The sequence below is a fragment of the Flavobacterium sp. ACN6 genome, from assembly GCF_002304005.1.
GTDB lineage: Bacteria > Bacteroidota > Bacteroidia > Flavobacteriales > Flavobacteriaceae > Flavobacterium.
This window is the reverse complement of sequence record NZ_MRCQ01000004.1, coordinates 1-115,343: the sequence shown is the minus strand read 5'-3', so window position 1 is coordinate 115,343 and position 115,343 is coordinate 1. Positions and strand designations below refer to the sequence as shown.

General features: G+C 33.4%; 104 protein-coding genes and 3 tRNA genes (1 of these 107 running past the window's edge). 59 read left to right on the top strand and 48 right to left on the bottom strand.

Annotation, left to right across the window (positions count from 1 at the left end):
• Positions 1-161, bottom strand: partial view of an exosortase family protein XrtF gene (xrtF, locus tag BSF42_RS07885; protein ID WP_095952544.1) — the 5' portion only. It extends 376 nt beyond the left edge of the window; 161 of the gene's 537 nt are visible here — the first part of the coding sequence; its start codon is at positions 159-161; its stop codon lies beyond the left edge, outside the window.
• A 70-nt stretch (positions 162-231) separates the two neighbouring features.
• Between xrtF and BSF42_RS07880 the strand changes: the two genes are divergently transcribed.
• The 11 genes from BSF42_RS07880 to rpe all read left to right on the top strand — a co-directional run bounded on the left by BSF42_RS07880 (position 232) and on the right by rpe (position 13,947).
• Complete coding sequence (locus BSF42_RS07880) at positions 232-687, top strand: GAF domain-containing protein (RefSeq protein ID WP_095952543.1); 456 nt, start codon at positions 232-234, stop codon at positions 685-687.
• 100 nt (positions 688-787) lie between these two features.
• Complete coding sequence (locus BSF42_RS07875) at positions 788-1,417, top strand: hypothetical protein (RefSeq protein WP_253251014.1); 630 nt, start codon at positions 788-790, stop codon at positions 1,415-1,417.
• A gap of 130 nt (positions 1,418-1,547) precedes the next feature.
• Positions 1,548-2,495, top strand: a complete 948-nt coding sequence (locus BSF42_RS07870) for an energy transducer TonB (RefSeq protein ID WP_095952541.1) — start codon at positions 1,548-1,550, stop codon at positions 2,493-2,495.
• Positions 2,496-2,593: 98 nt separating this feature from the next.
• Complete coding sequence (gene rpsO, locus BSF42_RS07865; protein ID WP_041516556.1) at positions 2,594-2,860, top strand: 30S ribosomal protein S15; 267 nt, start codon at positions 2,594-2,596, stop codon at positions 2,858-2,860.
• A gap of 163 nt (positions 2,861-3,023) precedes the next feature.
• Positions 3,024-5,159 carry a polyribonucleotide nucleotidyltransferase gene (locus tag BSF42_RS07860; protein ID WP_095952540.1) on the top strand — a complete coding sequence of 712 codons (2,136 nt, stop codon included), beginning with the start codon at positions 3,024-3,026 and terminating at the stop codon, positions 5,157-5,159.
• 257 nt (positions 5,160-5,416) lie between these two features.
• Positions 5,417-6,160 (top strand): hypothetical protein, encoded by a 744-nt coding sequence (locus BSF42_RS07855; protein ID WP_095952539.1) that lies wholly within the window; start codon positions 5,417-5,419, stop codon positions 6,158-6,160.
• A gap of 7 nt (positions 6,161-6,167) precedes the next feature.
• Positions 6,168-8,951 carry a TonB-dependent receptor gene (locus BSF42_RS07850; protein WP_095952538.1) on the top strand — a complete coding sequence of 928 codons (2,784 nt, stop codon included), beginning with the start codon at positions 6,168-6,170 and terminating at the stop codon, positions 8,949-8,951.
• A gap of 23 nt (positions 8,952-8,974) precedes the next feature.
• Positions 8,975-10,168: a DUF4249 domain-containing protein gene (locus BSF42_RS07845; RefSeq protein ID WP_253251013.1), complete on the top strand. Its 1,194-nt coding sequence runs from the start codon at positions 8,975-8,977 to the stop codon at positions 10,166-10,168.
• Between the two features lie 14 nt (positions 10,169-10,182).
• On the top strand, positions 10,183-11,910 hold the full coding sequence (locus tag BSF42_RS07840) for a hypothetical protein (RefSeq protein WP_253251012.1): 1,728 nt from the start codon (positions 10,183-10,185) through the stop codon (positions 11,908-11,910).
• Positions 11,911-12,054: 144 nt separating this feature from the next.
• A complete protein-coding gene (locus BSF42_RS07835) occupies positions 12,055-12,918 on the top strand; it encodes an RNA polymerase sigma factor RpoD/SigA (protein ID WP_007804760.1) in 864 nt (287 codons plus the stop codon).
• A gap of 366 nt (positions 12,919-13,284) precedes the next feature.
• A complete protein-coding gene (gene rpe / locus BSF42_RS07830) occupies positions 13,285-13,947 on the top strand; it encodes a ribulose-phosphate 3-epimerase (protein ID WP_095952535.1) in 663 nt (220 codons plus the stop codon).
• On the opposite strand, the gene BSF42_RS07825 is transcribed toward rpe, so the two are convergent.
• Positions 13,924-14,730, bottom strand: a complete 807-nt coding sequence (locus tag BSF42_RS07825) for a DNA/RNA non-specific endonuclease (RefSeq protein ID WP_095952534.1) — start codon at positions 14,728-14,730, stop codon at positions 13,924-13,926. The genes rpe and BSF42_RS07825 overlap by 24 nt on opposite strands.
• A gap of 94 nt (positions 14,731-14,824) precedes the next feature.
• Positions 14,825-17,011 (bottom strand): carboxy terminal-processing peptidase, encoded by a 2,187-nt coding sequence (locus BSF42_RS07820; RefSeq protein ID WP_095952533.1) that lies wholly within the window; start codon positions 17,009-17,011, stop codon positions 14,825-14,827.
• Between the two features lie 213 nt (positions 17,012-17,224).
• On the opposite strand from BSF42_RS07820, the gene surE reads away from it, so the two are divergent.
• The 5 genes from surE (at position 17,225) to BSF42_RS07795 (ending at position 22,030) form a co-directional block, all read left to right on the top strand.
• On the top strand, positions 17,225-18,004 hold the full coding sequence (gene surE / locus BSF42_RS07815; protein WP_095952532.1) for a 5'/3'-nucleotidase SurE: 780 nt from the start codon (positions 17,225-17,227) through the stop codon (positions 18,002-18,004).
• Complete coding sequence (locus BSF42_RS07810) at positions 17,997-18,266, top strand: hypothetical protein (RefSeq protein ID WP_095952531.1); 270 nt, start codon at positions 17,997-17,999, stop codon at positions 18,264-18,266. The genes surE and BSF42_RS07810 overlap by 8 nt, the downstream gene beginning before the upstream one ends.
• A 66-nt stretch (positions 18,267-18,332) precedes the next feature.
• On the top strand, positions 18,333-19,448 hold the full coding sequence (lpxB, locus tag BSF42_RS07805; RefSeq protein ID WP_095952530.1) for a lipid-A-disaccharide synthase: 1,116 nt from the start codon (positions 18,333-18,335) through the stop codon (positions 19,446-19,448).
• Positions 19,449-19,459: 11 nt separating this feature from the next.
• Positions 19,460-19,945 (top strand): C40 family peptidase, encoded by a 486-nt coding sequence (locus BSF42_RS07800; protein WP_095952529.1) that lies wholly within the window; start codon positions 19,460-19,462, stop codon positions 19,943-19,945.
• A 51-nt stretch (positions 19,946-19,996) separates the two neighbouring features.
• Complete coding sequence (locus BSF42_RS07795; RefSeq protein WP_095952528.1) at positions 19,997-22,030, top strand: ComEC/Rec2 family competence protein; 2,034 nt, start codon at positions 19,997-19,999, stop codon at positions 22,028-22,030.
• A gap of 7 nt (positions 22,031-22,037) precedes the next feature.
• Here BSF42_RS07795 and BSF42_RS07790 read toward each other — a convergent pair whose 3' ends face one another.
• From BSF42_RS07790 to BSF42_RS07765, 6 genes are all read right to left on the bottom strand, one after another.
• Complete coding sequence (locus BSF42_RS07790; protein ID WP_172426656.1) at positions 22,038-22,487, bottom strand: thioredoxin family protein; 450 nt, start codon at positions 22,485-22,487, stop codon at positions 22,038-22,040.
• Between the two features lie 259 nt (positions 22,488-22,746).
• On the bottom strand, positions 22,747-23,199 hold the full coding sequence (locus BSF42_RS07785) for a hypothetical protein (RefSeq protein WP_095952526.1): 453 nt from the start codon (positions 23,197-23,199) through the stop codon (positions 22,747-22,749).
• A gap of 215 nt (positions 23,200-23,414) precedes the next feature.
• On the bottom strand, positions 23,415-23,882 hold the full coding sequence (locus BSF42_RS07780; RefSeq protein WP_095952525.1) for a thioredoxin family protein: 468 nt from the start codon (positions 23,880-23,882) through the stop codon (positions 23,415-23,417).
• 48 nt (positions 23,883-23,930) lie between these two features.
• Positions 23,931-25,415: a peptide MFS transporter gene (locus tag BSF42_RS07775; RefSeq protein ID WP_095952730.1), complete on the bottom strand. Its 1,485-nt coding sequence runs from the start codon at positions 25,413-25,415 to the stop codon at positions 23,931-23,933.
• A gap of 1 nt (position 25,416) precedes the next feature.
• Positions 25,417-27,093, bottom strand: a complete 1,677-nt coding sequence (locus BSF42_RS07770; protein ID WP_095952524.1) for a peptide MFS transporter — start codon at positions 27,091-27,093, stop codon at positions 25,417-25,419.
• A gap of 39 nt (positions 27,094-27,132) precedes the next feature.
• On the bottom strand, positions 27,133-29,304 hold the full coding sequence (locus BSF42_RS07765; RefSeq protein ID WP_095952729.1) for a S9 family peptidase: 2,172 nt from the start codon (positions 29,302-29,304) through the stop codon (positions 27,133-27,135).
• Positions 29,305-29,486: 182 nt separating this feature from the next.
• Between BSF42_RS07765 and BSF42_RS07760 the strand changes: the two genes are divergently transcribed.
• Together BSF42_RS07760 and BSF42_RS07755 are read left to right on the top strand one after the other, a co-directional pair.
• Complete coding sequence (locus BSF42_RS07760) at positions 29,487-30,800, top strand: hydroxymethylglutaryl-CoA reductase, degradative (protein ID WP_095952523.1); 1,314 nt, start codon at positions 29,487-29,489, stop codon at positions 30,798-30,800.
• Positions 30,801-30,895: 95 nt separating this feature from the next.
• Positions 30,896-31,810: a GYDIA family GHMP kinase gene (locus BSF42_RS07755; protein ID WP_095952522.1), complete on the top strand. Its 915-nt coding sequence runs from the start codon at positions 30,896-30,898 to the stop codon at positions 31,808-31,810.
• Here BSF42_RS07755 and BSF42_RS07750 read toward each other — a convergent pair.
• The 7 genes from BSF42_RS07750 to BSF42_RS07720 form a co-directional block, all read right to left on the bottom strand.
• On the bottom strand, positions 31,807-32,250 hold the full coding sequence (locus tag BSF42_RS07750) for a hypothetical protein (RefSeq protein WP_095952728.1): 444 nt from the start codon (positions 32,248-32,250) through the stop codon (positions 31,807-31,809). The two genes, BSF42_RS07755 and BSF42_RS07750, sit on opposite strands and share 4 nt — an antisense overlap.
• Positions 32,251-32,527: 277 nt before the next feature.
• Complete coding sequence (locus BSF42_RS07745; protein WP_095952521.1) at positions 32,528-34,627, bottom strand: peptidylprolyl isomerase; 2,100 nt, start codon at positions 34,625-34,627, stop codon at positions 32,528-32,530.
• Positions 34,628-34,734: 107 nt separating this feature from the next.
• Positions 34,735-35,991 (bottom strand): hemolysin family protein, encoded by a 1,257-nt coding sequence (locus BSF42_RS07740; protein WP_095952520.1) that lies wholly within the window; start codon positions 35,989-35,991, stop codon positions 34,735-34,737.
• 2 nt (positions 35,992-35,993) lie between these two features.
• Entirely contained in the window at positions 35,994-36,188 is a 195-nt protein-coding gene (locus BSF42_RS07735) for a hypothetical protein (protein ID WP_095952519.1), read from the bottom strand.
• 9 nt (positions 36,189-36,197) lie between these two features.
• The gene (lptC, locus tag BSF42_RS07730; protein WP_095952518.1) at positions 36,198-36,752 is read right to left on the bottom strand and encodes an LPS export ABC transporter periplasmic protein LptC; all 555 of its coding nucleotides are present in this window, start codon (positions 36,750-36,752) and stop codon (positions 36,198-36,200) included.
• Between the two features lie 51 nt (positions 36,753-36,803).
• Positions 36,804-38,033, bottom strand: a complete 1,230-nt coding sequence (locus tag BSF42_RS07725) for a hypothetical protein (RefSeq protein ID WP_095952517.1) — start codon at positions 38,031-38,033, stop codon at positions 36,804-36,806.
• Positions 38,026-38,760: a type III pantothenate kinase gene (locus BSF42_RS07720; RefSeq protein WP_095952516.1), complete on the bottom strand. Its 735-nt coding sequence runs from the start codon at positions 38,758-38,760 to the stop codon at positions 38,026-38,028. The genes BSF42_RS07725 and BSF42_RS07720 overlap by 8 nt, the downstream gene beginning before the upstream one ends.
• Positions 38,761-38,863: 103 nt before the next feature.
• Here BSF42_RS07720 and BSF42_RS07715 point away from each other — a divergent pair.
• The 5 genes from BSF42_RS07715 to BSF42_RS07695 all read left to right on the top strand — a co-directional run bounded on the left by BSF42_RS07715 (position 38,864) and on the right by BSF42_RS07695 (position 41,881).
• Positions 38,864-38,939 (top strand) — tRNA-Phe (locus BSF42_RS07715).
• Positions 38,940-38,989: 50 nt separating this feature from the next.
• On the top strand, positions 38,990-39,130 hold the full coding sequence (locus BSF42_RS22840; RefSeq protein WP_095952515.1) for a GIY-YIG nuclease family protein: 141 nt from the start codon (positions 38,990-38,992) through the stop codon (positions 39,128-39,130).
• A 95-nt stretch (positions 39,131-39,225) separates the two neighbouring features.
• Complete coding sequence (locus BSF42_RS07705; RefSeq protein ID WP_095952727.1) at positions 39,226-39,513, top strand: GIY-YIG nuclease family protein; 288 nt, start codon at positions 39,226-39,228, stop codon at positions 39,511-39,513.
• A 638-nt stretch (positions 39,514-40,151) separates the two neighbouring features.
• Positions 40,152-41,645 (top strand): MFS transporter, encoded by a 1,494-nt coding sequence (locus tag BSF42_RS07700; protein WP_095952514.1) that lies wholly within the window; start codon positions 40,152-40,154, stop codon positions 41,643-41,645.
• A gap of 11 nt (positions 41,646-41,656) precedes the next feature.
• The gene (locus BSF42_RS07695; RefSeq protein ID WP_057115955.1) at positions 41,657-41,881 is read left to right on the top strand and encodes a DUF6814 family protein; all 225 of its coding nucleotides are present in this window, start codon (positions 41,657-41,659) and stop codon (positions 41,879-41,881) included.
• Positions 41,882-41,952: 71 nt separating this feature from the next.
• Here the strand turns inward: BSF42_RS07695 and BSF42_RS07690 are convergent, their stop codons facing one another.
• The 4 genes from BSF42_RS07690 to BSF42_RS07675 form a co-directional block, all read right to left on the bottom strand.
• On the bottom strand, positions 41,953-44,826 hold the full coding sequence (locus tag BSF42_RS07690) for an alpha-amylase family glycosyl hydrolase (RefSeq protein ID WP_095952513.1): 2,874 nt from the start codon (positions 44,824-44,826) through the stop codon (positions 41,953-41,955).
• 85 nt (positions 44,827-44,911) lie between these two features.
• Positions 44,912-45,727 carry a SusE domain-containing protein gene (locus tag BSF42_RS07685; RefSeq protein ID WP_095952512.1) on the bottom strand — a complete coding sequence of 272 codons (816 nt, stop codon included), beginning with the start codon at positions 45,725-45,727 and terminating at the stop codon, positions 44,912-44,914.
• Between the two features lie 18 nt (positions 45,728-45,745).
• Entirely contained in the window at positions 45,746-47,374 is a 1,629-nt protein-coding gene (locus BSF42_RS07680) for a RagB/SusD family nutrient uptake outer membrane protein (protein WP_095952726.1), read from the bottom strand.
• Between the two features lie 37 nt (positions 47,375-47,411).
• On the bottom strand, positions 47,412-50,387 hold the full coding sequence (locus tag BSF42_RS07675) for a TonB-dependent receptor (RefSeq protein ID WP_095952511.1): 2,976 nt from the start codon (positions 50,385-50,387) through the stop codon (positions 47,412-47,414).
• A gap of 236 nt (positions 50,388-50,623) precedes the next feature.
• Here BSF42_RS07675 and BSF42_RS07670 point away from each other — a divergent pair, with 236 nt between their 5' ends.
• The 13 genes from BSF42_RS07670 (at position 50,624) to BSF42_RS07610 (ending at position 67,255) form a co-directional block, all read left to right on the top strand.
• Positions 50,624-51,655, top strand: coding sequence for a LacI family DNA-binding transcriptional regulator (locus tag BSF42_RS07670; protein ID WP_095952510.1), 1,032 nt, complete (start codon positions 50,624-50,626; stop codon positions 51,653-51,655).
• Positions 51,656-51,831: 176 nt separating this feature from the next.
• Positions 51,832-53,187, top strand: coding sequence for an MFS transporter (locus BSF42_RS07665; RefSeq protein ID WP_095952509.1), 1,356 nt, complete (start codon positions 51,832-51,834; stop codon positions 53,185-53,187).
• A 15-nt stretch (positions 53,188-53,202) separates the two neighbouring features.
• Positions 53,203-53,853: a beta-phosphoglucomutase gene (pgmB, locus tag BSF42_RS07660; protein ID WP_095952508.1), complete on the top strand. Its 651-nt coding sequence runs from the start codon at positions 53,203-53,205 to the stop codon at positions 53,851-53,853.
• An 86-nt stretch (positions 53,854-53,939) separates the two neighbouring features.
• Positions 53,940-56,243: a glycoside hydrolase family 65 protein gene (locus tag BSF42_RS07655; RefSeq protein WP_095952507.1), complete on the top strand. Its 2,304-nt coding sequence runs from the start codon at positions 53,940-53,942 to the stop codon at positions 56,241-56,243.
• Positions 56,244-56,261: 18 nt separating this feature from the next.
• Entirely contained in the window at positions 56,262-58,376 is a 2,115-nt protein-coding gene (locus BSF42_RS07650) for a glycoside hydrolase family 97 protein (protein WP_095952506.1), read from the top strand.
• Between the two features lie 114 nt (positions 58,377-58,490).
• Entirely contained in the window at positions 58,491-60,350 is a 1,860-nt protein-coding gene (locus BSF42_RS07645) for a glycoside hydrolase family 13 protein (protein ID WP_095952505.1), read from the top strand.
• Between the two features lie 245 nt (positions 60,351-60,595).
• Complete coding sequence (locus tag BSF42_RS07640) at positions 60,596-62,185, top strand: alpha-amylase family glycosyl hydrolase (protein WP_095952504.1); 1,590 nt, start codon at positions 60,596-60,598, stop codon at positions 62,183-62,185.
• 142 nt (positions 62,186-62,327) lie between these two features.
• Positions 62,328-63,005, top strand: a complete 678-nt coding sequence (locus BSF42_RS07635; RefSeq protein ID WP_095952503.1) for a glycerophosphodiester phosphodiesterase family protein — start codon at positions 62,328-62,330, stop codon at positions 63,003-63,005.
• A 109-nt stretch (positions 63,006-63,114) separates the two neighbouring features.
• Positions 63,115-64,323 carry an NAD(P)/FAD-dependent oxidoreductase gene (locus BSF42_RS07630; protein WP_095952725.1) on the top strand — a complete coding sequence of 403 codons (1,209 nt, stop codon included), beginning with the start codon at positions 63,115-63,117 and terminating at the stop codon, positions 64,321-64,323.
• A 4-nt stretch (positions 64,324-64,327) separates the two neighbouring features.
• Positions 64,328-64,975: an HAD family hydrolase gene (locus BSF42_RS07625; RefSeq protein ID WP_095952502.1), complete on the top strand. Its 648-nt coding sequence runs from the start codon at positions 64,328-64,330 to the stop codon at positions 64,973-64,975.
• Between the two features lie 96 nt (positions 64,976-65,071).
• The gene (locus BSF42_RS07620) at positions 65,072-65,791 is read left to right on the top strand and encodes a hypothetical protein (RefSeq protein ID WP_095952501.1); all 720 of its coding nucleotides are present in this window, start codon (positions 65,072-65,074) and stop codon (positions 65,789-65,791) included.
• A 9-nt stretch (positions 65,792-65,800) separates the two neighbouring features.
• The gene (locus BSF42_RS07615; protein ID WP_095952500.1) at positions 65,801-66,490 is read left to right on the top strand and encodes a hypothetical protein; all 690 of its coding nucleotides are present in this window, start codon (positions 65,801-65,803) and stop codon (positions 66,488-66,490) included.
• Positions 66,491-66,532: 42 nt separating this feature from the next.
• On the top strand, positions 66,533-67,255 hold the full coding sequence (locus BSF42_RS07610) for a hypothetical protein (protein ID WP_095952499.1): 723 nt from the start codon (positions 66,533-66,535) through the stop codon (positions 67,253-67,255).
• A 70-nt stretch (positions 67,256-67,325) separates the two neighbouring features.
• Here BSF42_RS07610 and BSF42_RS07605 read toward each other — a convergent pair whose 3' ends face one another.
• Positions 67,326-67,802 carry a TspO/MBR family protein gene (locus BSF42_RS07605; RefSeq protein ID WP_095952498.1) on the bottom strand — a complete coding sequence of 159 codons (477 nt, stop codon included), beginning with the start codon at positions 67,800-67,802 and terminating at the stop codon, positions 67,326-67,328.
• Positions 67,803-67,954: 152 nt separating this feature from the next.
• Between BSF42_RS07605 and BSF42_RS07600 the strand changes: the two genes are divergently transcribed.
• The 7 genes from BSF42_RS07600 (at position 67,955) to BSF42_RS07570 (ending at position 73,483) form a co-directional block, all read left to right on the top strand.
• The gene (locus tag BSF42_RS07600; protein ID WP_095952497.1) at positions 67,955-69,037 is read left to right on the top strand and encodes a diphosphomevalonate/mevalonate 3,5-bisphosphate decarboxylase family protein; all 1,083 of its coding nucleotides are present in this window, start codon (positions 67,955-67,957) and stop codon (positions 69,035-69,037) included.
• A 30-nt stretch (positions 69,038-69,067) separates the two neighbouring features.
• Positions 69,068-69,286, top strand: a complete 219-nt coding sequence (locus tag BSF42_RS07595; protein WP_095952496.1) for a hypothetical protein — start codon at positions 69,068-69,070, stop codon at positions 69,284-69,286.
• Positions 69,286-69,591 (top strand): type II toxin-antitoxin system RelE/ParE family toxin, encoded by a 306-nt coding sequence (locus BSF42_RS07590; protein WP_095952495.1) that lies wholly within the window; start codon positions 69,286-69,288, stop codon positions 69,589-69,591. Before BSF42_RS07595 ends, BSF42_RS07590 begins: the two co-directional genes overlap by 1 nt.
• A 3-nt stretch (positions 69,592-69,594) precedes the next feature.
• Positions 69,595-70,533, top strand: coding sequence for a mevalonate kinase (locus tag BSF42_RS07585; RefSeq protein WP_095952494.1), 939 nt, complete (start codon positions 69,595-69,597; stop codon positions 70,531-70,533).
• A 75-nt stretch (positions 70,534-70,608) separates the two neighbouring features.
• Entirely contained in the window at positions 70,609-71,199 is a 591-nt protein-coding gene (locus BSF42_RS07580; RefSeq protein WP_095952493.1) for a DUF502 domain-containing protein, read from the top strand.
• A gap of 60 nt (positions 71,200-71,259) precedes the next feature.
• A complete protein-coding gene (locus tag BSF42_RS07575) occupies positions 71,260-72,216 on the top strand; it encodes a geranylgeranylglycerol-phosphate geranylgeranyltransferase (RefSeq protein WP_095952492.1) in 957 nt (318 codons plus the stop codon).
• A gap of 355 nt (positions 72,217-72,571) precedes the next feature.
• Entirely contained in the window at positions 72,572-73,483 is a 912-nt protein-coding gene (locus BSF42_RS07570) for a pseudouridine synthase (RefSeq protein WP_095952491.1), read from the top strand.
• 61 nt (positions 73,484-73,544) lie between these two features.
• On the opposite strand, the gene BSF42_RS07565 is transcribed toward BSF42_RS07570, so the two are convergent.
• Both BSF42_RS07565 and BSF42_RS07560 read right to left on the bottom strand, forming a co-directional pair.
• A complete protein-coding gene (locus BSF42_RS07565) occupies positions 73,545-74,147 on the bottom strand; it encodes a DUF937 domain-containing protein (protein ID WP_095952490.1) in 603 nt (200 codons plus the stop codon).
• Positions 74,148-74,423: 276 nt separating this feature from the next.
• Positions 74,424-74,924 carry a DUF456 domain-containing protein gene (locus BSF42_RS07560; protein ID WP_095952489.1) on the bottom strand — a complete coding sequence of 167 codons (501 nt, stop codon included), beginning with the start codon at positions 74,922-74,924 and terminating at the stop codon, positions 74,424-74,426.
• A gap of 154 nt (positions 74,925-75,078) precedes the next feature.
• Between BSF42_RS07560 and BSF42_RS07555 the strand changes: the two genes are divergently transcribed.
• A complete protein-coding gene (locus BSF42_RS07555) occupies positions 75,079-75,564 on the top strand; it encodes a hypothetical protein (RefSeq protein ID WP_095952488.1) in 486 nt (161 codons plus the stop codon).
• Positions 75,565-75,602: 38 nt separating this feature from the next.
• On the opposite strand, the gene BSF42_RS07550 is transcribed toward BSF42_RS07555, so the two are convergent.
• On the bottom strand, positions 75,603-76,706 hold the full coding sequence (locus BSF42_RS07550) for a glycosyltransferase (RefSeq protein ID WP_095952487.1): 1,104 nt from the start codon (positions 76,704-76,706) through the stop codon (positions 75,603-75,605).
• Complete coding sequence (locus BSF42_RS07545) at positions 76,703-77,647, bottom strand: lysylphosphatidylglycerol synthase domain-containing protein (RefSeq protein ID WP_095952486.1); 945 nt, start codon at positions 77,645-77,647, stop codon at positions 76,703-76,705. Before BSF42_RS07545 ends, BSF42_RS07550 begins: the two co-directional genes overlap by 4 nt.
• Before the next feature lie 109 nt (positions 77,648-77,756).
• Here BSF42_RS07545 and ruvC point away from each other — a divergent pair, with 109 nt between their 5' ends.
• The 8 genes from ruvC to BSF42_RS07505 all read left to right on the top strand — a co-directional run bounded on the left by ruvC (position 77,757) and on the right by BSF42_RS07505 (position 82,935).
• Positions 77,757-78,311, top strand: coding sequence for a crossover junction endodeoxyribonuclease RuvC (gene ruvC / locus BSF42_RS07540; RefSeq protein WP_089052719.1), 555 nt, complete (start codon positions 77,757-77,759; stop codon positions 78,309-78,311).
• Between the two features lie 92 nt (positions 78,312-78,403).
• Positions 78,404-78,775: a four helix bundle protein gene (locus tag BSF42_RS07535; protein WP_095952485.1), complete on the top strand. Its 372-nt coding sequence runs from the start codon at positions 78,404-78,406 to the stop codon at positions 78,773-78,775.
• Positions 78,776-78,878: 103 nt separating this feature from the next.
• Entirely contained in the window at positions 78,879-80,036 is a 1,158-nt protein-coding gene (hemW, locus tag BSF42_RS07530) for a radical SAM family heme chaperone HemW (protein ID WP_095952484.1), read from the top strand.
• Between the two features lie 79 nt (positions 80,037-80,115).
• Positions 80,116-80,928: a cyclase family protein gene (locus tag BSF42_RS07525; RefSeq protein ID WP_095952483.1), complete on the top strand. Its 813-nt coding sequence runs from the start codon at positions 80,116-80,118 to the stop codon at positions 80,926-80,928.
• 68 nt (positions 80,929-80,996) lie between these two features.
• Positions 80,997-81,395: a GNAT family N-acetyltransferase gene (locus BSF42_RS07520; RefSeq protein WP_095952482.1), complete on the top strand. Its 399-nt coding sequence runs from the start codon at positions 80,997-80,999 to the stop codon at positions 81,393-81,395.
• Positions 81,395-81,745: a DUF4260 domain-containing protein gene (locus tag BSF42_RS07515; protein WP_095952481.1), complete on the top strand. Its 351-nt coding sequence runs from the start codon at positions 81,395-81,397 to the stop codon at positions 81,743-81,745. Before BSF42_RS07520 ends, BSF42_RS07515 begins: the two co-directional genes overlap by 1 nt.
• A gap of 6 nt (positions 81,746-81,751) precedes the next feature.
• Positions 81,752-82,120, top strand: coding sequence for an MmcQ/YjbR family DNA-binding protein (locus tag BSF42_RS07510; protein ID WP_095952480.1), 369 nt, complete (start codon positions 81,752-81,754; stop codon positions 82,118-82,120).
• 107 nt (positions 82,121-82,227) lie between these two features.
• Positions 82,228-82,935, top strand: a complete 708-nt coding sequence (locus tag BSF42_RS07505; protein ID WP_095952479.1) for a PH domain-containing protein — start codon at positions 82,228-82,230, stop codon at positions 82,933-82,935.
• Between the two features lie 149 nt (positions 82,936-83,084).
• On the opposite strand, the gene BSF42_RS07500 is transcribed toward BSF42_RS07505, so the two are convergent.
• The gene (locus BSF42_RS07500; RefSeq protein WP_095952478.1) at positions 83,085-84,185 is read right to left on the bottom strand and encodes a DUF4407 domain-containing protein; all 1,101 of its coding nucleotides are present in this window, start codon (positions 84,183-84,185) and stop codon (positions 83,085-83,087) included.
• A gap of 234 nt (positions 84,186-84,419) precedes the next feature.
• Here BSF42_RS07500 and BSF42_RS07495 point away from each other — a divergent pair, with 234 nt between their 5' ends.
• Together BSF42_RS07495 and BSF42_RS07490 are read left to right on the top strand one after the other, a co-directional pair.
• Positions 84,420-87,230 (top strand): TonB-dependent receptor, encoded by a 2,811-nt coding sequence (locus BSF42_RS07495; protein ID WP_095952477.1) that lies wholly within the window; start codon positions 84,420-84,422, stop codon positions 87,228-87,230.
• A gap of 73 nt (positions 87,231-87,303) precedes the next feature.
• Positions 87,304-88,362 carry a phytase gene (locus tag BSF42_RS07490; RefSeq protein ID WP_095952476.1) on the top strand — a complete coding sequence of 353 codons (1,059 nt, stop codon included), beginning with the start codon at positions 87,304-87,306 and terminating at the stop codon, positions 88,360-88,362.
• Positions 88,363-88,519: 157 nt separating this feature from the next.
• Here the strand turns inward: BSF42_RS07490 and BSF42_RS07485 are convergent, their stop codons facing one another.
• The 4 genes from BSF42_RS07485 to tssD are packed head-to-tail and all read right to left on the bottom strand — an operon-like array spanning position 88,520 to position 93,347.
• Entirely contained in the window at positions 88,520-88,858 is a 339-nt protein-coding gene (locus tag BSF42_RS07485; RefSeq protein WP_095952475.1) for a DUF4280 domain-containing protein, read from the bottom strand.
• Between the two features lie 20 nt (positions 88,859-88,878).
• Positions 88,879-89,718, bottom strand: coding sequence for a hypothetical protein (locus BSF42_RS07480; RefSeq protein ID WP_095952474.1), 840 nt, complete (start codon positions 89,716-89,718; stop codon positions 88,879-88,881).
• A complete protein-coding gene (locus BSF42_RS07475) occupies positions 89,718-92,906 on the bottom strand; it encodes a type VI secretion system Vgr family protein (RefSeq protein WP_095952473.1) in 3,189 nt (1,062 codons plus the stop codon). Before BSF42_RS07475 ends, BSF42_RS07480 begins: the two co-directional genes overlap by 1 nt.
• 12 nt (positions 92,907-92,918) lie before the next feature.
• Positions 92,919-93,347, bottom strand: coding sequence for a type VI secretion system tube protein TssD (gene tssD, locus BSF42_RS07470; RefSeq protein WP_253251009.1), 429 nt, complete (start codon positions 93,345-93,347; stop codon positions 92,919-92,921).
• Positions 93,348-93,711: 364 nt separating this feature from the next.
• Here tssD and BSF42_RS07465 point away from each other — a divergent pair, with 364 nt between their 5' ends.
• A complete protein-coding gene (locus BSF42_RS07465; RefSeq protein ID WP_095952472.1) occupies positions 93,712-94,122 on the top strand; it encodes a helix-turn-helix domain-containing protein in 411 nt (136 codons plus the stop codon).
• A 151-nt stretch (positions 94,123-94,273) separates the two neighbouring features.
• Here the strand turns inward: BSF42_RS07465 and pckA are convergent, their stop codons facing one another.
• Both pckA and BSF42_RS07455 read right to left on the bottom strand, forming a co-directional pair.
• Positions 94,274-95,878: a phosphoenolpyruvate carboxykinase (ATP) gene (gene pckA, locus BSF42_RS07460; RefSeq protein WP_095952471.1), complete on the bottom strand. Its 1,605-nt coding sequence runs from the start codon at positions 95,876-95,878 to the stop codon at positions 94,274-94,276.
• Between the two features lie 301 nt (positions 95,879-96,179).
• Positions 96,180-96,566 (bottom strand): DUF423 domain-containing protein, encoded by a 387-nt coding sequence (locus tag BSF42_RS07455; RefSeq protein ID WP_095952470.1) that lies wholly within the window; start codon positions 96,564-96,566, stop codon positions 96,180-96,182.
• 188 nt (positions 96,567-96,754) lie between these two features.
• Between BSF42_RS07455 and BSF42_RS07450 the strand changes: the two genes are divergently transcribed.
• The gene (locus BSF42_RS07450; protein ID WP_095952469.1) at positions 96,755-98,119 is read left to right on the top strand and encodes a saccharopine dehydrogenase family protein; all 1,365 of its coding nucleotides are present in this window, start codon (positions 96,755-96,757) and stop codon (positions 98,117-98,119) included.
• A 172-nt stretch (positions 98,120-98,291) separates the two neighbouring features.
• Here the strand turns inward: BSF42_RS07450 and BSF42_RS07445 are convergent, their stop codons facing one another.
• The 6 genes from BSF42_RS07445 to BSF42_RS07420 form a co-directional block, all read right to left on the bottom strand.
• A complete protein-coding gene (locus BSF42_RS07445; protein ID WP_095952468.1) occupies positions 98,292-99,503 on the bottom strand; it encodes a M56 family metallopeptidase in 1,212 nt (403 codons plus the stop codon).
• Positions 99,500-99,871 carry a BlaI/MecI/CopY family transcriptional regulator gene (locus tag BSF42_RS07440; protein WP_095952467.1) on the bottom strand — a complete coding sequence of 124 codons (372 nt, stop codon included), beginning with the start codon at positions 99,869-99,871 and terminating at the stop codon, positions 99,500-99,502. Before BSF42_RS07440 ends, BSF42_RS07445 begins: the two co-directional genes overlap by 4 nt.
• 37 nt (positions 99,872-99,908) lie before the next feature.
• The gene (locus tag BSF42_RS07435; protein ID WP_095952466.1) at positions 99,909-100,883 is read right to left on the bottom strand and encodes a DUF6624 domain-containing protein; all 975 of its coding nucleotides are present in this window, start codon (positions 100,881-100,883) and stop codon (positions 99,909-99,911) included.
• A 23-nt stretch (positions 100,884-100,906) separates the two neighbouring features.
• Positions 100,907-101,329 carry a hypothetical protein gene (locus tag BSF42_RS07430; protein WP_095952465.1) on the bottom strand — a complete coding sequence of 141 codons (423 nt, stop codon included), beginning with the start codon at positions 101,327-101,329 and terminating at the stop codon, positions 100,907-100,909.
• Between the two features lie 260 nt (positions 101,330-101,589).
• The gene (locus BSF42_RS07425; protein ID WP_095952464.1) at positions 101,590-102,696 is read right to left on the bottom strand and encodes a glycosyltransferase 61 family protein; all 1,107 of its coding nucleotides are present in this window, start codon (positions 102,694-102,696) and stop codon (positions 101,590-101,592) included.
• 374 nt (positions 102,697-103,070) lie between these two features.
• Entirely contained in the window at positions 103,071-104,459 is a 1,389-nt protein-coding gene (locus BSF42_RS07420; RefSeq protein WP_095952463.1) for a dipeptidase, read from the bottom strand.
• 109 nt (positions 104,460-104,568) lie between these two features.
• On the opposite strand from BSF42_RS07420, the gene BSF42_RS07415 reads away from it, so the two are divergent.
• Positions 104,569-104,650 (top strand) — tRNA-Leu (locus BSF42_RS07415).
• A gap of 393 nt (positions 104,651-105,043) precedes the next feature.
• On the opposite strand, the gene BSF42_RS07410 is transcribed toward BSF42_RS07415, so the two are convergent.
• A complete protein-coding gene (locus tag BSF42_RS07410; RefSeq protein ID WP_095952462.1) occupies positions 105,044-105,277 on the bottom strand; it encodes a hypothetical protein in 234 nt (77 codons plus the stop codon).
• 86 nt (positions 105,278-105,363) lie between these two features.
• On the opposite strand from BSF42_RS07410, the gene BSF42_RS07405 reads away from it, so the two are divergent.
• Entirely contained in the window at positions 105,364-105,594 is a 231-nt protein-coding gene (locus tag BSF42_RS07405; protein WP_095952461.1) for a helix-turn-helix domain-containing protein, read from the top strand.
• A 276-nt stretch (positions 105,595-105,870) separates the two neighbouring features.
• A complete protein-coding gene (locus BSF42_RS07400; RefSeq protein ID WP_095952460.1) occupies positions 105,871-106,662 on the top strand; it encodes a hypothetical protein in 792 nt (263 codons plus the stop codon).
• Between the two features lie 209 nt (positions 106,663-106,871).
• Here the strand turns inward: BSF42_RS07400 and BSF42_RS07395 are convergent, their stop codons facing one another.
• From BSF42_RS07395 to BSF42_RS07345, 9 genes are all read right to left on the bottom strand, one after another.
• Complete coding sequence (locus BSF42_RS07395) at positions 106,872-107,537, bottom strand: HAD family phosphatase (protein WP_095952459.1); 666 nt, start codon at positions 107,535-107,537, stop codon at positions 106,872-106,874.
• Positions 107,538-107,794: 257 nt separating this feature from the next.
• Entirely contained in the window at positions 107,795-109,378 is a 1,584-nt protein-coding gene (locus tag BSF42_RS07390; RefSeq protein ID WP_095952458.1) for an MFS transporter, read from the bottom strand.
• A 1-nt stretch (position 109,379) separates the two neighbouring features.
• Positions 109,380-110,429: an HlyD family secretion protein gene (locus BSF42_RS07385; RefSeq protein WP_095952457.1), complete on the bottom strand. Its 1,050-nt coding sequence runs from the start codon at positions 110,427-110,429 to the stop codon at positions 109,380-109,382.
• Positions 110,430-110,529: 100 nt separating this feature from the next.
• Positions 110,530-111,885: a TolC family protein gene (locus BSF42_RS07380; protein WP_095952456.1), complete on the bottom strand. Its 1,356-nt coding sequence runs from the start codon at positions 111,883-111,885 to the stop codon at positions 110,530-110,532.
• A 977-nt stretch (positions 111,886-112,862) separates the two neighbouring features.
• Positions 112,863-113,675: an AraC family transcriptional regulator gene (locus BSF42_RS07365; protein ID WP_095952453.1), complete on the bottom strand. Its 813-nt coding sequence runs from the start codon at positions 113,673-113,675 to the stop codon at positions 112,863-112,865.
• A 385-nt stretch (positions 113,676-114,060) separates the two neighbouring features.
• On the bottom strand, positions 114,061-114,306 hold the full coding sequence (locus BSF42_RS07360) for a GIY-YIG nuclease family protein (protein ID WP_095952452.1): 246 nt from the start codon (positions 114,304-114,306) through the stop codon (positions 114,061-114,063).
• A 138-nt stretch (positions 114,307-114,444) separates the two neighbouring features.
• Positions 114,445-114,690, bottom strand: coding sequence for a GIY-YIG nuclease family protein (locus BSF42_RS07355; RefSeq protein ID WP_095952452.1), 246 nt, complete (start codon positions 114,688-114,690; stop codon positions 114,445-114,447).
• A gap of 61 nt (positions 114,691-114,751) precedes the next feature.
• Positions 114,752-114,825 (bottom strand) — tRNA-Asp (locus BSF42_RS07350).
• A 293-nt stretch (positions 114,826-115,118) separates the two neighbouring features.
• A partial coding sequence (locus BSF42_RS07345) for a transposase (protein ID WP_253251006.1) occupies positions 115,119-115,343 on the bottom strand: 225 nt, incomplete at its 5' end.

The following is a 115,343-nucleotide window of genomic DNA, read 5'->3' as shown; positions in this document are numbered from 1 at the left end:
TGCTCTGTATTGGCGCCTGTAATCATGCTTATACCGTCAAGATCATTAGCTTGATAACTGTTTAAATACAATTTATAAAGCAAAGTCAGAACAATATATGTCAAGAAAAAGATGCTAACAAAAAGTAAAAATGGCCTAAACTGAACTAAATATTTTTTCAAGAGAATTTTTTTTCAAATTTATGTATTTTTTGAGTTCAGCTTTAAATACTTTTGTATAAAATTTTACATCATGACATTTCAAGAATTACAACCACAAATAACAGCCATTATTACTGGCAATGAATCAAATAGAGACGAAAAATTATTAGCTGTATGTCAGCTTTTAAATGAAAATATAGAATACTATAACTGGGTTGGTTTTTATTTTGCCAATCATGAAGCTAAGACTTTACATTTAGGACCTTACGTTGGGGCAGAAACAGATCATACTGTTATACCATTCGGAAAAGGAATTTGTGGTCAGGTAGCAGAAAGCAACGCCAATTTTGTAGTGCCAGATGTTAAAGCTCAAGATAATTATATTGCCTGCAGTTTTACCGTTAAGTCAGAAATAGTAGTTCCGTTATTTGTTAATGGAGTTAATATAGGACAAATTGATATTGACAGCCATGTTATTGATCCTTTTACAGAAGCTGACGAGAGATTTTTGGAATTTGTGAATCAAGAAGTTGCTAAACTATTCTAGAAGGACTATTTTTAATAGAAAAAAAATAGACTGAATGACTAGAAACACGTTCCTTTTTCTGCTTCTGATAATTTCAGCCAATCTATTTGCTCAAATTAACATGGTCTCGAAAAAAATTTTTCTTGACTCCTTAAATCGCGAAACTACACCAGAAAACTACACTTATACAAGAGTAATTACCAATTATTCTCAAAAAAGTGTAAGATATGTTGTGACTGATTTTTACAAAAACGGCAGAAAGAAAATGACTGGCGCCACTTTGGACAGAGATAATCTGAAAAAAGATGGAGAGTTTATTTACTATTATAAAAATGGCTCAAAAGAATCTGTCGTAAATTATTCCGAAGATCATAAATCGGGCAAAGAAATTAATTGGTACGAAAATCAAAGTAAAAAATGGGAGAAACAGAATATTTGGGATCCAAAAACAAAGAAATCCCAAACTTTGATTCTTAATTACTGGGAAGAGGATAAAAGCCAAACTGTAGCTGATGGAAACGGAGAATACAAAGAAACCGATGGATCTATAACTCAAAAAGGAACTATTAAAGACGGCTTAAAACAAGGTGTCTGGCTGGGAAATGACAGCGTAAGAAAAACTTCATTTACTGACAATTACAATAAAGGAATTCTAATCTCTGGCTTTAGTACCGACGAAAACAATGTGAAATTTTCTTATTCGTCGTTAAATGAAAAAAATGCTGGTAAAAAAATTCAGAAATTAAAGTAAGGCCTTATTTACATTCACTTCATTAATCTATTTATTTCAGATACTGAAAATTGTTATTTTGTTAAAGAGGATTCTTTGTTAGTTTGTATTAAAAATATTACTTTGGCGTACTATTTATTTTTACTACTATATGAAACTAATTTTACGTTTAGCATTCCTCCTGCTCATTTCATCCAAAGCTTTTTCGCAAAAGCAAGCTGCAGCAAACAAACTGATTTACCTTGACTCGATGTGGGTACCGAGTGATCCTGAAAATTATAAATACACCAGACTTATTGAAGAATATTACTCGGATAAAAAGTCTTATGTTTATCGAGATTATTATAAATCAGGAAAGATAAAATACATTGCCAATACTTTAGACAGAGACATTATTATAAATGACGGACAGTCTGTTTCGTATTACGAAAATGGCAATAAAAAATTTACTGTAAGCTATGTAAAAACAAAAAAATCAGGAATAGAGTTTAACTGGTATGAAAATGGAGATATAAAATCTGAAATTGAATACTTTGAAAATAAAAAAGGTATTACCCAGTTTAAAATAAACAACTACTGGAATTCTCAAAAAGAACGAACAATTATAGATGGAAACGGAGATTATGAGAACAGCAACGAAAACCATGAGGAAAGCGGCAAAATAAAAAACGGTCAGCCCGATGGAAAATGGCAAGGAAAAGATTTTAAAAGAAAATCTAGTTTCACCGAGAAATATGAAAATGGAAAATTAATTTTTGGAGTAACTACCGACTCTTTAAATCAAGGACATTCTTATAGCGTAAAACACCAGCAGCCTGTTCCAAAAAACGGAATAAATTCTTTTTACAGCTATATCGGTAAGTCAATGCGTATTCCTTCGGAAGCCAGAAACAAAGTGTCTGGTAAAATATATATGTCTTTTATAGTCGATGAAGAAGGAAATTTGGTCGAACCAAAAGTTCTAAAAGGCGTTGGTTACGGATTAGATGAAAATGCTATTCAGTTAATTAAAGACGCAAAAAAATGGAATCCTGGCAAAAATAGAGGTATACCAGTAAGAGTTCTTTATAAACTGCCAATAACAATAATTACAAAATAAAGGAGCAATAATATTTATTTTTCAAAAAAAAAGTATTAATTTTGCACCGTCTTACAAAAGATGTACGACATACATAAAAATCATTAAATAATATTGGAATGTATTTAACTAAAGAAAAGAAAGAAGAGATTTTCGCGCAACACGGTGAAGCAACAAACACTGGAAAAGCAGAAGCTCAAATCGCATTGTTTACTTACAGAATCAGCCACTTAACTGAGCACTTGAAAAAAAATCGTCACGATTATAATACTGAGCGTTCATTAGTACTATTAGTAGGTAAAAGAAGATCGTTGTTAGATTACTTGAAAAAGAAAGAGATCAACAGATATCGTGAGATTATCAAAGTATTGAATATCAGAAAATAATCAATATAGAAAAGAGGTGCGAAAGTGCCTCTTTTTGTTTTTACATTACAAGCATTTTATAAAAAAAAGTTTGGTTTTTCATTGGGTTTTAGAAACAACAACTACACACAACAACAACTACAACACAACTAAAACCCATTGTATAACCAATAAGGAAAAATTTATGATTCCACAATTATTTGTAGAAAAAATCGATTTAGGTGATGGAAGAAGCATCACAATCGAGACAGGACGTTTAGCAAAACAAGCTGATGGTTCTGTAGTAGTAAGAATGGGCGATACGATGATACTTGCAACAGCAGTATCTGCACGTACCGCTAACCCAAATGTTGATTTTTTACCATTAACGGTAGATTATCGCGAAAAATTTGCTGCAGCTGGTCGTTTTCCAGGAGGTTTCTTTAAGAGAGAAGCACGTCCAAGCGACAGCGAAGTATTAACAATGAGATTAGTTGACCGTGTTTTACGTCCGCTTTTCCCAGACGATTACCATGCTGAAACACAAGTCATGATTCAATTAATGTCTCATGACGAAACTGTTATGCCTGATGCTTTAGCTGGTTTAGCTGCATCTGCTGCATTAGCTGTTTCAGATATTCCTTTTTATAACTTAATTTCTGAAGTACGTGTTGCACGTATTGACGGAAAATTTGTTATTAACCCAAGCAGAGAAGATTTAGAAAAATCTGACATCGATATGATGATTGGAGCTTCTCTTGATTCTGTTGCAATGGTTGAAGGAGAGATGAAAGAAATTTCAGAAGCAGAAATGGTAGAAGCTATCAAATTTGCTCACGAAGCTATAAAAGTTCAAATTCACGCACAATTGCGCTTACAAGCTGCTTTTGGTAAAAAAGAAATTCGTACTTACGAAGGTGAGAAAGAAAACGAAGAAATTTACAAAAAAGTAAAAGCTGCTGCATATGATAAAATATATGATATTGCAAAAGTTGGATCGGCTAAACACGAAAGAAGCGCTGCATTTGCTGAAGTAAAAGAAGAAGTTAAAGCTTTATTTACTGAAGAAGAATTAGCTGCTGACGGCGATTTAGTTTCTAAATATTTCTACAAAACAAACAAAGAAGCTGTTCGTAATGTAGTATTAGAATTAGGCGTTCGTTTAGATGGTAGAAAAACTACAGATATCAGACCAATTTGGTGTGAAACTGATTATTTACCAAGAGTTCACGGTTCGTCTTTATTTACTCGTGGAGAAACTCAAGCTTTGGCAACTGTAACTTTAGGAACATCTAGAGAAGCAAACCAAATCGACTCGCCTAGCGAGCAAGGTGAAGAGAAATTCTACTTACACTATAACTTCCCTCCTTTCTCTACTGGTGAAGCAAAACCATTAAGAGGAACTTCAAGAAGAGAAGTTGGTCACGGTAACTTAGCTCAAAGAGCATTAAAAAATATGATTCCTGCAGATTGCCCTTATACAATTCGTATTGTTTCTGAAGTTTTAGAATCTAATGGTTCTTCTTCTATGGCAACGGTTTGTGCTGGAACAATGGCTTTGATGGATGCTGGAGTTCAAATGGTAAAACCAGTTTCTGGAATTGCTATGGGATTAATTACTGACGGTGAGAAATTTGCTGTATTGTCAGACATTTTAGGTGATGAAGATCACTTAGGAGATATGGACTTTAAAGTAACTGGAACTGCAGACGGTATTACAGCTTGTCAAATGGACATCAAAATTGATGGTTTACGTTATGACATTATGGAACAAGCTCTTAACCAAGCTCGTGACGGACGTATGCATATTTTAGGAAAATTGACTGAAACTATCGCAGCTCCAAGAGCTGACGTTAAAGCTCATGCACCAAAAATCATCACTAGAACTATTCCTGGAAACTTTATTGGAGCATTAATTGGACCTGGTGGAAAAGTAATTCAAGAATTACAAAAAGCTACTGGAACAACTATCGTTATTAATGAAGTTGATGAGCAAGGTGTTATCGAAATCTTAGGTACAGATCCTGCTGGAATTGAAGCGGTATTGGCTAAAATTAAGTCAATCACTTTCAAACCTCAAATGGGAGAAGCTTATGAAGTAAAAGTAATTAAAATGTTAGATTTTGGAGCTGTTGTAGAATATACTGCTGCGCCAGGAAATGAAGTTTTATTACACGTTTCTGAATTAGCTTGGGAACGCACTGAAAATGTTACTGATGTTGTTAACATGGGTGATGTATTTGAAGTGAAGTATTTAGGTGTTGATCCTAAAACTAAAAAAGAAAAAGTGTCAAGAAAAGCACTTTTACAAAGACCTCCGCGTGAGGAGAAAAAAGAGTAATCAGATCTTAGTTTACTAAAGGTTTATTCATAGAAAACCCCAATTCATTAATTGAATTGGGGTTTTTCGTTTTAAAGCCATCACCTTTTCTACTGTTTAATTTTTGATCAATTACCTTAAACTACTACAATAATATAAGGCAAACTCATCAAAACATAAAAAAATAATCACAATTTAACAATTTCACGTTTTATTTGTAACCTTTTTTTTATACTTTTGAACACCTACCAAAACAAATCATTAAACCACAGAATCCTTTGAAAAATTATCAAAAAAAGATAATATTCCCAACTTTATTTGGACTATTATTAAGCATTAATTCCATTCATAGCCAAAGTATTAAAGAAATTGAAATTTACAATTGGTTTGACAACAGTGTTGGGAAAAACAATCTTGACATAAATAATGGAATTCTCCACACCAATCCGTACACTACTTTAGACGGAAGTACCATTTATTTTAAAGACGACAAGTTCGAAAAGGGCACCTTGGCTCTTGAAGGACAAGTGTATTACGAAACGCAATTAAAATATGATATCTACAGAGATATCTTGATTTTAAATCCTTCTGGCGCATCAGAATTAATTGGTATCAGTCTTGTAAAAGAAAAAGTAGACTCTTTCTCTTTGTATGATCGAAATTTTGTCAAATTAAATAAGGAACAATACAACTTAGCAGGCTTCACTACAGGTTATTACGAAGTTACTGAAAGTACTCCAGATTTTACTTTTTATATTAAATACAGTAAAACAATAAACAAAATTGTTAGAGAAGATGGTATTTTCTACCAGTTTAAACCTAAAAACAATTATCTCTTAGCCTATAAAAAATCGCTGTATACAGTGGATAGTAAAAGTGATATTACTAAAATATTCCCAGAGAAAAAGAAAAACATTAATGAGTTTTATGATATGAATAGAGAACTTAGAAGATCTGACCTTAATTTATTCATGAAAAATTTAATGAAATATATCAATAACTCACTTTTGACTGAAAAATAAAAACTGCATGAAAAAAATTATACTCGCCTTTGTTATTATATTATCATGTAATTTTTCATTTTCCCAAAATACAAATGAAAAAATATCTATAACTTTTAATAACCAAACCTTATCAGAAGCTCTAAAAGCCATTGAGGCTTCGACTTCTTACAAATTTTACTTTGATCCTGTTTGGGTGGATTCAAACAAAACTTTAATTTCCGAAACTTACAGCAATGTAACGGTTGATGAATTACTGGACAAATTATTAAGTAAGACGGATTTGAATTTTATTGTTTTAAAAAACAAAATCATCTTAACTCTTAATCAGACAATTCATGAAAGCCTGCCAACAGGATTTTTCCCTGACGAACCATCAGAAGCTGCTAACAACAACAAAAGCGGTTCTGCCAATCCTGTTTTTTATCAGCAGTATGATTCTTTAAACAATTATAGCGTTAATAAAAAGTCGGCAATTGTTTTTATCGGTAAAGAAAATAGTGATTTAACTAAAAAGAATTTCACAATTACTGGAACGATCAGAAATGAAGAAACTGGTAAAGCGGAACCAAATATTTATATTAAGGTAAGAAACAGAAACATCAACGCTACAACCGACTTAGATGGTAATTACACCTTACAGCTTCCTCGAGGAACAAATGTTATTGAAATTAAATCGCTAAGCCATAAAGATGTTACAAAAACCGTAGTGGTCTATGATGACGGCAATTTAGACATTAATATTAATGAAAAATCGAACCAGCTGGATGAAGTTGTAATTAAAAAGAAAGGACAAAAAACTACGGAATCTGTTATTTCTGGCTTAGTTTCTATTGATATTGAGGGAATGAAAAATGTTCCTTTAATTTTAGGAGAACGAGATATTTTAAAAGTTGCTACAACTTTTCCGGGTATTAAAACAACCGGAGAAGGATCTGCTGGATTTAATGTTCGAGGCGGAAAGGAAGATCAAAACTTAATTCTTCTGGACAATGCTGTACTTTATAATCCACAGCACTTTCTAGGTTTCTTCTCTGCAATCAATCCTTACACTGCAAAAAAGGCAGACATTTATAAAGGAAGCATTCCTGCTGATTTTGGAGGAAGATTATCATCTGTATTTGACATTACAACGAAAAACGGAAATCCTGAGAAATTTTCTGGTGAGGGTGCTATTGGTCCCGTTACATCAAATTTAAGTTTTGGAACTCCAATCAAAAAAAATAAATCGAGTATACTTTTCGGAGGAAGAGCTACTTATTCTGATTGGATTTTGAAAACATTAGATGATGAAAATTTAAAAAACAGCCAGGCTAGTTTTTATGATGCAATTGTAAAATACAATAATGCGTTAAGTGCCAATAATAATTTAGAAGCTACAGTATATTACAGTAATGATAAATTTGCAATAAGCTCAGATTCTGTTTTCAAATACACTAATAGGTTAGCTTCTCTAAAATGGGATCATACGTATAGTAAAAAACACAAATCGGCACTTATTTTCACAAATAGTGAATATAAATTTAATATCGATTACAATACTGACGACGTTAATTCATTTGATTTTGGTTATAAAATTAATGAGTCTCAATTACAGCTGAAATTTAATTACGGGCTAAATGAGAAACATAATCTTTCTTACGGAATTGCAAGCAAATTGTACAATATATCTCCAGGATATCAGCACCCAACAAACCCTAACGCTACCTTAGTAGCAACCGATATTGCAAAAGAAAGAGCTCTGGAATCTGGAATTTACCTATCGGATAATTTTAAATTCAGTGACAAATTATTAATAGATTTAGGTTTACGATATTCATTCTATGCCTCTTTAGGAGCTGCCGACGTTAATATTTACCAAGAAGGCTTACCTTTAAATGATGCAACTGTAATAAGGACTGAGCATTATAACAATAATGAGGTTGTAAAAACCTATGGCGGACTCGAACCTCGTATCGCTGCGAGATATTTCTTTGCTGAAGATTTCTCGATAAAGGCAAGTTATGATGTAACAAGACAGTACATTCACCTTTTATCTAGTAATGTTACCCAGTCTCCAACTGATACTTGGAAATTATCAGATACAAATGTAAAACCGCAAAGTGCACAACAGGTATCTTTAGGACTTTATAAAAACCTAAAAGACGAAGAATATGAACTTAGTCTTGAAGGGTATTATAAAACATCTAAAAACATCTTGGATTATAAAGTTGGAGCGCAATTGCTTTTAAACGAAAATGTAGAAACAGAACTTTTACAAGGTGAAGGAAAAGCGTACGGAGTTGAATTCCTTATTAAAAAACAAGTCGGACAGTTAAATGGATGGATTGGATATACTTATTCTAGATCGCTTATAAAACTTGACGGTCAGTTTAATGAAGAAAAAGTAAATAATGGAAAATATTTTGCTTCAAATTTTGACAAACCTCACGATTTGAGTGCTGTATTAAATTATAAATTTACAAAGCGATATAGCTTGTCAACAAACTTTTTATATCAAACCGGAAGACCAATTACTTTCCCAATTGGAACTTATAACTACGGAGGTGCAGAATACACTCTTTACAGCGACAGAAATAAATACCGAATTCCAGATTATATTCGTTTAGATATCGGAATTAATATTGAAGGAAATCATAAGATAAAAAAGCTTGCACATAGTTTCTGGAACATATCTGTTTACAATGTATTAGGACGTAACAATCCTTATTCAATATATTTTGTAACAGATCAAACTGGAAAAGTAAAAGGATACAAAACATCCATTTTTTCTATTCCTGTTCCTAGTATTACTTATAATTTTAAATTTTAATATCCAAAATGGATTCAAATATCATGAAAACATTATTTAAAAATAAACCCATCCTTCTGCTGCTATTTAGTATTTTACTTTCCAGCTGTGCCGAAAACTACGCCTTACAATCTGATACTTATGAAGAAGCATTGGTTGTTGAAGCAACGATAACAAATGAACTAAAAACTCATGAAATAAAAATTTCTAAAACAGCTCGTTTAGAAGATACTGGCGTATTAAATGAAACTGGAGCAACGGTTGTAGTAAAAGATAATCAAGGGGCAATTTATCCGTTTAGAGAACAAGACGGAGTATATGTTTCTGAAACTCCTTTTCAAGCATCTGCAAATACAATTTACACTTTAGAAATTAAAACTAAAGATGGAAAAGTATACGAATCTTCTAATGAAACATTGACTACAGAAAATCCGATATTAGATGTAGTTCCTGCGGTTGTTACAGACAGTAAAGAAGGACGCGGCGTTCAAATACGAGTAACCAATTACGATCCTAGCAATACGTCAAAATATTACAGATATGAATATGATGAAACGTATAAAATTATTGCACCAGTTTACAGACAAGAAAAACTTGTTGTAAAACCAGAGCCTCGTACAGTAGGTTTAGAACCAAACGATCCTAACACAAGAATTTGTTACAGTACAAAATCATCAAACGAAATTATTTTAACAAGCACTACAGATTTGCAAGAAGACCGTGTTAATTTTCCTGTTCGTTTTATAAGCGACCAAAACTATATTATCAGTCATCGTTACAGTATTTTAGTTAAACAATATGTACAAAGTTTAGAGTCGTATGTATTTCGTAGAACTATGAAAGAAATATCAAGTTCAGGAAGTGTGCTATCTCCAAAACAACCTGGTTTTATCAATGGAAATATTAAGTGTATTTCTCATACAGATCAAAAAGCGATTGGATTTTTTGAAGTTTCTTCTTTTTCGTCTAAAAGAATGTTCTTTAATTATGCAGACCTTTTTCCTGGCGAAGTGCTTCCACCTTATTTTACAGATTGTACTGAAGAAGAGTATAAATTTTGTTTTGGTTTAAGCCAGCCTATTCCCTGCCGTGGAAACGTTTTAATTGACCGTCTTAATTCTAACACAATTAGTTACAAATATAACGTAGAAGGCTCATTCTACTACATGGTTCCTGTAGAATGCGGAGACTGTACATCATTTTCATCAAACGTAATACCTTCATTTTGGATAGAATAAAACACCTCATAGTATTGTTTGTATTGATAAATACACAATTAAGCAGCGCACAGCAAACCGTTACATTAGACGAAACGGTATTTACCCATGCAAATGCTTCGACATTTGTTTCTGGAGAAACGATCTTGTTTAAAATTTACTGTCTAAAATCATCAGACAAAACACCTAGTACTATTAGCAAAATTGCCTATGTTGAATTGGTAGATGAAAGTAAAAAATCGGTTTTTAAAACCAAAATTGCTTTAAAAAATAGTACGGGTCAAGGTGACTTTTTTATACCAACAACTCTAAAAACTGGGAATTACAAACTAATCAGTTACACGACTTGGATGCTGAACAAAAAAGTTTCTGATTACTTTCAGATAGATATTAAGATAATTAATCCGTTTAAAGCAAAAGATGGTGCTGAACAAAAATTGAATACAGGAAATTTGATTCCGCCAACAACTCAAACAGTTTCGGCTGTAAATACAGAAAACACCGCAAGTACAAATCCAAACGTAAAATTTAGACTTTCTAAAAAGGCGTTTGCAAATCGCGAATTAGTAGATTTAAAAATAGAATCTACAAATGCTGCGTATGAAGATGGAAACTATTCTTTATCTGTTCGTAAAATTGACAATTTATCCAATAAAAATCAATCAACAGCAGCCGATTTTTCTTCTTCTTCAAAAGAAACAAATATAATTAATCTTCAAAATCAAACTAATAAATTAGTCTTACCCGAAGTTCGTGGAGAAGTAATTTCTGGAAAAATAACTTCAAAAAGCGGCACCGATATTATAAATGGAAAATTTGTCGGCTTATCATTACCTGGAAAATCTTTCACCTTTGAAATTTCGCAGACTGATGCCTACGGAAACTTTATTTTTTACCTAAAAGATGTCTATTATTCTTCCAATATAACCGTACAGCTTCTAGATGAAAAAGCTGAAAATTACACTTTGACATTAAATGATGATCCTGCAATAAATTATACCGGCCTGTCTTTTCCTGAAACATCTGATTTGTCTTATGTTTTAAAAGAAAACATTGTAGAAAGATCAATTGCGGCGCAGATTGAAAATGCTTATTTCCATAAAAAAGTCGATAATATTTCGAAAATTCCAACTTTAGAACCTTTTTATTCGCCGCTGGCAAAACAATATGTTTTAGATGATTACACCAGATTTAAAACGCTAAAAGAAACTTCTGTTGAAGTTGCAACTGATATTTTCATCAGACAAAAAGACGGAAAAAATTACCTGCATGTAAACGATCCGAGTGTTTTTCCTCAATTACCAGAACCTGCTTTGGTACTTGTTGACGGTTTGTATTTGGAAAACCAGAATGAGTTGATGAATTACCCAATGAAAAACGTTTACAAAATAGAGGTAATTATCGGGCGCTATTATGTGGGGTCAAAACCATTTAACGGATTAATTAGTTTTACTACTTTCGATAAAAATTTCGTTAGCACTCAAACAGGAAGTTCAATCGTAAAAACGGCAATATTAAGTCCGAAGCCAAAAAAGATTTACAATAAAATTGAATATGCGAACCAAACAGATGAAGCACGAATTCCCGATTATAGAAATCAATTATTCTGGGCTCCCGAAGTAAAATTAAATCAAACTAATAATTCTTTTTATACTTCAGATGTATCAGGAAATTTCGAAGTAAGATTAGAAGGTTTTACAAAGAGCGGAATGCCTGTCTCAATTAAGGAATTTATTGAAGTAAAAGACGCTTCTGTCAATTAAAAAAAGCTTGATAAAAAATCAAAATCTCCATTGCTAAATAGTAGTGGAGATTTTTTTTTGAATTTTTTTTTATCTTTTTGTAACTTTTTTGATACTGCTTACGTATAACCATTTGTACACTTTAAAAAATAGGGAGACAACAACATGAGACAACTTAAAATCACCAAGCAGGTAACGAATCGTGAAACTGCATCGTTAGATAAATATCTACAAGAAATTGGAAAAGTTGACCTAATTACCGCTGATGAAGAGGTAGAATTAGCACAAAGAATAAAGGCGGGTGATCAAAGAGCTTTAGAAAAACTTACAAAAGCCAACCTGCGTTTCGTAGTATCGGTGGCTAAACAATATCAAAATCAAGGATTAACTCTTCCAGATTTAATTAATGAAGGAAACTTAGGTTTGATTAAAGCAGCACAACGTTTTGATGAAACTCGTGGTTTTAAATTCATTTCTTACGCTGTATGGTGGATTCGTCAATCGATTCTTCAAGCTTTGGCTGAGCAGTCTCGTATTGTACGTTTACCGCTAAACAAAATTGGTTCTATCAATAAAATCAACAAAATGTACGCTTTATTAGAGCAGTCTAACGAGCGTCCGCCTTCTGCTGAGGAAATTGCAAAAGAACTTGACATGACTGTAAATGACGTAAAAGAGTCTATGAAAAACTCTGGTCGTCACTTATCAATGGATGCACCTCTTGTTGAAGGAGAAGATTCTAACCTTTATGACGTATTACGTTCTGGTGAATCTCCAAATCCTGACAGAGAATTAATTCACGAATCATTACGTACTGAAATTGAGCGTTCATTAGAAACATTAACTCCAAGAGAAGCTGATGTTGTTCGTTTGTATTTTGGTCTTGGCGATCAGCACCCAATGACTCTAGAAGAAATTGGAGAAACTTTCGACTTAACTCGTGAGCGTGTTCGTCAAATTAAAGAAAAAGCAATTCGTAGATTGAAACATACTTCAAGAAGTAAAATCCTTAAAACTTACTTAGGATAAATAATATAAATTACAATATTTTTAAATTTCAAATTCCAACTAACAATTGGAATTTGGGTTTTTCAAATTGGAATTTTACGATAAACAACAGTTTGATTGACTGTTCGTTTTTTGATTGATGATTGAAACTCCGGCTGATTACCGGAGTTTTTTATTTCTTTTTTTTAACGCAAAGTGCGCAAAGTTTTTATACATATTTGCGATAGATTGCAAAGTCCGCTAAGCTTTGCAAACTTTGAACTGTTAGTAACTTACTTTATAATTCTTTGCGAACTTTGCGTAAATTCTTCGCGCACTTTGCGGTTAAACTTCAATCTAAATCATAAAAAAATTATCTTTGTAAAAAAAACAACACACTACAACAAAATGAAAAATACATTTATTGCTCCTTCAGTTCTTGCGGCAGATTTTGCTAATTTACAGCGCGATATCGAAATGATTAATAACAGTCAGGCTGATTGGTTTCATATCGATATTATGGATGGAGTTTTTGTACCGAATATTTCTTTTGGAATGCCGGTTTTAGAGGCAATCTCAAAACATGCTAAAAAATATATTGATGTGCATTTAATGATTATTGATCCAGATCGATATATTAAAACTTTTGCAGATTTAGGAGCAAATGGATTAACTGTACATTACGAAGCCTGCACACACTTACACAGAACGCTTCAAGCTATCAAAGCAGAAGGAATGAAAGCTGGAGTAGCGATGAATCCTCATACCAATATTGATCTCTTAGAAGACGTTATTAACGATATTGATGTGGTTTGTATTATGAGTGTAAATCCTGGTTTTGGCGGACAATCATTTATTGAGAACACTTTTGATAAAGTAAAAAAGCTAAAAGCATTAATTATCCGCAAAAATGCATCAACACTTATTGAGATTGACGGTGGTGTTACCAGTAAAAACGCCAAACAACTAGTAGAAGCCGGCGCCGATATATTAGTTGCAGGAAGCTTTGTTTTTAAAGCCGAAAATCCAACAGCAACAATTGAAGAATTAAAAGTCCTTACTACTTTTTAAGTTTTTAAGATTCGGAAAAAAATCAATTCCAGTCATTTTTTCTAAAGTTTCGATGGGAACAACGAAATCATAAATTGATTGGTCACTTTTTTCGTTTGGAACTAAAAAAGCAATTGCTTTATGCTCCTTTCCAGATTTAGCTAAAATTATTTTATAGAAATATTTAGGAACAGCAACTTTTTCTGTTCCTATTTTTTTGTCCGAATCTTTCAGAATTCCGCCTGTGACTACATAAATATCATTGTATTTTCCCGCCCAATAACGTGTCTTCTGCTCCAGCCTATTCCAAATTCCGGCATTAAATTCTTTCTTTTGAGGAGAAATATTCGAAGTATAAAAAGTATCATTATAAGCATCTTTACTAAACTCCATATCTCCTGCCGGACAAAGATGACCTTTATCGTAACCTGATTTTTTATAATTTCTCCAATCTGCAGAACCTGTGGTTACTTTTGGATCTTCTATAAAATAAGGCCTCTTATAATCGTGGTTTTTCAAATATTCTTTCTTTAATTCATAAGCAACCCATTCGGCCTGCTCGAACTTTTCATTATAAGAAAGGGTATAATATTGATGCTTTACAATTTGATTTGTTGTTGATGTTGGAAGATAAGCGACAGTATATAACGAAGAATCTGTGCTAGTAGAATTTTCAGCAAAAGGAACAACTGCCTTTTCGACTACACTTTCTTTGATCTCTGTCTTATCTTTAATTTCTACATTTTCTTTTTTACAAGATAATAACGCAAAACTCATCAAAACTAAAGCTATACAACTTTTCATAGAATATTAATTAAGGGCTAAACTTACAAAAAAACGCTCCATAAATTCAAAAATTTACAGAGCGCTTTTTTAACAAATTAAATTCTTTTAGAACTTAAGACTTTACAAGTTTATCCTTTTTCATTTTAGGAGAAACGTTGTTATTTTTTACCAAACCTTTTGTTTGTAAATCATCTAAAACATTTAATGCTTCTTCCACATAAACATCTTTTGATAAAGCTTGGTGCCATACATCTCTTTTTTCTTTTAAAGTAGCATCTGCTTTCATTTCAGCTTCTTCATAAGGCAGTGATTTAAAGATCAAATCATTTTTATAATCTGAAATTGGTTTGTATTTCTTGCCTTCATTTTCTACTTGCTCCTGAGTTGCTTTAAAACTATTAATGTTTAAGCTATATGTATTTTCTTTGTTTTTAACATCAATCCATTTAGCATTGTCATCAATCAATTTAAATTGAGCATTTTGAGCGATTCTATTTTTACTATTATTAATAGCTTTATTAAAATTCTCACTAGAAGTCCAAGTGCTGTAATCCGCTGGATCAATTTTGTCCCATGGCATTGCATTATCAATATCTCTTTCACCCATTTTTAGGTAAGCATAACGATCCGGCATAACAACATCACTATGAACACCTTCTAATTGAGTAGAACCACCATTGATTCTGTAGAATTTTTGTCCTGTAATTTTCAAAGCTCCAAGATCTCCGTAATTTGCATTACGAACAAACTGATTCAAATCTAATACATTCTGTACTGTTCCTTTACCATAAGTTTGTTTACTTCCGATAATTACGCCACGTTTGTAATCCTGAATCGCAGCCGCCAAAATCTCAGAAGCCGAAGCAGAAAAACTATTTACCATAATTACTAACGGACCATCCCATTCGATTTTTTTGTCTTTATCGTATAGAACTTCTTTCTTTTTACCAGCAGATTTAACCTGAACAATTGGTCCTTCTTCAATAAACAAACCAGCAATATCAACTACTGTAGAAAGAGATCCACCACCATCATCACGTACGTCTAAAACAATTCCGTTGATGTTTTCTTTTTTCAATCTTTCTACTTCAAGAGCAATATCTTTTCCTGCATCACGTCCGTCTTTGTTTTCAAAATCGATGTAAAACTTAGGAAGATAAATTACTCCATATTTCAAACCATTTTTTTCAACAATACTAGATTTAGCATACGTTTCTTCAATTTCAACCACATCTCTGATAATTGAAATTACCTTGATACTTCCGTCAACTTTTTTAACTGTCAATTTAACTTCAGTTCCTTTGTGACCTTTAATTTTCTTCACAACATCGTCTAAACGCATTCCAACAACATCTACAGGTTCCTCATTTCCTTGAGCAACTTTTAAGATTAAGTCACCAGCTTCTAGTTGTTTTCCTTTCCAAGCGGGTCCACCAGAAATCAACTCGTCAATTTGCGTAAAATCATTTTTCTTAGTCAAACGCGCTCCAATACCTTCCAATTTACCACTGATATTTACATCAAAACGGTCTTTTTCTTCAGGTGCAAAATAACTTGTATGCGGATCAAAACGAGTCATTATCGAATTCAAATAAACTGAAAACCAATATTCTCTATTTAAATCTTTAATTACGCTGAAATTATCATCAAGGGATTTTAAAGAACTTTCACGAGTTTCTTTTTCTAAAGTTTCAAAAGATTTTTCTTTATAAGCAGCATCTTTTTTCTTCTTTTCCTCTTCGATTTTTTGTTTTGTTACAAGAGAAGAAAGTGTAGATAACTTAATTTGTTTTCTCCATCTTTCATTAATCTCGTTTAAGTTTTTTGCATAAGGGATTTTTTCGTAATCGGCATCAAAAGTTTCATCAACAGTATAGTTAAATGGCTGTGCCAAAATCGATTTATAGCGCTTTTTACTTTCTTCCATACGTTTCATCAACCTTGTATAAGTTAGATTGAAAAAAGTAATATCTTTATTCAAAAATTGATCATCAAGCATCAATTCATACTGCTTAAATTCATCAATATCCGACTGAAGGAAAAATCTTTTTGAAGGGTCTAATGCTTCAATATAATCTTTAAAAATACCTTTTGAGAATTCATCATTTATTTCTGCTGGGCTGTAATGTCCTTTCTCAATAACAAATGCTAGTAACTCTAAAAGTGTCTTGTCTCTATTCGGATCCGGGTCGATTGTTCTATCGGCATTCATTTTAAATGCAAACAATGTAAGCGATAAGCACAATACGGCAATGAGTATCTTATAATTTCTTTTCATAAACTTTATAATAGCATTCATCAATTTTTTTATCTAAGTTACGTTAAAAACTATGCCACGAGAGCTAACGTCACGATAATTTTTTGTTAAAGATATAAAAATGTTTAATTCGCAAAAAAGTTCTTTAACTTAGTTGACAAAATTTACAATATTTGTGACTTATCGCGAGAAATCTGTCACTACATTTGTTTTTAAAATCTTACAATTGTTAAAATTACACATAATATTCATAAAATGAAAGCCGAAAAACCCTTAATACTCGTAACCAATGACGATGGTATATTAGCCCCTGGAATACGAGCACTTATCAGCGTTATGGAAACGATCGGCGAAGTCATCGTTGTTGCGCCAGACAAACCGCAAAGCGCAATGGGCCACGCTATTACAATTAACAACACTTTATTTCTAGATAAAATCTCTAAAGAAGATGACACAATTGCAGAATACAGCTGCTCTGGAACTCCCGTTGATTGTGTAAAACTGGCAGTAAACGAAATATTAAAACGCAAACCTGATTTATGCGTTTCTGGTATTAACCACGGATCAAATTCTTCTATTAATGTCATTTATTCCGGAACTATGAGTGCGGCCGTTGAAGCTGGAATAGAAGGCATTCAGGCAATTGGTTTTTCTCTTTTAGATTTCGACTGGAATGCCGATTTTGAACCAATAAAATCATTCGTTAAAAAAATAGCTTTAGAAACTTTAGCTAATAAATTACCGCCAGGAGTTGTTCTAAATGTCAATTTCCCGAAACTAAAAGAAACAGAAATTAAAGGCATCAAAGTTTGTCGTCAAGCGAAAGCTTATTACGCGCAAAAATTTGACAAAAGACAAACTCCTTTTGGAAAAGATTACTACTGGCTTGCCGGTAAATTTGTAAACGAAGATCAAGGTGAGGACACGGACGAATGGGCTTTGGAAAACGGCTATATTTCTGTAGTTCCTGTACAATTTGACCTTACTGCTCACCACTCTATTCAACAACTTAATACTTGGAAATTAAATGATTAAAGAAATACTTATCGGTTTTATAATCGGAATTTTTACAGCTCTTTTAGGAAGTTACCTGTTTGTCACGTTTTTTACAACTTTTGACATTTCTTCTGGTCTTCATATCATAAAACAGCAGGGATATCTTGGAAAAATCATTACACTGGGAACGCTTTTAGATCTTGCTGTATTTGCAATTCTTTTAAAAAGAAACAAAGAATTAATGGCTCGAGGCGTAATTTTAGCGGTGATTGTTTTGGCAATTTCTACATTAGTTATTTAAATCTTATCTTTGCTTTGTTACAATAATTGCTGTTTACAGCTTTAGCACATTTTCAAAAAAACCAACATGAAGTATTACATAATTGCAGGTGAAGCCTCTGGAGATTTACACGGATCAAATTTAATGAAAGCTTTGTATACTGAAGATCCAGAAGCAGATATTAGATTTTGGGGAGGAGATTTAATGCAAAAAGCAGGCGGAACTCTTGTAAAACATTACCGAGATTTAGCTTTTATGGGCTTTATTGAAGTGGTTTTTAATTTGAAAACCATTTTAAACAATATTAAAATCTGTAAAAAAGACATTTTGGAGTTTCAACCAGATGTTTTAATATTTATTGATTACCCTGGTTTTAATATGCGAATTGCAAAATGGGCAAAAGAACTAGGATACAAAACTCATTATTATATTTCACCTCAAATTTGGGCTTGGAAAGAAAACCGCATCAAAGCAATCAAACAGGATGTCGACAAGATGTTTGTTATTTTGCCTTTTGAAAAAAGTTTTTACGAAGACAAACATCAATTTCCAGTTGATTTTGTCGGACATCCTTTAATCGATGCTATTCAAAATCAGCCTGCGTTTGACGAAACTTCTTTTAGAGTCGCAAATAATTTGGGAGAAAAACCTATAATTGCTGTTTTACCTGGAAGCCGTAAACAGGAAATTACCAAAATGCTAAGCGTAATGCTGAGTGTTGTTGATGATTTTCAAGAGTATGAATTTGTGATCGCCGGCGCGCCGAGTCAGGAATACGAATTCTATCAGCAATTCCTGAAAAATAAAAACATTGCATTTGTTTCCAATAAAACATACGATTTATTGCGTTCCTCAACTGCTGCTTTAGTTACTTCTGGAACAGCAACGCTTGAAACAGCACTTTTTAAAGTTCCCGAAGTGGTTTGTTATAAAGGAAGCGAGGTTTCCTATCAAATCGCGAAGCGTATTATTACTTTAAAATACATTTCTCTTGTCAATCTAATTATGGATCAAGAAGTGGTAACCGAATTGATTCAAGCTGATTGTAATACCAAAAGAATTAAAGAAGAGCTTCAAAAACTATTAGAGCCAGAATATCGTAAAAGAGTACTGCAAAACTATGATATTTTGGAACAAAAACTTGGAGGAGTTGGAGCAAGCAAAAAGACAGCAGAACTGATCGTTGCAGATTTAAAAAAATAAAATTTAAGGTTTTGAAAAGAGTACTGATTTTTCTGATTTTGGCAATTACTTTTACTTCTTGTAAGTCAACATCAACTGCCGTATCAAAAAGTGAATCTAAAAAAGCAAATAGATCATTGGTTAATAATCTAATTGAAAAAGCAACAGACAATATTGGTGTTCGCTATAAGGCAGCAGGAACAACAAAAAGCGGTTTTGACTGTTCTGGTTTAGTTTATACGACTTTCGAAAGTGAAAACATTAAGCTTCCAAGAAGTTCTTACGATCAGGCAAAAGTTGGAAAAGTAATTCCGCTGAATGATGCCAAAAAAGGTGATCTTATTTTCTTTAAAACCAATAAAAGCAAACAAATTAATCATGTTGGATTAATTACAGAAGTCAATTCTGATGAAGTTAAATTTGTACATTCTTCCACTTCAAAAGGGGTCATTATTTCTTCAACAAAAGAAGCTTATTACAAAAATTCTTTTGAGCAGGTCAATAGAGTTATTTTCTAAAAATATTTAAAATAGATTATTTTTCTTACAAATATTTAATACTTTTAAACCATGAAAGTATTAGATTTTCCGTTGGTTAAAATTATCATCGCCTTTATTTTTGGAGTTATAGCTTCTTACTATTTGCATTTTTCTATTTCAATGATAGTGATTCCTCTTTCATTATCCTTATTATTCTTTTGCTTCACTTACTTTAGAAATTTAAAGTACAAGAAAAAATATATTTCATTTGGTCTATCTGTTTATTTTCTCTCTTTTTTTATTGGTGCTTTAACCCTTTTGAGCCATACCGATAATCTTCAAAAAGATAATTATACACATTGCCAAACTGCATTTGAAAAACCACAATCCGTAACTTTAATTCTTAGAGAAAAATTAAAAAGCAATGATTATAGTGATCGCTACATTGGTCATATAAAATCAATCTCTAATAAGAATTATACAGGAAAAGTTATAGTTAACATTCAAAAAGACAGCACTCAAAATCTTTTGATAATTGGCAATACCATTAAAATTCAAACGACTTTACAAGCCAATAAATCAAATAAAAACCCCAATCAATTTGATTATAGCAAATACTTGGCAGACAAACAAATTTATGCTCAGATTTATTGTCAAAAAAAAGAAATAGCAGTCAGTAAAACCATTACGAAAGACATTTGGTATTATTGCGCCAAACTGCATGCTAGAATTATCTCCAATCTGGAGAAATCAAAATTCCACAAGTCCGAAATGAATGTTGCCTTGGCACTGATTTTAGGACAGCAGCAAGAAATTTCACAAGACATTATTCAAGATTATCAATACTCTGGAGCGACACACATTTTGTCTGTTTCTGGTTTACATGTCGGTTTTATAATGCTCTTTATCACTTTTATATTAAAGCCAATTCCAAATACAAAAAAGGGTTCTTTCATGAAACTTGCTTCAATTTTGATTTCATTAGCTGGATTTGCCATAATATCAGGTTTATCGCCATCAGTATTGAGATCTGTTGTTATGTTTTCTTTTATTGCAATTGGAAATCATTTACGCCGAAACGGAAACATCTACCACACTTTATTAGTATCTATTTTATTGATATTACTTTTTGAACCCTATTTCTTGTTTGATGTTGGTTTTCAACTAAGTTATCTCGCCTTATTCTTTATTCTTTGGCTGCAGCCACTTTTTAAAAACATGTACAAACCAAAGAACAAATTGATCGCTTACATTTGGGAAGCACTGACCGTTTCTTTCGCCGCACAGATTGGTACTTTGCCATTATGTTTGTATTATTTTCATCAATTCCCAGGTTTGTTTTTTGTCACCAACATTATTATACTGCCAGTTTTGTCCTTTATAATGATTGCCGGAATTATTTTAATGATTATTGCCATTTTTACAAGTCCGCCACTATTTATGACCATGATTTTTGAAAAAAGCATTTATCTTTTAAACCTCATGATTCATGGCGTTGCTTCTGTAGAATCTTTTGTCATTAGAGATATTAGTTTTAATTCTTATTATTTATTTTCCTTTTATCTCTTCATTATTTATTCCATTGTCTGGTTTAAGAAGCCAAACTACAACAAACTTATAGTCGTATTTTGCACTATAATTTTAATACAGCTTTCATTTATCTTAACTAAATTTCAAACGGAAACTGGAAAAGAACTAATTATCTACAACGAAAAAAATAACACACTTATATCGGAACGCACAGGCAAAAATATTGTTCTTTTTACAAGAGATACCACTTTCAATAAAAACAAGAGCAATAGGAATCTAAATATGTATCTCGTTGGAAATTCTATTGCCTTAACCAAGGTCAAAGAGATTAAAAATTTGATGTTCTTTAAAAACAACAAAATTCTTATAATTGACAGCACGGGAATTTATCCTTCTAATACATCGCCAGAAATTTTGATTCTTACGCAGTCTCCAAAAGTAAATCTAGACAGAGTACTAAAAGAAATCCGTCCGAAAATTATAATTGCCGACGGCTCAAATTCAAATTCCATTCAGAAATCTTGGAAAAACAGCTGTTCCAAAAAAAATATCCCTTTTCATTCTACGAAGGAAAAGGGATACTATAAATTGTAATTCTTTTTTATTCTGGATTTAAAATCAAATTAGATTCAGAAATCCAAGCTCTAACTCCCGAAGACATATAGGAAATAAGACCGAGTTTATTAAAATTGGTTTTTCCTTTTCTAACAGCGACTTCGGTAAAACATACCTGCGGAATCTCTTCGATACCAAAAGCGTTTTTTAATCTAAGGTTTTGTTCTTTTGCTGCATCCGCAACTGTAGGATCTGAAAGGTCTAATTTTACAAGAATAACGTTTTTACGAGACCATTCTTCAAAATCACGAGTAGCAAAAATTTCATTTTGAAGTTGTGGATTTACACCTTGACCTGTAAAAAAAATCAACAATGGTTTCCTTTTTTCTGCACTTGTGGCTACAGCTTCATTGATGTCTGTTTTCCATATTATGCTTTGAGACTGCATCAAAAATGGACTTAAAAATAGTAGTAGGATAAGTAGTTTTTTAGGCATATAATTTTGGATTTGGTTATGTTAATAAAATCGAAAATAGTATAAAAAAGACATCAAATCAATTATTTAATGAATTAATAACCAAGTTCTAAACATTAAAATCAAATTAATAATAAACTGACTCTTTTTTAATAAATGTTAAATAAACACTACTAAAAAAAGCAAATTCTTTACAGAAACTGCACTAATAAAAAAATCCCTTCTTTGCAGCGCAAAAAAGGGATTAAAAAAAATTAAATGAAAGTTAAATGAAATCGTATCATTCTGCTGGATGTAAAATCGAATTCGATTCTGCAATCCAAGCTTTTGCTCCTCCAGGTTTATAAGCAATTTTTCCTAGAGAACTGAATGTTGTTTTGTTTTTTCTTACTGATGCCAATGCAAAACATACTTCTGGAAGATCTTGAACACCAAATGCATTTTTCAGTTTTACATTTTGTTCGCGATCGCTGTCAGAAGCGTTGACATCTGAAAGATCCAGCTTTACTAAAATCACGTTATCACGCGACCAAACGGCAAAGTCAGGAGTTTTAAAAATTTCGTTTTGAAGATTGTCTGGTACACCTGAGGCAGTGAATAGAATCATCATTGGTTTTCTTTGGTCATTACTTATCGCAATAGCATCGGTCATGTTAGTCCTCCATGCTAAATTTTGCGCTTTCATCATAAATGAACCTAAAAAAAACAGTAGGATAAGTAGTTTTTTAGTCATATTAATTGGTTTTGGTTAGATTAGCGTGACGAAATTAACATTATATTTTAATTTTCCAATTTTTATTAGCACAAAAAATACATTATATGTTTTTTTATTTACAATAATATATCAAATAATCAAAACAAGAAAATATGTTGAGAAGTTTTTCTTACTAAACAAAAAAAGCCCCTTACAAACGTAAGAGGCTTCTATTATTTTTTTAAGTTTAAAACTTATGATTTCTTTGGATGAACAATTCCTTCGGCAACAGTTAACCAAGCAGATGGTCCGCCGGCCACATAACCTGTTTTACCAAGACCTTTAAAATTCACTTTTCCGTCTTTAGATTCTGCACTAGTGAAGAAAATAGTTGGAAAACCTTGAATACCGAAAGCTTGCTGTAACTCATTATTTTGACTTCTAAGCTCTGGTGTTTGAGGAACTCCTCTTGGATAATCCAGCTCTACTAAAACCACATTTCCAGCCGCCCATTTTTTGAATTCGTCTGTTTTTAAAACTTCATTCTGCAGACGAATACACCAGCCGCACCAGTCACTTCCTGTAAAGAACAACAACATTGGTTTTTGCTCTTTGTTGCTTACAGTAATAGCTTCTCTTACATCTGTGTACCATTTTAATTCTTGTGCCTGAACATTCACCGCACCAATTAAAAACATAGCAATAAGTACTATTTTTTTCATATTGAGAAATTTTTCACAAATTTACATAAAAACAGAATACGCTAGTATCTATTTTACTTCTTGCATTAATTTTTTAAGAACAGGTGAAATTGCAATTAAAACAACTCCCGCTACAAGTGAATAAATTGCTAATTGATAATATCCTTCTGTATACGATTGTAATTTTGACATTAATGTATCGCCTGTATTTGATCTTGATATTTCAGCACCAAGTTTTCCCGCTGCCAACTGTCCAAATGCACTTGCCAAAAACCACAATCCCATCATCATTCCGAACAATCTCTTTGGAGAAAGTTTCGTAATAATTGACATTCCGATTGGCCCTAAACAAAGCTCACCAATGGTAGTTACCAAATAGGCAAAAGTAAAGACATTTAAAGAAGCAATTCCTTTTGCATTAGCAAAAAACTTTGTCAAGTAGAAAATATAAAATGAAGCCGCTAAGAACAAAAATCCAATTCCAAATTTAATCAATGTATTAGGCTCAATTTTTCTTTTTCCCATCCAGATCCATAACAAACCAATCAGCGGACTTAAAACCACCACAAAGAATGTATTTGAACTGTTATTTATAATGTTCGGATCAATTGTAAAAAACAATAATTTATTATCTAAATTATCTTTTGCAAAAAGCGATAAAGAACCGCCGCTCTGCTCATAAATGGCATTAAATAAAAGATAAAAAACCACAAACAGGAAAGCTGCAAAAAGCTTCTTCTGCATTTTTATATCTCCCAATTTCAACAATTCATAAGCAAAATACACAACAGCAATAATACCAATTGTATACATGAAATAATCCGTATAATCGGTGTTTTTTACCATTATAAAAATGAAAGGAATACTTAAAAGAGAGATTACATAAACTGCAATTTCTCGAATTCTTCTTTTAGATGGTTTTAAATCTAATAAGGGAGAATCTCCAATTGGACCTAAATATTTTTTAGTAAATAAAAATGTAATTAATCCCAAAAGCATTACCAAAGCTGCCGATAAAAAGCACAACTGCCAAGAATAATATTTCCCTAAATAAACACATAAAGCACCTCCAAAAAGACCTCCAACATTTATTCCGGCATAAAACATTCCGTAACCTGCATCTCTTCTTCCGTCATCTTCTTTATATAATTCCCCAACCATCGAAGAAACATTGGGTTTAAAGAAGCCCGTTCCAATAATAGAGAAAGCGATTCCGTAGTAAAACATTTCCTGAGGAGAAAAAGCAATCAAAAGATTTCCAAGAATCATTACGATCGCTCCAAAAAATAATGATTTTTTAAATCCTAAAATTTTATCCGCAAAAATACCGCCGACAAAAGTAAAGGCATATACAAAAGCCTGAATAGCTCCGTATTGTAAATTGGCATGTTCATCTTTCAAAAAAAGCTGATCAACCATAAATATTGTGAGTACGCCGCGCATTCCGTAAAAACAGAAACGCTCCCACATTTCAACAAAAAACAAGTACCACAATTGCTTTGGGTACTTGCCTTCAAAATTTTGAATTTCTTCTAGTGTAATTTTCTTTTCCATTTTATCTAACACCGTGCATCATCTTTTTCAAGAATGGAGTCAAAGCAAATAATATAATTGCCGCGATACCTGTAAGCACCACAAATACCATAAAGAACTCATATAAATTGTGGATTTCAAATCCAGCAAAAAAGTGATTATGAGCACTAATTTGGTGCTGCTCTAAAAGAGCTAATTGCTCTGCAGTAGGCACTACTTTATTATCTAAAACTGCTTGAAGATCGATTCCTAATTCTTTTGCTTTTGCAAATTTATCTCCAGTTGCAGGCAGGATAGAACCTAAAGTTCCTCCTAACGCATAACCTGAAGCATTAGACAAGAAAAATACTCCGTAAAGCAAAGATGCGAAACGTTTTGGAGATAATTTACCAACCAATGATAATCCGATTGGAGACAAACATAACTCAGCACAAGTATTTAAGAAATATAAAAGAATAAGCCATTTTACCAATAACAGTCCAGAAGTTCCGATATAAGAAACCTGAGTTGCGATCATAAAGAAACTTATAGAGATAACAACTAAACCTACAGCCAGTTTTACAGGAGAAATAGGCTCTTTTCCTTTTGCTCTTAAAGTATCCCAAAGAATACTAAATGGAACTGCTAACAGAACAACAAATAATCCGTTAAAGATTTGAACCATAGAAGGAGGCATCTGCCAGCCAAAGAAATTTCTATCTGTTTGGTTGTCTGCAATAAAAGTTAATGACGAACCTGCCTGCTCAAAAGCTGCCCAAAAGAAAATAATGAAAAACGAAACGATGTAAATTACAATGATTCTATCTCTTTCGATTTTCGTTAATGAAGTATCAGAAATAATCAATCCTGCTAATGCTATACCACTAGAATATATCAATGTATAAATTAAATTCTGCCCCACAACATAGTGAAAGAAGAAACCTAAAGCGATAAAAGCAATTCCTGCAATAGCTAAAGCTTTATTAGAAAAATTAGCTGTCTGCGCCTCTCCTTCTTCAAAATCTTCTGCTACATTTTTAGAAGGCAAACCTCCTAATGGTCTTCCTTCTGGAGAAACCACATATTTATTTTTTAAGAAATAGAAAAGGATTGTTCCTAATAACATTGCAACAGAAGCTGCCATGAATCCCCATCTAAAAGCGTGGATGTCTCTAATTCCTCCAGCATCTTTCACGTCTCCCAACAAAGGACAAATAGACTGACCTAAAAAAGCCCCTATGTTAATTCCCATATAGAAAATAGTAAAAGCACTATCTAATTTTGTTTTTTCTTGTTTTGGATACAAACTTCCAACCATACTTGAAATGTTTGGTTTGAAAAATCCGTTACCAAAAACAATTACACCCAGTGCAGAGTACATAATGATTTTTGCTAAACTTAAATTAGATTCAAAAATACTACCACTGGTAAATAAAAGCATTTGTCCAATTGCCATCAACAACCCGCCTAATAAGATACAGTTTCTGTTTCCTAAAAAACGATCGGCAATAAAACCACCTAACATTGGCGTTAAGTAACAAAGCCCTAGAAAACCTCCATAAATTAAAGAGGCTTCTTCTTCTTTCATTAATAATGAATTTACAAGAAATAAAGTCAATAAAGCCCGCATTCCATAAAAATTGAACCGCTCCCACATCTCCGTTCCAAACAATACCCAAAGTCCTTTTGGATGTGCAGTTTTTACTTGAGTTTCTCCCATATTATTCTTTTATTTAATTAAAAAGTTTAAAGATTTAGATTATAAGTTCTCTTTAATAAAATTTGTCATTTTATTATAAAGCTGAATTCTTGTTTTTCCTCCGTAAATACCGTGATTTTTATCTGGATAAATTTGAGATTCAAACTGTTTGTTAGCCTGAATTAAAGCTTCCATCATCTGCATAGAGTTCTGAACATGAACATTATCGTCACCAGAACCGTGAATCAATAAAAATTTACCTTTTAATTTATCTACGTGATTAATTGGTGAATTTTGATCGTATCCTCTTGCATTTTCTTGTGGCGTCTGCATATATCTTTCTGTATAAACGCTGTCATAAAATCTCCAGTTCGTTACCGGAGCAACCGCGATTGCCATTTTGAAAACATCATTTCCTTGGAAGATACAATTAGAAGCCATAAAACCACCATAGCTCCATCCAAAAATACCAATTCTAGAAGGATCAACATAAGAATAAGATCCAAGTACTTTAGCAGCATCAATTTGATCTTCTACTTCATATTTTCCTAATTCTTTTTGAGTAACTTTTTTAAATTCTGCTCCTTTAAAACCAGTTCCTCTTCCGTCAACACAAGCTACAATATAACCTTGCTGCGTAAGCGATAAGAACCAATAATCATCAGAATTATTCCAATCATTATTTACCTGCTGTGATCCTGGACCAGAATATTGGTACATGAAAACTGGGTATTTTTTTGAAGGATCAAAATCTTTTGGTTTTAAAATCCAAGCGTTTAATTCGTTTCCTTTTGCAGTTTTTAAAACGATAAATTCTTTAGCAGGCAAGTTATACTCTTTCAATTTATCAGCAAGCGCTTGATTGTTTTCTATAACCTGAATTTCTTTTCCTGTTTTAGACTCATTTAAAGTGTAAGTCGTAGGTACTAAATTACTTGAGAAAGTAGTGATAAAATATTGGAAGTTCGGACTGAAAGTTGCAGCACTTGTTCCTGTTTTTTTAGATAAACGTAATTTATTTTTTCCGTCTAATCCAATTCTGTAAAGATCTCTATTGATCGAACCATTTTCTGTAGATTGATAGAAAATAGTTTTAGTTTTTTCGTCAAAACCGTAGTATGACGTTACTTCCCAATTTCCTTTTGTAACTTGAGTTTTAAGTTTTCCAGTTTTGTCATATAAATAAATATGATTAAAACCATCTTTTTCGCTTGTCCAGATGAAACTATTATCTTTTAAGAACGTTAAATTATCTGTTACATCAACATACGCTTTGTCTTTTTCATTCAAAACCACTTTTGCAACAGCAGTATTTCCATCAACAAATAATAAATCCAGATTATCTTGGTGACGGTTTAAAACTTGTGCAGAAAGCACATTTGCATCGTTTGTCCATTGCAGTCTTGCAATATAAAAATCATTGTATTTTCCTAAATCTACTTTTTTTGTTGCAGCAGCAGCTACATCATATATATGTAATGAAACTACTGAGTTTTTTTCTCCAGCTTTAGGATATTTAAAAGTTTCAACTGTAGGATATAAATCTTTATGGAACATTGACATTGAAAACTCAGGAACCTGGCTTTCGTCAAAACGAATATAAGCTACTTTTTTACTGTCTTTGCTCCAGTCAAAAGCGCGGACAAAAGCAAATTCCTCCTCATAAACCCAGTCCGTAATACCATTAATTACAGCATTCTTTTTACCATCTGTAGTAATTGCAGTAGATTTTTTAGAAGCTACATCGTATACATATAAGTTGTTTTCTCTAGCGTAAGCAATTTTTGAACCATCAGGAGAAAAAGTCGGCTCTTGAATTTGAAAATCAAAAAGTTTAGACAAAGATTTTGAAGTAATATCGTATAAGAAATAATCCGCAGTAAAAGAGTGACGGAAAATCTGATTAGTGTTACAAGCAATTAAAATCTTTTTTTCTGATGCATCAAAAATATAACTATCAATTCCTTGCGCTAGTTCTTTATGATTTTTAGTATCAATTAAATTAGATACTTTTTTTAAAGTTGCAAAATCATATAAATCAATCTGCATGCTTCTGTTTGTTCTATCAACATTCAATACAGTATATTGGTCCGTATTTTTTAGCGATTGAAGCTCATCCATTCCTTTTGCTCGGAATGTTCCGCCATAAATATTTTCGATAGTGATTTTTTGTTGGCCAAAAACGGTCGCAACTAGAAATAAAAGTATTACAGTAATTTTACTTGTACTCATTACAATTAATTTAAATATAAAAAAGAGCCCAATTTTAGTAAAAAAAATAAACATAATACACATATTAAGTGTTAAATGTTAAAAAAAATAACGATTGCGTGCTTTCCAACTTTAAAATACATTTTAATCAAATCTCTTAAAATGGTATATTTGCCGCAACATTATTATTTAATATACTGAGAATGAACAACGCTGTTGCTGGATTTTCTAAATTATCCAAAAAAGAAAAAATAAACTGGATTGCAAATGAATATTTTTCGAACCCTGAAGAGGCGCAAAATATTATAAGAAATTACTGGAATACAGATGAAAAGCTTCAGCAGCTGCATGATGAATTTATCGAAAACACCATTACAAACCTTTATATCCCACTTGGAGTCGCTCCGAACTTTTTAATCAACGGAAAATACAAAACCATACCAATGGCTATTGAAGAGAGTTCTGTGGTTGCAGCAGCTTCTAAAGCGGCAAAATATTGGTCTACCCGAGGCGGATTTAAAACCACGATTATTAATACCGAAAAAATTGGCCAGGTTCATTTTACTTATAATGGTGATGCAGAAAAACTAAAAAACTTTTTCGAACTAATAAAACCTAAATTTTTCTCAGAAACTCAAAGCATTACCAAAAACATGCAGCAGCGTGGCGGCGGTATTTTAGATATTAAACTAAAAGACAAAAGAAGCTTACTCGAAAATTATTATCAGCTTCACGCTACTTTTGAAACGAAAGACAGCATGGGAGCAAATTTTATAAATTCTTGTTTAGAACAGTTTGCATCTACTTTAAAAGAGGAAGCTAAAAATAATGACTTATGCGAGAATGATGAATCACTAGAAGTCATAATGAGTATTTTGTCTAATTATGTTCCAAATTGTCTCGTTCGAGCAGAAGTTTCCTGCCCAATTGAAGAGTTAACCGAAAAGCATATTAACGATCCAAAAGAATTTGCAGAACGTTTTGTGCAGGCAGTACAAATCGCCGAAGTTGAACCTTTTAGAGCCGTAACACATAATAAAGGTATAATGAACGGTGTCGATGCCGTAGTGCTTGCAACAGGAAATGACTTTAGAGCTGTAGAAGCTGGCGTGCATGCGTACGCTTCTAAAAACGGGCAATATGCAAGTTTGTCCCACGCAAAAATCGAAAACAATATTTTTACTTTCTGGCTTGAAATACCTCTTGCCCTAGGAACCGTTGGCGGCTTAACTTCTTTACATCCTTTAGTAAAATTGTGTTTAGACATTCTGGAAAAACCTTCCGCACAGGAATTAATGGAAATTGTTGCCGTTGCCGGTTTAGCACAAAATTTTGCTGCGCTGCGCTCCCTTACCACTACCGGAATCCAGGAAGGCCACATGAAAATGCACTTAAATAATATCATCAATCAATTTGAAGCTACCGAAGAAGAACGTCATTTAATCAAAATACACTTTAAAAAAACAGCAGTTACTCACAGTGCTGTGGTAGAATTTATTGAAAACTTAAGAAAATAATTTGGAGCTATTCCCGCTATTCGTTACAATCTTTTCCTTTTTTAAAGAAAAAAAGCAAAAGGATTTCCACTGCTATCGGGGCTAAAAAATAACGCATGAAAAAAACATTTTACAGTAACGGAAAACTTTTTATCGCCGGAGAATATCTGGTTTTAGACGGAGCAGATGCTTTTGCGTTACCTACACGATTTGGACAAAGTTTAGTAATTGAAGATGGCGAAGACAAAGAAATAGAATGGAAAAGTTACGACTACAACAAACACGTGTGGTTTGAAGAAACGATTTCATTTGAAGAAATTATTACCAATCCCGAAGTAAAGGTCGAAAACATTAAATCGACTTTAATTGATATTTTACACGAAGCTTATGTTTTAAATCCAAAATTTATCGATGAGTCAAACGGTTTCAAAATAAAAACAGAATTGTCGTTTCCAAGAAATTGGGGATTAGGAACTTCTTCAACACTTATAAATAATATTGCTCAGTGGGCTGATGTTAATGCATTTACTTTACTAAACAATAGTTTTGGAGGAAGCGGCTACGACATTGCCTGCGCACAAAATGACACACCAGTTTTGTATCGTGTTAAAGATAATTTTGTTGAACCCGTTGAGTTTAATCCTGATTTTACAGACCATATCTATTTTGTTTATTTGAATAAAAAACAAAATAGTAAATCAGCAATATACGCTTACAACAATAACAAAAACCACCATTTAGCAGCAAGCGTAGCCAAAAACAATAAAATTACCCACGATATTCTTCATGCCAAAACTCTAAAAGAATTTGCTTTAGCAGTGCAGCGTCACGAAATTCACTTAAGCAATATATTAGAAATGCAGACGGTAAAAGAAGCCATTTTTCCCGATTTTGATGGCGTAATTAAAAGTCTAGGCGCTTGGGGAGGTGATTTTGTAATGGTTGTTTCTAAAGAAAATCCAAAAGAGTATTTCTTAAATAAAGGATATGAAACGATCTTTACCTACGAAAAAATGATTCTAAGTAATTAGTAATTTACTTTCTTGTTTTTGACATGTTTAGTTTCTAAACGTCGAACAGATTGGTTTTCTTGTTCATTCGATTCTATTAGTCTATTATGCAGACGCTCAGCCATTTTTTCAATGCTGTTCGTTATAGAATCATAAACAAGTTCCATTCTGCGATGTTTTTCTTCTTTTACTGCTTTTAAAACATCTTCAACAAAAATCTTATCGTATTTTTCAGCTACAGAATCATGTGTATTAGTTAATCGTATCACATAATCGTTACTTAAGATGGTAACTTTAAAATGCTGTTCATCGTTACTTAAATAATATTTTCCACCCAATTCATCTACATTGATGTCGGTGCTGCTAACTTTTAAAAGCTCAGTAATAATTCCAAAAATGTGACTTTCAATTTTGGTATATACTCTTGGCTTCTTTCTAAAAAAATTAAAAGTAAAAAACATTAAATGTTTGATTATTAAAGTATTTGTTTCTGGGATTTTAATTGTCTTTATTTCAACATACTGAAAACAAAAAAATATGTTAAAATTAAAAATCGGACAAATTAACTGCAATAATTTGAATACCGCAAATATTTTAAATTAAATTTCGATTATTCCCATATAATATAAGAAAATTAGTTAAAAATTATTACAAATTAAATTGTAGGATTTTAAATAATAAAGAAAACCCGAAACATCAAATGACGTTTCGGGTTTTTATAATTTTAATTACTGCTATTTAGTAATTGAATTGTAATCTGTTATCTTCAATTTTAGCATTATTTTTCAATGCTGGTAATAATCTGCTTGCATCATTTGCGCTTTGAGATTTTACTTTCTCAACATATTCAGCATGATTAGCAATTGCAGGAGCTTTTACTGTTTTAATGTTTTTTACAACATAAACTCCAGTGTTTCCTTCAATAGGTGTAGAGATTTTGTTTGCAGCTAAAGCAAATGCATTACCTACAACTCTTGGCTCTTGCCCAACTCCACCAGGTAAAACTGGATTATCTAAAGTTACATCTGCCGCTTGTTGAACAGCAACTCCAGCAGCTTTAGCAATAGCTTCAAGACTAGAACCTTCCATCTTTTTCTTTAAGATTTCAGCTTTTTTCTTGTTCTTCAAGATTGGCTCAACGTATGGTCTTGCCATTGTAACAGAAACTAAACCTGATTTGTTTTCACCTTTATATTGTGCGATCACGTGTCCGATGTTTGCAATTTCAAAACGCTTAACATCTCCTTTGCTTGTTTCTTTATCAAAAGCCCATCTTACAATGTTACGTTGGTTTCCTAATGGTCCAAATGCTTCATCCATAGCTTTAGCATCAACTGGCTGAGCCACTTTTAAACCTAATTCTTTTGCTGCAGCATTGAAATCTTTATCAGCTGCATCCATTTCGAATTTAGTTGCTAAAGTAAATACTTTATCAGAAGTAGTTTCAGAAGGCTCAATTTTCTGAGCGATTGTAGCTAAACGAATACCGTCTTGTTTATCTGTAATTTTGATAATGTGAAATCCAAAAGGAGTTTCTACTAAACCAACTTTACCAATTCCGTTATTGAATACAAAATCATTAAATGGTTTTACCATTTGGTTTGGACCAAAATATCCTAAATCACCACCTTGTTGTGCAGATGAATCATCAGAACTTGTAAAAGCCAACATCATGAAACTATCTGGATTAGCTTGAACTTGTGCTAAAATTTCTTCAGCTTTAGCTTTAGCTTCTTCTTTTGTTCTTTTTTCTTTTGCCGATGGAGTTTGAGAACCATCGTATGCAATTAAGATATGACTAGCTTTTGCGTTAACTCCAGCTTTAAATCCTAAAGATTTAGAAATTGCATAATATCTTCCATAAACATATGGTCCGTAAATTGCTCCAGCAGGTAAGCTGAATAATTTATCAGCATCAACAGCTGGTAAAGCATTTTTAGGAACATAAGTAGAATCGTAAGGAACATCAGAATTTGAATTTACAAATTCAGCAATGTTAGCTGCGTTTCTAAATCCTGGCAATGTATCGTTTTTGTTTGTTTTAGCGTTGTAAACAACACTTCCAGACAATAATGCATTTAACTTAGTTTTTATTTCAGCTTCATCTTCTTTAGAAGCTTTATCTTCAACTAAAACATATTGAATTTCACGAGTAGCATCTGCTTTGAATTTCTTCTCGTTTTTCTTCATATAGTCAACAATTTCTGAATCAGAAATTTTTACTTCACTGTCTTTAATAGAAGAATAAGGTGCTGCCGCGTAAGCAAAACTTACTTTATTAGCTTCCATTTCATACTTTAATTTTCCTTCACTAGCAGTTGTGTAAAGTCCTGACTTAATTAAAGTACTATAGATTTGAAATTTTGCATTCAATTCAGCATCTTTCTCTTTTTGAGCGATGTATTGTGCTGCTTCAGGATTTGATTTGAAGTAATCTTTAAACTTAACTACGTCAAAAATTCCTGCTGCATTTAAAAACATTGGATTTTTACCAATATTTGGATCTGATTTTAAAACCTCTAATAAGTGTTTTTCACCTACTCTTAATCCTAATTTATCAAATTGAGATGACAATAAAGCGATTGAAACTTCTTGATCCCAAACTCTGTTTGCAGCTTCAGTGGAAGTAATACCCTGCCCACTTTTTTCAACATTACTAACTTTAACTCTAAAGTCTTCAAATGAAATATCTTTTCCATCGATGCTTCCTACATCTTTTGAACTTTGACCAAATGTTCCTCTTGTAAATAGATCTTGTATTATAAATGCAAATAATGCAAGTGCAATAACTCCTATCAATAAAGCGGAACGCTGTCTAATTTTTGCTAAAACTGCCATTTTATTATCGTTAATTTTATATTCAGTTTGCGAAAATACAATTATCTAGTTAATAACAATACAACTAGCGTTTTATTTTACACATTTTTTTTTAATAATTTAAAAAATCAATCTTTAATTGTCAATTTGACTAGTTCGATCTTCTTATTTGAAGCCTCTTTTATAAAAAAATGATACTTATCTATTACAATTTTGTCTCCTTTTTGTGGGATTTCTTTTGTATGATTGACAATAAATCCTCCTAATGTTCCATAAGAGTCTTCTTCTGGAATCATTAATTTGTACGTTTCATTTAAATACTCAACATCCAAACGCGTTGAAAACAAATATTTACCTTCTCCAATTTGTTCTTCGATTAATTCTTCATCTAAATCATGTTCATCTTCAATTTCGCCAAAAAGTTCTTCAACTATATCTTCAATAGTAATAATTCCCGCCGTGCCTCCATATTCATCTAAAACGACTGCAATATTTTTACGCTTTTTAATCAGCACAGTCAGCACATCTTTTATCAAAATGGTTTCAGGAACAAATTCAACTGTCATTAAAACCGATTTTATGGTCGACGGCTTCTTAAACAAATCAAACGAGTGCACATAACCCACAATGTCGTCTAAGGAATTCTGACTTATAATGATTTTAGAATATCCCGTTTCGATAAACATCGCTTTCAGATCATCAACGGTATCAAACAAATCCACATCTACAATTTCGGTTCGAGGCGTCATTATATCACGAGCTTTTACACCTGAAAATTCTAATGCATTTTGAAAAATCTGAATTTCAGAATCTACTTCTTCATCTTCTTCAACCGTACTCATCTGTTCTGTAATGTAATTTCCGAGTTCAATTCTGCTAAATAATTGTATTTGACTTCCTTCGGTTTTAAGGAATTTACTCAATACAAAATCTGCAATCCAAATAAAGAAAGTGGAGATGTAGTAAAATAATCTGTAGAACAAATAGGCCGGAAGAGCGAGAATCTTAATTAAGGAATTGGCATAAATCTGAAAAAATACTTTTGGAAAAAACTCTGAAGTCAATAAAACGACAAATGTCGCCAGAAGAGTCTGAATCAGTATATTCCACCAAGTTGAAAAAACAAAACCAAAATGTGCCATCCAATTCAAAATCAGATCGCCCATAAAAAATCCGTAAACAACCAAAGCTACATTGTTACCAATAAGCATAGCAGCAATAAATTTGGACGGATTTTCGGTGAGTTTAGTTAAGATGCGAGACAAGAAATCGTCTTGCTTCTTTTCTATTTCGAGATAAATTTTGTTGGAGGAAATAAACGCGATTTCCATTCCAGAGAAAAAGGCTGCTAGTATTAAACATATTATTATAATACTAATTTCCATTTTTATTGTTTTTTGTTACGGTTATCGTATTTGTTAAGAAATCTTCTTCTAAAGAAAAACATAAAAATAGCCATTCCTGCGATTACAAAGTAGAAAGGATAGCTTTCGTCACCTTCGTTTAGTTTTACGATACCATCATAAGCAAAAAAAAGTGCAAATGCGATATAGATGAATTGTGTATATTTTAAATAACCCATAATTTTGTTTTATTCTTCATCGGATTCAATTTCACCGCTTATTCGCTGTGAATTAATCACTTTAAAATCTTTACTAAAATCTATTCCCTGACCGTTGGAAACCCCTTTTGCATCGGTAAGTTTAAATTTTCTTTCGGTATAAAACCATTCATTTTTCTGGTCGAAATACAATTGTTCTGTTTCCAAAACCTGCCCTGCTTCTGAAGTGATTTTTACTTTTCCAATCAAATCAATAATTCCGGTATTTTTATACGAAACGGCATAATTCCCTCTTATAAAAGTTCTCTTTTGCTTTTTATCGTATAAGGTAACATCTATTCCTTTAGGAAATTCTGTAAAAGGAAAATCAAGATTAGAATAATCAAGCATTTTACGACTTATTAAAATGCCCGAAATGCGTCCAGAATCTGTATACTTTATATTAATTGTATCATTATCACTTGCAGGAACAAATTCTGAGAAGTTAATTTTTTGAACGTCTTTAAAATTACTTTCGCAACCAAAAAACAGCGTCACAGCAAAAACTGTGACAACTATTAGACTATATCTCTTTGGTAAATTCATTTGCCAAATGTAATAAATTGTAATGAGCTTAGAAAAGATAAAATATTATGTTTATTGGAATTTACTCTTCACAAACCATTTGTCGTTGAAAGAGAAACTTAAACTAAAATTCACGTAGTTTTCTTGTACCAAATTAGAAGAAACCGTACCGCGTTTACCAAATTCGATTCCGAAATTTAAGTTTGATAAAGACTGCGGAATAGGAATTCCTGCTCCTAATGTTACTCCAACATCTTTGATAGATTCATTGTTTACAATCAATCCAATTTTTTCATATTTCAAACCTGCTCTATAGGTAATTCTGCTCAAGTAACTTGTAAATGAGTTATAATTAGGAAGATAATATCCTCCAAGAGCATATTTTGAATATTTTTCATAACTAACATTCTCAGCAGCATTATAATAATTTGCCAATTGGCCGTCTCCTTGGAATGTCATATTTGCTCCCACAAGCCATTTTCTAGCCTCACCAATTCCTAAACCAATACTTAATTTGTTAGGAAGTTTTAAGGTTTGTGAATTTACAGGAAGAACATAAGAATCTGGGTCACCTTGAACAGAAATCGTTCTCGTATTATCTGAGTTTAAATTACTTGCAAAAGTATAGCTTAAACTAGAAAACATACTAATTTTTTTGTAGACTTTTTTCTGGTACATTGTTCCAAAACTAAAAGCCATACCTGATAGCTCTGAAGCGTTTACTTCTGCCGTACCATTCTGAACTCCTGTTATAGCTTCAACTGTTGTAGTTGTAATTTTTCCAAAATTATACTGTGCGTCAACTCCAATATTCCAGTTGCGCATTATTTTATATCCAAGTCCGAAATAAACTTTATTTATACCGCCTTTTCCATCAAGCTGTGAACTTGTCGCTCCTTCTGTTGCAGAATTATCGGTAAGAATTTTATAACCTACTGAAGTTACTGGTATTAATCCAAACGAAGCCCCAAATTTCCCCATCGGAATTCCTAATGCTAAATAATCAAAAGTACTGCGCTGTGCTTTTTCAGATTGTGTACTTGTTTTTAAATTAGAAGTTGCAAAAGTTCCTCCAACTGTAAAAGTGGTTTGTATTAAGCTGGCATAACTTGCAGGATTTTCTAAATTTAAATGAATCGTATCTTGCTCCACTGCAACCCCGGCCATAGATCTATTTTCAAGAGTTCCCTTGAATCTCACATCTCCTATTCCGAAAAAAGAATAAGGTGAAGCAGTACCTTGCTGAGCAAATGAAACGAACGATATAAGCAAACAAGCGCTTATTAATACTTTTTTAATCATTGTCGATTTTATATTGATATGTTTGGTTCAAACTTTCTAGAAGGAAATTTGAATTGGCAAATATGGTATTTTTTAATCGTTTAGCCAAAAAATCTGCATCGCCGCCCGTTAAAATTATGATAAAATTTGAAAACTCTTTTCGATATTCATCGATAAAACCGTCAATCTCATAGACGAAACCATTGACAACACCAGAATGTATGGCTTGTTGTGTTGAGTTTCCTATATATGTTTCAGGTGCTTCTAATGTAAGTAACGGCAGTCTGGCCGTAAAATTATGCAGTGATTCATATCGCAGCCGAAGACCTGGAGATATAGCGCCGCCCAGATAATTATCATTTTCGTCGATAAAATCGTAGGTTATGCAAGTTCCCGCATCAATAACTAATCTGTTTTTTTTAGGAAATTGCAATGCTGCTCCAGCGGCCAAAATCATACGGTCTATCCCTAAAGTTTTTGGTGTTGCATATTTATTGGTGAACGGAAAAATATCTTCGTGCGTAAAAAAATGAATTTTTAATTGTTTTTCGAACGTCAAAAAGGATTGTTTTTCGACGCTTCCGACTGATGCAACAACCAAATCAGAGCAGTTTGGGTATTTTTTTAAAATTTTTTTAATTTTTTCTTCGAGCTCATTTTTCTCAAAAATAAAATTCTCCAGAGAAGTATTTCCCTCAAAGACAGATGCTTTAATTCGAGTGTTTCCAATATCAACAGTTAAAACCATTTTGCTTTTTTGTTTTTGCGAAGATACGAATTGATTTTTTTTCTTAAATGTTTTGGATAAACGGAAAATGATTCTATCTTTGCACCCGCAATGAGCACAATACGGTACCTTAGCTCAGATGGTAGAGCAATGGACTGAAAATCCATGTGTCCCTGGTTCGATCCCTGGAGGTACCACCAAAACCCACTCAACAGAGTGGGTTTTTTGTTTTAAACATGTTTTTTTACAAATGCATTATTTATATATCCTGTATTCAAAATCTTCTGAAAAATTCTACATAGGGGAAACAAGTGATATCACTGAAAGAATTTCAAAACATAGAGATCACTTTTACACCAATTCTTTTACCAAAATTAAAAGAAAATCATAATGTGTACCTGGTTCTCCCGAAGCCTCGGGACTGGAGGTACCACCAAAACCCACTCAACAGAGTGGGTTTTTTGTTTTAAACATGTTTTTTTACAAATGCATTATTTATATATCCTGTATTCAAAATCTTCTGAAAAATTCTACATAGGGGAAACAAGTGATATCACTGAAAGAATTTCAAAACATAGAGATCACTTTTACACCAATTCTTTTACCAAAATTGCTAATGACTGGGAAGTAGTTTTATCTTTTATTTGTAACGATAGGGACGAAGCCCTATATCTTGAAAAATTTATTAAGAGAATGAAAAGCAAAATTTTTAATAATAAAATAATAGCTGATCCATCAATTCTTAAAGATATTCTCAATAAAAGAAAATCATAATGTGTACCTGGTTCTCCCGAAGCCTCGGGACTGGAGGTACCACCAAAACCCACTCAACAGAGTGGTTTTTTTGTTTTTTATGCTTTTTGTTCTTAACCGCATAGTGCACTAAGATTTACGCAAAGGTCCGCAAAGTTTAGATTTAAACTTTGCGGACCTTTGCGTTTTTTCTTTTTTTGCCGTTTCTACGATCCAGAGTAAAAATAAATTACATCCTGAAATTCATATAGCCCGCGGTTTCAACCGCGGGGATATAAATTAAAAACATATAACTCCCCTACGGTTAAAACCGTTGGCTATGTTTCTACATGAGTTCAGATTACCTTTACGTTTTTTGTTTGTGTATTTTGCGGTTAAATTTTACTAGAATATATTTTCCACTTCTGCGATCCAGAGGAAAAACAATTTACATCCTGAAATTCATATAACTCCCCTACGGTTAAAACCGTTGGATATGTTTCTCCATGAGTTCAGAATACCTTGACGTTTTTTCTATATGTATTTTGCGGTTAAATCTCATAAGTCAACAAATTAATAGTTTTTGTTAAAAAAGTATTAAGTGAATAAAAAAATATCTTCTATATTCGTAAAACTATATTTTTAACTTTCATTTATTAACAAGATCTCAAAGCAGTTTTATGAGCGAAACTTCTACTAAGGGCATTTGGAAAGTAATTTCAGCCTCTTCTATGGGCACCATGATTGAATGGTATGATTTCTATATTTTTGGCAGTCTGGCTGTCGTTATTTCGACTAAATTCTTTCCCAGTGATAATCCGACTGCGGCATTTTTATCAACTCTTGCCACTTTTGCCGCCGGATTTGTAGTTCGCCCCTTTGGCGCTTTGTTCTTTGGGAGGCTTGGAGATATTATTGGTCGGAAATATACTTTCATGGCTACTTTATTATTAATGGGCGGTTCTACTTTTTTAATTGGATGTATTCCGAGTTATGAAACAATTGGTTTTCTTGCTCCTTTATTAGTTCTCATTTTACGTTTGCTTCAAGGACTTGCTCTTGGCGGAGAATACGGCGGCGCAGCAACTTATGTAGCAGAACACGCTCCTGCCGGCCAAAAAGGTTATTGGACTTCTTGGATTCAAACTACTGCAACTGTGGGGCTTTTTATTTCTTTAATGGTTATTCTCGCAACTAAAAATATCCTATCTCCAGAAGCTTTTGATTTATGGGGATGGCGCGTTCCTTTTTGGGTTTCGATCGCAATGGTGGGCGTTTCCTATCTTATTCGAAAAAATATGGATGAGTCTCCTGTTTTTGCAAAAGCTAAAAAAGAAGGAACTACGAGCACAAATCCGTTAAAGGAAAGTTTTGGCAACAGGTATAACATGAAATTTGTTTTACTTGCATTATTTGGAGCTACAATGGGGCAAGGCGTTGTTTGGTACACGGGACAATTTTATGCCATGAGTTTCATGAAGACAGTTATGAATATTGACTCTTCACAAGTTGATGAATTATTAGGTATTGCACTTTTAATTGGAACACCTTTTTTTATTATTTTTGGATGGCTGAGCGATAAAATCGGACGTAAATATATTATGATGTTTGGAATGCTGATCGCTATATTGTCTTATAGACCTATTTATAAGACGATGTACAACACAACAGACATCAGCCAAAAAACGGAAATTGTAGAAAATCCAAAAGAAACGAAAGAGGTAAGAGCGGATGGAACTTCTATCGTTATGACACAGAAAAAATACACCGACGGCACAACCGTTTTTGAGAAAAAAACGTACATAGAAAAAAAGGATGTGCAAACCAGCATTTCGATCACAATTAATTCAAGCGATAAATGGACATTAATTTTATTAGTTTTTATTCAGGTACTCTTTGTAACAATGGTTTATGGTCCAATTGCCGCATTTTTAGTCGAAATGTTTCCAACTAAAATCAGATATACTTCGATGTCACTTCCTTACCATGTAGGGAACGGTATCTTTGGAGGATTACTTCCTGCTATTTCTACTTATTTTGTAACTCACGCCAAAACAGCCGGCAAACCAGATTATTACCTGGACGGTTTGTGGTATCCTATTGTTATTGCAGGAATCTGCTTTGTAATTGGAATGATTTATATTGACAACAAAAACAAAACTACTCACCTTTAAAATTTAAAAAAATGAATGCGATTAAACAAGTTTTAGGGGCTTTATGGATTGCTTTAGCAGCTGCAGCAGCTTATTTCTGTGTATTTGAATTTGGTCTCCCAAAACTACTTTCAGACCAGCAAGACGATTTAGTATTTGGCGTAATTATTCTCTTTATATTAACACCGCTTATTGTCATGGGATTAGGAACATTTGGGTATTATTCTTTAATAGGAGAATACAATAAAAAGAAGTAAAAAAATCAAACACGATATAAACAAAAAAAGGCTGTCTATTTCTAGACAGCCCTTTTCATTACTAACTTAACCTAATTTTTAATAAATTTCACAACCTGAACTTTATTGTTTTCATTAAACGTTTTTACAACATACAATCCCGAAACTAAATCGCTAACCGAGAATTGAAAATCTGCATTTCCGTTTGTATTAAAAGTTTTTACTAATTGTCCTGTAATAGAATATATCTCCACTTTTGAAGCTGCAAATCCTAAAGTAAAATAATCTGCAACTGGATTTGGATATAGACTTACTGAATTCCCTTTTTCAAAATCATCAATTGCCAAATTTGCAGTTTGGTTTCCATAAATTCTATACTCTCCTGGAAGAAGATTTATTGGCGCATTTACATCTGCTACATTAATAGTTGTATTGTCCATTAAATTATACCAAGTTCCTGCGTACGGAAAACCTGCTGCAACATTTTGTGCTGTGGTATCGAAATTGGCTAAAATCAATACATTTTTTAATTGCGCTGCCGTTAAGCTTGGATTTTCAATTTTAATACTGATCGTCAAAGAGTTCGCATCTGTCATTGTTGGAGTTCCTAAAAATACAGGCTCAACCGTTTTAAGCGTGATCATTTTTGCCCAATCGTTATAAACTTTAGTACGATTAGCATCTCCAAGCCAATTTTCTGCCCATTGAGGCTGTGGTTTTGTATCCAATTTACAATCACCGGGAATTGTTCCTGAATCATCATTTACAGTTCCGTTATTACAGCTGAAAATTGAATCGTCCATTCCTAATTCTCCAAAATGCCAAATCATTTTTGGGCCTGGAACCAATAACGAAACGGCTCCAATGGCAGACATTCTAGCCAAAGCTGTATTTAATGTTTTTACATTATAAGTGCCATTTACAGCACCATATTGGACATTTTTATACATTAAGCGTTCTTCATCATGGCTTTCTGCATATCCCATTAAACGATTCGCAGTAAAACCACGGCTAGCACTTGTCATTCTTGAAATATTACTATCTGAAGCATAACCCATTGACAATTGATTGTAAGGGTTAGTCATTTTTCCCCACATCATAATTCCTTTGCTTGGCGTTTCGGTAATTTTATAATTTGCCCATTCTTTTTCTTCTGCATCAGTTCCTAAATGTTCAAAAATGGTATAATGTGTCGGGTCTAAACTCCATGAATAATCTGCATATTTTTTCAATACATCAACCCTATCCTGCTGATACGCGTTGGTACAGCTTTCATCTGCTGCTATACAGGCCTGTGTAAATCCTTTGGTTAAGTCCCAGCGGAAACCGTCAATTTTATATTCTTCAATCCATTGTTTGATAACGCGATTGACATAATTTTGAGTTTTAAGAGATTGATGATTAAAATCTTCTCCAACACTGTAACTGTGTTTTGCAGCAGTATTAAAGTATGGATTTTCGGCAGTTGGCGAACCAAAACCATCTCCGTCTGGATCATTCATCCACATTCTTACCATCGGATTTCTGCCAAAAGCATGATTTAATGCAACGTCAAGAATAACAGCAATACCATTTTGATGACATAAATCGATAAACTCTTTTAGCTTATCCGAAGTTCCGTAAAATTTATCCAAAGCCATATGAAATGAGGTATTGTAACCCCAGCTTTCATTTCCTTCAAATTCCATTACAGGCATTAATTCGATAGCATTAATTTTTAGGTTTTTAAAATAATCAATACGATCGATCAGGCTTTGATAACTTCTGCCAGCATCAAAATCACGTACCAAAACTTCGTAAACAACTAGTTTTTCTTTTTCTGGTTTTATAAAATTATTAACCTGCCAATTGTAAGCAGACTGACCTGTTTTTAAAACGGTAACCTCAAAATTTTGTCCCGCTGGATAAACCGGCATATTTGGATATTTTACTGCTGGAATCGAAGCATCATCATAAGGAGACAAAACCAACGTCGAATAAGGATCTGCGGTTTTTACCATTGCTGGTGAATTGGCAAGCGGCGTGGCATCTATCACCCAATATTGATAAGTATTATTTGCACCCGAAACCAATCCAGTTAATTCCAGCCAGAATTTTCCTGAAACTGGATCTTTTTTCATGGCATACGCCGAAGTTGGCTGCCAGTTATTGAAACTTCCCGCCACGTAAACAAAGTCTTTTAAAGGCGCATCGAGAACCAAAATTGCTTTTGAAAAATCTGAAGAATTATAATTAATTCCATCAACTAAACCTGCAGGCATCGCTTCAGATACCGTATTTGGGTTTACTATAACTGAAAACTTTTTTACAATCGTAGTCGCGCCTTGAGTTAAAGTCAATTCGTAAGTTTGGTTATTTGTAATATTGAGATGAGAATAAGAATAGGCAGCAGCACCCGTCTTTGTATTAATAACTGTTCCGTTGGATTTTAAAGAATAATTTGCCGCACCGTTTGTGTTTGAAGCAGTAATATTAAAATTTGATCCAGATGATACAATTGATGTACTATTTTCTACTGGCGAAGTTAGATTTACTTGAAAAGATCCAACTTCAACTAGAATATCCTGAGATTGTTTTGTACCAGTTCCGTCTTTAGCTTTAATAAGAAAACCAATTCTTCCGATTCCATTTCTATTAAAATATACAGATGGAGTAAATGATTTTGTGTATGTATCTGTTCCTGCATTATAAGTAAATTTACTGGCTTCCGCCGATGCTGTCCAAGATCCGTTTGAAGGAGAATCTAACTGATTGGTATCATTTACATCATAAGACCATGACCAAAGGTACAGTGCATTTCCTGTAACTCCCCAAGTACTTTCATTAATACTTGTTCCCGCAATTGAAATAGTGATTGGAGTTGTATCTTCAAAAGTGGGCGGGTTTATTGAATAAGTAACGTTTTGAATCTGGGCAAAAGCAGTTACTGCCATCAATAAAAATATTGATAGTAAAGTTTTTTTCATGATGCTTGTGGTTATTTGGTTAGTTAGTTTGATCAAAAAAGGGCTATCTAGCAGATAGCCCCTTTTCAGTTATTAACATCAAACATTAATCTAATGTTATCGTTTTTGCAACATTATCAATTTTAAAAACTCTCGATCCCGTTGGTCCTGTGTATTTAAAATTATGATCTCCATCTGCATTATCTTCTAATTCTGAATCGATCGTATATCCTTTATCTGCATAATATGAGTAATTGTGACTTGCATCCCAGTTACCATCACTTGTAAAGTTATTTCCTAAAAACTCTCTAAAAGCTTCTCCACTTTTAAGCACAATCGTTACCTGGTAGATGTTAGTTTGCCCAACAACTAAAGGAAACTCAGTCTCAGCGTCGCCTGCCCATGTCCAACCTCCTGGGGTGGCACCACCTACTAACCAGTGAGAAGAAGCTAATGGAACATGATAAGGAGTCGCTTTGATTGTAAATAAATTAGAATATTGAGGAATTCCTGAAGCTCCTACAACAGATTTAATTCGAATGTCAACATTGTTTACTTCTTTCTCTACGAAACCACCATTAACTAGTGCAGAGTTTAATTCAGCCACTGTAATTGGTTGAGAAATTGCAGTAGTACTTGCCAATGTTATTGGACTTGCAAAATTAGTTCCAGCTTTCGCAATTTGAATCGTGTAGTTCACTATTGTTTGAGTTCCTGTATAAGTTGCTTTATTCCAGTTTACGGTAGTCGCAACTTCTTTCTCAGTTTCCTTTGAAAGCACAATACTAAAATCAGATTGTGGTGTTAACAATACAGGAGCAGTTCCTGCATCAATAACTGGTCTATTGTCTACATCATCAGCATTACATGAAACTGCTAATACACCAATAAATGCGATTAAAATTTTATATATATTTTTCATTTTAATTTCTATAAGATGTTAGTATCCTGGATTTTGCTTTAATGTTGGATTTGCCTGAATATTTCTAGCAGGAATCGGCATTAAATCTCTGTACGATTCTGTAGCGTTACCGTTAATAGAACCGCCTTTCCATTGCCAGATTTTAGAACCACCTGTGAATCTTCCAAATCGAATTAAATCTGTTCTCCTGTGACATTCCCAAAACAACTCTCTCCCTCTTTCATCTAAAATAAAATCAAGTGTCATTTCTCCAAGAGTAATAGGTTGTGCTTCTGCTCTAGTTCTAATCTGGTTTATGTACCCCAAAGCTATCCCCAAATTTCCTGTTGCTGCTCCTCTTAAAGTCGCTTCAGCATACATTAGGTAAGCATCTGTTAATCTAAACATTGGAAAATCGATATCCGGAATATCATTTCTTTGAGCTGCAGATCCGTCAGCCTTTTTGTTGATGTATTTTGTTACAGCATAACCATCTGTAAAAGTAGAAACATTGTTTATGTCTTTTGACTGACCATTTGTGTAAAATGTTCCTCTTTTATCTGCGGTTGCAGTTTCGTCTTGAAAAAGATTTACAAACTCTCTACGAGTTCTAATTCCTTGCCATCCACCATCCATACCTCTAGATGAAGCATCCATGCTGCCTCCAATAGAAGCGTGCATGATGAAGCTCATTCCTCCACCAGTAGCTCTAATGGCGTTACCATCACCAACAATTGGGAAAATAACTTCCGTTTGAGCACCATTGGTATTATTATCCGCAGAGAATAAATAACGGTAAGGAACATTTGCGAATTTATAAGCTGAACCCGTAATAATTTCATTACATAAAGAAGCCGCTTCATTGTTTCTATCTGTACCAGTATATACCTTGGCATTCAAATAAACTTGCGCCAATAAAAATTTAGCCGCTGTTTTATCAATTCTGCCGTATTCGTTTGCGCCCGAAGCAGCCAAACTATTATCTAAATCTTTTAATTCAGATTCAACAAAAGCAAAAACTTCTGCTCTTGTTTTCTGCTCTGGATAAAAGAACCCAACTGGATCATTTTCGGTAGTAATTGGTACATTACCAAATAAATCCATTAAGTTGTAATAAGAAAAAGCTCTTAAAAAACGAGCTTCTGCTCTAAAAGTAGCAATTTCAGCTTTCAAGTTAGAATCAACACCTCTAGCTGTTAATTTCTCCTCTGTAGTTTGTCTTAAAAACTCATTGGCAACACTAATGTGATAAAATGCTCTAGAGAATGTACCTTCCAAGAATTCATTGGCAGGAGCCCATGTTTGAGCATTTAATGTTGGCAAAGTACCATCGGCCCAAGCAATAATAGCTTCATCTGTAGTAAATTCCTGCGTTACAAAAAGCAATCTTAAGTAACTGCTAAAGTCACCTCCAAGTCCAGCGATATCAGGATTTTTCCCTGGTTGAGAAGCATCTCCATCTCCATCATTACCTCCAACATACAAACCTGCGTATAATTTAGCTAATACTTGCTTGTAAGATGCAGGATCTTGAAAAAAGGTTTCTGATAAAAACTCATCATCATCCTTTGGTGTCACGTTTAGGTCGTCCGTACACGAAGTCAACGTCATACTTATTCCCAAAATAAATAGGAAAAAATAAGATATATATTTAAATGATATTTTCATTTTGTTTGTTTTTAAATTTTTGATTTTCAGATCACTATTAAAAATTCGCATTCACCCCAAATAAGAAAGTTCTCGCTCTTGGGTAAACATTATTATCAATTCCGTTGAATTTCTCAGGATCTAAACCATTGTATTTTGTTAGAATCAAAACATTCTGAACACCAGCTGTAAATCTTAAAGAAGCCGCTTTTAATAAAGTTTTGTCAAAAGTATATCCAAGCGTAACATTATCTAATTTTATGAAAGAAGCATCTTTAATAAAATAGTCAGACAAATAACGAGATGTTCCGTTATCTTCAAAAGTGAAACCTGTATTATAGTAATCTGAACTTACGTTAGACAAATCTGTTTGTCTTCTTAATCCTGCGTCAGAGTAACCTAAGTTAGAACTTACGTTATCAAAAATATGATTTCCAACACTAGCTCTCCAGTTCATGGTAAAATCAAACTTTTTGTAGTTTAAAGTTGAAAACAATCCAAAAGTATAATCCGGTGCTGCTTTACCTGCTCTGTAACGGTCACCCGCATCAATTTTTCCATCTCCATTTCTATCAGCATAAGCTCCTGCAATTGGTCTTTTGTTTGCATCATATAATTGCTCGTACACAAAAAATGAGTTTGGTGAATATCCTACAGAATTAATAAGGATTTTATTACCATTTCCTCCAGCAATATTATCTCCTGTCAAATAACCTTGAAAACCTGGAACTGTAATACCTAGTTCAGATATTTTTTGATCTATATATGTAGTGTTAAAAGCTACATTCCAAGTCAAGTTATCATTTTTAATGATATCAGAGGCAATACTAAACTCGACCCCTTTAGTTTTTACACTACCAATGTTAAAGAACCCTTGATTTCTAAGATTTGCTCCATCAGGAACAGCAATATCAGCTAATAAATCTGATGATTTTTTATCAAAGTAGTTAATAGATCCCGTGATTCTATCATTGAAAAATCCGTAATCGATACCAATATTAGCCTCAGCCAATTCTTCCCATTTGATGTTTTCATTGTATCCTTCTGGTCTGGCAGTAGAATAAACCGTATTACCAAAAACATATTGTGAGTTAATTGTTCCAATAGTTACTCTACGTAAATAATCATACTGAGCAGAAATATCTTGTTGTCCTGTTGTACCGTAACCAACTCTTAATTTTAAAGTTGAAAAAGTAGCATTATCTTTTAAGAAAGCCTCCTCAGATAAATTCCATGCAAAAGCACCTCCTGCAAAATTACCCCATCTGTTAGCTTCAGAAAAACGAGAAGTTCCATCTCTTCTGTAATTTAAAGTCAGTAAATATCTGCTGTCATACCCTAAATTCAAACGTCCGAAAAACGATTGTAAGTTAACATCCGGATCTGTAGCAACATCTTCATTTGGATTAGGTTGTCTAGTCTCTCCAGAAGAATATTTTTCTTTTTGAAACAACTGGTAGTTATAACCTGCAGTTGCATCAATTTTAATTTTACCTATATCCTTAGTATAGTTAAAATAAGCATTTAAGTTTTTATTTTGTAATGCATCTGTATAACTATTATAGTTACCAAAATTCACATAATTAGGACCATTAAAAGGTTGTGGCTGATATCCTAACGCACTTTGTGTGCTTACTTCAGTAAAACCGCTGCTATCAAATCTGTCAATACCAGCTTCGGCAACCACTCTTAAATCTTCAAAGAAATGAAGTTTATAATCTACTCTTACATTCCCCCATTTTCTGGTAGAAGTTGCTCTTCTGTTATCTTGGTTTAATCTTGCTACAGGATTTCTTGCTGGCAATAATGGTAAATTTCCTGTTGGCTCTAACCATTCAAAATATCCTCCATAACGAGAACCTGCTTGGTAAACTGGCTGCGTTGGGTCAAATCCTATTGCGCTTCCTATAACAGCTCCTTCATCCTGAAATTGATTTTTTCCGAAAGATAAATTTCCGCTAATATCAATTTTCAAATGATTATCAAACAATACAGGATTTAACGATATCGATGTCGTAGTTCTTTCAAAAGAAGTGTTTCTTAGAATTCCTGGATTATCAACATTTCCAACAGATAAACGTACAGGTAATTTATTAAATAAAGAACCACTAACAGAGATATTGTTGTTAGTTGTCAAAGCAGTATGGAAGATTTCATCTTGCCAGTTTGTATTTGCATTACCTAATAATGCTTGCTGCGCCGGAGTACCTTTTGTATTTACCAATTCACGGAATTGGCCTGCACTCATTACATCAACTGTATTTGCTACTGTATTAATACCAACCTGAGAACTAAAGTTAACTTTTACGCCGCCTTTTGTTCCCTTTTTAGTTGTAATTACAATTACACCATTTGCAGCTCTCGATCCGTAGATTGCAGCAGCTGAAGCATCTTTAAGAACCGTAAACGACTCAATATCATTAGGATCAATAGTAGACAAAATACTTGTAGCACCACTAGGAACTGCATTGCTTAACGGGAGTCCGTCTAATACAATTAAGGGCTCGTTTGAAGCATTTAACGAAGATCCTCCACGAATTCTAATATCGGCTTTTGCTCCAGGAGCTCCGCCGCCAGTTACATTTACACCCGAAATACGACCGCTGATTAAACTCTCTGGAGTTACGTTAATTCCTTTATTAAAATCTTTTGCAGCTATTTGAGAAACAGATCCTGTTGCATCTTTTTTCTTAACAGTTCCGTAACCCACCTGTACCACAACTTCTTTCAGTTGGTTAGTATCTTCTTCTAAAGATACTGGCAGATTTTTTTGACCATTGAACACAATTGTCGACGTTTTATATCCAATAAATGAAACCTGAATTTTGTCTCCATTTTTTAGATTCGGTAATTGAAATTTACCATCAAAATCTGTAGAGGTTCCTGTTGTTGAACCTTGTACATTTACATTTACTCCCGGTATTGGCTGACCCGTGGCAAGATCAGTTACTGTTCCAGTTAAAGTGCTTTGAGCTAACACCGTAAACGGAAGCAGAAGGAATAAAAATAACAACTTTTTGTAAATTGTTTTCATACTTTTTGTTTAAATTAGTTTTGAGTTTTTGACTGTTAGTTAAGTTTTTAATTTTACTTCGAATTTCAAAATTATGAATTTATTAACATGCTCGACCAGAGACTATTTTAATTGAGTTACGAAAACGTGGTAGTGTTGAAAACTTTCTATATTTTGTAATCTTTTCAGTCAAAAATTGTCAATTATAAAATTTTCGGATACCTTTATTATTAATTAGATTTTTTTCAATTCTCGCCATGAAACGTAAAATAACCCTAAAACAGATTGCAAGGGAACTTGATGTATCCATTTCAACTGTCTCAAAATCACTTAGAAACAGTCTTGAAATTGGAGAAGAAACGCGCTTAAAAGTGCAGGCTTTTGCAAAGTTTTACAACTATAAACCAAACAATATTGCGCTTAGTTTAAAAAACCGAAAAACCAAAAGTATTGGTATTATCATTCCGGAAATTGTACATTATTTTTTCTCTACTGTAATCAATGGAATTGAGCAGGTCGCGAACGAAAACGGCTATAGCGTTGTCATTTGTTTATCTGATGATTCTTTCGATAAAGAAGTCCTAAATATGGAGATGTTAGCCAACGGAAGTATCGATGGTTTCATCATGTCCCTTTCTAAAGAAACCCAATATAAAGGTGATTTCCACCACATTACAGAAGTTATCAATCAAGGGATGCCGGTTGTAATGTTCGACAGAGTTACCAATGATATTTTGTGTGATAAAGTAATTATTGATGACAAAGCTGCCGCTTATGAAGCTGTTCAGAGTTTGATTGATAACGGCCGAAAAAAGATCGCTTTAGTAACTACTGTCGATTATGTAAGTGTTGGGAAATTAAGAACCGATGGTTACGAAAAAGCACTCTTAGACAACGGGATTCCTTTCAACGAAGATTTAATCATTAAAATTGAAGATGTAGATACCTGCGAAATAACCATTTCTGAACTTTTGCATGCCAGAGCTTTTGATGCTGTTTTTGCTGTAAACGAACTTTTTGCGGTAACGATTATTAAAACCGCATCAAAAATGGGATTAAAAGTTCCCGAAGACTTAGCGGTAATTGCTTTTACAGACGGAATTATCTCAAAATATTCTACGCCAAGTATTACAACGGTAAGCCAAAGCGGTGAAAAAATGGGAAATAAAGCTGCTAAAATGCTGATCGAAAGACTTGAAGCCGAACACAATGATGACGAAGAAGAAAACGAAAATTACACCACAGAAGTTATAGAAACACATTTAATAAAAAGAGAATCTACTGACTAATTTTCTTAAAATCAACATATTCCAAAGCCATAATTAATATTTATGGCTTTTTTATTAGCATAAATAAAAAAATAATTAATACTTTTACGCCCGTCAAGGCTTTTACTTTTACTTCGAAAAAACAGTAAGTTTTGATAAGCAAAGCGCTTATCGTATAATTTTTTCAAATTACGATAATGGAAAAGCGTAAATTAAGTTTCTGGGAAATTTGGAACATGAGTTTCGGTTTCTTGGGAATCCAAATGGGGTTTGCACTTCAAAATGCAAATGCCAGCAGAATTCTTCAAATTTTTGGTGCCGACGTACATGAACTTTCGTGGTTCTGGATTATTGCTCCCCTTATGGGATTAATAGTGCAGCCTGTTATTGGTCATTATAGTGACAAAACCTGGGGAAGATTCGGCAGAAGAAAACCCTTTTTTCTTGTAGGCGCTATTTTAGCTTCTGTTGGATTAATTTTAATGCCACAGGCTAATATTTTCATTTCAGTATTACCTGCGTTATGGGTTGGAGCCGGAATGTTAATGATCATGGATGCTTCGTTCAATATTGCAATGGAGCCTTTTCGCGCGCTTGTTGGTGATAATTTAAGAACAGATCAGCGTACTGCAGGTTTTAGTATTCAAACTTCATTAATTGGTTTTGGAGCTGTAATTGGTTCAGCACTGCCTTATGTTTTAACGAAATATTTTAATGTTTCAAACAGCACTGTTCCCGGAAGTGTCCCATTAAATCTGACTTTATCTTTTATTATTGGAGCAGCAGTTTTAATAGGTTCAATTTTGGTCACGCTGTTTACAACAAAAGAATATACTCCGGTAGAATTAGCCAATTTTGAAGATCCTCAAAGCGAAAAAGATATTCCATCTGAAGAAAAATCAAAACTAACAGACATTTTTACTGATTTTGCAAAAATGCCAACAACAATGCGTCAGCTTAGCTGGGTACAGTTTTTCTCCTGGTTTGGTTTATTTGGTATGTGGGTATTTACAACTCCCGCAATTGCACATCATATTTACGGCTTACCATTAAGCGACACTTCAAGCCAGCAGTATCAGGATGCCGGTGACTGGGTCGGAATTCTGTTTGGAGTTTACAACTTAGTTTCTGCTATCATTGCACTGTTTTTCCTGCCATACATCGCAAAAAAAATAGGACGAAAATCAACTCACGCACTTTCATTAATCATTGGAGGAATTGGTTTAATTTCCATTTATTTCATGCCAAATGAAGACTGGGTTGTATTACCAATGATTTTAATTGGAGTTGCCTGGGCTAGTATTCTGGCCATGCCATATGCGATTCTCGCAGGATCAATTGCTCCAAAAAAAATGGGGGTTTACATGGGAATCTTCAACTTCTTTGTTGTTATTCCACAAATTGTAAACGCACTAATTGGAGGTCCAATTGTAAAATACCTTTACAACGGAGATGCAATTTATGCCTTAATTACAAGCGGAGTTAGTTTTTTAATTGCCGCTCTTTTAGTCTACAAAGTAAAAGATGTAGACGACACTATTCAAAAATCATAAAGAAGAATTTCTAACATGAAAAAAGCATTCATATTCGACCTTGACGGAGTAATCGTTGATACCGCTAAATACCACTTTTTAGCTTGGCAGAAAATCGCGCAGTCCTTAAATATAAATTTTACACATGAAGACAACGAACTTTTAAAAGGTGTAAGCCGCGTTCGTTCGTTAGACATTATACTTGGATTAGGAAATGTCCAGGCTTCGCAGGAAGACAAAGACAAATGGCTCATTCAAAAAAACGAAGATTACTTATCTTATTTAGTTGACATGGACGAAAGCGAGATTCTTCCTGGAGTTTTTAAAATTCTGCAATTATTAAAAGATAAAAAACAAGGAATTGCATTGGGTTCTGCCAGTAAAAATGCAAGACCAATTTTAGAGAAAACAGGAATCCTTTCATATTTTGATGTTATTGTTGACGGAAACGACGTAACCAATGCAAAACCAGATCCGGAAGTTTTCTTAAAAGCAGCTCAATTATTAAATATCGATCCAAAAGATTCAATTGTATTTGAAGATTCTGTTGCCGGAATTCAGGCAGCAAACATAGGCGAAATGGTAAGCGTGGGAATTGGTGAGGAAACAATTTTACATGAAGCTGACTATATTTTTAAAGATTTTACCCAAATCGAAACAAGCTTTATAGAAAAATTAATCAATTAGAAAATGTGCCAATTTGATAATTAGATAATTGCTGCAAACATGAATTATCTAATTTTCTCATTAACGAATTATCAAATTAAGAAAAAATGAACCAAGATTATATAAAACCAGATAATTGGTCAATTATAGAAGAAGGATTTGATGCCGAAAGAGTAAAATCGTCTGAAAGTCTTTTTAGTATCGGGAACGGTGCTATGGGACAGCGCGCCAATTTTGAAGAAAAATATTCTGCCGAAACTTTTCAAGGAAGTTATATTGCAGGAATTTATTATCCAGACAAAACAAAAGTGGGCTGGTGGAAAAACGGTTATCCGAAATATTTTGCCAAAGTATTAAACGCTCCAAACTGGATTGGAATTGACGTTGAAATCAACGAAGAAAACCTGGATTTAAATACGTGTACCGAAGTTAGGAATTTCCGCAGAGAATTGAATATGAAAGAAGGATGGTACAACCGTTCTTTTGAAGCAACACTGAAAAACGGAACCGAAATTGCCGTAAACGTTCGTCGTTTTCTTTCATTAGATTTAGACGAAGCGGGAATTATCAAATACGAAATCACGCCTTTAAACAAAGATGCAAAAATCGTTTACAAACCTTATGTAGATGCAGGCGTTACGAATGAAGATGCCAACTGGGAAGAAAAATTCTGGGAACCTCTTGAAGTAAAAAAAGGCACAAACGAAGCTTTTGTAACCGCTCAAACCTTCAAAACGCATTTTAAAGTTACGACTTTCATGCACAATACGATTTTGGCAAACAATGAAGACATTCATGTTTCGCCTTCAACAATCGATTCAACAACAGATAAAGTTCAGTATACTTACGGAACTATTATCGCTAAAGGACAAACCTCAGCAATTCAAAAAATTGGTGGATATACAGTTTCTTTAAACCACGAAAATACTTTGGCTGCAGCCGAAAAAGTAATTAAATCTGCGGTAAATTCAGGATACGATGCACTTCTTCAAAATCAAATTGACGCTTGGGCAAAAATCTGGGAAATGTCGGATATTACTATTGACGGCGATGTAAAAGCACAGCAAGGAATTCGTTTCAACATCTTCCAATTAAACCAAACCTATTTAGGAAAAGATTCTCGTTTGAACATTGGACCAAAAGGTTTTACCGGAGAAAAATACGGAGGATCTACTTATTGGGATACCGAAGCATATTGTATTCCGTTTTACATGGCAACAAAAGATCAGCAGGTTGCAAGAAACTTATTGACGTACCGTTTCAATCAATTGGATAAAGCGATTGAAAATGCGAAGGACAATTTAGGTTTCAAAAACGGCGCAGCGCTGTATCCAATGGTTACCATGAATGGAGAAGAATGCCATAACGAATGGGAAATCACACACGAAGAAATCCACAGAAATGGTGCGATTGCTTTTGCGATTTACAACTATTACCGTTACACAGGCGATTACTCTTATATTCCAGAAAAAGGATTAGAAGTTTTAATTGGAATTGCACGTTTCTGGCACCAAAGAGCCTCTTTTTCAAAAGAAAAAAATCAGTATGTGATTTTGGGTGTTACAGGTCCAAACGAATACGAAAACAACATCAACAATAATTTCTACACCAATTATATTGCAAAATGGTGTATCGATTTTGCATCAGAACAAATTACTAAAGTTGGTTCAGAATATGCTGCAGATCACAAACGCATTTTAGAAAAAGTAAGCCTTTCGGCAGAAGAAATTCAGGAATGGAAAAAAGTGGCTGACAATATGTATTTCCCAACTTCAAAAGAACTTGGAATTTATCTGCAACAAGACGGTTTCTTAGACAAAGATTTAGTTCCTGTAAAAGATTTAGATAAATCACAACGACCAATCAACCAAAAATGGTCTTGGGACCGCGTTTTACGTTCGCCTTACATCAAACAAGCCGACGTTTTACAATGTTTTTATTTCTTCGAAGATCATTTTTCTAGAGAAGAATTAAAACGCAATTTTGAGTTTTATGAGTCATTTACGGTTCATGAAAGTTCGCTTTCGCCTTGCGTACACTCGATTCAGGCTGCCGTTTTAGACAAAATGGATATGGCATATACTTTCTATTTAAGAACTTCTCGTCTGGATTTGGACGATTATAATAAAGAAGTTGAAGAAGGTTGTCACATCACATCGATGGCTGGAACTTGGATGAGTATTGTAGAAGGTTTTGGCGGAATGAGAGTTAAAAATGACCAATTGCATTTTTCTCCAAAAATCCCAAAAGAATGGAAAGGGTATTCTTTTAAAATTAATTTCAGAAATCAAATTTTGAAAGTAACTGTAAATCATAACGAAACCACTTTTACTGTAGACGGCGACCAAGATTTAACAATTATCGTTAACGGGAATCCTGAAATTGCAAGTAAATTTGTACAAATAAATTAATTACATAAAACTAAAAACATGAAAAACTTATTTTTCGCAAGTTTAATCTTGTTTGCTTTTAGCTCGATTGCAGAAGCACAACAATTAAAATCACCCGAAGGAAAGTTCGTAATGGAATTTTCTCTTCAAAACGACGGAACTCCAACGTACAATTTAAAATACAAAAATAAAGAAGTTGTAAAAACCAGTAAATTGGGTCTTGAACTTAAAGATGATAAAAAATCTTTACTAAACGATTTTACTGTTGTTGATACTAAAACTTCCACTTTTGATGAGACTTGGAAACCAGTTTGGGGAGAAGTAGATCAAATTAGAAATCATTATAATGAATTGGCTGTAACTTTAAACCAAAAAGGAACTGACAGACAAATCGTAATTCGTTTCCGTTTATTTGATGACGGCTTAGGATTTAGATATGAATTCCCAGCTCAAAAGAATCTTACTTATTTCACAATTAAAGAAGAAAGATCACAATTTGCAATGACTGGAGATCATACTGCTTTCTGGATTCCAGGAGATTATGATACTCAGGAATACGATTATACAAAATCGAAATTATCTGAAATTAGAGGATTATCTGAAAAAGCATATACCGCAAACGTTTCTCAAAAAAACTTTTCACCAACAGGAGTTCAGACTTCTTTGATGTTAAAAACCAATGACGGAATCTACATCAACTTACACGAAGCGGCTTTGATTAACTATTCTTGTATGCACCTGAATCTTGATGATAAAAACATGACTTTCACGTCTTGGTTAACTCCAGATGCAAAAGGAGATAAAGGATATATGCAGGCACCTAGCCACTCGCCTTGGAGAACTATTATGGTAAGCGATGATGCGAGAGAAATCTTAGCTTCAAAAATGACGTATAACTTAAACGATCCATCAAAAATTGAAAATACTTCGTGGATTAAACCTGTAAAATACATTGGTGTTTGGTGGGAAATGATTACAGGAAAAAGCTCTTGGTCGTACACAAATGATTACCCAACGGTACAATTGGGCGTTACAGATTTCGCAAAAGCAAAACCAAACGGAACGCATGGAGCAAACAATGCTAACGTAAAAAAATACATTGATTTTGCTGCGGCAAATGGTTTCGACGCGGTTTTGGTTGAAGGATGGAACGAAGGCTGGGAAGATTGGTTTGGGCATTCAAAAGATTATGTTTTTGATTTCTTAACACCTTACCCAGATTTTGATGTAAAAGGTTTGCACGAATATGCAAAATCTAAAGGTGTAAAAATTATCATGCACCACGAAACTTCAGGTTCAGTTCGTAACTACGAGCGCCACATGGATGCTGCTTATAAATTCATGAACGATAATGGATATGATGCTGTAAAAAGCGGTTATGTAGGCGATATTTTACCTCGCGGTGAAAACCACTACAGCCAATGGATTGTGAATCACTATCAATATGCAATCGAAAAAGCAGCTGATTATAAAATTATGGTGAATGCTCACGAAGCCGTTCGCCCAACAGGAATTGCAAGAACGTACCCGAACTTAATTGGAAACGAAGCAGCAAGAGGAACCGAATATCAAGCTTTTGGAGGTTCTAAACCAAACCACGTTACCGTTTTACCATTTACACGTTTAATTGGAGGCCCAATGGATTACACGCCGGGAATCTTCGAAATGGACATCAGTAAAATGAATCCTGAAAATACATCTCATGTAAACAGTACAATTGCAAACCAATTGGCATTATATGTTACCATGTACAGTCCGTTACAAATGGCTGCAGATACCCCAGAGAACTACAACCGTTTTCCAGATGCATTCCAATTCATTAAAGATGTTGCTGTAGACTGGTCAGAAAGTAAATATATCGAAGCTGAACCAGGCGATTTTATCACGGTTGCACGTAAAGCAAAAGGAACGAGCAACTGGTTTGTTGGAAACGTAAACGGAGAAACTCCTCGTACATCAAACATCGATTTCAGTTTCCTTGAAAAAGGTAAAAAATACACGGCAACAATTTATGCTGATGCAAAAGATGCGCATTACAAAACAAATCCGCAGGCTTATACTATCAAGAAAATTGCTGTAACAAACAAATCAAAATTATCTCAGTTATCTGCTCCTGGAGGAGGTTATGCGATAAGTATTATTGAAACTAAATAATTTTTTAAAAAGGACAGGCAATTTTCCCCTAGATTGCTTGTCTTTTTTTTAATCTAATATTAATCCTGCAATCCCGAAGCTTCGGGATTGCAGGAAAATTAAAAACTATAAATTATGAGAATTCAAACAAACCATATCATTTATAAAATATTTCTTTTTTTTCTACTTTTTTCCGCTTCCGCTAAAGCGCAAATCCAAAAAGTAGAACCGCCATTTTGGTACGCAGGAATGAAAAATCCAGAATTGCAGATTCTGTTCTACGGAAAAAATATCGCACAATACGAAGCTTCTGTTTCAAACAATGTGGTGATTAAAAATGTAGAAAAAACAGAAAATCCAAATTACCTTTTCGTAACCATTGATACGCAAAACTTAAAAGCTTCAGAATTGGTTTTCTCTTTCAAAACCAAAAACAAAGTTGCCTTTACACAGAAATATTCACTTAAAGAAAGAAGAGCAAATTCAGCTGACAGAAAAAGTTACGATGCATCAGACATGATTTATTTAATTATGCCGGATCGTTTTGCTAACGGAAATCCGAAAAACGACAGCGATGCCAATTTAACAGAAAAAGGAAACCGTCAAGATCCAAGCGGACGTCACGGCGGTGATATCGAGGGAATCATCAAAAACTTAGATTATATTTCCTCTCTTGGTGCTACAACGATTTGGAGTACACCTTTATGCGAAGACAACGATAAACAGCATTCATACCACACTTACGGACAATCTGATGTTTACAAAATAGATCCGCGTTACGGAACGAATGACGATTACGCGCGTTTAGCTGCAGAAATGCACAAAAAGAACATGAAACTGGTTATGGATTATGTAACGAATCACTGGGGAATTACACACTGGATGATGAAAGATATTCCGACCAAAACATGGTTCAATCAATTTGAAACTTTCACGCAGACACATCACCGTCGTGAAGTTATTACAGACATTCATGCATCAAAAATAGATCAGGAAGTTTGTGTTGATGGCTGGTTTGTACCTTCTATGCCCGATTTGAATTTGAGAAATCCTTTAGTTGCAAAATATTTAACTCAAAATGCCATTTGGTGGATTGAATTTGCTAATCTTGACGGATTTAGAGTTGATACTTACAATTATTCTGATCCCGCTGCAATGGCAAATTGGGTAAAAGCCATTACAAATGAATACCCGAATTTTAATATTGTGGGTGAAATCTGGATGCATAATCAGGCGAATTTGGCTTATTGGCAAAAAGACAGTAAAATTGGTGCCATCGAAAACTACAATTCGAATTTACCAAGTGTAATGGATTTTACGCTTCAAAGTCAGGTTACATCTGCCTTCAACGAAGACGAACCAAGCTGGGACAACGGGTTGATTAAATTCTACAACAATTTTGCAATGGATTATTTATATCCTAATACGAATAACATTTTGGTTTTTTCTGAAAATCATGATACAAATCGTATGAATGATAAGTTTAAATACGATTTTCCAAAATACAAACTGGCTATGACTTTATTAGCAACCGTTCGTGGAATTCCGCAGTTATATTACGGTTCAGAAATTGGAATGGGCGGTGACAAAAGCAAAGGCGATGCAGATATTCGTCAGGATTTTCCAGGAGGATGGGCAGGCGACAAAAACAATGCGTTAACCGCAGCAGGAAGAACTCCTGAACAAGCAAAATATTTTGATTTTACATCGAAATTATTCAACTGGAGAAAATCAAACGAAGCCGTTCACTTCGGAAAAATGACTCATTATATTCCAGAAAATAACACCTATGTGTATTTCAGATATACAGATAATAAATCGGTGATGGTCGTTTTTAATAATAATGCAAAAGAGCAAACTATTAAAACCAATCGTTTCAAAGAAAGCATCAAAAACTTTAAATCAGGAAAAGATGTTTTGACTGGAAAAATATTTGATTTAAGTTCTGAAATTACTTTAGAACCAAAATCGGCTTTAGTTTTAGAATTGGAATAGAAAATCAACGATTTACCATAACGTTTATCATAGAGACGCACAGCAGTGCGTCTCTTTTTTATGTTCAAAGAGACCTGACAGGTTTTTAAAACCTGTCAGGTCTCACAACGGTAAAATTTAACACAATATATTTCCGTCACGAATTCACGAATTTATAAAGCAAAAATTCGTGAATTCGTGACGGATTTTTCAATTATATGATTTCCTTTCTTTATCTTTAATATTCTGGCTTAAAATCAGTTTTAATGAATAAAGAAAATACTCCTAAAATACCTTTCATTTGGGAAGGCGCAAATATATACTTTTTACTTACCGATCGTTTTTACAACGGAAATCCTTCAAACGACATCAATTTTAACCGAACCAAAACTCCGGGAAAATTACGTGGTTTTGAAGGCGGAGATATCATCGGAATTATAAAAAAAATCGACGAAGGTTATTTTGATGAATTGGGAATAAATGCCATTTGGCTTACGCCGATTGTTGAGCAAATTCACGATGGTGTTGATGAAGGAACTGGTCTTAGTTATGGCTTTCATGGGTATTGGGCGAGAGACTGGACGGCTTTAGACCCTAACTTCGGAACCAAAGAAGATTTGGCAAATCTGGTAAAAAAAGCTCACGAAAAAGGCATTAGAATTATGCTTGACGGCGTTATTAATCATACTGGACCCGTAACTCCCGAAGACCCGATGTGGCCGGAAGACTGGGTTAGAACCGGAATTGTCTGTGATTATAAATCATTCGAGAATACAACAATGTGTACCTTGGTCGATAATCTTCCGGATGTAAGAACCGAAAGTAATCAGGAAGTCGAATTACCTTCTTTTTTGATTGAAAAGTGGAAAAATGAAGACCGTTATGAAAAAGAAATCACTTCTTTGGATGAATTTTTCAAAAGAACAAATTATCCAAGAACACCAAAATATTACATCATAAAATGGTTAACAGATTATATTTTGGAATTCGGAATTGACGGTTACAGAGCTGATACTGTAAAACATACTGACGAAGATGTCTGGATTGATTTTAGAAAAGAATGCGATTATGCATTTGAAACTTGGAAAAAACATCATCCGTTGGAAGTTTTAGATCAGAATCCATTTTACACCATTGCTGAAGTTTATGGTTATGAAATAAGCGGCGGACTGGATTATGATTTTGGAGACCGAAAAGTAAATTATTTCGAAAATGGCTTTAACTGCATGATTAATTTTGAATTCAAACTCGACGCTCAAAATGATTATGAAATTATATTTTCGAAATATTCAGCCAAACTTCAAAATGAATTAAAGGGTTACAGCGTTCTAAATTACGTATCGTCGCACGATGATCCTGAACCTTTCGATGGAAATCGAAACAGAACCTTTGAAGCGGGAACAAAACTCCTGCTTTCTCCTGGAATTTCTCAGGTTTATTATGGTGATGAAACGGGTCGTTCTTTAGAAATTGAAGGCACTGAAGGCGATGCTACTTTACGATCTTTTATGAACTGGGAAGATGTTGAGAATAATTCTGAAACTCAGAGCATACTTTGGCATTGGCAAAAACTAGGGCAATTTCGCAGAAATCATCCATCGGTTGGCGCTGGAATACACATTATGATTTCAGATCAGCCGTATATTTTCTCCAGAAGTTTTACTAAAGTTAATTATAAAGATGAAGTTATAATTGGTCTGGATTTAGGAACTGGCCCAAAAGAACTTCCAGTTGATTCTATTTTTGAAGATGGCACCAAATTAAAAGATGCTTTTTCGGGTAAAGAAACAGAAGTACAAAACGGAAAAGCAATCATCGATTCTGATTACGGGCTTGTTTTGTTAGAACTTGCTTAACCGCAAATTTTTTTTGCCTCGAATTACACAAATTATCACAAATTTAGTTAGTGTAAATTCGTGAAATTCGTGGCGACTTTTTTATCTAATCCTTGCGTACTTTGCGTAAATCTTTGCGACCTTTGCAGTTAAACTTTACAAAATGCTAAAAATAGCACATCGCGGTGCCAAAGCCTACGAACCTGAAAATACTTTAAAAGCTTTCCAAAAAGCGTTAGACTTAAATTCAGACGGAATTGAACTTGACGTTCATTTGAGCGCCGATGGACATATTGTCGTAATGCATGATGAAACTATCGATAAAATGACCAACGGAAAAGGCGCCATAAATACATTTTCTTTAACCGAATTAAAATCATTTTTAGTCGCCGAACAATATCAAATTCCAACTTTAAATGAAGTTTTTGATTTAGTAGATAAAAAATGCCTGATCAATATCGAATTAAAAGGTATAGGGACTGCCAGCAAAGTTGTTAAGATAATTGAAGAATATATCTCGGAAAAAAACTGGAATTACGAAGATTTTATTGTTTCAAGTTTCGATTGGAATATGTTGCAGGAAACTTCAACTTTAAATCCAAAAATTCCTATTGGTGTTTTAACAGAAGAAAATATGGATACTGCTTTGGCTTTCGCCGAAAATATAAAAACAAAAGCCATTCATCCTGATTTTCATTTATTAAACACTAAAAATGTTCAGGAAATGCAGCAAAAAGGATTCTTGATTTTTCCTTGGACAGTAAACACCGAAGAAGACATTCTAAAAGTAAAAAGTTATAAAGTAAACGGAATTATCTCTGATAATCCAGACAAAATATAAAATCAGTCACAAGAAACTTTGTCAAAGTTTAAAACTTTGACAAAGTTCATCAGGGTTGAATAAAAAATTCGTGATCCCGATAGCTATCGGGAGTGACAAACCAAATAATATGATCAAAAATTTCGACATAATCATCGTTGGCGGAGGCGCTGCAGGTTTTTTTACTGCGATTAATATTGCAGAGAAAAATCCGAAACTTAAAATTGCTATTTTAGAAAGAGGAAAAGAAGTCCTTTCTAAAGTCCGCGTTTCCGGTGGCGGAAGATGCAACGTAACACATGCTTGTTTTGAACCCAACGAATTGGTTAAATTTTATCCGCGCGGCGAAAAAGAACTTCGCGGTCCTTTTCATCAATTTTGTTCCGGCGATACAATCGAATGGTTTGAAAAACACGGCGTAGAATTAAAAATAGAAGAAGACGGAAGAATGTTTCCCGTTTCTAATTCCTCTCAAACCATAATTGATTGTTTCTTAAAAGCAACCGAAAAATTAGGTATTAAAGTATTGACTGGCCAAAGCGTACAATCAATCTTTAAAAAAGAAAATCACTGGAAAATTGATACACAAAGCGACAATTATGCTGCCGAAAAATTAGTTTTGGCAACTGGAAGCAACCCGAAAATATGGGAAATGCTTCAGGAACACGGACATGCAATTGTAAGCCCCGTTCCTTCCCTATTTACTTTCAACATCAAAGACCAGCGCATTAAAGAATTACCCGGCGTTGCGGCACAAGTTACCGTAAATGTAAAAGATACTAAACTAGAATCAACTGGACCTTTGTTAATTACCCATTGGGGAATGAGCGGTCCGGCAATTTTAAAGCTTTCGGCTTGGGGAGCGCGCATTTTATTTGACAAAAATTACCAGTTTACCATTTTTGTAAATTGGCTAAATGATGTCGATACAGAAGATGCCGAAAAAATCCTAAAAGATTTAAAACAGGAACATGCTAAAAAAGCGGTTTCTAAAAAATCTCCATTTGATTTTCCCAATCGTTTGTGGGAAAGTTTGGTTTTAGCATCACAAATTGAAATAGAAACTAAATGGGCTGATTTATCAAAAAATCAATTGCAGAATTTAGCTTCACAATTAACAAAAGCAAAATTTCAGGTAAACGGAAAAAGCACTTTTAAAGAAGAATTTGTAACCGCAGGCGGCATCGATTTAAAAGAAATCAATTTCAAAACCATGGAAAGCAAAATTCATGAAAACCTTTATTTTGCTGGCGAAATTGTAAACATCGATGCGATTACAGGAGGTTTCAATTTCCAAAATGCTTGGACCAGCGGGTTTATTGTTGCAAATAATATATAATAGAATGAAATTTAAAGGAATTATTTTTGATTTAGACGGAACATTAGTCAATTCATTAGAAGACATTTCAGATGCAATGAATACGGTTCTTCAAGGTCTAAATTACCCAACTCACACTTACGATACGTATCAATATTTTATTGGGAGCGGTTTACGAAATTTAGTCAGTAAAGCTCTGCCTGCCACAAACAATTCAGATGAACAGATTGAAATTTGTTTTGACTGCATGATCGAAACGTATCGTGAAGTATGCACCATTAAAACAAAACCATACAAAGGTATTCGTGAGTTATTAGACAATTTGAAATCACAAAATATCAAACTAGCCGTTTTCTCCAACAAAGCTGATGAGCTTACCAAAAAAATAGCCTCAGAGATATTTCCTGATTATTTTGATGCCGCAATTGGTTTAAGCACGGAAGAACTTAAAAAACCAAATCCGTTTGAAGCTGTAGCAATAAGCAAAAAATGGAGTTTAAAACCAGAAGAAATTCTTTTTGTAGGTGATTCTGATATTGATATGCAGACTGCAATAAATGCGGATATGTTTCCAGTTGGAGTTTCTTGGGGTTACAGAACAAAAGAGGAATTGAAGGTAAGCGGCGCTAAATTGGTTATCGATACTCCTTCGGAATTAATTAATGTATTGTAAAAATACTCTAATTAAATAATTAACAAGAATTTACAGGTTTCACAAGTTTTCATTAAGACAATTCTAATAATTTTACTTTCAACTAAATACCACTAGATGAAAGTAAAATTACTCACTACAATTTCTTTTTTCACATACCAGCTTAGTATTTCTCAAACCGAAAAACTATTAAACGGAAAAGTTTATTCTCAGAACATTTTGCTTAAAAATGTTGAAGTAATCAACAAAACTGCCAAAACTAGTACAAGAACAAATGAAGCAGGAGAATTTTCGATTTTAGTTCGTCCGAAAGACAGCTTAATTTTCTTCTCAAAAGATTATTTTTTCAAAAGATTAAAAGTTTCCCAAGAGAATCTAGATCAAAATAACATAATTGTTAATATGATTTTGAAGCCCGAGGAACTGGATGAAGTTTTAATTACTAACATAAAATTTCCCAAAGTTGGACCAGCTGATGAAAATTCAATTATAGTACCTAGAGGACCAATTTCTGTTCCTGGTGTTTATAACGGAACTATCGCAAATGGAGCAGATTTCACTGCTATTTTCAATATGTTTAGAAAAAAACATAAAAGGGAAAAAATTAAATTCAGAGAATTAGACTTCAAAAAATTAGCTGAATCTACTGTTCCAATAGATTTCTTTACAGATAATTTAAAATTAAAACCTGACGAAAAAGATTTGTTTCTTCAATTTTGCGATGCCGATCCGCAGGCTAAAATCCTTGTCCAGCAAAAAAATTTACTTTATACAATGGACTTTTTATACACTAAAAGTCAAGAATTTAAAAAACTAAATTCTGGAATTAAAAACTAAAATCCATTCATGAAAGTAAAATTACTTACTACAATTTCTCTTCTAACTTATCAATTAAGTATTTCACAAACAGAAAAATTACTGCAAGGAAAAGTCATTTCTAATAATGCCCCGATTAATAAAGTCGAGGTGATTAATAAAACAGCTAAAACCAGTACAAGAACAAATGAGCTGGGAGAATTCTCTATTTTGGTTAAAGAAAGAGACAGTTTGCTTTTTTTCTCTAAGGATTTTTTCTTTACCAGATTGAGACTTACTGCCGAGAACATAAAAACTAATAATCTTGTTGTTAATATGGTTATTAGAGCCGAAGAATTAGATGAAGTTTTAATTACTAAAATGAAACTGCAAAAAGTAACTTACGACGCCGAAAAGGTAAAACAGATCTATGTAGACAAAATTGCAACTGATTTGAGTGGTTACACTGGAGTTAATGACGGAAGAATTAGAAATTCGCCACATATAGCATTCCCAATTGGAAACAAAAAGCCAAAAGAAAAAAACGAAATTGACGACCGCTTTAAAAAACATGCCACTGCTTATTGTACTCCAGATTTTTTTAGCAAAGATTTAAAACTAAATGCCGAGCAAAAAGAGCTTTTCCTAGAATTTTGTGATGCTGATCCAAAGTCAAAAAAACTTTTAGAACACCCGAATGTCTTGGCAACAATGGATTTTTTGTATGCTAAAAATGAATAGTTTAAAAAATTAAAATTAGAAATCAAAAACTAAAATCTGTAAATGAAAGTAAAATTACTTACTACAATTTCTTTTTTAACTTATCAAGTTAGTATTTCTCAAACCGAAAAATTACTTCATGGAAAAGTCATTTATCAAGAACTGCTACTTAAAAATGTTGAAGTCATAAACAAAACTGCCAAAACAAGTACAAGAACAAATGAATTGGGTGAGTTTTCTATTTCGGTAAAAGAGCAGGACAGCTTGTTGTTTTATTCAAAGGATTACTTATTTACAAGATTGAAAGTAACCTTGAAAGATTTAGAAAAAAACAATCTGGTTGTTGAAATGACTCCAAAAGCCGAAGAATTGGATAATGTCGTAGTTTCTAGATCTGTTTTTAATAAAACTGAAATTAAAAATATCGCTAATAATAAGGAAGAAATAAATAAAATCAAAGTTCGCAAGCAGTTTGATGATGTTACTACAAAAGTTACTGTTTATGATGGTAAAATTAAAAATGCTATAAATTTCAGTTACCCTATTTTTGATAAACCCAAGAAAAAAATCGAGCCGCGTGACGACCGTTTTAAGAAACTTGTCATCGCTTCTTGTCCTCCAGATTTTTTCATCGAAAATTTAAAACTAAAACCAGAAGAAAAAGAAATTTTTATAAACTTTTGTAATACCGATCCGAAATCTAAAACAATTTTAGAACACCCGAATCTTTTAGCAATAATGGAATTTTTGTATGCTAAAAATGAAGAGTTTAAGAAGTTGAAATAACTTAACCATTCTATATATTTATAATAGATCGAACTTGAAACAAAGAAAAACTTGAAACCTCAAACATTTTTTACCTGTTCAACCACCAAATACTAGCATTTAAAACAGCTGCAAATCCAACCCACGCTAGATACGGAATCAATAAATAACCTGCTGTTTTATTGATTTTTATAAACTTCAAATAGGTTTCGTAAATCATCAGCCATAAAAGTGCTATTTCTACTAAAGCCAGCATCGGATTTTTTAAGCCGAAGAATAGATAAGACCAAATGGCATTTAATATCAATTGAATGATAAAGAAAAGTAATGCTTTTTTAACTTCTTCTGTTTGTTCTTTAATTTTATCCCAAACTAATCCTGCAGCAACTGCCATAAAAATGTAAAGAATTGTCCAAACCGGCATAAAAATCCAGTTCGGCGGATTAAAAACTGGTTTTGCAATAGTTGGATACCAGCTTTCTACGCTCGGTCTTGTTACCAAACTTGCAGAATATCCTACTGCTAAACAAATAATTAAGGCTATTATAATCTTTACGGTCTTATTCATTTCATTAAAATTTTGTATTCAAAAATAGTTAAAAGAAACATTTAAACCATATAAGTTCTGTAAGTTCATTTATTAAACTTTGAATTATAATTTCTGATATAACTTATAGGGCGAAATATTTTAAAAACTATCTTTGCCAAAATTTATATTTCATGTTTACAGCAGCTGATTTTATTCCTAAAAAATATACTTCTACAATCGAAAACGGAAATTTTGAGTGGAGCGCTCCCAGCAATATTGCATTAGTAAAATATTGGGGCAAAAAAGACAATCAGATTCCAGCAAATCCTTCGGTTAGTTTTACTTTGAATAATTGTAAAACGATTACGAAATTGGGGTTCGAAAAAAGAGCAAACCAAAATTCTTTTTCATTTGATTTACTTTTTGAAGGAAAACCAAAAGAAGATTTTAAACCAAAAATTCAGAAGTTTTTAGAAAGAGTTGAAGTTTATCTGCCATTTTTAAAAGAGTATCATTTTACAATTGACACCCAGAATACATTTCCGCATAGTTCTGGAATTGCGTCTTCGGCTTCTGGAATGGCGGCTTTGGCAATGAATTTCATGAGTTTGGAAAGAAAACTTAATCCAGAAATGACAGATGACTATTTCTATCAAAAGGCTTCTTTTTTAGCTCGTTTAGGATCAGGAAGTGCCTGTCGAAGCGTAAGGGGAAATGTTGTCGTTTGGGGAAATCAAGCCAATATTGAAGGAAGCTCAGATTTATTTGGAGTGGAATATCCGTATAGTATCCATGAAAATTTCAAGAATTATCAAGACACAATTTTATTGGTTGATAAAGGCGAAAAACAAGTTTCGAGTACCGTTGGCCACGATTTGATGCACAATCATCCGTATGCCGAAAGACGTTTTGCTCAAGCACACGAAAACTTAGATCAGTTAATCAAAATTTTTGAAAACGGTAATTTAGAAGAATTCATCAAAGTTGTAGAAAGTGAAGCTTTGACTTTGCACGCGATGATGATGACGTCAATGCCTTATTTTATTTTGATGAAGCCTAATACGCTGCAAATCATAAATGCAATCTGGAAATTTAGAAATGAAACTCAAATTCCGGTTTGTTTTACACTTGATGCCGGAGCAAATGTGCATGTGCTTTATCCCGAAAACGTTACAGAAAAAGTATTACAGTTTATTCAGGACGATTTAGTTGTATTTTGTCAGAATCGTCAGTACATTTGCGACAAAATTGGAGAAGGCTCAATTGCATTATAATTTTGCGTATCTTTAATTAAAATTTAGGTTATGGACATTCAATTAGAAAAACGCGAAGTGATAGATATTCTGGAAGGTACAGATGACCTTTCAATTATTTTGGCGGTCAAAAAATTGCTAACCAAAAAGAAAAAAGATTGGTGGGATGATTTAACTGATGAACAAAAAGAAAATATTGCTCAAAGTGAATTAGAATTTGAAAGAGGAGAATTTACAAGTTATGAAGATGTGATGAAAAAATACAGGTAGTGAATCTGAAAGTAAATTTTTCAAAAACAGCAGAAAAGAATTTAGATGATGTTTTAAATTTTATTGAAGCCAAGTGGTCAAAAAAAACGAAAGAATTATATTTAGTGAAATTTCAAAAAGCAGTTTCAATAATAAGTATGAATCCTGAAATTTTTCCTAAATCATCAGTAAATAAAAAATATCGAAAATGTGTTGTGACAAAACAATCAACTCTATTGTATAGTTTTGGTTCAAATGAAATTAGAATTCACACCGTTTTCGACACACGACAAGACCCAAATAAAATTAAGAAAGACATAAAATAAATCATGAAAGGACCATTATTTTACTCAAAAATATTACTCTTTGGAGAATACGGAATCATCCGTGACTCTAAAGGACTTTCTATTCCTTATAATTTTTACAATGGTGCTTTAAAGAAGTCTGAAGAGCCTTCTGCAGAAGCCATTGCATCAAACGCAAGTTTGCGACGTTACACAACTTATCTTGAAGCTTTACAGACAGAACAACCTGATTTGGTTTCTTTTGATTTGTTAACTTTAAAAAACGATGTTGAAAGCGGCATGTATTTCGATTCTAGTATTCCGCAAGGATATGGGGTTGGAAGCAGCGGTGCTCTTGTAGCTGCGATTTATGACAAATATGCTACAAACAAAATCACGGTTTTAGAAAATCTGACTCGTGAAAAACTTTTACATTTAAAAACTGTTTTTTCTCAAATGGAAAGCTTTTTTCACGGAAAAAGTTCAGGTTTAGATCCTTTAAACAGCTATTTGAGTATTCCGATTTTAATTAATTCTAAAGATAATATTGAAGCAACTGGGATTCCGACTCAAAGTTTTGACGGGAAAGGTGCTGTGTTTTTATTAGACTCTGGAATTGTCGGCGAAACTGCTCCAATGGTTAACATCTTTATGGAAAACCTAAAAGACAAAGGTTTCCGTGCGATGCTTAAAAACCAATTCGTTAAATATACAGATGCCTGCGTAGAAAACTTTTTACATGGCGATATGACTTCTTTGTTTACCAATACTAAAAAGCTTTCTAAAGTTGTTTTAAATCATTTTAAACCAATGATTCCAGAACAATTTCACGGAATCTGGCAGCACGGAATTGACACAAACGACTATTATTTAAAACTTTGCGGTTCTGGCGGCGGCGGCTATATTCTTGGTTTTACCGAAGATTTAGAGCGCGCTAAAGCATCGCTGAAGGATTATAAACTAGAAGTTGTTTATCAATTCTAAAATTTGAATTTATTTAAAACCCCGCGCTTATTGAATATCCTTTCTTAAAAATAATCACCCTAATAGTTATTGAATATGAAAAGTATTTTAAAGATTATCAAGGCAACTTTTTTAGGAGGAATTTTATTTTTAGCACCTTTAATTTTATTATTGGTTCTTTTAGAAAAAGGTTTTAGTATTATTCAAAAAATTACAAATCCCATTATCAATCACTTTCCAAAAGTGAAGGTTTTAGGACTTGCGATTGAAGAAATTGTTGCAATAGTAATCATCATTTTCATTTGCTTTACTGCGGGATTAGTAGCTAAAACAACTTACGCTCAAAAACTGATTCATCGATTAGAAAACGGAATTTTAAGCTTTGTTCCTGGTTATTCGTTTATGAAAAACATGAACGAGAGCATTATGGGTTTTGAATCCAATCAGGATTTAAAAGTTATTCTTGTTCCTACAGATGCTGGTCTTCAATTTGCTTTTTTAATTGAGCAGATAAATGAAAATAGTTTTGCCGTTTTTATTCCAGATGCTCCAAATCCATGGAGCGGATCTGTGGTTTTTGTAGAAAAAAAAGATATTAAAGAAATCGAGATGACTCAAAAAGAAGCCTTAGCCTGCATTCGAAAACTAGGATATGGCTCTAAAGAATTGTTAAAAAATAAGCTTTAAACTGTTACAATTAGAAAATATCCGTTAACTTCCCTCATCTAATCCATCAAAAATTTATTTATGTTAAGCAGACAGCACAAACTTTTAGTAATGAAAATTGTTAGTCTGTTTTCTGTAGTTAGAGGTTACAATATCCCGATTATAGTTTTAGCGCAATATTTATCGGCGATTTTTATATTGGCTCCAGAAATTAGAGCGCTGGATATCCTTCTTGATTTCTATCTATTTTTAATTGTATTTGCTTCTGCCGTTACCATTGCTTCTGGTTATATCATCAATAATTTTTACGACAGTCAGAAAGATTTAATTAATAGACCCAACAAATCTATGCTCGATCGATTGGTGAGTCAGAAAACAAAGTTGACTGTTTATTTTAGTTTGAACTTTCTGGCCGTTTTAATGGCTTCTATAGTTTCATGGAGAGCTTTTTTATTCTTTTCAGCTTATATTTTTTTAATTTGGTTTTATTCGCATAAAATAAAAAAGTATCCAATTATTGGAAATTTGATGTCGGCATTGCTGGCCGTAACGCCGTTTTTTGCCATTTTACTTTATTTTTACAATAAGATTTCGTTTGAAGAAATTGAAAATCACATGAGTCATTTTGTAGTGATTTCAGCTCATGCCGTTTTCTTGTTTTTGCTTTTATTAATTCGCGAAATGATAAAAGATCTAGAGAATTTAAAAGGCGATTTGGTAAGTGATTATCGAACAATTCCTGTTTTGTACGGAGAAAATATCTCGAAACAAATTATTACTGCCTTAACCATTTTGACTGTTTTACCTGTTTATGTTTTGGTAAACATTTATGATGTGGGCTATATGGATATTTACTTTTACGCTTGTTTTGGTGTTTTACTTTTTTTCCTGATTTATTTATGGAAATCGAATTCTAAAGAGCAGTTTTTAATGCTTCATAATGTTTTGAAATTCTTGATTGTTTCTGGCGTTTGCTGTATTGTTCTTATTAATCCGAGTGTTTTGTGGCACGGGCGTGAATTGATTTCTAATTACTAAGTCATTACCTCAGAGATTTTTTTATTTCACGCAGATCTTGCAGATTTAGCAGATTTTCTCTTTTGTGTCTCTCTGTATAAATTTTGCGAATCTCTGCGAAATAATATAATATCACTATATTTAAAAGAAGCCCATTGTTTTAATCTAGCCCCGGTTGAAATGAAAATCCTTTTTTGGTCTCGTTTTTTTATAACGAGACCAAAAAAGATTGTAATGGAAAACGGGAAAAAATGTCTCAAAAAAAGCCAATTGTGGAGCTTCTAAACCTCTTAAATTTCATTGCTATTAATCTAAGAACATTGAACTTAAGATTTATTAGCAGGAAAAAACTATCTTTGCACAAATTAATGATTTTATGAACAACAAGGAAGGCAATAATAAAAGAGGCGGATCTAGACCAAATAGCTCAAGATCAAACTCTAGTAAGCCAAAACCTCCTATGGCGAAACGTGCGCAAGGGCCGAAAAAAGTAAAACCGGAGGTTAAAGCCGCTAATGCTGCTGCGGAAGAAAAAGTAAAAAAACAGAATCAGGCTCCGAAAAGACAAAAGGCTTCAGATGAAATTCGTCTGAACAAATACATCTCGAATTCTGGTGTTTGTTCTCGTCGTGATGCTGATATTTATATTCAGTCTGGAAACGTTAAAGTAAACGGTGTTCCTGTGACTGAAATGGGGTATTTGGTGAAATTGGATGATGTAGTAAACTTTGATGGTGCTACTTTGACTCCTGAAAAGAAGGAATATATTTTATTGAATAAACCTAAAAACTTTACAACTGCTCTTGACGAAGGTCAGGAATATCGTAACGTTCTAGAACTTGTTCGTGGTTCTACAAATTCGAAAATCGCTCCGATTGGTAGAATGGACAAGAATACGACTGGTTTATTGGTATTCACAAACGATACAGATATGATTCGTAAGTTTACTTTACCGAATCAGAAATCGTCTAAAATTTATCAGGTTTCTTTAGACAAAAACTTAAAATTTGAGGATTTAGAAAAAATCAGCAAAGGTTTGGTTCTTGACGGACACCGCGTTTTTGTTGAAGAAGTAAGCTACATTGACAATGAACCTAAGAGTGAAGTTGGTCTTAAGCTAAAAACATCAAATGTAAAAGTAGTTCGTTCTATTTTTGAATCTTTCGAATACAATGTATTACGAATTGACCGTGTGGCGTTTGCTGGTTTGACTAAAAAGAATCTTCCTAGAGGAAACTGGCGCTTTTTGACCGAACAAGAAATCATCAATTTGAAAAACGCTAAATAAGTTTTTCAAATTTTGAAATTATACTAAATCCTGTTTTCTTTGAAAATGGGATTTTTTTATTTTATAAAGTAAAGAAATTATGTCCGAAAAGGGTAAATATTGATCTTCCGATAGATTGGTTTTTATCTTCTACTGTTTCGTAACATGAAAAACCTAGGATGATTTTAATTCCGGGAGGAATACTGTTTAAAATTTCTCTTTTTTGGTCTTCGAGAAGGAGTTTTAAACTTTCTAGTAATTGAAGATTGTTTCTTAAGTAGGAAACTACAAGGAGTGCTGAAAAGTTAAGTATTTCTCTGGCCGTTTCGCTTTTGATGCCGACTTCGTTTGAAACCATTTCTGAAATTCTTCCTTTTTTATTGGAAAATAATTCTTTTAGAAAATCATTTCCTTCTAAACGGTAGCAGTCATCAACTGATAAAATTCTGCCTGCGTTAAAATCTATTTCCTGATAAAAGGTCGAATCTTCTTTTAACATTGAGACTATGTCAGAGTAAAAATCAGATTCTTCGGCTTTGTTGTAGAGACCCATTAAAATTGTACCGATCGAGACATCAATTCCCTTAATTAGAAGGGCATCATTTTCAAAATAAAACTTGTTCAACTTGGAGACAACATTAGATGAAATAAAACGTCTAAGTTCAATTTGTAGGTTTGGGGTCATACGCTTAACTTATTTAGAAAACATTATTTGAATTGGGTCAAAATAATCGATAAAGTGGGGCTTTTTATCGTTTATTGTGATAAAAATATAAAATATATTAAGATTTCCAAAAAATAAGTTAAAATTTTACACGAATAATAACCCGCTCTTAACATAAAAAATCCCGCAGTACCAGTAAATACTATACTTTCGTCTTGAAATAAAAAAGAATAAAATATAGGATTTTTTTTATATTTCAAACAAACGCAACGCGGGAATTTGCAAATTGTTATATAATTAAAATAAAATGTTTCGATATTTCCATATTATGCTCAAAAATATGCCGAAGTAAATGATGCAGAACATAAAGTTGATAAAGCTTGAAGCAAGGAATCCGAGGAGTGAACCTGTCGCTGCTTTCATTGCTCGTTTATGGTTTTTTGAATCATATAACAATTCGCCAATCAGTGCTCCTAAGAACGGTCCCACAATAACTCCAAAAGGAATTGGTGCCAAAATACCAATTACTAAACCAATGTTGGTTCCCCATACTCCATAAGAACTTCCTCCAAATTTTTTTGTTCCTTGCGAAGGAATTACATAATCTAAGATTGTGATAATTACCATTAAAACAAAAGTAATTCCCAAAACCCAGTAATTGTTTTCAACTGCTTTGGTGAGATAAATTAAAAGCAAACCCACCCAACAGCTGGACAATCCAGGTAAAACGGGAAGAAAACTGCCAAAAACACCAACAATCATGCATATAAAACCGAGTGAAACCAAAAGTAAATCCATATAGTTTGATAAATTTGTTCTTACAAATTACTATTTTATTTTTTGCTAAACAAACTTTAAAATTGTACCTTTAAAAATATGAAGATTCCGAGCAATCAAAGGATTCTCTAAAAAAAATAATCGTATTTTTGTTTATTCATTCAATATTACAATCTTGAGGCCTTTTTCACTTTTTATCATTTGTATAATTTTTAATTCTTGTCAATATTTTGAGAAGCAGGTTCCGTCTGAAAAGGAATTACTTCAAAAAGAGTTAAAATCAATCAATTGGAAAGAAGTAGACGAATATCCATCTGTTTCAAGCTGTGAAAAAATTGCAGATAAAAAACTTCGCCAGCAATGCTTTTTCGAAGTTATGTCAGACCTTATTGAAGAAAAATTAAACGTAGATACTTTATCCATTTTATATCCAGAATTGGATACCATTGAAGTGAAAGTAACGATTTTTCCAAATGCAACTATGAAGTTTGAACCTCAGTTTCATAAAGATTCTGTTGCTTATGACACCATAAAAATTGACAGCATTTTACATGCGCGTCTGGTTGATTTTCCAAAAATAAATCCGGCTATAAAACGCGGTATTCCAGTAAAAACGCAATTCATTCTACCCGTAATTCTGAAGGCAAAAGACGAAAAGTAATCCGTACTAGCTTGAGCAAAGAAGCTTCACAAAAATAATTAACTTCTAAAACTTCTGCCTTTCCATTTATAAGTACCAAATAAGCTGTATAACGCCACAGTTGAACTAAAAAATGGATAAAACAAGCTGCTTAATAAAAGACTTTTAATTCGGTCTTTTGTCAAAAATTGATTTGTTTTAGAAAGCAAAACAAAATCAATAGTGAACTTTAAAAAGGCAAATAAAACAAAAAACGGATAATCTACGATTTGAAATAATACTAAGAAAAAGCCAATTTCAAAACTCAAATTTCCAAAGAAAACGATTAGTCCTAGACACTTTCCAAAAGTACTTTTATATGAAGTTGTTTTTGCTGCCCAGCGCACTCTTTGATAAAATAATGATTTCCAATTTTGGGTTGGTTTTGTAGTTACGATTGCTTCATCTGCTTTTAAATAATGAACTTCATGAGGCGATTTTTCAATTGCTTTCTGCAATAAAAAAACATCATCTCCACTGGCAATTTTATTATTTCCTTCGAAGCCATTCAAACTTTCGAAAAATGATTTTTTATAAGCGAAATTGGCGCCGTTGCACATAAAGCCTTTATGTAAACCAAAACTTCCAATTGTTGCGCCTTGCAGACTCGTAAGATCTAATTGTTGAAAATGATGCAGCAATGAATTTTCGCATTCATACGTAACCGCTCCCGCAAGCATAGAAATTTTATTTTCCTGAATGTAATTGTCAAAAGTTAAAAGCCAGTTTTCAGGAACAATGCAATCGGCATCTGTGGTAATTACCCAATTGGTTTTTACGTGCTGTATTGCCGTTGTAATAGCATCTTTTTTGGGCGAACTCGAAATGCGAATATTGTTTATTTGTGAAATGTGAAAAGTGAAAATTGAGGCTTGAAATTTCTCCTCAGAACTGTCGTCAACTAAAATTACTTCAAATAAATCTGCTGGATAATTTAGTTTTGAAAAGCTTTTTAAGAGATTAGGAAGATTTTCTTCTTCATTTCGAAACGGAACAATAATCGTAAAACTTGTCTTTGGCTTTAAATCTTTCTTTTGATATTTTTTTACTTTGAAAAAACCATAAATAAGCAAACCGATGCTTATCATGTAAATTGCTAATATGGTAAATAAAGTAAAAATCATTCTGCTGTTTTGGTTTTAAAATTCAGCACAAAATAACTTCCTAAAACTACTGGTAAAACTACATTTAGAAACCACATTAAGGTACTGATGAAAATTACGATCCATTCGTTTACACCAAGAATTCCGAAGAAGTAAATGGCTACGCTTCCTTTTACAGCAAAATCTAAAAACTGAAAGGTTGGCAAAGATGATGCTAAAAAGTAAACCGATGTAATGGCTGCCATTAAAGTTAAATAAGGCAAATCGACATCAAAACCTAAAAACAAAAAGTAGTACTGATGGGAAAAAACCAGATAACGGCAAATTCCTAAAAAGATGTTTTTTTGATGAATTGTTTTCGGAATTTCATTGATTTTATGAATCAGTTTTTCAATCGAATATTCTTTGACTTTGATCTTTTTGATTGAAAATAAAACAATCAGAATCAGTAAAAATCCGCCAAATAAAATTAAAACTGTTTTGGTACTAATTACATTAAATTGTGCATTGAAATACAGCAATCCGAAAATCCCAAAAATGATAGTCAAAATCATCTGGATTCCGTTGCAGATTAAGTTTAAAAAAACGACTCGTTTGGCCTCATATTTTGGATAATACAATGCTTTTCCAGCGTACTCTCCTACTCCATTTGGCGTAAAAATTCCAGCAGTTAAAGCAGCTAAAACCTGTTTTGTTGCTTCGTATATAGAAATTTGATGAATAACTTTGGCAAGGTTCTGCCATTTTAGTATTTCGAAATAACGATTCAAAACACTCAAAAGCAATATAAAGGAGATTCCTAAAACCGACTGATTTTTACGAAACAAAACAATGAACTTATTCCAGTCCAATTTGTCGTTATTTGCCAGCTGATTGTAAATAAAATAAAATGCGCCGCCAACGATCAAAAGTTTAGCCAGAAGAACGAGGAATTGTTTAGCTTTGTGAGGAATTGAAATCATGCCGCAAAAGTAATCAATTTGAGAGTGTGGCAATTTGAAAATGAGAAAATGAATAGGTATCATTTTTCAAAAACTTGAAACTTGAAACCTCAAACTTGAAACAAAAACTTTGACAAAAGAACGCATCATATTAGGTATTGACCCTGGAACCACGATTATGGGTTTTGGATTGATTAAAGTAATCAATAAAAAAATGGAGTTTTTGCAGCTTAACGAGTTGCAATTGTCCAAATACGATAATCATTACCAAAAACTGAAAATCATTTTTGAAAGAACCATCGAATTAATCGAAACGCATCATCCAGATGAAATTGCGATTGAAGCGCCTTTCTTTGGTAAAAACGTACAATCGATGTTAAAGTTGGGACGCGCACAAGGCGTAGCAATGGCAGCGGGACTTTCGAGAGATATACCCATTACGGAATACGAACCTAAAAAAATAAAAATGGCGATTACCGGCAACGGAAACGCCAGTAAAGAACAAGTTGCCAAAATGCTGCAACAGCTTTTAGGTTTAAAAGAATTACCAAAAAACCTCGATTCAACCGATGGTTTGGCTGCTGCAGTCTGTCATTTCTTTAATTCGGGAAAAGTCGTAGCAGGAAAAAGTTATTCGGGCTGGGATGCTTTTGTAAAACAAAATGAGGAAAGAGTTAAGAAATAGTGGTCAGTGGTCAGATTTTTAGTAAACAGTTGTTAGCTTAAAATATTTCTTGTAATTTTCTTACAAAAAATTCGTTCTTGATAAAAAACGTAATGAAATTTCAAGATTTACTGGCTTACAAAAAGTCTTTTTCTTTAGCAATGAAGATATTTAATATTACAAAACAGTTTCCAAAAGAAGAAACTTATTCTTTAACCGATCAAATTAGACGTTCATCTAGAAGTGTTCCAGTTACTATTGCAGAAGCTTACAGAAAACGTATTTATCCGAAACATTTTTATAGTAAATTAACTGACTCTGATGGTGAAAATTCTGAAACACAAGTTTGGCTGGAATTCGCTCTTACTTGTAAATATATTTCAAATGAATCTTATGATGAACTTTTATCCGAAAGTATTGAAATAGGTAAATTATTAAACTATATGTTACTAAACCCAGAGAAGTTTGGAGTGAGAAAAGAATAATCGGTGGTCAGATTTTAGTGATCAGTATAATCTGAATACTAAAAAACTGTACACTGAGCACTAAAATCTGAACACTAAAAACCTGAACACTGAACACTAAAACATGAGCGGCATCTACATTCACATACCTTTTTGCAAGCAGGCTTGCCATTATTGCGACTTTCATTTTTCGACTTCGATGAGAAAGAAGGACGAAATGGTTTTGGCTTTAGCCAAAGAAATTGCCATGCGTAAAAATGAATTTGAACTTCTCGACTCCGCTCGAAGTGACAACACAATTGAAACCATTTATTTCGGCGGCGGAACTCCTTCTGTGTTGACAAATGAGGAAATCAACTTTTTAATTTCAGAAGTTTATAAAAATTATGATGTTGCAGCAAATCCTGAAATAACACTCGAAGCCAATCCAGATGATTTGTCTGCAGAGCGAATTTTAGAATTATCCAAAAGTCCCATAAATCGTTTAAGCATCGGAATTCAGTCTTTTTACGAAGAAGATTTGAAGATGATGAATCGAGCTCATAATTCGGCGGAAGCCATAAAATGTTTGCAGGAAGCGACAAAATATTTTGATAATATTTCGCTTGATTTAATTTACGGAATTCCAGGAATGAGCGACGAAATGTGGAAACAAAATATTGAAACCGCTTTGAGTTTTGGCATTCTGCATATTTCTAGTTATGCTTTGACGGTTGAACCGAAAACGGCTTTAAGCAAATTAATTCAAACCGGAAAAATTGCCGAACCTCAAGACGAAGCTGCCTCAAATCATTTTATGATTTTGGTTGAAACGCTTGAAAAGAATGGTTTTATCCATTACGAATTGTCCAATTTTGGAAAAGAGAATTATTTCTCCAAAAATAATTCGGCATATTGGTTAGGCAAAAAATATATCGGAATTGGTCCTTCGGCGCACAGTTATGACGGCGAAAAACGAGGCTGGAATGTTGCTAACAATTCATTGTATTTAAAGTCAATTCAGAATAACGAACTTCCTTTAGAAACTGAAATCCTGACTATTTCTGATCGGTATAACGAATATATTATGACAGGACTGCGAACTATTTGGGGCGTTTCTTTAGAAAGAATCGAAAATGAATTTGGATTGGAATATTTCAATTATCTCAAAAAACAATCTGAAAAATTCTTGAACGACGATTTACTTTTGATTGAAAATAATATTTTAAAACCAACTCCAAAAGGAAAATTTTTAACGGATGGAATTGCTTCAGATTTATTTTATCTAAATTTGGAAGACTAAAATTAGCCACGAAGGCACAAAGACTCAAATTATATAAACTTTGTGACTTAGCGTCTTTGCGGCATAAAAACCCAAATTTGTGTTAGCAAAAATCAACAACTTCGAAATCGACTTATCAAAACCCATTGATATTTCAATTCCATTGACCAACACAGACGAAAACCCGATTGCTTGGTATATCGAAAAACCAGTTATCGAACCTGTAGTTTTTGGCGATTGGATTGGTAAAGTTTCTGAGGGGAAATCATCAACTAATTTCAATAATATCTTTTTTAATCCGCATGGGCATGGCACGCATACGGAATGTTTGGGACATATTACAAATGATTTTTACAGCATCAATCAATCGCTGAGGCAGTTTTTCTTTTTTGCTAAATTGATTACGGTTGAGCCTGAGAAAATTGGAGATGATTTTGTGATTACGAAAGAAAGCATTTCGACTTCGCTCAATGTGACATCAAATGAAAGCACTTCTCCCGAAGTCACGGGATTGCTCAGCGTTACAAGCGAAGCTCTAATAATTCGAACTCTTCCCAATCAAAAAGATAAAAAATCAAGAAAATATTCGAATACAAATCCGCCTTATTTGTCTGAAGAAGCGGCGATTTTCATTCGCGAAAGCGAAATTGAACATTTATTAATTGATCTGCCAAGTGTGGACAAGGAACATGACGAAGGCAAATTATTAGCTCATAAAGCGTTTTGGAATGTAAAGGATACTGTGAATCTAAATTCTGATGCACGATTAAACGCAACAATTACTGAAATGATTTATGTTGCAGAGGAAATCGAAGATGGGAATTATATACTAAATCTTCAAATTGCTTCGTTTGAAAATGACGCAAGTCCGAGCAAGCCTTTATTATTTAAGATTGCAGATTTTAGATTTTAGATTTGCTGAAAACTGATACTGGGACTGAGACTAAAATTGAACACTCAAAAACTGAACACTGAATACTAATGATAACCGTTTCTACAGATAAAACCAAACTTGACGTTCCGTTTATACAAAACTTTTTGAAAGATATTTATTGGGCTGCGGGACGAACGATTGAGGAAGTTCAAACTACAATCGATTCTTCTGTTTGTTTCGGAATTTATTTAGATGATAAACAAATTGGTTTCGCACGCGTGATTACCGACTATGTTGTTTTCGCTTATTTAATGGATGTTTTTATTGATGAAGAACATCGCGGAAAAGGATATTCATCGATTTTAATTGAAACAATGATGAATGAACCACGGCTTCAAAATGTCAAAATTTGGCGTTTGGCAACAACTGACGCTCATTTTTTATATGAGAAATTCGGATTTACAAAACTAAACCATCCTGAAAAAATGATGGAAAAAATAATATGATGAACACCATTATTAAACTCGAAGAAACGGCTTTGTTTATCCTCGGCATCTTTTTATTCAATCAGTTAAATTTTGAATGGTGGTGGTTTCCCGCATTAATTTTAGCTCCAGATTTTTCTATGCTTGGATATCTTTTCGGAAATAAAAGCGGCGCATTTTTGTACAATGTTTTTCATCATAAAGGAATTGCACTTTTAATTTATGGTTTAGGATGTTATTTAAGCATTGAAAGTATACAATTAGCCGGAATTATTTTATTTTCACATTCGGCAATGGATCGAATTTTCGGTTACGGATTGAAATATGAAAAGGGTTTTAAATACACGCATTTAGGTGAAATTGGTAAATAAAAAGTTATGAATTTAGAAACGTTTTATGAATATTGTCTATCAAAAAAGGGATCAAGCGAACATTTTCCTTTTGATGAAGATACTTTGGTTTTTAAAGTGGGAGGCAAAATTTTTGCTTTATCCTCGTTGTCTCAATGGGAAAAAAGTGAACCCGCAGTCAACTTAAAATGTGATCCAGAACGCGCACAAGAACTCAGAGGAGAATATGATGAAATACAACCCGGATTTCACATGAGTAAAGTGCATTGGAATACGATTGCTTTAAACGGAAATCTTTCAGACAAATTTGTCAAAGAATTGATCGATCATTCGTATGAATTGGTTTTCAAAAGTTTGACAAAGAAAATTCAGAATGAAATTATCGACCCGAGGTAACTTTTTTACCGAACAGGCGGAGCAATTAGAAAATTAGGCATTACATTTGCACGGTAAGATAAAAAAAGAAATCCCAATCAATTTGCAACTTAGCAATTTATAAAATCATGAAAGAACAATTTAAAAAATTTCTAAACGAAGAACAAGATCCAAAAGCGATTGAAAAAATCACTTCAAAACTTACAGATTTATTGATGAAAGGCGAAGAAGTTGGATATATCGCAGTGCAAAAAAAGCCTGCAATTACTGTTTTTCCTGATAGTATTGTATTAACAAACAAGCGTATCATTATCTGTAAACCTAAAAATTTAGGTCTTTCAATGGATTTTACAGATTATACTTGGGATGATATTGCGAGTACTTTTGTAAAAGAAAATATTTTGGGTTCTGAGTTTTCTTTTGGCACCAAAACAGATTTGGCAGTTTCTATTGATTATATTCCGAAAATTCAGGCTAGAAAAATTTATACTTACGCTAAAGAACAATTGGATTTATTGAAAAATCCAGTTCAGGCTGCTACTCCAATCCAAGAAGTTACAGAAGCAGAATATGAAGAGGAAGAAGATGAAGAAATTGAAGAAGTTGAAACTGAAGAAGTAACAAGCTTTGCTGAAATTTTACCAGCTGCACCAGTTTATACGGAAACATTTGAACCAATCCAGCAAACACAGCCAACAGGCGATCGCAAATTGAGTGAATTATCTAAAGAAGAACTTTTTGATAAATTACAGAATTACAAAAAACTCCTTGATAATGGTTTAATCATGCAAGGTGAATATGATGCTTATAAAAAAGAGATTTTAAGTTACATGTAAAATTTTAGTCTTAAAGTCAAAAGTCGAAAGTCGTAAAGTCCCTTTGACTTTGTCTAAAATATAAAAGCCCTAAATAGAAATTCTATTTAGGGCTTTATCTTTTTAACTCCTTTCTTCGACTTTCAGACTTTCGACTTTTGACTTTCGACTTATAAAGTCGCTTTCTGTTTTTCTACAAATTTATGCGATTGCAGTTCTAGTAACTCTTTTGCATTTTTGCGCTGTAAATCGTACAGACTTTTATCTTCTGCAATATCGGCATATACTTTATCGTGCATTTCGGCACTTGTTTTCACTAGCAGTTCACGTTGGTATTTGTTTTGTGTCAAAGTAGCTTTCATCGCTGTTTCGGCTTCTTCCTGTTTAAAATCGAATTCGCCTTTTGGTGCTAATAATTTGGCAATAATTGGAGACGTTTCGATCGCTAAAAACAACAGCATAATGAAAAATGATGGAAGCCACGGCAATTTATTCAACGCATTGATACGCGCCATTAATCCGTCAAAACCTTCGATGATCGGCTGTGTCTGTGAAACTTTTTTATCTAAATCGGCTTGCAGTTTTATTCCTGCTTTTTCTTTTTCGGCAATTTTAGCTTCGTTTGCCGTTTTTAAAGTTTCAAACTCTTTTAAAGAGGCATCGTGTTTTTCTCGTTTCTCTTTATAAACAGGACCTTTTCCAAGTTTTTTAGTTCCAGTCGTTCCTTCAGCTTCTGTGATGTAAGTAGAATATAACCCATTAACTTCTTTTTCTTTCTTTACAATATCTGCTTTTAAAGCTGCAATTTCTGCTTTGTTTTTATCTAGATCAGATTTGAAATAAGTGCCAATCTGCTTCTTATTCGCCAATTCCATTTCGTTTTTTTCTTTCAACAAAACAGTATTGATTTCTTTTTCGAAGATTTTAATCTCCAAAGGTTTAGAAATTACAATAGCAATAATAACCGCCAATAAAATACGTGGTGTTGCCTGCAGGAATTCGTCTAAAAAACGATCTCTTTTTTTAATAGTAGAGACGATAAATCGGTCTAAATTAAAAATGAGTAAACTCCATACAAATCCGAAAATTAAAGCAGGATAAATAGAATCGAAAACGGTAAAAAGCGCATAAGCACTGGCCAGAAAAGCCATAACTGCTGTAAAAAATACAGTGGCGCCAATACCTACATATTTAGTTTGTTCGCCTTCTGAGCAGTCTTTCAAGAGATCTCGGTCGACTCCTGAACATAGGATAAAAAATTGTTTTAACATGATTGATGATTTTTGATTGTGATTGATAAGGCAAATTTAACGCCAAATTTTTAAATACAATCAAAATAATTCTTTGTTTTTAATTGTGAATCAATTATTTGAAGTTTTAATGTTAGTTAAACATTAATAACATCCTCAAATTTTTGGTTAATCATAACACTATGTTAATTTTTTTAAAGGCTTTTAGTAATACGTAGATTATAGTTTCGCAGCAAATCAAACTAAACACACACAATGAAAAAATTTTTAGTACTAACAGCATTCTTTTTACTAGCCTTTACAGGTTTTGCTCAGAAAGCGATTATATCTGGAAAGATATTAGATGCCGATGACAAACTGCCTCTTCCTGGAGCTATGGTTCAAATTGTAGGCGAAAAAAAATATACCGTTTCTGACTACAACGGTCGTTTTGAATTATTGAATATTAATGAAGGAACTTATAAAGTTGAAGTAAAATATATTGGATATACTTCTTTAACTCAAGAAATAAAAGTAGAGCAGGGAAAAAACAACGTTATCGATTTTGCTCTTAAAACTTCTGGAACAGAATTAAATGAAGTTGTGGTTGGAGACATCTTAAAAGGTCAGGCCAAAGCTTTGAATCAACAAAAAAATAATAAAAATATAGGAAACGTAATTTCTTCTGATCAAATGGGTCGTTTTCCAGATGCTAACGTTGGAGACGCCTTGAAACGTGTTCCTGGTATTACTATGCAGAATGACCAAGGTGAAGCTCGTAATATTATAATTAGAGGTTTGGCACCGTCTTTAAACTCTGTAACTTTAAATGGTGACCGTATCCCGTCTGCAGAAGGAGATAACAGAAACGTACAAATGGACCTAATTCCGTCTGATATGATTTCGACTATTGAAGTAAATAAGACTTTAACTTCAGATATGGATGCAGACGCGATTGGAGGTTCTGTAAACTTAATTACAAGAGCTACTCCAAACGGAGAAAGAATTTCTGCAACACTTGCCGGCGGTTATATGCCAATTCGTGACCACGCTTCTTACACTGCTGGTCTAGTTTACGGTAATCGTTTTTTCGACAATAAATTAGGAGCTGTTTTCAGCGGTTCTTATAACAATGTTGATTATGGCTCTGATAACATCGAAAACGAATGGGTAAAAGATGAATTTGGAAATGAGTATTTGCAAGCTTCAGAAATTAGAAAATACGATGTACAACGTATTCGCCGCAGCGGATCTGTAGCTTTAGATTATAAATTTGACGAAAACAATACGATTTTCGCTAATGCAATTTACAACTGGAGAGATGATAGAGAAAACCGTTTCAGAACTACTTACGATGATATTGACCCAATTTATAATGGCGAAGAAATCACTGGATTTGAAGGCCGTGTAAAACGTCAGACAAAAGGTGGTTTAGACAACAGCAGAAACAAAAACAGAAGATTAGAAGACCAAAGAGTTCAAAATTATTCACTTCGTGGAGAACACTTAATCAACTCAACATTAGATTTAGACTGGTCTGCAAACTACGCAAAAGCTAGAGAATACCGTCCGGGAGAGCGTTATATCGAATACCGTCAGAAAGGATTGGAAATGTTCCAAGATTTATCTAATCCAAGATTTCCTTTAATGACAACTGCTGGCGAATCAACTGATGCGTTTGAATTTGATTCAGTTACAGAAAACACAGACGAAACAAGCGAAAGTGAATTTGGTGCAAAAGTAAATATCCGTTTTCCATTTTCTGTTATTGCAGGAGAAAAAGGAAGATTGAGAACTGGTCTTAGACTTCGTTTAAAAGAAAAAGAAAGAAATAATATGTTCTATTCTTACTCGCCGCTTACGGATGGGATGGAATTACTATCTGAAGTTCCAACAAGTTATTATGACGGAAACGGATTTAATCCAGGAAGTAAATATGTGCCGGGAACTTTTGCTTCGGCTGCTTATTTAGGAGGTTTGGATTTAAATAATGCTTCTTTATTTGAAAAAGAAACAGATCCAGCAGAATATTTAGCGGTAAACTATAACGCTAAAGAAAGAATTACTGCCGCTTATGTAAGATGGGATCAGGATTTTAATGATAAACTTTCTATGGTTTTAGGTTTCCGTGTTGAGAATACACATATTGATTATACAGGAAACAGAGTTTTGGATGAAGAAGAATTAGAAAGTAAAATCAACAATACAAATTCATACACGAATCTTTTACCAAGTATTTCATTTCAATATAATGCAACAAAAGATTTAATTTTAAGAGCCGCTGCTACAACGGCTTTGGCAAGACCAAACTATTACGCTTTGGCGCCTTATGTAAACAACATTGCTGCCGATAAGGAAATTACAGCAGGAAATCCAGATCTTGATGCAACGTACTCATACAATTATGATTTCATGGCAGAAAACTATTTCAAATCTGTTGGTTTGATTTCTGGAGGTTTTTTCTACAAAAGATTAAACGATTTCATTTACAACTACAGCGACAATCAATATACTGATGCTAAGTTTGCTGCAGATTTTCCAAATCAAATAAATCCAATTCCAGCGGGAGAAAACTGGTCATTTTTACAATCTAGAAACGGAGACAAAGTTGATGTTTACGGATTTGAAGTTGCTTTCCAGCGTCAGTTGGATTTTCTTCCTGGTAAATTCTTAAAAGGATTTGGTATCTATTTAAACTATACTTATACGCAGTCTAAAGCTAGAGGAATTGCTGATGAAGACGGAAACGAAAGAAACGATATCAGTCTTCCTGGAACAACACCTCATATGTTTAACGGATCTTTGTCTTGGGAAAACAAACGTTTCTCTGCAAGAATCTCAACAAACTTTACATCTGATTATTTAGATGAATTAGGTTCAGAATCTTATAAAGACAGTTATTACGATAAGCAGTTTTTCTTAGATGCAAATGCTTCTTATAAAATTACTCCAAAACTTCGCTTTTTTGCTGAAGCTAATAACTTAACAAATCAACCGTTACGTTACTATCAAGGAGTTGCTGCACATACAAAACAAGCAGAATATTACCAAGCTCGTTACAATTTCGGATTGAAATTAGACTTGTAAAATCAATTAAAAAACGACTAAATTAGACAGAACTTAGCGGTTCTGTCTAATTCTTTTAAAATAAAATATCGGAATGAAAAATAAATCTATACTAGCTTTTTTACTTTTAAGCCTTGCATTTATGGCTTGTAAAGATGATAAACTAGCCCCAATTCAACCCAATGCGGTAAAACCAACAACGGTTACCGAAGCTTTGCCTCACGATACCGATGATCCTTCAATCTGGATTAACCCAGCTGATGCTTCAAAAAGTATTATTGTGGGAACTGATAAAGATACAGACGGTGGTTTGTATGCTTTTGATTTGAATGGAAAAATCCTTAAAAAATCAATTCCACTAAAACGTCCAAATAATGTTGACATCGCTTACGGATTACTTATTAATGGAAAAAAAGTAGATGTTGCCGTTACTACAGAACGTGAAAGTAACAAAATAAGAATTTTCAGTCTTCCAGATTTAGAGCCTATTGATAATGGCGGCATCGAAGTTTTTGAAGGTGAAGCACAACGCGATCCAATGGGAGTTTCGTTGTACACACGTCCAAGCGATCAGAAAATTTTTGCTATTGTAGGAAGAAAAACAGGTCCTTCTGGAAGTTATTTATGGCAGTATGAACTTTCTGGAAACGGAAAATTTGCTGCGGCAAAAGTGGTTCGAAAATTTGGAACTTACAGCGGTAAAAAAGAAATTGAAGCAATCGCAGTCGATAATGAATTAGGTTTTGTTTACTACTGTGATGAACAAGTTGGAATTAGAAAATACAAGGCAGATCCAGCGTTAAATGATAATAAAGAATTGGCTTTCTTCGGGCAGAAAGATTTTAAAGCAGATCACGAAGGAATTGCTATTTACAAAAAAACAGATTCTACAGGATATATTTTAGTCTCTAACCAGCAGGCAAATTCTTTTATGGTTTATCCTAGAGAAGGCGCAAAAGGAAATCTAAATAATCATACTTTATTGGCTGAAGTACCAACATCAACAATTGAATGTGATGGTGCAGATGTTACAAGTGTAAACTTAGGAGGTCAATATAAAAATGGACTTTTCGTAGCGATGAGCAACGGAATGACTTTTCACTATTACGCTTGGGATTTAATCCAGAAACGTATAGACGAATCAAAGAAATAAAGTTCTAAAGGTTTTCAGTCGCAGGTTTCAGTGTTTATTTATTTTTTTTTACTGTGATTGAAAACCAAACAAAAAAGCTGTTCGTTATGAACAGCTTTTTTTATTTGAACACTATATTTAAATTAGAATATTAGAAATGAGCTAATAAAGTTTCTTTTCAACCAAGATTATGTTTCTCACTATATCCTTTAAACTGAACTGAAATTTTACCCCCGATACTACATTGACAAGTAGATTTATCAGTAAGTATTTTATAATTATTAATTGTATCTTTTTCTGCTGTATTCTCCCATTTAATTACAGCAGGATTGCATTGGCTTCTCGTAATACTGCAAGCACTAAAGTTAGGAATATTAGTTTCGGCTTGTTTGTCATTTTCTGTAGCAATTAATTTATTTTCTGCCATACAAAAATCCTGGCTTGTTACTTTTAGTTTGCTGGGTTTTGCTCCTTTATTGCAGATTAGAATTGCTGTCTCTGTTATTTTTTCTGGCATAACACTAAATTTAGCTTCTTTTATTTCTTCCCAGGTTTTTTAAATATATCATCCCAAAAACCTTTGTCTTTATTTTCCTTGTAATTTTTATACCACTCTTCTTCAAATTCTTTCCATTCTTTTTTGGTGTAGTTTTTTCCTTTGTAATTTTTGAAATAAGAATTATCTTCCTCTTCTTCCTTTTTTAGTTTTGTAATATATTGATCAAATGGATTCATTGTTTCGATATCTCCTTTTGTGTAATAAATAGTTTCAAACAAAGTTTCGCCTGTTGTACCATCTATCAAAATATATTCTTGTTGTCCAGGAATTTCTTTAGATCCTAGAGAAACCTCATAAAAAGGTTTTTTCAAATTTTGATCTACCTTTCTTTTTGCCCAAGTATTTTGTATCTTTTTTTCTAAATCTACATTGCATTCCTTTTTTACTTTTTCAATCAGTTGTTTTATCGAAAATTTATATGGCTTGTCATAGTCTATTTCTCGACCAAGCTTCCCTATCTCATCATACTCTCTGTATATGCCTATATCTATTGCATAAAACTCATGCGATACTCCCTGTAATAGTTTATTTTTATAGCTGTAAGTTTTTACAGTACTATAATAATTTTGAGTATTTTTTAGACGAACTTGAATTCCTTTTTTATAGAAATATATTTCTACCCTATCATTTCCTTTTTTCAAAAATTTGACTATTTCATTTGAGTTCCATTCTGTATCAGACTCCCAATCCTTATATTTTTCTATATCAAAATATTCCATCTTTTCTTTACCCTTATTAGTTTTTTTATTTTCTATTTTAAATTGACTAGTACAATTGAATAATGAAATTATGAAGAGCAATACAATTATCCTTTTCATTATTTAATAATGTTAGAATTAATAATTTCCCATTGCCAATGCCATGTTGTATAGGCTACAGAGCGATAACACATAACATTGTCTGTAGAATCTCGAGGATTAGGTATTGGCTGTAAAATACTTCCTTGTGCATTTGGATATATGTATTTGTAATTACGTCTATGTAATGGTTTTGCATCTCTATGAGTGTGGCATAACCCTAGTCCGTGCAAACTTTCGTGATTTAAAGTACTGTCATCTCTAACACCCAATAAAGTAAAAATAATAACATTACGAGTTGCTATTTCTTCTACCGCACCTAGTACATCTATTTTATTAGAAGCAATCCCAAACTTGAAAATAGTAAAAAAGCCATTATATTTTGCGTTGATCAAAGTCTTGCTTTCATCTTGGAAATTTTCAAATTTAGTTGTACAATCTCTATATAAATCCATGTTTTTCACAGTTCTTCCGCTATTATTCATGTAGGTTAATTTAATATCTGTGCCATCTAAAAATTTACCTCCTAACTGATAATCTGTATTAGAGGATAAATCTAAAATAGTTTCTTCCACAGTAGGCACTATCAATGCCTGATGCAAAGTATTGTATAAGTTTATTTTTTCAGCTGGAGAAAAAATACCTGTTATATTTCTATTTGGAGTATCATTTACATTAGTTTCTATTCCCACCAACACAAATTTTTCCTCCTTTCTTGCTGTGACATCGTTTTTAATTACTATTATTTTCCCAGCCAACTTACGTTCTAATAACTGTTCCGCAGATGTTTTTGCAGTACTTCCTTTTGGGTAAACATAAATTTTAATTTCTTTATCACTATTGAGGTCTTTTAAGCATTTTATTTTTATAGTATCGCTTGGATCTGTAAGACCATTAGTTTTGGTCTTTTGTGCAAGTATTCGGCAATCAATCTCAAATAAAGTATCATCATAATCAAATTTTAATTCATCTACTTCTTCTTCAATATCTACTAAAAGTTTCAATTCTGCCTCGCAACGAGGCTTTACTAAAATTGTTTTGGGTAAGGTATCTGTAAACTCCTCAGAAAATAACGTTAAATAAGGCACTAAATATTCTGCAACTGAAGTATTTGATGCAACTTTTCTAGTAATTGGTATACTTTGATATTTTAGTTTTAAGTTCGTAAAAGCATCAACAGGATTTAAATCACTTCCTCCATCTTTATAACCACCCTCAATTATACTTTCATAATCAGGTTCTGTATTTAGCCCATTATCTTTTTCTCTTAACCAATCAAAACCAAATTCTCCTTTCCAGGAAGGAAGAGGACGAAAATAAACGGTTGCCAACGCTATAGAATCTGTAGGCGATGCTTCTATCTCTTTTGCAGTATTAGTAAGGCTATTTCCTTCTGTACCATGTATTTTTGCAGTGCCTGTACTGTTTACAATCGCTTCTTTATCTGAATGTAAAAGAGCTTTTTGACTACCGTGTAGTTTGGCTACTTTTGCTTCAATATCTATCTTATCGCTACTGTTTATAAGTGCTGTACCGCTAAACAGGTTCATAAATCCAGATATTTTCTGCTGCATGGTTTTACTTAAAACGTAAATACGGGTTAAGGCATTGAGTACATAATCGTTTGTGGTTATCTCCGTACTTTGCGAGGCGTTTATTATCAGCTTTTTAACATTGATTTCAAAAACATCGGTATTTAATTCTATTTTTCTTTTCCCGTCTATTTTCATAAAGCTTTTAGATGCATCTTGTAATAACACACTTCCCTCTGCATCATTCATAACCAAAAGATTATTACTTCTAGTATGAATTGCCTTAATGTCATTATTTTTTGTGCTGTAACCGCTTTTTTCTTTTCGGCTGGTCATAGTTCCCACTACAATTGGCAGTTCGGCATTATTGCTTTGAAAATCTACAAATACTGTATCGCCAATTTCAGGAATCCAATGAGAGCCTCTTCCTTCGCCTCCATGCTTTTGAACCATTGGTATGTAAGGCGTTGTTTGACCTTTTATTTTCTGCCAAGGCATCTGCACTTTTACCGCACTAAGTCCATCGGGATCAGCATTGGAGATAACCACTGCGGTCTGGCTGCCGCAATAGGGTATTAGATCAGGATTTGTTTTAGGTGAAAACACCGAGTCGCTGGTGTTTACCGCTTTAAAATGATTCTCATAACCACCGCCATCATCACAGGTATGCACAATTTCGGTTATCCGATAAGAGCTTTCGTGCTGTTTGTCTACACCGCTTATTCTCACGGTATTCCCTACTGTAACGCCTGGTACTTCACTTGATGCGTCGATCTCCATTAAACTGCTCAAAACAGCACGCATTTTATTCTGGGTATATACTTCACCTGTAAAGCTTCCCTGTCCGTCAACAGCATTTTGATTGAGCTGCATTACCGTTTTTTTACTGTAAACAGCGTTAGACATATTGATGAAATTTTGATGGAAGCCATCAAGCTCTTTTCGGTAATTTATTGTATTATCTGTACTATAGCTGCCATCGCGATTGTCATTCTCTACAACGGTAAAGGAAGTAGGCATTAGTTTAATGCTATACCTAAACTCATGCATATTTAAGCCATAAATCAGGTTTGGCTGGATGACACCTGCAGAATCTCCAAAAATTAATACTCTGCCGTTATCATAAAAATATTGCCCATAGCGCATTGCCAAACGGTTTAAAAAAGCAAAACAGCTTTCGTTATATTGTACTGTATACGGGATAATTTCTTTATAAAAGGGCCTTACCTGCATATCAATATTGTAACCCGTCTTTACTTTGTTTACAATATCACTCAGTGTCATTGCTGTAAAGGAGTTAGATTCTGGTGCGTTTTCAAGCAGAAAAGAAGTACTGTATCCTTCTATCAAAAAACTTTCTTCGATATCGTCAATGCAAGATTTTTTCATGCTGACGCCTGAAACTATACCATAAAACTGCATGATATAATTTTTAGGATCTGACTTAATGAGCGGGTCATTAAGCCCATCAATAGGTTTTATCTCAATGCTTATTCTCTCGCCATATAACTGTTGCGAAACAGGCATAATACTCTTAAACTCTTCTACTAAGAAATCCTGTCTTACATCTAGAGAAAAAGTATGATGGTCGTGAATTTTCTGCACGACTTTTAAGCTTGTAAAATTGGTGATTACGGTCTGTCCAATTTTTATTGTGGTAATAGTTTGTAAAGCCATGATGCATTTGGATTAAAGGTTATCTGTTTTCCAATTGCTCTCAAATACGGTATTGCCTATTTTAACTTCATTTGAAGTAAGCAGAATTTCAGTTGTCATAGGGGAAACTCCCTCACTCTGAAACTTTTTTCTGAAAGAAATGCAGTAAGCTTTTTTAAAGGCAACATTTTTCATTGTGCTCATAGCATCTCTGCGATAAAAAATAATTTTACCGTCTTTTACGCTGGTTTTAGAAACCATCCAGTCCGAAAATAAATCGGTTTGTGTGCTTTCTACAACTAATTTGATATGGCCACCTTTTGTCTTACTTGCCGGTTTGCCATTACTGTCTGTCTGTTGGGTAAAATGGATCTCAAACTCTAAAACATTAAAGGTTTCATTGTCTAATTCTAGCTTTGCTAAAAAACTCATATTTATATAGGTATTGATTGAAGCTGTCATGAAATAATATTTCTAACTTTAATCAATAATGAGAAGTGGTATTTAAGCAATAAAAATATTACATTTAAATATATTGCTAATATATAAATTTTTATTAAATTGTAGGAAAAATATTCTTTTTTTTTAAATATTTCTTACTAAAAAAAGCTTTCGATTGCTCTGAAACTTTTTTTATTACATACAACTTTTTTGTAAAGTTGCTACCTCAATTCGAAAAAAACCCATCAGAAAATGGATAATTTATTTTAAAAAACGGATATAATATCTGACAAAAGATATTATTAGGGATATTTTTCTATCTTTGAAATTCAGTCTTTAATCCGAATGGCTTTATCTTTGAGCTCTTGGAAAATCAAAAGTTATTATGGAACAGAAAATACATCAGGGAAGAAATGTAAAACGTTTTAGAGAAATGCTTAACATAAAGCAAGAAGCACTGGCTTATGATCTGGGAGAAGACTGGAATCAAAAGAAAATCTCTTTATTGGAGCAGAAAGATGTAATTGAAGATAATATACTTAGACAAATTTCTACAGTATTAAAAATTCCTGTCGAAGCTTTTCAAAACTTTGATGAAGAACAGGCTGTAAATATTATTTCCAACACGTTTAACATTGAAAAAGATGCTTATATCGGAAACGCTAAGCCTGTATTCAATATCAATCCATTGGACGAATTAAAAAAACTTCACGAAGAAAAAATTGCTTTGTATGAACGCATGCTGAAAGAAAAAGATGAAATGATGGAAAGGCTTGAAAAGCTAATCAATAAATAATTGAACATTTGAAGAGAGGGATTTTCTATTTCGTATCGAATAACTTTTCAATTCATATCCAACATAACGATTACATTGTAGAGTACTATTCCCCTACAATAAAAAAAGCTTCAGATTTCTCTGAAGCTTTTATTATTTGAATTAATTCCTTTTATTCTGTAATTGGTGCACCTGCCAAGATTTCGGCATTGGCAAACTCTTCAAATTTCGCAAAATTAGCTTTGAATTTCTGTGCTAATTCCAACGCTTTTGTATCGTATAAATCTTTGTCTTCCCAAGTATTTCTAGGATTTAAAATTTCTTCTGGAACATTTGGACAAGATTGTGGCTTTGCAATTCCGAATACCGAATGATTTACAAACTCTACGTTATCCAATTCGCCTTTTAAAGCTGCAGTAATCATCGCGCGAGTATATTTAAGCTTCATACGGCTTCCTGTACCGTAAGGTCCGCCCGTCCATCCTGTATTGATTAACCAAACTTTTACTCCAGCATCTTTCATTTTTTTGCTCAACATTTCAGCATAACGTGTTGGATGTAAAGGCATAAATGGCGCTCCAAAACAAGCTGAGAAATTTGGCTGAGGCTCTGTTACACCAGCTTCTGTTCCAGCAACTTTTGCTGTATATCCAGAAATAAAGTGGTAAGCTGCCTGACCCGGCGTTAATTTTGAAATTGGAGGCAGAATTCCGAAAGAATCTGCTGTTAGGAAAAATATATTTTTTGGATCATGTCCAACCAAACCTGGCTGTACATTATCAATATGCGTTATTGGGTAACTTACACGTGTATTTTGTGTGATCGAAACATCATCAAAATCTACTTCGTTTGTTCCTGCTTTGAAAACCACATTTTCTAATAGCGCTCCTTTTTTGATTGCTCTAAAAATGTCTGGTTCGTTTTCTTCTGTTAAGTTGATCACTTTTGCATAACAACCTCCTTCAAAGTTAAAAACCGTATTTTCGTTTGTCCAGCCGTGCTCATCGTCTCCGATTAATTTACGTTCTGGATCTGCAGATAAAGTAGTTTTTCCTGTACCAGACAAGCCGAAGAAAATTGCAGTATCTCCGTCTTCTCCAACATTCGCACTACAGTGCATTGGAAGTGTATTTTTGAAAACTGGAAGAATAAAGTTTAATGCAGAGAAAATACCTTTTTTCATTTCTCCTGTATAACCTGTTCCGCCAATTAAAGCGATTTTTTTTGTAAAGTCCAAAATAGCAAAATTAGACTGACGCGTTCCGTCTACAGCAGGATCTGCCATAAAACTTGGAGCGCAAACTACTGTCCACTCTGGAGTAAAATTAGCCAGTTCAGATTCTTCTGGACGTAAGAACATATTGTAACAAAACAAATTTGACCAAGCTGTTTCGGTTACAACACGAACATTTAATCTATAATTTGGATCAGAGCAAACATAAGAATCGCGAACAAAAACTTCTTTGTCTGATAAAAACGCTGTTACTTTATTATATAGCTTTTCAAAAGCCTCAGGTTCAAATGGGATATTTACATTTCCCCACCAAACTTGATCCTTTGTAATATCATCTTTTACAATGAAACGATCTTGTGGCGAGCGCCCTGTAAATTCACCTGTATTAATTGCCAAAGCTCCAGTAGAATTCTCAACACCTTGTCCTGACTGCAAAGTAATCGCATGTAATTCATCTGCAGATAGTTGGTAACGAACTTTTGCATTTTCAATTCCTAATTCTTTCAACGAAATCGATTGCGCGAAAACTGTGTTAGTGTCCATAAATTTTAAGTTGTGTGTGATATTTATTTCAGAAGCAAAATTACAGATTAATTCTTATTCCTTTTAAAATAATTAAATTTCACTTTGATTTATATGAAAAAAGAGAAATTTCACTTTAAAAATTACAAAAAGAAAAAAATAACTGCTTCTAATTTGTTTATTTACAACCTTATGAGTGAATTTGTTATATTATTTTTGTTTTACAACTAAAAATAGAAAAAATTCACATAACAAGAGTTATATGTTATTTATGAGACAAAATTAAAGATTAATTCTTAGACAGAATTTTTTTTTCGGGATTTTATGATTTTCTCTTCAAAATCGTAAAGAATAATAGCGCCCAACCAATAATTAATAGAAAACCGCCTATTGGAGTTGCGAATACGATAATTTTAGAATAAAACAAAGTATAGTCTTTTGTTGCCACCAAATAGATTGAACCACTAAAAAGTACGACACCGGCAACTATAAAATTATAGATTGCTTTTAGCGTCTTTTCTGCAATGTCTTTTTGAGTTGATAAGAAGAGAAGGAAAAGAGCATGATACATTTGGTAGCGAACACCAACTTCAAAAGTACTTAATTGATCAACTGAAAGATATTTTTTCAATAAATGAGCACCAAAAGCACCCAAAATAATAGCTATCATACCTACAAAAGCTCCAGTTAAAACGATTCTTCTTTTCATGATTTATCTCTTTTGAAATTTGAAACAAAAATACTTCAAACAAACCAAAAAACCGCTTTAGATTCTAGATAATTTAGTATAGAATCGCATAATTTTTTTACGCCGATCTCAAAAATAAAATCAATTTTGTTTAATTTAAATTGTTATATTTATAACATTTTAATATATTTGTGTTAAATATTTAGAACATGAGAAACGTTTTAATAATTGGAGCAGGAAGATCTGCATCGTCTTTGATTCGGTATTTACTATCAAAATCAAATGATGAAAAACTGCATTTAACTGTAGCAGATCTTTCATTGGATTTAGCCAAACTAAAAACGCAGCAGCATCCTAATGCAACTCCTCTTGCTTTAAATATTTTTAATGAAGTAGAGAGAAAAACTGCGATCTCAAATGCTTCAATAGTAATTTCGATGCTTCCTGCACATTTGCACATCGAAATTGCAAAAGACTGCCTGTCGTTTAAAAAACATTTGGTTACCGCTTCTTACATCAGCGACGCAATGCAGGCTTTAAATGAAGAAGCCCTAAAAAACAATTTGATTTTCATGAACGAGATTGGTCTTGATCCAGGAATCGATCATATGAGCGCCATGAAAGTTATTGACGAAATTCGAGCAAAAGGCGGTAAAATGCTGTTATTCGAATCTTTCTGCGGCGGACTTGTGGCTCCTGAATCTGACAATAATTTATGGAATTATAAATTTACTTGGGCACCTCGAAATGTAGTTTTGGCCGGACAAGGCGGTGCAGCAAAATTTATTCAGGAAGGAACTTATAAGTACATTCCTTACAGCGCTTTATTTAGAAGAACTGAATTTTTAGAAGTAGAAGGTTACGGAAAATTTGAAGCCTACTCTAATCGGGATTCTCTTAAATACAGATCGATTTATGGTTTAGATAATATTCTGACTTTATACAGAGGAACTATTCGAAGAGTGGGTTATTCCAGAGCTTGGAATATGTTTGTACAGCTTGGCATGACAGATGACAGCTACATCATTGAAGATTCAGAAAACATGAGTTACCGTCAGTTTGTGAATTCTTTCCTTCCCTATCATCCGACTGATTCTGTAGAAATTAAAACCCGATTGATTTTAAAAATTGATCAGGACGATATAATGTGGGATAAACTTTTGGAATTGGATTTATTTAACCCAGACAAAAAAGTGAATTTACCTAATGCTACGCCTGCTCAGATTTTAGAAAAAATATTAAGCGACAGCTGGGCACTACAATCTGATGATAAAGATATGATTGTAATGTATCATAAATTCGGATATGAATTGAACGGCGAAAAGAAACAAATCGATTCTAAAATGGTTTGCATTGGCGACGACCAAACCTATACAGCTATGGCAAAAACGGTAGGACTTCCAGTTGCTATTGCTGCATTATTGATTTTAAACGCAAAGATTACCACTCCAGGCGTTCAGCTTCCGATTAAAAAAGAAGTTTATGAGCCAATTTTGAAAGAATTAGAAGAATACGGCGTAATTTTTAACGAACAAAAGGTACCTTATTTTGGATATAATCCAGATTTATTTTAGTCTGGATCTGAATGTTAATTTTTTTTTTTAGATTTTTTAGTTTGTAATTTTATCCGCTTTCAAATTGCTGAAAGCGGATTTTTTTTGTTTTGACGTACAAAGAGGAAAGGTTCAAAGCGACAGAGTTTTAAACCTTTGAATCTTTGCCGCTTTGAACCTTGTACCTCTAAAATTATTTATCAGCCTGAATTGTAATTGGCAGACTGTACATTACTCGAACCGGTTTTCCTTGATCAGAAGCTGGAATCCATTTTGGAGAAAGCTTCAATACACGAACAGCTTCTTCTCCTGCGCCATAACCCAATTTATCTCTCAGGATTTCGATATTGGTCAGCGAACCGTCTTCCTCAATCATAAATTGAAGATATACTTTTCCGTTCAGTTTTTGTTTAGATACTTCCGCAGGCAATTTATAATTTTGACCTACAAACTTATAAAACTCAACTATACCGCCAGGATAGTCAGGCTTAACACTAACCTCTGTTAATTTCTTAAAATCATCATTTTTAATTACTTCCTGTGCCACAGTTTCAGTACTGAAAACAAATAACAGTAAAACATAAAGCATACCTACACTAAATACTTTCAGTGCAATCTTAATTGGAGATTCTCTTTTAGTCATCATTAGTAAACGTTTTTTAGTGATTAAATAATTAATATTGCTGGCAAGTGAAACTGTACTTTTATGCGATGCAAAATCCAGAAGGAGATTCTGATAATTTTTGATCTCTCCAAATTGTTTGTTTACAGCTTCATCAGCCAAAAATTCGTGATTGAGTTTAATTTCTTTTTCAAATAGTACAAATAATGGATTGAACCAAAACACAATTTGCAAAACCTCAACAAACAAAATATCCAAAGTATGTCTTTGCTGCAAATGGGCTTTTTCGTGTGCTATTAATTCTGGTTGAATTTTACCATTGTTAAAATCTTCCTGATTGATAAAAATAGTATTCCAGAAAGAATGCGGCAAAACAGACTCTTTAGTCAAAACAATTTTTTGCCCATTAATAAATTCGATTTTACTTCTTTTCTTTCTAATCGTAAATGAATATATATTTCGTATCAAGCGAACGATCAAAATTGCTGTAATGACAATATAAATTACACTCAAAAAGTATGTTAGAATTTCCGTATAATTTACTTTATCTAAAACCGTTTTATTCGTTATAATCATGATTTCATCCAGTTCAATCATTTGTGTTTTGGTGGACAAAAATGATCCAATCGAAAACAACTGAAGCGGAATTATCAAACTAAAAACAATACTTCCAAGAAGATAAATTCTATTAAAACGAAACATTTTTTCGTTTTCTAAAAGCATTTTATACACCGCATAAAATACAACAAGCAATACGCCTGATTTTAAAAGATACGTTATCATTTTTTCTTTTTTTGAATTTCTGAATCGATTATTTTTTTAAGATCTTCCAGTTCCGATGCCGACAAATTAGTTTCGGTTGTAAAAAACGAAGCAAACTGCGATGCCGAATTATTAAAAAAATTACTGATTAATCCGTTTACGTGTTTAGAAAAATAAGTTGTTTTTTTAACCAGCGGATAATATTCGCGTGAATTCCCGAATTCGTTATATGCTACAAATTTCTTATCAATCATTCGCTTTAGTAAAGTTGCGACCGTCGTTGTTGCCGGTTTTGGTTCTGGATAAGCTTCGAGTAAATCTTTCATAAAAGCTTTTTCAAGCTTCCATAAATGCTCCATTAATTGTTCTTCTGCGTTTGTTAATTGCATTTTTTTATAAGTTACTAAGTTGCTAAGATTCTAATGTTTAATTCGTCTTTTGTTTTTTCTCCTTAAGAAGTTTCTCAAATTCGGGAAGTTCTTTTTTATAGGCTTCCACATCCCAAGCTGCATTAAAATTTTTAAGATAATCAGACAATGTTCCCAACCCAACTGACGCTCTTCTTTTATCAACATTATCTGGATCTTCAAGCGGCGAAACAAACGGTTTTTTAGTAATCGGATGATTGGAAACCTGACTTCCGTAAATTTGTTTTTTACCTTCTCTTAAAGCTATTCTATCTTCCAAATACGCCAAATTACTTGGACTTGCATTCCCTTTTTTAACTGCTTCTCTCATCATTGGTAAATACTTTTGCTGGTATTTTAAATCAGCATGCTGAATAACCAAAAACAAAGTTTGATTGGCCTGCGACCCAACAACATTTTTTCCCACCCAGCCTTTTTCATCTAAAATCTTCATTACTTTAACGAGATTAAGACTGTCTTTGTACTGCATTATTTTTCCAATACTGTCAATTTTCTTTTTATCAGCATTAGGTTCTTTATAAATTTTCATAAACGCTCCACGAATACCCTGATCCTCTGTATAAATATCCAAAAGTTCTTTCTGCAATGGTTTATCATAATTAGCGCTCATAATATCCATTTTCTTCTGCAATTTTTCGATTGTCTTTGTCCACTCCTTTTTATTATGCAGCGATTCTAAATCAGTATCAATTTTTATATGGGCAATGTTTTCATATCCATTATCAATTGCTAAGTCCAGCCATTTAAAAGCTTTTTTATCATCATTGTTTAAAGCTGCGGCGCACGCACCATTGTACAAATCCGATGATGATGTATGCTCCATTTTAAAAGCTTTTTCATAAAATTCAACAGATCCCTTATAATCTTTAGCATTATAGGAATCATCGCCTTTTGCAACAAATTCTTTATAGGTTTGACACTGCATCAATCCAATATTCATGGTAATAAAAAAGAAAGCAACTATTTTTTTCATAGATTTAGACTTAATGGTTTATTTTATTTTATTTTTTGTTCCGAGATTAATTCTCCGTTTGTATAGTTTTTGATTGCGACTAATTTCCCTTTATCTGAATAGAATTTCCATTCTCCGAAATAAAACCAATGTGTTTCTATTTTATTAACCTCTAGTTTGGTTTTTCCTTTGGATTCTAATTTTCCGTTTTCGTAATAGCTTTTTACAATGCAGATTCCGTTTTTATATTTTTCTGTTTTATAAATTTTTCCGTCGATATAAGATTTCCACTTTTTTACGGGCTGATCGTGTTTGTAATATTCATACGATTTGTATCTGATATTATCCTGCGTATAATCATCAATCCAAACACCTTCTTTTTTCTTATCAATCTTTTGATTGATCGCTGGACTTTTACATCCAAAAAGAATCACGCCAAAAAACAATATTAAAAAGAGTTTTTTCATATCATTAAATTCTACAATTATAGACACTGCTCTACAAATGTAGAATTAATTTTTTAAAATGCAAATATTTTTTTTAAGATGCTAAGATTTTGAGGGACTAAGGTTCTAAGTTTTTTTTTGAGGTGCAGAGGAACAAAGGAACAAAGGAACAAAGGTGAAGAGGCTAAGAGGGCCTGATTTTGGGAACTATGAATCTTTGTCAAAGTTTTAAACTTTGACAAAGAGAAAAGAGAAAGAAAAAAACTTAGTATCTTAGAATCTTAGCAACTCAGAACCTCTAAAAAAGCAATCGTTCTCTCTACTTCTTCTAAATTAATATAGAAATTTTCTTCTTTTTGAATTCCTACTACAAAGCCATATTTCAAGCTTTGCATATCGGTGGTTATTTTTAGAACACCGCAAAAGCGATTTGGAGGTTGTAATGTTAAAACTGCGGCGCCGGGTTCAAGCACCGTGAGACCGTGCATAAGATGACTGCCTTCGATCCCGACAACCATTCTGGCACCTGCACAGGCAGAAAGAATCTCATTGACACTTTGCTGGGTAACGTCTACAATTTTAAAACCGTATTTATCACGCAGCTGCTCGGCAATTTCAATTTCGTTTAGCATTATTCGGGTTTTTCCCGAATTACGACGTAATATAAAAACACCCGGATGTGAATTTTTGGAAAACTTTGACAGTAGAATGTCTTTATTTTCATTAAATAACTGTTGCTTTTTATTGTTATTACCCCAATCGTCGTCAAAAAATAGAGCATTTTGCAAATACGCGGCATTAGTTCTATAGGGATTCATTCCTAACAATTCCTCATACTCAAACATATGCGGACTTGTAAAAATATTCGTTGTTATGGGAAATCCTTCAGATGCTGCAAATTTATAGTTTGTACAATCATCTGTTAACCAAAGTCCGAAAAATTCATTGCCATCATATGAGCTGTAAATAGCTGCATCCTTTATTTCTGTATCAATTATAGCGGGCGGGAAATAATTCATTTTTGGACTAAGCTTAGTGTTGTGGTGTAATAAAAAACGATGCAGTCCTTTGTAAATCGATCCATTAACCATCCATATATCCTTGAGCTGATAGGCTCGGGTTGGTGCGTGATGTGTAGTAACTCCGCCATGCATTACAGCATACGGATTATCTGTGTAAGCTGTGCCGGTAATGCGTTCAAGCTGACCTTCTAAAAAATAAGCTTTTGATGAAATGGTGGTATTTCCTGGTGCAATCTCCCAAGATTTTACAGCCAAACTTTCTAATATTTTCCCCTGACGAAACATCGTATGGGTCTTTTTAAGTCCTTTAAGATATTTTGTGTAACCAATTGGTGCAAATCTAACCTTCTTTTTAATTAATCTCATTTCTCAACATTAAAGCAACATTAAAACAACATTAGAAAATTTCAAAAAACAGAATTATTTTCAAATCAATAAGATATTTGATAATAAAAAAACCAAAAATAAGTTAATTTACCTAACAAAATACAAAGCCTAAATTAATTTTTTTAATGTTGAAATTTAAATTTGAGAACATGCAAAAAAAAAATCCGCTCATTTCTGAACGGATTTTATTTATAAAAAGTTAACCGCAAAGAACGCAAGGTATTTTTTAAGGCTATTAATCTAAACGCAAAGTTCGCAAAGCTGTAAATATAGCTTTGCGAACTTTTATAAATCTTGCTAAATAAAATCTTACCGTCCTTTGCGTAAATCTCAGCGCCTTTGTGGCAAAACCCTTATTTACTTAATTCCACAAAATACTTGTAAAACAACGGAATAGTCTCAATTCCTTTCAAGTAATTAAAGATTCCGAAATGTTCGTTTGGCGAGTGAATAGCATCAGAATCTAAGCCAAATCCCATTAAGATCGTTTTGCTTTTTAATTCTTTTTCAAACAAAGCCACAATTGGAATACTTCCACCAGAACGAACTGGAATTGCAGCAACTCCAAACGTTTCTGTATATGCTTTATTTGCTGCCTGATATCCAATGCTGTCAATTGGTGTTACGTAACCTTGACCACCGTGGTGTGGCGTTACTTTTACCGTAACTCCAGCTGGAGCAATACTCGTAAAATGTTTTGTAAAAAGCTCTGTAATCTCTTCCCATTCTTGGTTTGGAACCAAACGCATCGAGATTTTAGCAAAAGCTTTACTCGCAATAACAGTTTTAGCACCTTCACCCTGATAACCGCCCCAAATTCCGTTCACGTCTAATGTCGGACGAATTGAATTGCGCTCATTGGTAACATATCCTTTTTCACCATAAACATCGGCGATGTTTAAAGCATTTTTATATTTTTCTAAACTAAAAGGCGCTTTTGCCATTTCCGCTCTTTCTTCTGCAGATAATTCCTCAACCTTATCGTAGAATCCTGGAATCGTAATATGATTGTTTTCGTCGTGAAGAGAAGCGATCATTTTTGCCAAAATATTAATTGGGTTCGCCACAGCACCTCCGTATAAACCAGAATGCAAATCGCGGTTTGGACCCGTAACTTCTACTTCAACATAACTCAAACCTCTTAAACCTGTCGTGATTGATGGTTGTTGGTTTGAAATCATTCCAGTATCCGAAATCAAGATTACGTCATTTTTCAGTTTTTCCTGATTGCGTTGTACAAACCAAGCCAAACTTGCAGAACCAACTTCCTCTTCACCTTCGATCATGAATTTTACGTTACAAGGCAAATTGTTGTTTTGCACCATATATTCAAGCGCTTTTACGTGCATGTACATCTGACCTTTATCGTCACAAGCTCCACGGGCGAAAATTGCTCCTTCTGGGTGAATATCTGTTTTTTTAATAACCGGTTCAAACGGTGGTGAAGTCCATAATTCTAACGGATCTGGCGGCTGCACATCATAGTGTCCGTACACTAAAACCGTTGGAAGATTTGGGTCGATTATTTTTTCTCCATAAATAATTGGATAACCCGGAGTATCGCAAACTTCGACTAAATCGCAGCCTGCTTTCGATAAACTTTCTTTTACAGCCTCTGCTGTATCAATAACATCTTGTGAATATGCAGTGTCGGCACTTACCGACGGAATCTTTAATAATTCGATCAATTCGTTGATAAACCGATCTTTATGTTGTTGAACGTAGGACTTAATATTTTCCATTTAAATTATTTTTATAGAAACCCAAAAATACAAAAAAGAGAATTAATAATTTTTTTTAAATTTTTCTTTGAATATTCGAAAGTATGCTTATCTTTGCACCCACAATTACGCGGATATGGTGAAATTGGTAGACATGCCAGACTTAGGATCTGGTGCCGCAAGGCGTGTAGGTTCGAGTCCTATTATCCGCACTGAAAAAAAGCTTCTGAGAAATCAGAAGCTTTTTTGTTTTTGGTGTATTTTGATTTTTTTTTGTTGATAAGCAATTGTTATAACACAAATCTTTCTTTCATAATTTTATTTTTGAAGCATTCTATTATAAACATAGCCCGAGGTTTCAATCTCGGGAATCATAGATTGTCGACAATGAATGCGTCCAATGGTTGAAACCATTGGCTATGTTTTGAAATGGAAAATCTATGTAGTTTGTATCGCTTATCACCTTGACGAAAGGAGATTCCAGCATAACCAACGGGTTGTACACATGAAAAAAATTGCGGAAATCACTCTGGAATTTTTTGTCGATTTGCTGTTTTAGTTTCTCCTTTCGTCGAAATGAAAGTCTTAAAAAATAATTCTCTTTCTTATTCCACTTCCAAATACGGATGCAAAATTTCGGCTAATTCATTCAGCCAATAAAACCCTTTTTTGAGGTTTTCTTTTTGTGTATATACCGTTTCTTCCTCCATAACCAAGCTTAAAGCAATTACATAAGTTAATTGTCTTATGGCTTTTGCCAAATCTTTGGCATCAATTACATCATTAAAAAAATCTAAGAGTCTTTTTTCTGTTTCTTTCGAAAGATCATTTGTAGCCATTGTCTTATTTTTTATTCGAGTCAAATATAATAAATTACACCCACAAATGGGTGTAATTAAAAAATAAATCTTTCCACTTTTGAAATATGGATATTTCAGAAGAGACTTTTATTGTTAATCTTGGCATTCACGTTAGACAAATACGTGAAAAGAAAGGTTTATCCCAACAAGATTTAGCCGATGATTGTGGTATAACACAAAATCAAATAGGCAGAATAGAAAGAGCTGAAATAAATACGACTATAAAAACTCTTATAAAAATCGCCAATGCTTTAGATATTGAACCTAAAGAATTGCTGGATTTTCCTTTGAAATAATAATTCGGCTAAAGCCTTTTACTTTCCAATACAAAAAACCTCCAGCTAAAGCAGGAGGCAATTCATTTAGTTTTATTATTTAATGAAGTAAATCAGTGTAGTTTGTCATTTCGACCTAAGGAGAAATCACACTTGTATATCGACAAAGATTGGCGACTAAGAAATTTCTTTAATTATTTTATACTTTAATCTCTAAATATTCTTATTTTTAAAATACCAAAAACCTAAATCTGCACATTTTATTTTGTTTTTAAATCTCTAAACCATTTAGAACACATGAAAAATTACAGATTATTAGTTATCCTTTTAGGAATTATTGTCATTTTCTTCTTTATTAGAAAAGTCAGAACCTTTACTGTTGAGCAAGAAGCTAAAACCATTCAATCAAAACATTTTGTTATTTCCTACAGCGGCATTTATAAAAGCGAGGCCGAAAAAGTCAGCAAACATTTAGAAAACAATTATTCTAAAATAAGGGAAGATCTTAAAGATGTAAAACACGACTTGATAAAGGTTTTTGTTTACGGTTCTCAATACAAATTTAATTCGGCTACAGGCTTAAAAGAAAATGTAAGCGGTACAAGCCGTGGACCAAACGAATTTCATTTTGTGTGGTCAAACTGGTTCAATTCTGTTTTTCCAGACGATCCGCTAAAAACTGCCCTCCATGAATTTACGCACTGTGTTCAATTGAACATATTAATAGACAAAGCAAAAGAAACACTTATTACCCAAGACCGCCTTACTTTTGAAAAGGAATTTGATAAAAAATTTGCAGCAGAATATCCGCGCTGGCTCTGGGAATCGATCAGTATTTTTGAAGCGGGAGAAGTAAATACGATAAGCGTAAAATATGCCAAAAGTAAAAATCTAACTTTAGAAGATTTAAATCAAAGTAATCAGATTTATAATATTGGCTATACTATAATCGAATATCTAACCCAAAAATGGGGAAAAGATGTGCTGCCAAAATTGATTGCTTCATTTGGTAATATTGAAAAAACACTGAACATTACAACTGAAGAATTTGAAAAAGGCTGGATTGCTTTTTTGGATGAGAATTATTAAGCGGTTTTAAAATTTATCTAATTTGTCATTCCAAGGAACGAGGAATCTCCGCGAGAAGCTCTACAAAGATTGGCTTTTCGTTGCGGAGTTACTTGTGGAGATTTCTCCTTCGTCGAAATGACAAGATTATGGCTAATTAATTACGTAAAAAAACCTTTGTCAAAGTTTAAAACTTTGACAAAGGCCTCTCGTAATTTGGAATTTGGGATTTATTTATTGGAATTTAATAAATCAATTATCTTATCCACATTCACTTCACTATAATCATTAATATAAAAATCACATGGCGGAAGCTGTTCTTTTGTATGCGTGCTCAAAACGCCAACGACTTTCATTCCAGCATTTAAACCCGCTGTAATGCCCGAAAAAGAGTCTTCGAAAACCACACAATCAGACGGAGAAACTCCAACTCTTTCTGCCGATTTTAAATATACTTCTGGATTTGGTTTATGAAGTGTGACGTCTTCGCTGGACATCATCGAATCCATTTTTTCATCAAGTTTTAAAACATTAGCAATCAAATCCAGATTCGCACGCGGCGCCGATGTAGCAACAGCCGTTTTAAATCCGCGTGATTTCAATTCGCTTAAAAAATCCAAATAATGCGGAATCGTTTCAACCTTATCTTTATAAACCTCACGAAACATTCCTTCTTTTTCGTCTTCGAGTTTTAGCAATTCTTCTCCCTCAATTGGGCGTTTGAAGAAATGCGTCATGATATAACTGTTATGTTTTCCGTACATATGTTCTTCAAATTCTTCATTTGTATACGGAATTTCATATTTATCGAAAAACGCCTCAAAAGCCTTCACATGATGCGGATTAGTGTGACAAATCACGCCATCCATATCAAAAATTACACATTGCTGTTTCATTCTATATTTTTTAATAATTGCAAGATAAGTTTTTCCGCAGAGTTGAAGAGCGGTTTTTCGCAGAGATTCGCGGAGTTTTTTTTACAATAATGTTTAAACCTACTGTTTGTCATCCTGAGGAACGAAGGATCACACGCGAAATTCCGTAAACTGAATCGCCAATTTTTGTCGATTTTCTAGTGTGATCCTTCGTTCCTCAGGATGACATAAAATGAGGCGAAACTTTGAACTTTAAACTTTAAACCTGAAACAAAGACTTACCCAATCCAAATCTTACTTTTAACCAAAGTCATTGTTTGTCTTAAATGCTGATTACACGCGATCAAAATAATTAAAACAATCAAACCATAACCTACAATCGTGTAAATCTCCATATCGGCCAATAAAGTCGCTTGTTTGGCAACTGATCCGAATACTTTTTTCAACGCCAAAGTATTCGCATTATCTGCCGAATATCCTTTTGCCATAAAACTCTGCGTTGCTGCGGAAATGCTTTCCTGTGCCTGCGGATTGTCGCCTGTTATAAACTGACTTAGTTTTAAAAAGTGTTTTTTATTTAAAAATACTGTCGCATTCTGCATGACACAAAAACCAATTGTACTTCCCCAGAAACGTCCAGAAACACCCACAATTCCCGAAGAAACCGCCATATTTGCCGGAACCGAAGATGTGGTAAATAAAATTAACGGAACGAATAAAAACCCAACACCAATACCTTGTAAAACGTATGGAATGATAATATCAGACAAAGCCACATCTGGCACAAAAAGGAACGTAAACCAGAAATGAAACAACGCAATTAATGAAAATCCGATTATAAAAATGATTTTAGTCGAAACCGATTTCATTAGAAAATATGCCGCCAGAATCAAGCCGATTACATTTCCCAAACCGTTAATGTATTGCACGCCCGCAACGCGTGACGGATCCCAATTCCAAATTGAAAACATCGCCGAATGGCAAAGACTCAATGTTGCCCTGCTGATATAGAAAAGGAAAAACAATAAAAATCCAATTCGCAGATTGGCGTATTTAAAAACCTCAAAATTAAATGTCGGTCTTTTTACCAAAAGCTCTTTAAAGATGAATAATCCGCCCGTAATCAGGGCAATCATCAACATTAAAACCATTTGAGAAGAGTCGAACCAATACTTCTTTTCGGCATAAACAAAAAAGTACGCACCGCAGAGGATCGCAGTTAAAACCAAAATATAACTCATCCAGTCGATTTGATACAGCGGAATTTTCTTCGTGATTCTATGTCCGCGAAACGTAACCAAGATTAAAAAGACATTTAAAACCTGAAGTCCACCCGAAACATACAACATGTATTTCCAATCGTAATGATCCAGAAACCAAACCGCAATATTCATAATAAAAGGCGTTGACAACAAAAGCGAACCGTAATAAAAGGAGAAGCCAATTATAATAGCATTTTTAGAATTAAACTGCTCAATCAATAATTGTCTGATCGTAATTACGGGAAGCGCCATTAAAATTCCCTCGACAATTCTCAATATTAAAAAAAGCGAAAAATTGGTAATATACGCCGATGAAACAATCGTAATTCCGATTAAGGAATAAACCGCCATCAGGTAATTTTTTGCGGGGAAAAAACTCGAAAATCGGCTTTCTATTAAAATTGTTGCGAGCAGCGTTCCATACGTAACACACATCGCAAACTGCAAATCTTCTGGCTCAATGTCCAGAAAACTTGCTGCGTACGTTACGTTTGAAGTATAAACTCCCAATAAAATCATGGAATGCAAAAGGCAGACAAACAAAATAATAATGATTGCCCATTTTGGAACCCACGATTTAAAAATACTTTTATCTTCCATTTTAGTGCGCTGCGATCACAGTGATATTCATTCCCGCTCTTAAAAAATCGGCTTGTTTTTCGTTGTCTTTCAACTGAATTCTAACTGGGATTCTTTGTTCAATTTTCACGAAGTTTCCTGTAGCATTATCTGGAGGAAGCAACGAAAATCTTGCCCCGCTCGCAGGCGATAAAGAAGCAATTGTACCAATGAACGTTTTATCGCTCAAAGCATCGGCTTTAATTTCAACCTGCTGTCCAACGGTTAAATACTGTAATTGTGTTTCTTTAAAATTAGCCGTGATCCATTTTTCTTTACTTACGATTGAAAGCAATGATTGTCCTTCTTTCACCAATTGTCCTGGCTGTAACGTTCTTTTTCCAACCCAGCCGTCGTAAGGCGCGGTAATTACCGTGTACGAAAGAAATAACGCCGCATTATCTGCCACAGCTTGTTTTGAAGCAATATTCGTTTCTGTTGTTGGCACATTTGCCTCAGCCACAGAGGTACTCAAAGTCGCCGAATGAATTCTGTTTTTCATTTCTGCAAAATGTGCCTGCGCCGCTTCGTAATCTGCTTTTACTTTTTCTAATTGCTGCGAAGTTGCTGCTTCGTCTTTTACTAGCGCTTGGTATCTTTCGTATTCTAGTTTAGTTTTCCAAAGATTCGATTTTGCGCCGTCCAATTGCGATTCGTTAATTGCAGTTGCACTGGCTGTTGTAACCGCATTTCTTTGTGCCACAACGCTGTTTTGTTTCGCATTTTGAACATCGGCAAGAGCCACATTCAATTTAGATTGGTATTCTCTGTTATCAATCACCACCAAAGTATCGCCCTTATGCACAAACTGATTTTCGTTAAAACGAACGTCCTGCACATAACCTGTAATTCTCGACATAATTGGCGTTACATATTGTTCCACCTGCGCGTCATTGGTTTCTTCGTGATTTCTATTGAATACATAAAACCAAATTCCTAAAATAACACCGCTTACTACCAGCGTACACGCAATAATTGTTATAATGATATGAAACGTTCTGTTTCTTCTAGTTTCATTTTTTATCTTAACCATAAACTTTATATCTTTTGTCTATTTTCTATTCTCTATATTCTATTTCTTGTCTCTTCCTTGTAATCTCTTTCTTCTTTGCTCTTTTTTCTAAGGCTTTATCCTAACTCTGAGGAAGAATCCCAGCCGTATGCAGCAGTTCATAATGTTTTAAAACCGCATCTAATCGTGTAGAAATTTTATTGTATTTCGCCTGAAGCAAAGCATTGTCAGCATCGACCATTTCGGTTATTAAAACCAATTGGTTTAAGTATTTCAGTTTTACAATTCGGTAATTTTCGTTGGCTAAATCCAAAGCTTTGTCGACTACTACAAATTTTTCAAGGATTTCCTGGTATTGCGTATGTTCTTTATACAGTTTATCCTGAATTTCATCTTTAATGATCTCAGTCTGCATTTGCTGCCATTCGATTTTTTTGTTTGCCTGTTCTACTTTGGTTTTGTTTTTATACAAAGCCGAAAGATCAAAACTAGCTTCAATTCCAACCTGACCTAAAGTGTACAAATACGGATTGGGAGGGAAAAATTTGTAGTTTGGATAATAAAAACCATAATTACCAAAGAAGTTTACCGTTGGCAGATAATTTCCTTTAACCAATTGCAATTCTGTCTTTTTGATATTTAATTCCTGGCTTGCCATACGCATTTCTTCGTTTTGCAAAGCTTTGGTCATGTAAAAATCATACGGATCCAAACCGTTCATTTCGTCCAAACTTGCAGTCGTATCAATTGCAATTTCTTCGTTTTCTGGAAATTGAATTAGAGTTTTCAGATCGTGAAGCGCAATTTTTATGTTTTTGGAGTTTGTAAGCGCATTTAACTCACGATCCGAAAGCTGTAATTCGGCTCTAATAACTTCGTTTTTAGTAACTGTTCCATGTTTTTGAAGCGACTGTACCTCTTTCAATCGGCTTTTTTCTTCTTTAATGTTTTCTTCAAAAATCTTCTGAAGCTCCATCATTTTATAAATCGAAAGATAATTGGCAACTACTTCGAGTTCAATATCATTTTCGGTTTTCTCTGTTTTTATCTTTGCAATTTCACTTTCCTGATTCGCAATTTTAATAGCGTTATTAATTTTATTTCCCGCATAAATTGGCATTTTAAAAGTTGAATTTACCTGATATATTTCAGGAATCGCCTTTGTAACTTCTTTACCGTTCAAGAATCCGTTTCCTTTGAATTCGGTAATGTTCGTAATTCTAGAATACTCGCCGTTTAATTCGATATCCGGCAGTCGGAGTTCTTTTGTTTCTTTGATGTTTTGCTCTGAAAGCGTAGTCTCCAATTGAGATCTAAGGATTTTTTTATTGTTTTCTTTTGCCAGTTTCACCGCTTCTTTTAATGAGACCGAATGAATTTCCTGTGCTTCTAATCCATTGAATGACAAAATGATTAGAAAAATCAACAGGCTTTTGAGAAAACATTCTTCTGTAGAATTTGTTGTTTTGAGTAACATGAATACATAAATATTTTATGCTGCAAAGTTCCTTCATTTTTCTGTTGACTGATAATTATAAAAAGTCAATAACATATTCATTTCGGACAAATGTTAAAATTCTATTTTCCGAAAACGTTATATTAAAGCACTGAAAAACAATTTATTACAAAACCTACTTATTTGTGATGTTTCACGCAGATTTAAAAGGATTTGAGCAGATCAGCGCAGATTTTTCTTTTTTGCAACGTTTACAACCCAAATAATCATCTGCAAAACCTGCCAAAATCTCTGAGTGAAATAATAATAAGTGAAATCTTCGCTAAATAAAAAACCATATAAATATGTTTGTTTTTGTGATGTTTCACGCAGATTAAAAAGGGGATTTAAGCAGATCAGTGCAGATTTTATTTTTGAAACTTTACAAATCAAATAATCATCTGCAAAATCTGCTTAAATCTGTAGAATCTGCGTGAAATTCTTTTGTAGACAAACAAAAACAATTTATTACAAGCAAAATACATTTTGTGGTTATTTTTAAAGTCTCTCGCAGATTTTGCAGATCAAGCAGATAGAAATTAAACAATCTGCCGAATCTGCTAAATCTGCGAGAGAAATAATTATAAAATTACGAGTGAAATCTGCGTGAAATTCTTTTGTAGACAACAAAAACAATTTATTACAAGCAAAGCGGATTTTGTGGTATTTTAAACCCTCTCGCAGATTTTGCAGATCAAGCAGATAGAAATTAAAATAATCTGCCGAATCTTCTAAATCTGCGAGAGAAATAATTATAAAATTATGAGTGTAATCTGCGTGAAATTCTTTTGTAGACAACAAAAACAATTTATTACAAGCAAAGCGGATTTAGTGATTATTTTAAAATCCTCGCAGATCAAGCAGATAGAATTAAAAAACCTTCCGAATCTGCTAAATCTGCGAGAGAAATAATTATAAAATTATGAGTGTAATCTGTGTGAAATAAAAAACCATTTAAATTACAAAATATCTTCCCCATTTAAGTAATCAGAAGGTCTTTGTCCTAAAATCTTGAAAAAAGTATTACTAAAAGTCGGAATACTATTGTAACCAACTTCCAGCGCTACCTCTTTTACCGAAAGTTTTCTTTCTAGTAAAAGTTCGATTGCTTTTAAGATTCGGCGAATGGTGTAATACTGAATGAAAGACATTTTGAGATCCTTTTGAAACAAGCGATATAAAGAGCGTTCGCTGTATCCAAATTCATGGGCAACATCGGCAAACAAAATAGTTTCACCCAGATTATTCTCGATATAACGAAGGATTTTCCCAAGGCGTTTGTCTTTAGGCTGTGGTAATTCTAAAGGTAAATTATTAGTACATATTTGAGGCAGAATCGCTTTTATGGCTTTGGCGATGGCAAAATTTGGAGTTCCTTTTTTAAGATCGCCATTCCAACGATTCGTAAAAAGCATCATTTGCAATAATAAATTGTTGACTGGATAAATTCCTTCTATTTGATAAAATTCATCTTCACCTTTTTCAACTGGAAAATACAAATTACGCATTGTCACGCTTTCAGATTTAGGCTCAATACTGTGCTCCACTCCACTCGGAATCCATATAAAATGCCTAGCCGGCAAAAAGTAGCTTTTAGTTTCTGTCGTCACAAAAACAACATCTCCTTCTGCATACAGCATTTGTGCTTTGATGTGTTTATGTGTCGGCACAAACAATTCACCCATCAAATCGTGGTGACAGTAAATGCTTTTTTTATCAGCATCTACTTTCTTGATGTAATATTTATCGAGTTTTTGACCAGAATGTTCCATTTTTTTCTAACCGCTATGAGCGCTAAGGTTTACGCAAAGTTCGCTAAAATTCTTTATTAGCTGTTTAAATATGCTCGCAAAGTCGCGAAGTCGTAGAGTTATTATTTTTTGCCACAGATTATATGGATTAAAAGAATTTATGCTTCTGCTGTAGATTTGGGCAGATTGAGCAGATATTTTTTAATAAATAGATAATCTCCATGATCTGCCAAATCTGCGAGTAAAAAACTTTGTGACCTTTGCGTAAATCTTTGCGGTTAAGTCCAAAAAAAATGCCTCTCATTATGAGAGGCATTTTACAAACTTAGGCGGTCTGGACGGGACTCGAACCCGTCTCGTCCCTAGACGAGATGACAGACATGTATTCTAATCCGCTTTACCTTTCTTATTTATACTCTTTAATTAGATCTTCTATTGACTTTCGATTTAACTTTTTCAATCTCAATTCTTCAATCAAAGCTTCTTTTTTAGTTTCAAATGCTTTTGAATAAACTAACTCCCATGGCCCTTTATTTGAAGTATACCTGCTTCTGTTCTCATTATGATGTAATAATCTTTGGACAACATCTTCACTAAACCCTTTGTAATAAATATCTAAAGTTTTAGAATAAATTATGTAAACGTAAAACATAAATCAAAATTTAATGTAAAAAAAAATGCCTCTCATTATGAGAGGCATTTTACAAACTTAGGCGGTCTGGACGGGACTCGAACCCGTCTCGTCCCTAGACGAGATGACAGACATGTATTCTAATCCGCTTTACCTTTCTTATTTATACTCTTTAATTAGATCTTCTATTGACTTTCGATTTAACTTTTTCAATCTCAATTCTTCAATCAAAGCTTCTTTTTTAGTTTCAAATGCTTTTGAATAAACCAACTCCCATGGCCCTTTATTTGAAGTATACCTGCTTCTGTTCTCATTATGATGTAATAATCTTTGGACAACATCTTCACTAAACCCTTTGTAATAAATATCTAAAGTTTTAGAATAAATTATGTAAACGTAAAACATAAATCAAAATTTAATGTAAAAAAAATGCCTCTCATTATGAGAGGCATTTTACAAACTTAGGCGGTCTGGACGGGACTCGAACCCGCGACCCCATGCGTGACAGGCATGTATTCTAACCAACTGAACTACCAAACCCTGCGTTATTGTGAGTGCAAAAATACAACAGAAGTTGGATTCTGCAAGGGTTTTTAAGAATAAAAATTGAGAAATTTTTAATTCGTTAAATTCCAATATTTTAAAATTTGATCATTCATTCAAAAAAGAAGAACTTTCTTTCTTTTTCTTAACCACAGAGTTTGCAAAGTCTTTTTATTATTACCTTAAACAAACAAAAAGTTCGCAAGCTTTATCAATTAAAACCTTTGTCTTACGTTTAGAAATATTTTGCACCTGATCCAAAAAAACGGATCAGGTGCAAAAGTTGGGGATTAAGCAAAAAGATTAGATAATCTGAATAAGAAGAAATCTATTTTTCTGACTCCTCTAAATTGCGATCTAAAAGCTTTTACTTTTGCATTGAAAGATTCTGCTGAAGCATTAGTACTTCTGTTATCAAAATAATTTAAGATTGACTGGTAGTTAAAAGAAATGGTATTAAGTAGGATATTGAAGTTTTTAAAACCTGATTCCTCTACATTTCTATACCAATGGGC

Excerpts from the sequence above, each read along its gene's own strand:
- BSF42_RS07880 (WP_095952543.1), top strand. The coding sequence starts at position 232 with ATGACATTTCAAGAATTACAACCACAAATAACAGCCATTATTACTGGC.
- BSF42_RS07875 (WP_253251014.1), top strand. The coding sequence starts at position 788 with ATGGTCTCGAAAAAAATTTTTCTTGACTCCTTAAATCGCGAAACTACA.
- BSF42_RS07870 (WP_095952541.1), top strand. The coding sequence starts at position 1,548 with ATGAAACTAATTTTACGTTTAGCATTCCTCCTGCTCATTTCATCCAAA.
- rpsO (WP_041516556.1), top strand. The coding sequence starts at position 2,594 with ATGTATTTAACTAAAGAAAAGAAAGAAGAGATTTTCGCGCAACACGGT.
- BSF42_RS07860 (WP_095952540.1), top strand. The coding sequence starts at position 3,024 with ATGATTCCACAATTATTTGTAGAAAAAATCGATTTAGGTGATGGAAGA.
- BSF42_RS07850 (WP_095952538.1), top strand. The coding sequence starts at position 6,168 with ATGAAAAAAATTATACTCGCCTTTGTTATTATATTATCATGTAATTTT.
- BSF42_RS07845 (WP_253251013.1), top strand. The coding sequence starts at position 8,975 with ATGAAAACATTATTTAAAAATAAACCCATCCTTCTGCTGCTATTTAGT.
- BSF42_RS07835 (WP_007804760.1), top strand. The coding sequence starts at position 12,055 with ATGAGACAACTTAAAATCACCAAGCAGGTAACGAATCGTGAAACTGCA.
- rpe (WP_095952535.1), top strand. The coding sequence starts at position 13,285 with ATGAAAAATACATTTATTGCTCCTTCAGTTCTTGCGGCAGATTTTGCT.
- BSF42_RS07825 (WP_095952534.1), bottom strand. The coding sequence starts at position 14,730 with ATGAAAAGTTGTATAGCTTTAGTTTTGATGAGTTTTGCGTTATTATCT.
- BSF42_RS07820 (WP_095952533.1), bottom strand. The coding sequence starts at position 17,011 with ATGAATGCTATTATAAAGTTTATGAAAAGAAATTATAAGATACTCATT.
- surE (WP_095952532.1), top strand. The coding sequence starts at position 17,225 with ATGAAAGCCGAAAAACCCTTAATACTCGTAACCAATGACGATGGTATA.
- BSF42_RS07810 (WP_095952531.1), top strand. The coding sequence starts at position 17,997 with ATGATTAAAGAAATACTTATCGGTTTTATAATCGGAATTTTTACAGCT.
- lpxB (WP_095952530.1), top strand. The coding sequence starts at position 18,333 with ATGAAGTATTACATAATTGCAGGTGAAGCCTCTGGAGATTTACACGGA.
- BSF42_RS07795 (WP_095952528.1), top strand. The coding sequence starts at position 19,997 with ATGAAAGTATTAGATTTTCCGTTGGTTAAAATTATCATCGCCTTTATT.
- BSF42_RS07790 (WP_172426656.1), bottom strand. The coding sequence starts at position 22,487 with ATGCCTAAAAAACTACTTATCCTACTACTATTTTTAAGTCCATTTTTG.
- BSF42_RS07785 (WP_095952526.1), bottom strand. The coding sequence starts at position 23,199 with ATGACTAAAAAACTACTTATCCTACTGTTTTTTTTAGGTTCATTTATG.
- BSF42_RS07780 (WP_095952525.1), bottom strand. The coding sequence starts at position 23,882 with ATGAAAAAAATAGTACTTATTGCTATGTTTTTAATTGGTGCGGTGAAT.
- BSF42_RS07775 (WP_095952730.1), bottom strand. The coding sequence starts at position 25,415 with ATGGAAAAGAAAATTACACTAGAAGAAATTCAAAATTTTGAAGGCAAG.
- BSF42_RS07770 (WP_095952524.1), bottom strand. The coding sequence starts at position 27,093 with ATGGGAGAAACTCAAGTAAAAACTGCACATCCAAAAGGACTTTGGGTA.
- BSF42_RS07765 (WP_095952729.1), bottom strand. The coding sequence starts at position 29,304 with ATGAGTACAAGTAAAATTACTGTAATACTTTTATTTCTAGTTGCGACC.
- BSF42_RS07760 (WP_095952523.1), top strand. The coding sequence starts at position 29,487 with ATGAACAACGCTGTTGCTGGATTTTCTAAATTATCCAAAAAAGAAAAA.
- BSF42_RS07755 (WP_095952522.1), top strand. The coding sequence starts at position 30,896 with ATGAAAAAAACATTTTACAGTAACGGAAAACTTTTTATCGCCGGAGAA.
- BSF42_RS07750 (WP_095952728.1), bottom strand. The coding sequence starts at position 32,250 with ATGTTTTTTACTTTTAATTTTTTTAGAAAGAAGCCAAGAGTATATACC.
- BSF42_RS07745 (WP_095952521.1), bottom strand. The coding sequence starts at position 34,627 with ATGGCAGTTTTAGCAAAAATTAGACAGCGTTCCGCTTTATTGATAGGA.
- BSF42_RS07740 (WP_095952520.1), bottom strand. The coding sequence starts at position 35,991 with ATGGAAATTAGTATTATAATAATATGTTTAATACTAGCAGCCTTTTTC.
- BSF42_RS07735 (WP_095952519.1), bottom strand. The coding sequence starts at position 36,188 with ATGGGTTATTTAAAATATACACAATTCATCTATATCGCATTTGCACTT.
- lptC (WP_095952518.1), bottom strand. The coding sequence starts at position 36,752 with ATGAATTTACCAAAGAGATATAGTCTAATAGTTGTCACAGTTTTTGCT.
- BSF42_RS07725 (WP_095952517.1), bottom strand. The coding sequence starts at position 38,033 with ATGATTAAAAAAGTATTAATAAGCGCTTGTTTGCTTATATCGTTCGTT.
- BSF42_RS07720 (WP_095952516.1), bottom strand. The coding sequence starts at position 38,760 with ATGGTTTTAACTGTTGATATTGGAAACACTCGAATTAAAGCATCTGTC.
- BSF42_RS22840 (WP_095952515.1), top strand. The coding sequence starts at position 38,990 with ATGCATTATTTATATATCCTGTATTCAAAATCTTCTGAAAAATTCTAC.
- BSF42_RS07705 (WP_095952727.1), top strand. The coding sequence starts at position 39,226 with ATGCATTATTTATATATCCTGTATTCAAAATCTTCTGAAAAATTCTAC.
- BSF42_RS07700 (WP_095952514.1), top strand. The coding sequence starts at position 40,152 with ATGAGCGAAACTTCTACTAAGGGCATTTGGAAAGTAATTTCAGCCTCT.
- BSF42_RS07695 (WP_057115955.1), top strand. The coding sequence starts at position 41,657 with ATGAATGCGATTAAACAAGTTTTAGGGGCTTTATGGATTGCTTTAGCA.
- BSF42_RS07690 (WP_095952513.1), bottom strand. The coding sequence starts at position 44,826 with ATGAAAAAAACTTTACTATCAATATTTTTATTGATGGCAGTAACTGCT.
- BSF42_RS07685 (WP_095952512.1), bottom strand. The coding sequence starts at position 45,727 with ATGAAAAATATATATAAAATTTTAATCGCATTTATTGGTGTATTAGCA.
- BSF42_RS07680 (WP_095952726.1), bottom strand. The coding sequence starts at position 47,374 with ATGAAAATATCATTTAAATATATATCTTATTTTTTCCTATTTATTTTG.
- BSF42_RS07675 (WP_095952511.1), bottom strand. The coding sequence starts at position 50,387 with ATGAAAACAATTTACAAAAAGTTGTTATTTTTATTCCTTCTGCTTCCG.
- BSF42_RS07670 (WP_095952510.1), top strand. The coding sequence starts at position 50,624 with ATGAAACGTAAAATAACCCTAAAACAGATTGCAAGGGAACTTGATGTA.
- BSF42_RS07665 (WP_095952509.1), top strand. The coding sequence starts at position 51,832 with ATGGAAAAGCGTAAATTAAGTTTCTGGGAAATTTGGAACATGAGTTTC.
- pgmB (WP_095952508.1), top strand. The coding sequence starts at position 53,203 with ATGAAAAAAGCATTCATATTCGACCTTGACGGAGTAATCGTTGATACC.
- BSF42_RS07655 (WP_095952507.1), top strand. The coding sequence starts at position 53,940 with ATGAACCAAGATTATATAAAACCAGATAATTGGTCAATTATAGAAGAA.
- BSF42_RS07650 (WP_095952506.1), top strand. The coding sequence starts at position 56,262 with ATGAAAAACTTATTTTTCGCAAGTTTAATCTTGTTTGCTTTTAGCTCG.
- BSF42_RS07645 (WP_095952505.1), top strand. The coding sequence starts at position 58,491 with ATGAGAATTCAAACAAACCATATCATTTATAAAATATTTCTTTTTTTT.
- BSF42_RS07640 (WP_095952504.1), top strand. The coding sequence starts at position 60,596 with ATGAATAAAGAAAATACTCCTAAAATACCTTTCATTTGGGAAGGCGCA.
- BSF42_RS07635 (WP_095952503.1), top strand. The coding sequence starts at position 62,328 with ATGCTAAAAATAGCACATCGCGGTGCCAAAGCCTACGAACCTGAAAAT.
- BSF42_RS07630 (WP_095952725.1), top strand. The coding sequence starts at position 63,115 with ATGATCAAAAATTTCGACATAATCATCGTTGGCGGAGGCGCTGCAGGT.
- BSF42_RS07625 (WP_095952502.1), top strand. The coding sequence starts at position 64,328 with ATGAAATTTAAAGGAATTATTTTTGATTTAGACGGAACATTAGTCAAT.
- BSF42_RS07620 (WP_095952501.1), top strand. The coding sequence starts at position 65,072 with ATGAAAGTAAAATTACTCACTACAATTTCTTTTTTCACATACCAGCTT.
- BSF42_RS07615 (WP_095952500.1), top strand. The coding sequence starts at position 65,801 with ATGAAAGTAAAATTACTTACTACAATTTCTCTTCTAACTTATCAATTA.
- BSF42_RS07610 (WP_095952499.1), top strand. The coding sequence starts at position 66,533 with ATGAAAGTAAAATTACTTACTACAATTTCTTTTTTAACTTATCAAGTT.
- BSF42_RS07605 (WP_095952498.1), bottom strand. The coding sequence starts at position 67,802 with ATGAATAAGACCGTAAAGATTATAATAGCCTTAATTATTTGTTTAGCA.
- BSF42_RS07600 (WP_095952497.1), top strand. The coding sequence starts at position 67,955 with ATGTTTACAGCAGCTGATTTTATTCCTAAAAAATATACTTCTACAATC.
- BSF42_RS07595 (WP_095952496.1), top strand. The coding sequence starts at position 69,068 with ATGGACATTCAATTAGAAAAACGCGAAGTGATAGATATTCTGGAAGGT.
- BSF42_RS07585 (WP_095952494.1), top strand. The coding sequence starts at position 69,595 with ATGAAAGGACCATTATTTTACTCAAAAATATTACTCTTTGGAGAATAC.
- BSF42_RS07580 (WP_095952493.1), top strand. The coding sequence starts at position 70,609 with ATGAAAAGTATTTTAAAGATTATCAAGGCAACTTTTTTAGGAGGAATT.
- BSF42_RS07575 (WP_095952492.1), top strand. The coding sequence starts at position 71,260 with ATGTTAAGCAGACAGCACAAACTTTTAGTAATGAAAATTGTTAGTCTG.
- BSF42_RS07570 (WP_095952491.1), top strand. The coding sequence starts at position 72,572 with ATGAACAACAAGGAAGGCAATAATAAAAGAGGCGGATCTAGACCAAAT.
- BSF42_RS07565 (WP_095952490.1), bottom strand. The coding sequence starts at position 74,147 with ATGACCCCAAACCTACAAATTGAACTTAGACGTTTTATTTCATCTAAT.
- BSF42_RS07560 (WP_095952489.1), bottom strand. The coding sequence starts at position 74,924 with ATGGATTTACTTTTGGTTTCACTCGGTTTTATATGCATGATTGTTGGT.
- BSF42_RS07550 (WP_095952487.1), bottom strand. The coding sequence starts at position 76,706 with ATGATTTTTACTTTATTTACCATATTAGCAATTTACATGATAAGCATC.
- BSF42_RS07545 (WP_095952486.1), bottom strand. The coding sequence starts at position 77,647 with ATGATTTCAATTCCTCACAAAGCTAAACAATTCCTCGTTCTTCTGGCT.
- BSF42_RS07535 (WP_095952485.1), top strand. The coding sequence starts at position 78,404 with ATGAAATTTCAAGATTTACTGGCTTACAAAAAGTCTTTTTCTTTAGCA.
- hemW (WP_095952484.1), top strand. The coding sequence starts at position 78,879 with ATGAGCGGCATCTACATTCACATACCTTTTTGCAAGCAGGCTTGCCAT.
- BSF42_RS07520 (WP_095952482.1), top strand. The coding sequence starts at position 80,997 with ATGATAACCGTTTCTACAGATAAAACCAAACTTGACGTTCCGTTTATA.
- BSF42_RS07515 (WP_095952481.1), top strand. The coding sequence starts at position 81,395 with ATGAACACCATTATTAAACTCGAAGAAACGGCTTTGTTTATCCTCGGC.
- BSF42_RS07510 (WP_095952480.1), top strand. The coding sequence starts at position 81,752 with ATGAATTTAGAAACGTTTTATGAATATTGTCTATCAAAAAAGGGATCA.
- BSF42_RS07505 (WP_095952479.1), top strand. The coding sequence starts at position 82,228 with ATGAAAGAACAATTTAAAAAATTTCTAAACGAAGAACAAGATCCAAAA.
- BSF42_RS07500 (WP_095952478.1), bottom strand. The coding sequence starts at position 84,185 with ATGTTAAAACAATTTTTTATCCTATGTTCAGGAGTCGACCGAGATCTC.
- BSF42_RS07495 (WP_095952477.1), top strand. The coding sequence starts at position 84,420 with ATGAAAAAATTTTTAGTACTAACAGCATTCTTTTTACTAGCCTTTACA.
- BSF42_RS07490 (WP_095952476.1), top strand. The coding sequence starts at position 87,304 with ATGAAAAATAAATCTATACTAGCTTTTTTACTTTTAAGCCTTGCATTT.
- BSF42_RS07485 (WP_095952475.1), bottom strand. The coding sequence starts at position 88,858 with ATGCCAGAAAAAATAACAGAGACAGCAATTCTAATCTGCAATAAAGGA.
- BSF42_RS07480 (WP_095952474.1), bottom strand. The coding sequence starts at position 89,718 with ATGAAAAGGATAATTGTATTGCTCTTCATAATTTCATTATTCAATTGT.
- BSF42_RS07475 (WP_095952473.1), bottom strand. The coding sequence starts at position 92,906 with ATGGCTTTACAAACTATTACCACAATAAAAATTGGACAGACCGTAATC.
- tssD (WP_253251009.1), bottom strand. The coding sequence starts at position 93,347 with ATGACAGCTTCAATCAATACCTATATAAATATGAGTTTTTTAGCAAAG.
- BSF42_RS07465 (WP_095952472.1), top strand. The coding sequence starts at position 93,712 with ATGGAACAGAAAATACATCAGGGAAGAAATGTAAAACGTTTTAGAGAA.
- pckA (WP_095952471.1), bottom strand. The coding sequence starts at position 95,878 with ATGGACACTAACACAGTTTTCGCGCAATCGATTTCGTTGAAAGAATTA.
- BSF42_RS07455 (WP_095952470.1), bottom strand. The coding sequence starts at position 96,566 with ATGAAAAGAAGAATCGTTTTAACTGGAGCTTTTGTAGGTATGATAGCT.
- BSF42_RS07450 (WP_095952469.1), top strand. The coding sequence starts at position 96,755 with ATGAGAAACGTTTTAATAATTGGAGCAGGAAGATCTGCATCGTCTTTG.
- BSF42_RS07445 (WP_095952468.1), bottom strand. The coding sequence starts at position 99,503 with ATGATAACGTATCTTTTAAAATCAGGCGTATTGCTTGTTGTATTTTAT.
- BSF42_RS07440 (WP_095952467.1), bottom strand. The coding sequence starts at position 99,871 with ATGCAATTAACAAACGCAGAAGAACAATTAATGGAGCATTTATGGAAG.
- BSF42_RS07435 (WP_095952466.1), bottom strand. The coding sequence starts at position 100,883 with ATGAAAAAAATAGTTGCTTTCTTTTTTATTACCATGAATATTGGATTG.
- BSF42_RS07430 (WP_095952465.1), bottom strand. The coding sequence starts at position 101,329 with ATGAAAAAACTCTTTTTAATATTGTTTTTTGGCGTGATTCTTTTTGGA.
- BSF42_RS07425 (WP_095952464.1), bottom strand. The coding sequence starts at position 102,696 with ATGAGATTAATTAAAAAGAAGGTTAGATTTGCACCAATTGGTTACACA.
- BSF42_RS07420 (WP_095952463.1), bottom strand. The coding sequence starts at position 104,459 with ATGGAAAATATTAAGTCCTACGTTCAACAACATAAAGATCGGTTTATC.
- BSF42_RS07410 (WP_095952462.1), bottom strand. The coding sequence starts at position 105,277 with ATGGCTACAAATGATCTTTCGAAAGAAACAGAAAAAAGACTCTTAGAT.
- BSF42_RS07405 (WP_095952461.1), top strand. The coding sequence starts at position 105,364 with ATGGATATTTCAGAAGAGACTTTTATTGTTAATCTTGGCATTCACGTT.
- BSF42_RS07400 (WP_095952460.1), top strand. The coding sequence starts at position 105,871 with ATGAAAAATTACAGATTATTAGTTATCCTTTTAGGAATTATTGTCATT.
- BSF42_RS07395 (WP_095952459.1), bottom strand. The coding sequence starts at position 107,537 with ATGAAACAGCAATGTGTAATTTTTGATATGGATGGCGTGATTTGTCAC.
- BSF42_RS07390 (WP_095952458.1), bottom strand. The coding sequence starts at position 109,378 with ATGGAAGATAAAAGTATTTTTAAATCGTGGGTTCCAAAATGGGCAATC.
- BSF42_RS07385 (WP_095952457.1), bottom strand. The coding sequence starts at position 110,429 with ATGGTTAAGATAAAAAATGAAACTAGAAGAAACAGAACGTTTCATATC.
- BSF42_RS07380 (WP_095952456.1), bottom strand. The coding sequence starts at position 111,885 with ATGTTACTCAAAACAACAAATTCTACAGAAGAATGTTTTCTCAAAAGC.
- BSF42_RS07365 (WP_095952453.1), bottom strand. The coding sequence starts at position 113,675 with ATGGAACATTCTGGTCAAAAACTCGATAAATATTACATCAAGAAAGTA.
- BSF42_RS07360 (WP_095952452.1), bottom strand. The coding sequence starts at position 114,306 with ATGTTTTACGTTTACATAATTTATTCTAAAACTTTAGATATTTATTAC.
- BSF42_RS07355 (WP_095952452.1), bottom strand. The coding sequence starts at position 114,690 with ATGTTTTACGTTTACATAATTTATTCTAAAACTTTAGATATTTATTAC.